This window comes from Synechococcus sp. CS-197, from assembly GCF_025128215.1.
Taxonomy (GTDB): domain Bacteria; phylum Cyanobacteriota; class Cyanobacteriia; order PCC-6307; family Cyanobiaceae; genus Synechococcus_C.
The window spans coordinates 1-108,225 of the sequence record NZ_JAHLZC010000014.1; the positions used below are offsets into that span (position 1 = coordinate 1).

Here is a 108,225-nt window from a genome sequence, read left to right on the forward strand (position 1 = left end):
CCTGAGAGGAGGGAGCCCTGGATAAAGTCGTCTCGGCCTAGGTCGAAGTAAATCTGTTGTCCGGTTTCAACCGATTCAAAAGTGAGAAACACATCATCAAGACCGGATCCTTGATCAGTGAAGTCAACGTTCACGGTGAGGAAGGCCCCACCGGGTTGTGAGGGATCGAGGCGATCTGAACTGAGGCTGAGACTGTTGATGATGGGTGTGGATGTGTCTTCAGGTCTAAGGGCTTCTTGAGTTGTGTTGTTCACAACAAATGAGAGAGCACTTTGGTCGATATTCAAGGCATCGAGCTGCTCAAACCAGATGGCGTCAGTGGGAAAATCATCGCGATAGAGGTCGAAGCCATTACCTGCTTGATCGCGTGTGCTCAGGGAGCTCAATGTCCATTGACCGTTAGCAGTGAATTGATCGAGTTCCCTGCTGCTCTGAATCGTTCCAGCCAGAGCATTGCCATCAATGGCATCTCCTAGGCCGAAATACAGAGATACTCGTTGGTCACTGGTTGTCGATTGATAAGAGAGTATGATGTATTCCAGACCAGATAAATCAGAGAAGCTGATTGATCCCGCGAGGAACGCTCCTCCTGGTGCTGAAGGATCAAGATCGGTGGAGTTGAGAGAAGCGCTAGTAAGGGTTGGTGCCTGGACGTCGCTGGTCAAAATTAAGGCGTCTTAAAATAAATCTCGGTGAGATTCGCGCGCACTTGCTTTCTGAGTCAACCCTTCAGCTGTAGGTGATTGATATATATCTAGTAGCAACTTAAAGTCAACTTTGTTGTTTCTGAAATTCGTCTGAGTATTGTCAGAAATTTTGCTGAGAGCAGCGTGCTTTGCGGGCTTGATTGCCTGCTGACGCTATTGAATCTGATCAAACACGGTGAACATCGGCAGGTACATCGCCAGCAGGATGGAGCCCACAATGCCGCCCACCACCACGATCATCGCGGGTTCAAGCATCGAGGTGAGCGCCTTCACGGATGCCGAAACCTCGTCTTCGTAGAAGTCGGCCACCTTGCTGAGCATCTGGTCCATCTCACCGGTTTCCTCGCCGATCGAGAGCATGCTCAAGGCCATCTCCGGCAGCACTTTCTGGCGGGTGAGCGCTGTGCTCAGCAGCACGCCTTCCTGCACCAGGCCGCGCGATTCCAGGATGGCGTCGGAAATGATGGAGTTGCCTGCGGTTTCGCTGGAGATCTCAAGCGACATCAAGATCGGTACGCCAGCGCGGGTGAGTGAACTGAAAATCCGGCAGAACTGGGCGGTGGCGGTTTTCATGATCAAGTCGCCAAACAGCGGAACTTTGAGCATCAGGCGATCAATCACCCGGCGGCCCTTGTGGGTGGCGTAGTAGCGGCTGAACAGCCAGATCCCCACCAGCAGCACTCCAGCGAAGACGAGTGCTGCCGAAGAGCGCAGCAGTTTGCTCAGGTCCACCATCAGCTGCGTGAACAAGGGCAGTTCGGCCCCCAGGTCTTCGAAGATCCCCGCAAAGGTGGGAATCAGAAAGATGGTCATTCCCAGGAACACCAGAATCGCGATCACCAGAACGGCCACTGGGTAGCCCAGGGCTCCTTTGATCTGGTTCTGCAAGCGGGCGTTGTCTTCCAGAAGTTTGGCCAGGCGCTTGAGTGATTCATCGAGCACGCCGCCCGCCTCGCCGGCGTCCACCATGGCCACGGTGAGTTGATCAAACACCTTCGGCCACTGGCGCATGGCAGCTCCCATGGCTGTGCCCTGGTTCACTTCCAATCCCACGGCGGTGAGCGCCTTCTTGAACATCGGCAGCTTCTGCTGGGTGGCCATCAGATCGAGGCTGCGCACGATCGGTACGCCGGCATCCACCAGCGCGGCCAGCTTGCTGGCCCACACCGCTTTGTCTTTCACGCCAGGGGGCTTTTGCAGTGCTTCCTCGAGGGTTTGAAGAAATCCGGATCGGTTGCTTGGTTTGCTTTCGTTGGCGTTGCTGTCTTTACCGGTTGGGTTGATGGCTAAGGCGATTGATTCTGCGCGTAGGCCAGAACGTCTGAGTTGTTTTTTGGCAGCGGCAGGATTGGGTGCATCGATGGTTACGGTGCGCTTCTTGCCTTTCACCGTGATGCAGTGAGCCTCGAAGCGCTGGGTGCGTGGTGCTTGTGCCGGTTTTTTGTCGTTATGGATTTCAACTTGAATGGGTTTTAAGCCACGTCGTCTCAGATTCTGTTTTGCTGTTGATTCATCCTTGGCATCAAGAATTCTGCTTGCTCTTTGGCCTTCTTGATTAATATAAACAGCTCGATACTTCGTCATGGTTGTCACCCGCTGATTAATCGTTCGAGCTCTCCAGGTTTGGAAGCTTTGCTCATGGCTTCTGGTTGCGAAATTTGTTTGGTCTTCACGAGATCTGCCAGCGCCTTCTCCAGGGTCTGCATGCCCAGTTCGCCACCGGTTTGAATTTGTGAATACAGCTGGGCAGTTTTTCCTTCGCGGATGAGATTGGCGATGGCCGGTGTGTTGATCATGATTTCCTGCGCCATCACCCGACCGAATTGCCCAGGCGCCGGGTTGCTGCGGCGGCACAGGGTCTGGGAGAACACCGCCACCAAGCTCCCTGAGAGTTGCACGCGGATCTGGGTTTGTTGCGCGGGGGGGAACACATCCACCATGCGGTCCACGGTTTGGGCCGCTGAGCTGGTGTGCAGGGTGCCGAACACCAGGTGCCCGGTTTCAGCAGCGCTGATCGCCAGCTGGATGGTTTCCAGATCGCGCATTTCTCCCACCAGGATCACGTCGGGGTCTTCCCTGAGAGCTGCTCGCAGTGCATTGGCGAAACTGCGGGTGTCTTCATTGAGCTGGCGTTGGTGCACCAGGCTCTGATCGCTTTTGTAAACGAATTCGATCGGATCTTCGATCGTGAGGATGTGCTCGGCGCGGCTGTGATTGATGTGATCCAGCAGGGCCGCGAGCGTGGTGGTTTTGCCTGACCCAGTCGGGCCGGTCACGAGCACCAATCCCCGGGGTCGTTTGCTGGTTTCCACCACCACGGGGGGCAGATTCAGCAGCTCGATGCTGGGGATTTTGCTGCCAAGAGCTCGCAGACAGGCCGCGTAGCTGCCCTTCTGGCGGTACACGTTCACCCGGAAGCGGGCCACGCCTTTGAGTCCATAGGCACAGTCGAGCTCCCAGGTTTGCTCGAGCGTTTTGCGCTGGCTGTTGTTGAGCATGGAAAAGATCAGCCGGTTGCAGCTTTCCTCCATCAGGGGCTCGTCGCGCATGGGCCGCAACTGGCCGCTGAAGCGGCCGTAAGGGGGTTGACCGCTGGCGATGTGCAGGTCGCTACCGCCCGCTTCCACCAGCTCCTGCATCAGGTCTTCGATCATCACTTCCATGACGCAGCCCTCAATGGCGTGGGGTAAGGCAGTACGGACATTCCAGCCAACCTTCCTGAAGTCCGCCACCACATCCGCTGCAGGTGAGCGTGCTCAGGGCTCGGGCCCGCCGTTCGGACTCCAGGCCGGCATCGGTGAGCACCATGCGGCCCACTTCCTCCAGGGTGGTGCGTCCTTCGCGCACGAGATCCAGGCTGTAGCCCAGCAGCGTTTTCATCCCTGATTCCAGGGCTAGCTGGCGCACCATGTCGGTGGTGGCTCCCTTGGCCACTGCAGCGGCCATCACTTCATTCATGCGCAGCACCTCGTACACCCCCACCCGGCCCTTGTAGCCGCTGCCCTGACAGGTGGGACAAGCGTCCGGATGTCCCTCGCGGTGATTGGCCCTGAAGAACGTCACGCCCTCTTCATTGCTGGTCATCAAGCCGAACCGCCCGAGCTCCTCAGCTTTCGGGTGATAGGCAAGGCGGCAGTCGGGGCAGACACGCCGCAGCAGGCGTTGGGAAACGATGCCGATCAGCGACGCGCTCACCATGAAGGGCTCAACGCCCATTTCATCCAGTCGGGCGATGGCGCTGGGTGCGTCGTTGCAATGCAAGGTGGTGAGCACGAGGTGACCAGTGAGTGCTGCCTCGATGGCGGTTTTGGCCGTTTCCAGGTCGCGGGTTTCGCCCACGAGCAGCACATCCGGGTCTTGGCGCATGAAGGCCCGCAGCGCCTGGCTGAAATCGAACCCTTTCTCTCGGTTCACCTGGCATTGGGTGATGCCGGGGAGGGTGTATTCGATCGGATCTTCCACCGTGGAGATGTTGATTCCAGGGTCGTTGCGTTCGGCCAGCAGGGAATAGAGCGTGGTCGATTTCCCCGATCCGGTGGGTCCGGTCACCAGGATCATGCCGAAGGGTTTGGAGCCCAGGGACCGCACGGTGTCGAGCGTTGTCTCACTGGTAATCAGCTTGTCCAGGCCCAGCTGGGTGGCGGAGCTGTCCAGCAGTCGCAGCACGATCTTCTCCCCGAAGCGACTGGGCAGGCAATTCACCCGAAAGTCCACGGTGCGGTTCTGGAATCTGCGCCGAATCCGCCCGTCCTGGGCCACCCTGCGCTCGGCGATATCCAGATCCGCCATGATTTTGAAGCGTGAGGTCACCGCTGGCACCAAACGGCTTGGCAGAGGCTCGATGCTGGTTTGCAGCACGCCGTCCTGGCGAAACCGCAACTGCAAGCCAGCCTGCTGGGGTTCCACATGAATGTCGCTGGCTCCCAGCTGCAGCGCCTGCATCAGGATCCGGTCCACGAGATTGATCACCGGTGAACGATCGGCATCGTTCAGTCCGTCTTCCAGATCCACGATCGAAGACGACTGCAGTTCGGCCTCATCGGGGTCGTCCTCCAGCACTCCGTCCACGCTGAATTCCGCGAGATAGGAGCTGGCGGTGTCGGCAATGCTCTCCGGTGCTTGCTGAGGAGCTTGCGCGTGTTCCTGCTGTGGTTCTTGCTTCTGATCTTGGATTGCTTCTGCCGGAGCTGGTTCGAGAAGGCTGCTCAGGGTGGCTGTGAGCTCGCCGTGGCGCTTCGGATCCAGTCCCAGCGCCGTCAAATCGCTCAGAAGATCCGGTTTGTCGGCGCTGCTGAGGGTGCCTGGGATGGTGCGTTTCAGCAGCAGTTCCAGTTCCAGTCGGCGGCGATCGTCACTCACAGCACATCAAATCCAAAAGGTGCGGGCTTCCGCCGCTTGTGGGAGGCCTACCTCACCTATCAACATGTCTAGACGTGAATTCGCAACCGGTCAGCATGAGTGGCGACGCCTCCACCCCTGAGCAGGATCCGGCCCAGGTTGTTGCCGACGGGCAGCAGCCTGTCGAGACGCCCAATGATCCTGTCGAGACCCCCTCGGCTTCCGATCCCGGCTCGGCGGCTGAGGTTTCCCCTCAGACCGGTAACAACGAGGCTCGCCTGGAGCAACTGGAGCGGGAGCACACCACCCTGCGCGACGAACACGATGTGTTGCGGGGGCAGTACATGCGCATCGCTGCCGACTTCGACAATTTCCGCAAGCGCCAGAGCCGGGATCAGGATGATCTCAAGATCCAGCTCACCTGCAGCACGCTGAGCGAGATTCTTCCTGTTGTCGACAATTTTGAGCGCGCACGCCAGCAACTCGATCCCCAGGGAGAGGAAGCTCAGGCTCTGCACCGCAGCTATCAGGGCCTCTACAAGCAGCTGGTTGATGTGCTCAAGCAGCTTGGTGTGGCTCCGATGCGCGTGGTGGGTCAGGAGTTCGACCCCACCCTGCATGAAGCGGTTCTCAGGGAGCCCAGCGATGCCCATCCCGAAGATGTGGTGATCGAGGAGTTGCAACGCGGCTATCACCTCAACGGCAAGGTGCTGCGGCACGCCATGGTGAAAGTGTCCATGGGCCCAGGCCCGCAGGATGGCGCCTCTTCTCAGCCTGCCGAAGCACCAGCGGCGGATGCCCCCGCTGAGGACAGCGGTTCCGGTGATGGCAACGGTTGAGCCAATGATCAGACCCCTCCCCTTACTGTGACCTTCGGGATTTCCAGCTGATGGCCGATTATTACGAGCTTCTCGGTGTCAGCAGGGATGCCGACGCCGACACCCTCAAGCGTGCCTACCGCCGTCTGGCTCGCCAGTACCACCCGGATATCAACAAGGAGCCTGGGGCTGAAGACCGTTTCAAGGAGATCGGTCGGGCCTACGAGGTGCTCAGCGATCCGCAAACTCGCGGTCGTTACGACCAATTCGGTGAGGCCGGACTCGGTGGTGCCGCCGGGATGCCCGACATGGGCGATATGGGCGGTTTCGCCGACCTTTTCGAAACCTTCTTCAGTGGCTTTGGTGGTGCCGCCGGCGGAGCCCGTCAGCAGCGTCGTCGCGGCCCCCAGCAGGGGGACGATCTCCGCTACGACCTCACGATCGACTTCGATCAGGCGGTGTTCGGCCAGGAACGGGAGATTCGTGTGCCCCACCTGGAATCCTGCACCACGTGCGGAGGCAGTGGGGCCAAGAGCGGCAGTGGTCCCACCACCTGTTCCACCTGCGGCGGGGTCGGCCAGGTGCGCCGGGCCACCCGCACCCCCTTTGGAAGCTTCACCCAGGTGGCGGAATGCCCCACCTGCAACGGCAGTGGTCAGGTGATCGCTGACCCCTGCAACGCCTGTGGTGGCCAGGGTGTGGTGCAGGTTCGTAAAAAGCTGCGGATCAATATTCCTGCGGGTGTGGACACGGGCACGCGTCTGCGGGTCGCCGGTGAGGGCAATGCCGGCCTCCGTGGTGGTCCTTCCGGGGATCTGTACGTGTTCCTCACCGTTAAGTCCCACCCCACGCTGCGGCGCGATGGCCTCACCGTGCTGTCTGAGGTGAAGGTGAGTTACCTGCAGGCGATCCTTGGTGACACGATCGAGGTGGAGACGGTGGATGGTCCCACCAGCCTGGAGATTCCTGCTGGCACGCAGCCCAATGCCGTGCTCACCCTCGAGAACAAGGGCATTCCCAAATTGGGTAACCCTGTGGCTCGGGGCAATCAGCGGGTTGCCGTCACCGTGAAACTTCCCACCCGCTTGAACGACGAGGAGCGCGGTTTGCTCGAGGAGCTCGCTGGACACCACTCCGCCAGAGGGGAACAGCATCACCATCACAAGAGCGGACTGTTTGCGCGGCTCTTCGGGCAGCGCTGACCATGGCAGCCCTCCAGCCTGATCAGGTGCTGGATCTGTGCGGAACGCCCTGTCCGCTCAACTTCATCCGCTGCCGGCTTGCCTTGGAATCCCTCGCCCCAGGGCAGTGCCTGCAGGTTGATCTCGATCCCGGTGAACCTGAAGAGATGGTGGTGCCCGGGCTGCGCCGGGATGGCCATGGGGTCACGGTGGAACGCCTGGGGCCTGATCGGGTCCGCCTGTTGGTGATCTGCAGCGGTGAGTGAGGCTGCACCCGATGGCGGCATGGTGGTGGCGCTCCAGGCCAACTACCTGGAGGTGGAACTGGATGCCCCATCGCCCGGCACGCCGGCCCGTCTTCTCTGCACCCGTCGCACCCGGCTCAACCATCGCGGCGCTGCTGTGCATGTGGGGGATCGGGTCACGGTGGAGGCGATCGATCCAATCCAGGCCCGTGCTGTTGTGTCCGCCGTGGAACCCCGCAGCAGTTTCCTGGTGCGGCCTCCGGTCGCCAATGCCTCCTGTGTGCTCGTTGCTTTGGCTGCGGAGCAGCCTGCGTTCGATGCCGATCAGGCCAGTCGCTTTCTGCTCACTGCGGAACAGACCGGTCTGCAGGTGCAGCTGGTGCTCACCAAGTGCGACCTTCTGGCGCCTGAGCAGCAGCTGGCGTTGAAGCAGCGTCTGGAGGGCTGGGGCTATGCCCCCGTGATGGTGTCGGTCCAGACAGGCCTCGGTTTGGATCCGTTGCGCGCCGTACTCGCGTCTCAGGCCATCACCGTGCTCTGCGGCCCTTCAGGGGTGGGTAAAAGTTCGCTGATCAATGCCTTGCTGCCAGGTCTGGCCCTGCGGGTCGGCGCTGTGTCGGGACGGCTGCAGAGGGGCCGGCACACGACGCGGCATGTGGAGCTGCACCCCTTCAGCCCAGGAGCCCGTGTGGCGGATACGCCCGGCTTCAACCGACCGGACCTGCCTGGGGATGCCCGCAATCTTGAAGTGCTGTTCCCGGAACTCCGGGACCAGCTCACCATTCATCCCTGTCGCTTCCGCGATTGTCTCCATCGCGATGAACCGGGCTGTGGAGTCAGTCGCGACTGGGAGCGCTATGGGTTCTATCGCGGAGCGGTGGAGGAACTCCTGGGGATCAGCCGCCCATCCCGGGGAGGTTGAGATCGAGACCTCCGGTGAGATCTTGCATGCGCTCTTTCATGGTGGCGGTGGAGCGTTCGTAGGCCGATTGGAGAGCAGCGAGAACAGCTGCTTCCGCAGTGTCTTGGCCCTCGTTCAGCAGACTCGGATCCAGCTTCACGCGCAGGGGTTGTTGATTGCCGGAGAGCCAGATGCTGGCCCGACCGTCCTCACTGCTGCCCTCGATTTCCATGGCATCGAGCTCTTCCTGCAGTTTCTGGGCGTCCTGCTGGATCTGCTGGGCCTTGCGGAAGGCTTCGGTGAGCTGTCCGAAATTGGGAAGTCCGAAACCGGCCATGGAACTGCTGAAGGAACTGGAAGGTTAATCGGGCGTCTCGAAGCCCAGCCGTTTCACTTCTGGATGCAAGGCAATGCCTTTGGCCTCCATCACTTCGCCTTGCACCAGGCTGATCAGGGCGCGGATGTCGTTCGCTGAGGCATCGCCAGTGTTCACGATGAAATTGGCGTGAAGCTCAGACACCTGGGCACCACCGATGGCCCGGCCTTTGAGCCCCAGGGATTCGATCAGCCGCCCGGCTTTCTCCGGTTCGGGGTTGCGGAAGACGCTGCCGCAGCTGGGCAGTTTGTAGGGCTGGGTGGAGGTGCGATGGTTGAGGTTGCCACTGGTGAGGCGTTGCAGTTCGGCCGGGTCGTGACCGGGTTCGAGCTGAAATTCGGCGGCCACCACCAGGTGCCGGTTGCTTTGCAGGGCACTGTGGCGGTAGCTGAACGCCAGTTCGTCCCGACTGAGGGTGGCGAGGCTGGGTTGTGCGTCGCTGAAGCGGATCACATCCACACTGATCAGCTGTTCCGCCGTGCAGCCTCCCTGCGCTCCGGCATTCATCACGGCGGCACCGCCCACCGTGCCGGGGATCCCTACAGCCCACTCCAACCCTTGCAAGCCAGCTTTGGCAGCACGCCTGGCCAGGGTGGGCAGCGGCTCTCCAGCGGCGGCACGCACGCGTCCCGTGTCTGCATTCAACGCACTGCCTTGCAACCGTCTCAGGCAAAGGGTGAGTCCGGGCAAGCCGCCGTCGGCGATGAGCAGATTCGATCCCGCTCCGATCATGTGAACGGGGAGTCGTCTCTCCCTGGCCCACTGCAGGAGCTCTGGGATCTGCTCGGTGCTGGTTGGTTCAGCCAGCCATTGGGCCGGACCTCCCACGCGCCAGGTGGTGAACTCCGCGAGCGGAACCTTCTGTTGCAGGACACCGCAATCCTGCAGAGCCGTCAGGCTGCCAGTGCCGGTGGACATGACGCCTGACCCTCGCTTGAAGACTGCGACAACCGCGACCAGAGGCTGTTCACATCACCGGCACCCATGGCCAGGACCAGATCATCGGGGAGGCTGTGTTCCTTCACGAGGCTGACGAGCTCATCCATCGTTGATGCCACCAGAACGGATTGCTGGGTTGATAGCTCCTGCATGACGCTGGCCAGCGCTTCACTGTTCACCCCAGGCATTTCAGCTTCACCGGCGGCGAAGATCGGAGCCAGCAGCACCAGTTCAGCGGAAAGCAGTGCCCGGGCGAATTCGGTTTGGAATTCCTGGGTGCGGCTGTAGCGATGGGGTTGGAACACAGCGACCAACCGCTGCGGTGATCGAGGCAGAGGGCTGCGACCACTGGAGACCATCAAGTTGGCCATGTTCAGTGTTGCTGCCACTTCGCTGGGGTGATGGGCGTAGTCGTCAACGATCTGCCGGCCCTGCCAGTCGCCTCGATAATCGAACCGGCGCCCTGGGGTTTTCAGCTCTGAGAGGTGGCTGATCAAGTGTTCAAGGGGCACACCCTCCATGCGGCAGGCGGCGAGCGCACCGATGGTGTTGCTCAGGTTGTGCAGTCCGGGCATGGGCAGGGTGATCTGCCCCACAAAAGTCCCCTGTTCGTAGAGGTCGGCGATGGTGCGATCGCCTTCAAGAGCCACGGGCAACCCTGCAAAATCCACGTTGTCGCTGCGCTGGACCGACCACCAGGCATCGGCTTGGAAGTGCTCGCTGAGGATGGGATCGTCCTGATTGGCAAGCAAGCGTTTGCAGCCGTCTCCGAAGCGTTGAAGGGTTGCGATCAGGTCGTCCAGATCGCGGTAGTGGTCGGTGTGATCCAGTTCGAGATTGGTGATCACACCCAAAGAGGCTCTGAATTTCACCAGTGAGCCATCGGATTCGTCGGCTTCAGCCACCAGAAGGCGTCCTTGGCCGGCATGGCCGTTGCTGTCGTAACAGGGAACGATGCCACCAATCACAGCAGTGGGATCTTCGCCGGCACCATGAAGAAGGGTGGTGACCACCGTGCTGGTGGTGGTTTTGCCGTGGCTGCCAGCGATGGCGATCGATGGTTGCTGGTCGATCAGTGCCGCGAGTAAATCCGAGCGATGCCACACCTCGAGCTGCCGCTCTCTGGCGGCAACCAACTCAGGATTGTGGTCGGGAATGGCACTGCTGATCACCACGATGGGTGAGGAACGATCCAGACGATCCAAGGCCTGGAAGTTGGCGGCAGCTTGGGACTCAAAGGCCACCATCCCTGCGGTTTTGAGGCTCTCCATGGCGGGAGACAGCCGGCGGTCCGAACCGCTGACGCGATGGCCTCGGCTGAGCAGAATCCGCGCCAGCGCAGACATACCAATACCGCCCGCACCGATGAAGTGCACAGGCGATTGAATGTCAAGCGTGCAGACCAATGACCGCAACCGGGAACACGCACGATAAATCAGCTTTTCGAGCTGACCAGCAGTTCAGAAACTTTGTAGCTCTGGGTTGATGGTGATCAAAAAATCATGCGTAACAAGGTAAATCCCGTGATTTCTGTATGATCGGCGGCCAAACCCAGTAGCGGATCACCCGCTTTTGTTATGACCCTGCGCGTTGCGATCAATGGATTCGGCCGAATTGGTCGCAATGTGATGCGGGGTTGGCTGAGCCGCGGAGCTGATACCGGACTCGAGATCGTGGGGATGAACTCCACATCCGATCCCAAAACCAGCGCCCACCTCCTCACCTACGACTCGATCCTCGGTCACATCGATCGCAGCGTTCAGATCGAAACCACCGACGACACGATGATCGTCAACGGCAAGGAGATCAAATTCTTCGCTGATCGCAATCCCCTCAACTGCCCCTGGAAGGATTGGGGTGTGGATCTGGTGATCGAGTCCACCGGTGTGTTCAACACTGATGAGAAAGCCAGCATGCACCTTGAAGCCGGTGCCAGCAAGGTGATCCTCACGGCGCCTGGCAAAGGCGACGGTGTGGGCACCTTCGTGGTGGGTGTGAACGACGATCAGTACCGCCACGAAGATTGGAAAATCCTTTCCAACGCCAGCTGCACCACCAACTGCCTGGCTCCGATCGTGAAGGTTCTGGATCAGAGCTTCGGCTTGGATTGGGGTCTGATGACCACCATTCACAGCTACACCGGTGACCAGCGCATCCTCGACAACAGCCACAGGGACCTGCGTCGTGCCCGTGCTGCTGCCCTCAACATGGTTCCCACCACCACCGGTGCTGCCAAGGCTGTGGCTCTGGTTTACCCCGAGGTGAAGGGCAAGCTCACCGGTTTCGCCATGCGCGTGCCCACCCCCAATGTGTCCGCTGTTGACCTCACCTTCGGTCCGTCCCGCGCCACAACCGTGGATGAGGTGAAGGCTGTGATCAAGGCCGCTTCCGAGAACGGCATGAAGGGCATCATCAAGTACAGCGACCTGCCCCTGGTTTCCACCGATTACGCCGGCACCAACGAATCCACCATCTTTGATGCCGACCTCACCTACGCCATGGGTGACAAGGCGGTGAAGATCCTTGCCTGGTACGACAACGAGTGGGGCTACAGCCAGCGCGTGGTGGATCTGGCCGAAGTGGTGGCCCGCAACTGGAAGTGATCCAGAAGAGCGCACTGACTTGCGTGTTTCGATCCCCCCTGCCAAGGGGGGATTTTTTATGGCCTAGGTCGCTCCGTAATGGGCGAACCCCTCAGCGACCACCGGTGCGTTGTCGTGGCTCCACACGATCGCTTTGGCTTGATCGGTGATCACTCCCACCTGCCGGCAGGACGGTTGCGCGTCAATCCAGGCTTTCGCCCAGGGTTCGGGGAGGGTGACCACCAGTTCGAAGTCTTCTCCGCCACTCAGGCACCAGCGTTGCCAGAGCGGACCCTCGGGCCATCCTCCTGCCCGTGGCAGTTTTGTTGTGTCTAAAACGGCGCCGCAGCCACTGCTTCGACAGAGGCAGTCGATGGCTTGAAGCAGACCGTCGCTGCTGTCGGTTCCACCGGCTCTCCAGGGAAGCCCCCCTGGCTTGCTCATCACCAGTGACCTGAGCGCATCAAGCCTTGGCTGTGGACGCTGGTGCTGTTGGATCGCCTGTTCTTTGAGAGCCTCCGGCAGGGTGACGCTCTGCAGCGAGGACTCCTCGAGAAGCAGGGCCAGCCCCAGGCGGCTCAGACCATGGGCTCCGCTCACCACGATCCAGTCGCCAGCTCTGGCCTGGGACCGGTGCAGCCGCAAGGGCCCGAGCGTGCCCAGCGCAGTGATGGAGAGCATCCTTGCGGGGCCCTGGGAGCAGTCGCCCCCCAGCAGCACGCCCCCACTGTCCTGGAGGAGGGAGTCGATGCCGCGGTAGACACCCTCCACCCAACTCCAGGGCGTGTGGCCTGGCGCGACGAGCCCCACCGTGATTCCCAGGATCTGGTCCACACCGCTGGCGGCCAGGTCGGAGAGATTGGCGGCCACAGCACGCCAGCCCACATCCAGCGCTGCCGTGGTCGCATCACTGAAGTGGATGCTCTCCACCAGCACGTCGGTATTCACCAGCAGATCCCCAGATGGCTGCTGCAGTTGAGCGGTGTCGTCGTCGAACTGACCTGGTGGAGCGAAGCGCGCCAAGCGCCGCAGCAATTCCGCTTCTCCCAGGTCTGCCAGGGTCTGCGTCACAGCCGATCAGGCGTGGGCCTGCAGCCGATCGGCTCCATCCACCACCGCAATGCGGTTGATCTGGTCGTCCACGCTGAGTTCCTCGAGAACATCGAAGCCATCCACCACATACCCGAACGCGGCATTGCGTCCATCCACCAGATTCAGACCGGCAGGGGTGAGCTCCGCCTCGTAAAGAAACAGGAAGAACTGGGATGAGCCGTCATCGAGTGCCTGATCGGAATGGGCCCAGCCGAGGGTGCCGAGGGTGGAGAAGGGCAGCACGGGCGTCGCCTTGTACAGACCCACATCTTCAAAGGTCTCGTTGTAGAAGGTGTCTGGCTCTCCGGGTACACGAATTTCCAGGGGCACATGCCGTTCCTGCTTGCTGGTTGGATCCACATATCCGATGGCTGGACCTTCGGGATCGCCGCTTTGCAGGATGTAGAAGTCTTCCGCTCTGGTGAAGGGAAGGCCGTCGTAGAAGCCCTTCAGGCTCAGGTCGATGAAGGCACCGGCCGTGAGAGGTGCGTTGTATCCATCCACCACGGCAGTGAGATCGCCCTGGGTGGTGCTGATCACCACGGTGGCTCGGCCATTGAGGCGGGGCAGGTCATCGAACTCCGCGGGAATCGCAGGGATCCGGTCATCAATCAGCAGGAATTCGAGATCGCCGATCGTGGACAACGTCTGCCGGCGGCTCTGGATGAACCCTGACTTGTCCGTGGCATCCACCCGTTCTTGCAGTTGCACCAGACCGTCTTTGACCGTGTTGAGCAACTGTTCAGCCTGCGGGCGATCGGCGTCGGGAACGGCGTTGAGAATGTTGTTGGAACGCGTGTTCAGCAGCGCTTCGCTGCGGCCGATGGTGCGTCCGAGGGCGCTCCAGCGCTTGGCCCGTAAATCATCGCTGGTGCCTTCCAGGCGGTGTTGCAGTTCGCGCAGGTCCTCCTGGTCCATCGGCAGGGAATCCCGCAGGATCGCAGCGGGATCCTGCACAGCATTTCCTTGAGGTAGTCCGGCCCAGACCGGTTCGGCCCCAAGCAAGCCGACCACGATCAGAAGGCTGAGCAAGCCAGTACCCCAACGCTGAAAAGCCAACCGAATCGCCAAGGAGAACCCCAGGTGCTGAAAGGACTTTGGCACAGCCGTATGATCCCCTGAACCGTTCAGCGGGAATGATTTCCAGCAACGACTTTCGCACTGGCACCACCATCGAGCTGGACGGTGCCGTCTGGCGCGTGGTCGAGTTCCTGCACGTCAAGCCAGGCAAGGGTTCTGCCTTTGTGCGCACCAAGCTCAAGGCGGTGCAGAGCGGCAACGTGGTGGAGAAAACCTTCCGCGCTGGCGAGATGCTGCCCCAGGCCATCCTCGAGAAAGCCACGCTTCAGCACACCTACATGGAAGGTGAGGACTATGTCTTCATGGACATGGGCACCTACGAGGAAACGCGCCTGTCTGCCAAGCAGATCGGAGAAAGCCGCAAGTACCTCAAGGAAGGCATGGAGGTGAATGTCGTCTCCTGGAATGACAAGCCCCTCGAGGTGGAGCTTCCCAATTCGGTTGTGCTCGAGATCAAGGAGACGGATCCCGGCGTGAAAGGTGACACCGCAACCGGTGGCACCAAGCCCGCCATTCTTGAGACCGGTGCCCAAGTGATGGTGCCTCTTTTTCTTTCCATTGGTGAGAAGATCAAGGTCGACACCCGCAACGACACCTACTTGGGTCGGGAGAACAGCTGACCATGCACCTCGACCACGATCAGCTGAATCAGCTTCTCGACAAGCTGGCAGAGAGCGATATTCAGGAATTCCGTCTCGAGGGCGACGACTTCCGTTTGGAGGTTCGCCGCAATCTTCCTGTCTCGGCTGTTGCCCCCCAGATGGTGCCCGTTGCAGCCGCTCCCGCCCCGGCGCTCGAGATCAAGTCGACCAGCGAGTCTTCGTCCGCTGCTCCTCCTGCCGCTGCAGGAACCCGCTCGGATCTGGTGGATGTCACGGCACCGATGGTGGGAACCTTTTACCGGGCTCCTGCTCCCGGTGAAGCTGCCTTTGTGGAGATCGGCAACCGCATCTCTGCTGGACAGACCATCTGCATTCTCGAAGCGATGAAGCTGATGAATGAGCTGGAGGCCGAATTAAGCGGCGAAGTGGTGGAGATCTTGGTGGACAACGGCACCCCCGTGGAATTCGGTCAGGTGTTGATGCGCGTCAAGCCTGGCTAAGCGTCCAGGCCGCTTCGATGGCCGACAGCATGCTCTCGCAGCGCGCGATTCCCTGGGCGGCGATGTCGAATCCCGTTCCATGGTCGGGTGATGTGCGCAGAAACGAAAGGCCGAGGGTGGTGTTCACGGCCTGGTCAAAGGCAAGCAACTTCACAGGAATCAGTCCTTGGTCGTGATACAAGGCCAGAATTCCGTCTGGTCCGGACGCGTCGCTGCGGTTCCATGCCTGCGCTGCACTCAGCCAGCAGGTATCCGGCGGCAGAGGTCCCTTGAGCCGGATCGTTGGGTTGGCCTGCGCCCATTGATGCAGCAAAGGCGTGAGCCATTGCTCTTCTTCGCTGCCGAGCTGGCCTTTCTCGCCGGCGTGGGGATTGAGACCGGCCACCAAAAGTTCGGGTGATGGATTGAAGCGCTGGCAAAATCGGGTCAGGGTTTCCAGTTTGCTGCGCACCAGCGCTGGTGTGAGGGCTTGAGACACCTGTTGCAGGGGGATGTGGGTGGTGGCCAGAAGGGTGTTTAGTCGCCATCCCGTGCTGGGTGACACGGCGGTGAACAGCATCGATGCGGATTCGGCTCTGTCGAGTTCGGCCAGGCGTTCGGTCTGCCCGGGATAGGGATGGCCCGCCGCATGCCAGGTGTGCTTGGCGATCGGCGCTGTGACCAGGGCCCGCCCGTGCCCTGCCTGGACCAACTCAACAGCGCGACTCAACCAGCGGAATCCGGCTGCCCCACCAGCGGCCCCCGCGTCGCCTGGATTCACGGGAGCGCCGGGGATCGGAAGGTCTTCCACGTCCAGGTCATCTGGATCCGCCAAGGGAACGCCCGTGAGGTTGCGCAGGCGTTGATGGGTGCGTTTGAGGCTGGCTCTGCAGCCCACCAGCAACGGTTTCATGCCCTCTGGACAACGCGGATGGGCAAGGGCTTTGAGGGTGACTTCCATGCCGATTCCGGCGGGATCCCCTAAAGCGATCACGAGATGTTGATTAGCGTCGGTGCGTTGATGGAGCGGGATCATGCTGCGCTGGCTGGTGATCGGGTTGCTGCTCTATGGCCTGGGAACTGCTCTGAGGCAGGGATGGCTGGAGGTTCAGTGGAGCCAATTTCTCCATGACGCTGGGCTGACGTTCATCGATCCCGACCAGCCCCTTGAATTGCATGAACTGCCCATGTTTAAGCCTGAGACGACGCAGTCCCCGACTCCCTGAGGGTCTCGACCGCGAGGCATTGCGCCAGGCCGCTGCGGTAGGTCGGGTGGATCAGCTCGTAACCGAGATCCTCACGCAGGCGCCGGTTGCTCACCCGCCGGTTGTCTGCCCAGAAGGATCGGGCCATGGCGCTCATGCCGGCTTCGGCTTCGGCGAACGCTTTGGGTTGGGGAAGCTCGCAGTTCAGCAGGGATGCGGCGTAGCGGTGCACCGAAACGCTCGCTGCTGGTTCGTCATCGCACACATTCACGATCTCTGGATGCTGACCCTGCGCGGAGCAGTGCATGAGATGGAGGGCGGCCGCGGCCACGTCATCCACATGAATGCGGCAGAACATCTGCCCTGGCTTATCCACCGGCTGCAACGTTCCTGCTTTGACCGCAGCGAGAGGGGAGCGGCCAGGCCCATAGATTCCTGGTAAACGCAGGATCTGCAGGGGGAGTCCGCTGGCCTGCCACTCCTGCTCGCACGCCAGCCGTCGTCGGCTTCGCTCTTGACTGGGTTGTGGAGGGTCGTTTTCGCAGACCCAGGCTCCGTCGGTGTTGCCGTACACCCCTGTGGTGGAGAGATAGCCCACCCAGCGCAGCGGCCACCGCTTGATCTGATCGCCGAGCGTTGTCAGCACTGGATCGTTGCCATCGCGATCGGGCGGGATGGTGTTGAGCAGATGGGTGACACCCTCGAGCTGGTGAGGATCGGGACCCTGTCCGCTTGCCGAGTCGAAGGTGAGGTGTCCGCTGCCTGGAGCGGGTTCACGCCGGGTGCTGATCACGGGGATCCCCAGGGCAGCAGCGAGGGCCGCGAGCCGGCCGCCACTGAACCCGGCGCCCAGGATGCAGAGCTTGGAGCCAGCAGGCAGGGGCCTGCAGCGGTTGACAAGCGATTCAGGCATGAGTACAAACGTATTATTCGCCATTCAGTCGTGACCGGATCCTGTCTTTCCCTGGTGTCATCCCAGAACTCCATGCTGCCGCGTCGTGCGCCGATCCGCAGGGCTCGTGCCGCAGCTCGTCAGGACACCGGCCTGCTGCGCGCCGTGATGGCCGCCGCTGCTGCTGCATTGGTGAGCGGAGCGTTTCTGTTGGCTCCAGAGCAGCCGGAGCAGCAGGCTTCCATCTGCCAACAGCACCATTCAGTGGATGCCTGCCGGGTTTGGTGATCAGGCCACCTGGAAGGCCCAGTCGTTGTCGTCCTGCTGATTGGTTAACAGCGGGTCTGCATCGGTGGAATCGGCTGTTGCTTGTTGAAGATCAGGTTGGGCCCATTGCAGCAGGCGCAATGCCAGGCGCAGATCCCCATCCATCCAGGCGCGGATCGCCATGGCGCGGCGTGGATCATAAAAACGCTGACGCCGGTACCAGTCGAAGACATCGGCATCCGACTTGTGGCCATTGCATGACAAGCAGGCCGGTACGCAGTTCTCGGTGATGCTTAATCCGCCCCGACTTCTCGGCAATACATGATCGATTGATTCAGAAGGTTTGCCGCAATAAATACAGCTTTTACCGGTGTAAGTATGAAGCGATTGACGCCATCTTCGGACACGTAATTTAGGACAGAGATCTTCGAGAAAGACTGCATCTCTGCTGTGCATCCGAATCATTCGGTTGCTTGAAGTGTGCCGTGACCACCACCATCGTCAATGTGTTCAAGACTGCATTTTGGCGATTTCGTTGTGAATGCTTGGGGACGGTGTCTGCCCCCTTGTTTCTCTCGCTGAAAGGCATAAGATAATGATTGCTGAATTGGGTCCACGGCGGGATCTCCTCCTGGCTGCAGTTTTGGGTTGACGCCATCGGGCCTTGTGCGCGCAACGTATCCCTTCGATGCGGTCACCCATGCGCAAATGGGGCGCATCCGTCCTCGCGGGCTCTGGCGCGGTGCATCCCTCGGTTGGGAATTCCCGCTCGCAGCGGCTGAGACCTTGCTGGAGCGTTTTGGTGCCCGCTTTCGTGTGGAGGATGAGCTCCTGCGCTGGCTGCATTGGCACCGGCACCCCCTGCCGCCTCTGCCCCATCACCGTGAGCTGATTGCCCAGGCTGATCTGAATCGACCCTTGGTCGATGGCCGCAGGCCTCTTCCCCATCAGCGATCCGGTGCCCGTTGGCTCCTCGCCCGTCGGGGAGCGCTTCTCACGGACGAGATGGGGCTCGGTAAAACGCTCACCGCGCTGCTGGCAGCGCGAGCGCTGCTGCGAGTGGTTCCTCTGCGCCTTCTGGTTGTCGCCCCGGTGGGTCTGCATCCCCACTGGCAACGGGAAGCGGCGGCCGTTGATCTTGAGCTGTGTCTGCACAGCTGGGCACGGCTGCCCAGCGAACTTCCTGAAGCGGGCACCGTCATGGTGGTGGATGAAGCGCACTACGCCCAGACGATGCAGGCGCAGCGCACCCAAGCTTTGCTGCGCTTAGCCCGTCATCCGCGCCTGCGTGCGATTTGGATGCTCACGGGCACGCCGGTGCGCAATGGCCGACCGATTCAGCTGTACCCCCTGTTGGCTGCGATCGACCATCCGCTCGCCCGTGATCAGCGCTCCTTTGAGGAGATGTTCTGTCAGGGCCACTGGAGCGAACGCGGTGGACAGCGACGCTGGCGTGTGGATGGAGCGAGCCGTCTGGAGGAGTTGCGCAGGCTCACCAGGCCACTGGTGCTGCATCGCCGCAAGCAGCAGGTGCTGGGCCTGCCTCCGAAGCGTCGCTCCTTTCTGCCTGTGGCACTGGAGCCCAACCAAGCCCGTGGCATGGACCACCGTCTTGCGTTGGTGGTGGAGGACTATCGCCGTCGCGTTAAGGCCGGAAAGGTGCGTTCTGATGCTGAATCTCTCGCGGTGCTGACGTCATTGCGTTTGATTGCCGCGGAATTCAAGCTGCCGGCCGCTGAACGTCTCGTGCAGCAGCTGCGGGCGCAGGGCGAATCCGTGGTGCTGTTCAGCTCCTTTGTGGCGCCCCTCGTGCTGTTGCAGCAACGTCTGGGTGGAGCCTTGCTCACCGGTCGGCAGAAACCGGAGGAGCGTCAGACAGCGGTGGATCAATTTCAGGCTGGGTCGACCGATCTGCTGCTGGCGACCTACGGGGCCGGTGGTCTGGGATTCACGCTTCACCGAGCCCGTCAGGTGGTGCTGTTGGAGCGCCCCTGGACCCCTGGCGATGTTGATCAGGCCGAGGATCGCTGCCATCGGCTGGGCATGGATGGGGAACTCGTGAGCCATTGGCTTCAGCTTGGTCCAGCGGACCAGCTCGTTGATGGACTGGTGGCCAGCAAGGCCAGTCGCATCGAGCTGCTGATGGGTCCGCGACGGGTGAGCGTTGAACGTCAGTCGTTGCCGGCGATGGTGGCCCGCAGCTTGCAGGATTGCTGACGCACGCTCAGCTCATGCAGCAGCAGCGGGTCGGGCTTTGGTTGGAATTCAACGTTCTTGATCAGGCGTGCGGCCTTGGCCACGTCGTTGCAGGCCTCATCCGGTCTGTCCATCAGGTTGAAAATCAACGAGCGATCCACCAGGGGAGCTGGATTGCGGCTGTGGGCGCGAACCACTGCATTGCAGCGATCCAAGGCGGCATTCAAGCGCTCGAGATTCAGATTTTCCAGACACTCGGAAGCTCCGATTTCAGCCTCCTGGGTTGAGGAGGCTGGATTGGAAGGCCTCCCGCAGCCCATGCAGCTGACCAGCAACCCGCCGAGAACCAGACCGGAAACGAGCCGCATCAGTAGCTGTAACGATCGTCAGCATCCCAGTTGGGAATCTCCGAACTGTCGCTACTGCTGCTTGTTGTGTTGGTGGATGCAGACGCACGGCCGGATCCGCCGAAGAGATCGCCGAGGTATTGGCCGCAGTCAGGGAAGCTACCGGGATCTTCCACCACGGCCTCGGTGATCATCACAGCGGCGTGTTCGGGCGAGGTTTTGAACAGACCGCTTCCCTGGCGCTTGATCAGCGCGTAGGAGGCTTCCCAACTCACGTTGTGGTTGTTGCCATTGCTGCGCATGTAGCAGTAAACCTGCGCGCCCTTACCGGCGGGACCGTTGGCTGCGGCCCGCGCTGGGGCCGCTGACCACAGCATCCCCGCCATCGGCAGCAGCAGAGCAAGGCGCATGGGAAGGCTGGCCATCGGTAGACAGTTGAGGCGATCTGCGCCAACGTATCGATTCCTGATTCGCTGTCCAGAGCTGGATCAGGAATTGCCGAGGCCAAGGGGGGCCAGCAATTTCACCACCAGGGGCAGCACGAGGAGCACTGTGACCAAGCGGACAGCGTGCAGAGCTGCCACCGCCGCACCAACGCCGTAATCGGCACCGACCAGACTCATGCCGCTGATGCCTCCGGGCGCCGCACCCAGCAAGGTGATCAAGGGATCCACACCGAGCAGCCGGCTGGTCCAGAGACCGATCGCAATCCCTGTGAGGACCAGGGTCACTGTGATCAGCACCGCAGGTCTCCAGAGGTTCTGCAACTGATCGAGGGAGGCCCGTGTCAGACCGGTGCCGATCACCGTGCCGATGCCGATCTGCAGCGCCGTTCGCGTGCCGCTGGGCCACTCCGCCACCTCCACGCGTCCGCTCATGCTCACCACGGCAGCTCCGATCAGCGCTCCGGCGAGCGGCGCCGCTGGAAGCCCTGTTTTCAGTGCCAGCAGTCCAAAGACGGTGCCTGCCAGCAGGTACACCAGCAGGGTCAACAGAGAAGTCAGCACAACAAACTCCCAGCGGGTGGTTGTTCAGTCTCTGTCCACAGTGGCATCACCCGATCCACAACTTGCGGGTCCGACTTGAGGGTCTGTGCTGCATGTGTTGTGATCAGCCCATCACTGTTCCTGTCCCGGATGACCCAGTCCGTGTCTTTCCGTATCACCCGAACGGCTGAGGATGTCGCTCAGACACTCAACGCCTTGTCTCAACGCCTGATCAGGTTGGAGCAACGCCTGGAAAGTGTTGAACTGCAGATGAAGCAGCAACGCAGCGAAGCGCAGACGATGCCGGCTGAAGAGCTGCATCGCCTGGATGGTGTCGATCAGTTGCTGCTCGAGTGTCAGGAGCTGCTTGGTCGTTCAGAACACCAGCTGGACGAACCGGATGTGGATCTGGCCGCATGAGGCTGGTCAGGGGTGGCAAAATAAAAAGAAAGCCAACCATGGCACTCACAACTCTCTCCACATCTGGTAACCGCGGTTCCGGAAACGTTTCGCGACCAGGCTGTTCCTCCTCAGGTCTGCCCATGCCAGGACACCGTCGCAGCTTTTTTGAAGGTGGTCACCAGCTGGAAAAGCTGGAGTTCGCTCTTGCCGTTGCGATCACCCGCGGTGATGACAACCGATCTGAGCTTCTTCGGGCTCAGATTGCTGAGCTGGGGGGCAACGTTGAAGAACCTGGCACCTGACGCCTTGGTTTGACATTCAGCGAACGATTGTGTTGGGCTTTTCTTTGTGATCTTTTATTGATATAGTTTATGCAAGTGGAAAAAGTAGAGACGTGGTTGCCACGCTATTGAAGTCATCAGGTCAGACAACAACAACGAGCTCAACGCGAGAGCAATGCCTTGAATTGGCTGAACAGCATTACGAGCAAGCACGCCTCAATGCAGAGGCTGGACAGATGTCAGAAGCGGCTCAATTGATTCTCAAGGCCCTTGATCAGGAGCGCCGCGCCGGCAGTGTGGGCCCGCAAGTGATGCAATTGATCAAACCGCGTTCAGTGTCTGCGTGGGGTAATCGCAGCTGAAAACGATCTAAAAGTTGTAGGCAAGCGGGTGACCGGACTCGAACCGGCGACGTTCAGCTTGGGAAGCTGACATTCTACCACTGAATTACACCCGCGCTCTGGGCATGATGGTATCTCATGCCCTTGGTGAAAGGTTTGCCGAATCGTGCTTCTTTCAGCTGTTCAGTGCTGAAGAGGCTGCGCTGAGCCCAGCGCCCATCGTGCCTTTGTGCAGACCCAAAGACTGCAGCACGGATTCGATGGCGGCCACAGCTGTGAGCACATCGCGATCACAGACAAACCCAAGATGGCCGATCCGGAACACCTGACCTTTGAGATGGTCCTGTCCGCCAGCCAGCAGGATGTCGAATCGCTCCTTGACTGTTTTGCGGAGCTGTTCAGCATCAATACCATCCGGCGCCACAGCGGTGATGGCAGGGCTGCCGTAGCCTTCCGCCGCGAACAGCGGCAGACCGATGGCCTTCATCGCTGCAGTGGCTGCAGCGCGATGGCGTGCGTGCCGGGCGAAGATCGAATCCAGGCCCTCTGTCTGCATCATCTCCAGCGCTGCATCCAGGGCGAAGTAGAGATTCACCGCCGGCGTGAATGGGTTGCTGTTTTTGGCTGCTGTTTTCCGATAAGGGCCCAGATCCAAATAGAACTTGGGAAGGTCGGAGCGTTCGTAGGCGCTCCAGGCCCGATCGCTCATGGCCACGAAGCTCAGGCCAGGGGGCATCATGTAGCCCTTTTGGGAGCCTGAGGCCACCACGTCGAGGCCCCAGGCATCCATGGGAACGTTGGTGGCGCCGAGGCTCGTGACGCAGTCAGCGATGGTGAGCGCCACGCCGTGGGCCTTCACGTGGCTGCTGATTGTTTCCAGATCGTTGATCACTCCGGTGGAGGTTTCGGAGTGCGTGAGGATGACTGCCTTGACGGCTTTGTCGGTATCGGCCTCGAGAGCCCTGCGGAAGGCCTCAGGGTCGAGAGGCTGGCCCCACTCGGCCTTGATCACCTCCACATCGAGTCCATAGGCCCGCGCCACCTTCACCCAGCGCTCACCGAACTTGCCGTTGTCTCCGCAGAGCACACGATCGCCGCGGCTCAGGGTGTTGATGATGCCGGCTTCCATGGCCGCCGTGCCGCTTCCGGTGATCACCAGCACGTCGCTGCTGGTCTGATGCAGCCAGCGCAACTGGGCATTGGTGCGCTCCACCACGGCCTGGAATTCCCCGCTGCGGTGACCGATCGGGTGTCGCCCCATGGCCTTCAGCACCGTTTCGGGCACCGGGGTGGGCCCGGGAATCATCAGGGTCAGCTTGTCCTGCACGGCCTACGGAGTGCCAATCCTCCATCCTAAAAAACGACCTGCTGCCTGCTCCGCTATCGCCGCCCCTGTTGTTGATTCCGGATCCGGACTCACCCTGCCGGTGTGGGTGGCGGCGGCAGCCCGTGCTGCCACCCAGGTGTTGCAAGGGCATCCAGCGCCGGACCGGGTCAGCCTGACGATTCCTGGGGAGGCTGCTCCCCGCAGCGTGCCGATCCAGGCGGCGAGTTGTGTGCGCGATGGTGCGCAGGCCTTGGCCATCAGCGTGTGTGATCCCGGTCCTGGTCTCGACCTCACCCGTGGTTTGGAGATCTGGGTGCATGCCTGCTGGGGTTCTGCCGATCAAGGTTGGCTGTCGTTGAAGGCCGGGGCGGGGGTTGGTCGGCTTGAGAGCGATGGCTCCCTGTGCATCTCTGGTTTCGCCAGGGAGTTGCTGGAGTGCAATCTCCACGACCTCGTGCCCAGCGGCCGGCGTCTGGACCTTGAGGTGGTGCTGCCCCGGGGCGAACAGTTGGCGCAACGCACCAGCAACGCCGCCTTTGGTGTGGTGGAGGGCCTGGCGCTCATCGGCACCCAGGCCGAGGTGCAAGCCAGTGCTTCTCCAGATCAGCTCCAGGCCGCGCTGAATCAGCTTCAGTCTCTGACGGGGTCATCCGATTTTCAGGGGCGGCTCACGTTGGTGATCGGTGAAAACGGTCTTGATCTGGCCCGATCGCTCCAGCTCTCGGCCCATCAGCCCCAGCTGAAGGCCGGTAACTGGATGGGTCCGCTGCTGGTGGCTGCCGCTGAAGCGGGAGTGCAGGAGCTCCTGCTCTTCGGCTACCACGGGAAACTGGTGAAGTTGGCTGGCGGCATCTTCCACACCCATCACCATCTCGCGGATGGGCGTTTGGAGGTGCTGGTGGCCCAAGGGGTGAAGCAGGGCTTGCCGGGTGAATACCTGCGTGGCTTGATGGCTGCTGCCTCCCTGGAAGACGCCTTCCACTGGCTGGCGGATCAGGATCGGGATCAGGCAGTGGCCTTGTGGCAGGCCATGGCCGCGGCGGTGGAAGAGCGAAGCCTGGCCTACCTGGCCCGCTACGGCTGCAACGGCATGGGCGTGGGCGCAGCTCTCTTCGATCGGCAACGTCGGTTGCGCTGGGCAGGACCGCGTGGGCAGGAGATGCTCAGGCGTTGTGAGGTCCTTCTCTACGCTGAGTGATCGGCCGCTGATTGTGCGGCCACCCGTTCCACGGCTCACGGGCGAGATGTCACAGGCTCCGAATGAAGGTCAGCGTCAGCCGGCCATTGTCATTCTTGATTTCGGCTCTCAGTACTCAGAACTGATCGCCAGGCGGGTCCGGGAGACCGAGGTGTTCTCGGTGGTGCTCGGTTACAGCACCACGGCCGAGGACTTGCGCCGGATGGCACCGCTGGGAATCATTCTCAGTGGTGGCCCCAGCTCCGTGTACGCGGAGCATGCACCCCTGTGTGACCCGGAGATCTGGAACCTGGGGATTCCGGTGCTTGGGGTTTGCTACGGCATGCAGCTGATGGTGCAGCAGCTGGGTGGTCGTGTGGTGGCAGCCACCGGTAAAGCCGAATACGGCAAGGCACCGCTTGAGGTGGATGACCCCACCGATCTGCTCACGAATGTGGACAACGGATCCACGATGTGGATGAGCCATGGGGACTCGGTGGAGGCTCTGCCGGACGGGTTTGTGCGTTTGGCTCATACCGCCAATACGCCCGAGGCGGCGGTGGCCAATCTCCAGCGCAGGCTCTACGGCGTGCAGTTCCACCCCGAGGTGGTGCATTCCACCTGCGGGATGGCGATGATCCGCAATTTCGTTTATCACATTTGCGGCTGCGAGCCGGATTGGACCACGGCGGCGTTCATCGAGGAAGCCGTGAAGCAGGTGCGCTCCCAGGTCGGTGACAAGCGGGTGCTGCTGGCTCTGTCTGGGGGTGTCGACTCCTCCACCCTGGCCTTTCTGCTCAAGAAGGCCATCGGTGATCAGCTCACCTGCATGTTCATCGACCAGGGATTCATGCGGAAGGGGGAGCCGGAATTCCTCATGGATTTCTTTGATCGCAAGTTCAACATTCACGTTGAATACATCAATGCTCGCCAGCGTTTTCTCGACAAACTCAAAGACATCACCGATCCAGAGCAGAAGCGCAAAATCATCGGCACGGAGTTCATCCGTGTGTTCGAAGAGGAGAGTCGTCGCCTGGGGCCCTTCGACTACCTGGCCCAGGGAACGCTCTATCCCGATGTGATCGAGAGTGCCGGCACCGACGTGGACCCCAAAACCGGTGAGCGGGTGGCGGTGAAGATCAAGAGCCACCACAACGTGGGTGGTTTGCCGAAGGATCTCCAGTTCAAGCTGGTGGAGCCCTTGCGCAAATTGTTCAAAGACGAAGTGCGCAAGGTGGGTCGCTCGCTCGGTTTGCCCGAGGAGATCGTCCGGCGTCATCCCTTCCCAGGGCCTGGTCTGGCCATCCGCATCCTCGGCGAAGTGACGGCCGAGAAACTCAACTGCCTGCGTGATGCGGATCTGATCGTCCGCGAAGAGGTGAAAGAGGCGGGGCTGTATCACGAGATCTGGCAGGCATTCGCCGTGTTGTTGCCCGTGCGCTCTGTGGGTGTGATGGGCGATAAACGCACCTACGCCTGGCCGATCGTGCTGCGCTGTGTGTCCAGCGAGGACGGCATGACGGCGGACTGGTCGCGGTTGCCCTACGACCTGATGGAGACCATCTCCAACCGCATCGTGAATGAGGTGAAGGGCGTTAATCGGGTGGTTCTCGACATCACCAGCAAGCCACCGGGCACGATTGAGTGGGAATAAGGGGGCGTAGGGGCTGGTGGGCCAGGCTCAGTGCCGATACTCTTGGCCCCCGGCCTCAAGTCTGTGACCGCTGCTCAACAGCAGGACCTGCAACTTCAGCGTCGTCTGCAGCAGGACAGCATCCAGTTGGCAGGCAAGACCATTTACATCAACCCGTTTCTCTATTGGAGACGGTTTGACAGCAATACGGACCGCTGGTTGCGGGAACCCGGCCAGCTCAGCGAAGAGCAGATCCAGCAGAACCGTGTGCGCTTCTATCCAGAGCTCGAGTGGGCGCTTCTTGATGAGCGTGACCAGGAGATCAAGGATGGGGCCGTTGAGATGTTTCTCAAAAGCCTTGAGCTGATCAGCACCTTCCACCCCGAGCTCACCTCCGGACAGCTTCTGGAGGTGGAGCGCAAGATGGCCATCACCAAGAAACGCTCCTTCGAGCGCTGGGTTGAGAAGTCCTATCGGCGCAGATCCCGGGAGGAAACCAGGGAGAAGCGGCGTTTTGCCCGCAACCGTTTCTGGCGGGGATGGGGCGAATGGATCGCCCTGGACACCACCCATCAGGCCCTGGTGCCGATGGTGGCCTTGCTGGTGCTCTCCGCTGTTGCGGGCTGGTCCCTGGGGTCGTCCCGATCCAGTTGTCCGACACTTGTGCTTCCGCCGGAGCAGACTGGAGTTCGTTGAGTAAGGCGTTCGGAATCCATGGCTGAAGGCCAACCGCTGGATGAGTTGCGTCTGGCTTTGATGCAGGACGTGCTGCCCATGGGACTGGCTTTTGTGGATCGGGTGCGCAGCGAAGGGCCGGCTCGGGTTGTTGAGTCGTTGTCCCAGGGGGATGATCCCCTGGCCGACCTGCGCAAGGAAGGTGAACCTGCCGCGCGGGTGCTGAGAGAGCGACTGGATCAGATCAGTCCGGGCCTTGGGAATCCCGTGATGTCGGTGCAGGTGGAGGTGGAGGAGCCCGCCGAGCCCCAGTCCTCGTCTTCGCTCCCGGACGATCCCAAGGAGCTGCAGGAGGTGCTGGACCGCATCGAGACGCGCCTGCAGCGGCTTGATGCCCTGATCACCCCAGGGGATTAACTCCGTGACCGGTTTTGCGCAGGGGGATGGGCAGCGTCATGCCGGTTTACGCCAGCAGCCACTGGTGCTGCTGGGTTTGGTGCTGTTGGTGAGCACCGCCATGGTGTCCCGCCTGGTGTGGCTCCAGGTGCTGGAAGCGCCGCGCTTTCGCCAACTCGCTGATGAGAACCGCATTCGTCTGGTGCCGCGCTCGCCCACACGCGGTCGGCTGTTGGATCGCAAGGGCCGGGTGTTGGCTTCCAGCAAGCTCACCTATTCGCTGTATGTGGAGCCGCGTCTGGTGGATGACGCGGCCTGGCCGGAGTTGCGCGATCGCCTGGCTCGGCTGCTGAATCTCGATGCGGACGTGCTGGATCAGCGTCGGGGTGGCGGCTTTGCCAGGGATGGTTACCGCATCAATCTGGCCACGGATCTCAAGCCGGAACAGGTGCTGCGTTTCCGCGAGCAGGCACTCGGGCTCAAGGGGGCGCAAGTGGATGTGGACATCCTGCGGGCCTATCCCCATGGAACCCTGGCGGCCCATGCCCTCGGGTATACCCAGCCGATCACGGAAGACGAATACAAATCACTGGCCAAGAAGGGCTACAAGATCCGTGATCGGATCGGCCGGATCGGTGTGGAGGCGGCCTACGAATCCCACTTGCGCGGCGCCTGGGGCGGCCAGATGCTCGAGGTGAATGCCATGGGTGAGGTGCAGCGTCACCTCGGTGACCGTCCGTCGGTGGCGGGCAAGGATCTCACCCTCACCCTGGATCTCGACCTGCAGAAGGTGGCCGAGCAGGCCCTGGCCGACAAGCCCGGGGGCGCCATCGTTGCCATGGATCCAAGAACGGGCGCCATCTTGGCGTTGGCGAGCAAGCCCACCTTTGACCCCAACTTCTTCTCCAAACTCGTCACCACCCAGAAGGAGTACGACGCGCTGTTCTCCAACCCGAAGAAGCCCTTGCTTTCGAGGGCGATGAATCCTTACGACCCCGGCAGCACCTGGAAGGCGGTGACAGCGATGGCTGCCATGGAGTCAGGCAAATTCCCGCCGGACACCAAGTTGCCCACCATGGCGTGCATCACCTACGGCGGTCATTGCTTCCCCGACCACAACGGCGCTGGTTTCGGCACCATCGGTTACGCCGATGCGTTGCGCTTCTCCAGCAACACTTTCTTCTATCAAGTGGGGGTGGGAGCCGGTTCTCGCGCCCTGCAGAAAGCGGCGACAGCCCTGGGCTTCGGGCAGAAATCAGGGATTGAGATCGGCTGGGAGGAAAGTGTCGGTTTGGTGGGTGATGAAGACTGGGCCGCGGCCGGTCGCGGCTGGGCGGAACCGGGAACAACCCCATGGATTCCGGAGGACATGGCCAGTGCGTCCATCGGTCAGTCGGTGGTGCAGATCACGCCCCTGCAGCTGGCTCGGGCCTATTCGGTGTTTGCCAACGGTGGCTGGCTGGTCACACCCCATCTGGCGGATCAGGGTCTGGACTGGACCGATGCCTCCCGTCGCACCAAGGTGGACATGAAGCCTTCCACCCTGGCCAAAATCCGAGAAGGTCTGCGCAAGGTGGTGTCTGATGGCACTGGGTTTGGCCTCAACGGGCCGGGCATTCCACCAGCAGGAGGCAAGACGGGCACCGCGGAGGACAGCACCGGCGGTCCGGACCATGCCTGGTTTGCCACCTATGCCCCCTATCCCGAGGGAGAGATTGTGATCGTGGCCTTTGCGCAGAACACGCCCGGGGGAGGGTCCGTGCATGCGTTGCCGATGGCCAAGAAAGTGATGGAGATGTGGAACCGCAAGCGTGCGCAGCCGATCCCGTCGCCTTCGTAAACGCCTGATTCAGGCCGCTGCGTTCAGCTGAGGTTGCTTGAGAACCTGGCGGTAATACCCGCGCAGCTGTTCGGTAGCTCCGGCCCATCCCCAGCGTTCCGCTTCCGAGCGGGCCGCATTGCGCAAGGCCTGGCGCTCCACGTCGTTGCCCAGCAGGCGTTGGGTGGCTGCGATCAGGCTGGCTGCTCCGCCATCGGCGCCGTCGGGTTCATAGAGGCAGCCATTCACCCCGTCGCTGATGATGTCGGGAATGCCCCCGCGGTTGGCCCCCACCACCGGGCAACCGGCAGCCATGGCCTCCAGCAGCACCAGACCCAGGGTTTCGGTGCTGGAGGGGAAAAGGAAGGCGTCGCCGCTGGCGTAGGCACCAGCGAGCTCCTCGCCGGCCAGGTAGCCCACGAATGTGGTGGCGGTGCCCTCGAAGTGCTTCTCCAGTTGCTGCCGGTGCGGCCCATCACCCACCAGGGCGAGGCGGGCGTCGGGCAGGGCCTCGAGCACTGGTTTGATGCGCTCGATCTGTTTCTCAGCGGAGAGACGGCCCACGTAGAGCAGCAGGGCTCCGCGATCGTCATGGCGGCCGAGCAGGCGCTGGCGGAGCTCAGCACTGCGCAGGTCCGGCCGGAACAGCTCGGTGTCCACCCCGCGCTGCCAGAGGTCTGTGTGCTGAATCCCCTTGTCGCTCAGTTCCTGCACCATGGCGGTGGACGTGCAGAGATTGAGCAGCGCCTGGTTGTGGGCTGCTTTGAGCAGTTCCCAGAGCAGGGGCTCGAGCATGCCCATGCCGTAGTGCTCGAGATATTTGGGCAGATGGGTGTGGTAGCTCGCCACCAGCGGAATCGATTTGGCTTTGGCCAGCCAGATCCCACCTAGGCCCAGCACCGCTGGATTCACCACGTGGATCAGGTCCGGCTGGAAGCTGTCGATCGCTTCGGAAACCGCGGGTCGGGGCAGCGCCAGCTTGAGTTCGGGGTAAAGCGGCAGAGGCATGGCTGGAACGCCGATCAAGCGCGCTCCCATGTACTCCTCGGGGCAACCCTCCGGACAAAACACGATCACTTCGTCACCGGCATCCACCAGGTGTTTCACCGTTTTGGTGAGACGGGTGACGATGCCATCGACCTTGGGAAGGAAGGTCTCGGTGAAGAAGGCGATTTTCAAGGGAGTGCCCTGATCAAGCGGTGGCGATGGCCTGGGCCTGGGTTTTGGTCCAGGCGGAGGTGCAGAGGATGCGGTTGCGATCGCAACGGTCGGCGTAGCGCGTCGCGATCTCCACCACTTCCTTGAGCAGGCCGTCATCGAGGGTGGTGGGATTGAGTCCCAGCTCGATGAAGCAGCGATTGTCCACGATCAGGTCGTTCTCCACGGCCTCATTGCGGGGGTTGGGGAGGTTGTTGACCTGCGCACCGGTGAGGGCGGCGACCTTTTTGGCCAATTCACCCACCTGATGACTTTCGGTCATCTGGTTGAAGATCTTCACCCGTTCGCCCTGGGTTGGGGGGTTCTCCAAGGCCAGCTGCACACACTTCACGGAATCGCGGATGTGAATGAAGGCGCGGGTCTGGCCGCCGGTGCCGTGCACGGTGAGGGGGTAACCGATGGCCGCTTGCATCAGAAAGCGGTTGAGCACCGTGCCGTAGTCGCCGTCGTAATCAAAGCGATTGGTGAGGCGCGGGTCGCGGTCGGTGGCATCGGTGTTGGTGCCCCAGACGATCCCCTGGTGGAGGTCGGTGATGCGGACCTTGTCGTTCTTGTTGTAGTAGAGGAACAGCAACTGATCGAGCGTCTTGGTCATGTGATAGACGCTGCCCGGGCTGGCGGGATGGAGGATCTCCTCCTCGAAACGGCTGCCGTCCGGCTGGGGGACCTCCACCTTGAGGTAGCCCTCGGGAATCGTGGCACCGCGGTGGGAGCCGTAGCCGTACACGCCCATGGTGCCGAGGTGCACCACATGGATGTCCTGGCCGCTTTCCACGATCGCGGCGAGCAGGTTGTGGGTGCCGTTGACGTTGTTATCGACGGTGTAGCGCTTGGTGGCGCTGCTCTTCATCGAATAGGGAGCAGCGCGCTGTTCGGCGAAGTGCACCACGGAGTCGGGCTTTTCCTCGATCAGCAGATCCAGCAGCCGCTGATATTCGTGGGCGATGTCCATGTGCACGAAGCGCATGGGTTTGCCGCCGATCTCCTCCCAGGCCTTGAGTCGCTCGCCAATCGAGGTGATCGGGGTGAGTGACTCCACCTCAAGGTCGACATCGATCTTGCGCCGACTCAGGTTGTCCACGATCAACACGTCGTGGCCCTGATCAGCGAGATTCACGGCACAGGGCCAGCCGCAGAAGCCGTCACCACCGAGAACGAGAACTTTCACCTCAAACTCCTGCTGAAGCGTGCAAGCCGCCAATCTGAGGCAAGCTACTACAGGCTTTTCAGCTGATCGCCACCGTGAAAGCCATCAGGGCGATCACAAGCAGGGAGCCGCCCATCAGGATCAGTCGGGAGCCATTGCTGTGGCTGGCTTCCTTGCTCAGCACCTCCATGCGCGGCTCTTTTGCGAAAGCGTTCAAACGGCCTCCGTCCTCCTGGGTGACCTGCATGGATTCCTCCTCAATTGGTTCGGACCTTATGGAGCTGATCGGGCAGGGGCCTGAATCCTCAATGCAGCTTCATGGGACTTGATCTGTCGTTACAGACAGCTCAGTCGTTGACCTTGCCGGTGGTGGGTGAGCTGGGTGAGGCCTGAGCACGGGTGGGCAGCCGGCCCGCTTGGAAGGCCTGGCGCCCCGCCCGCACGGCGGAGGCCATCGCTTCGGCCATCAGCGGTGGGTTGCCAGCCAGGGCGATGGCACTGTTCACCAGAACGGCGTCTGCTCCCATTTCCAGGGCAGCCGATGCTTCGCTGGGCACGCCGATGCCTGCATCCACCACCACGGGCACCGAAGCGTTTTCGATGATCAGGGCGATGTTGGAGGCGTTGCGCAACCCCTGCCCAGACCCGATCGGAGATCCCAGGGGCATCACCGTGGCGCATCCCACCTCTTCGAGGCGTTTGGCCAGCAAGGGATCCGCATTGATGTATGGCAGCACCGTGAAGCCCTCCTTCACCAGCTGTTCAGCCGCTTCCAGCGTTCCGAAAGGGTCTGGCAACAGGTGACGGCTGTCGGGAATCACTTCCAGCTTCACGAACGTGTTGTGCTCCTGGCCGGCAAGCCGGGCCAGTTCCCGACCCAAACGCGCCACCCGGATCGCTTCCTCTGCCGTGGTGCAGCCAGCGGTGTTGGGAAGCATCCAGATCTTTGTCCAGTCGATCGCTTCCATCAGTCCGGCGTGCCCGGCCGCCACCGTTTGCACCCTGCGCACCGCCACGGTCACCATCTCGCAGTCGGAACGATCCAGGCTCTGTTGCATCAACGCCAGGTTTGGATACTTTCCCGTGCCGGTGAACAGCCTGCTGCGGAACTGGCGGCCACCGATCACAAGCGTGTCGGTGCTGGTCGGGGTCGAATCCATGAAAAGGAACGGAGGGACTGGTTAGGGAACCGGATCGGAAAACGGACGCGCACCGCTGAGGGGCACTACCGTGCATCCCATCATCCGTTCTCGTCACGTCTGTCACCATGGACATGAACGCGCCGATTGAGATTCCGGCGACTTTCGAACCGTCTTTGCCCCTGGACAGCTCAGTTCTGGACGAGCCCCTGGTGTTGGACGGCACGGTTCAACAATTCGATCCGGTGCTGCGTGCGGCTGATCTGGCTGCCTCGATGCCCCGGCAATGGTGCGGTAGCTACAAGTCGTTCACGTCCGGCAGCGCTGTGGAGGTGAAGCTCACCCTGGCGAGCGTGGAACCGATCGGCCAGATGGTGAACCTCCGCGGTGACATGGAGATCGCCGGTGTGAGCACTCCCGTGCAGGGCAACCTCAACGCCACATCCGACCAGCTCGACCTGCTTCCTCTGGCCGGTGAGCTTGCCGATGATCTTGAGGCTGGCGGTGATTTTCTCGGACTGCAGGGACTGAGCCTGTCCGGCTGGCAGGCACCCCGACTCACCAACCTGGGAGGCAGCCTGAGCTTGGCTCCCAGTTGCTCCAGTTCAGAAACCCTTCCCGTCCGCGCTCTCTGGTGATTCGTTCGTTGGAGTTGCCTCCGAGCGGCTGCTGGCTTGACGCTTGGCAGCCCGCTCGAGGCGTTTGAGGCGCTTTTTGGCGGTTGGATTCTCGGGTTCGAGGTTGAGAACCTTGCGGTACAGCTCGCAGGCTGCATCACGGTTGAGCAACCGTTCTTCGGCAAAAGCCAGGTTGTTGAGAGCGACGGGATACTCCGCTTTGGCCTGCAGGGCCAATTTGTAATGCCGGATCGCTGTTGAAAAATCCTTCTGGGCGGCCAGCGAAAAGCCCAGAGCGTTCTGGATCAGTGCGCGTGCTTCCTGCGGTTCGTTTCCGAGCCGTTTCACGGCTTGCCGCAGGGTTGCCGTGGCTTGGGGATACAGGCGCTTGCGCAGTTGCACAGAGGCCAGCTCGTAGAGATCACCGGCATCGCGGGATCCGGCCGCATCCGCCTGCTCGAGACGGATGAGGTTTTGTTCATCGCGGCGGACGCGCAGGAGTTGACGACCAACGACAACAGCGACGATCGCGAGCAGGCCGATGAGGCCCAGCAGATAAGTCTGCGGGAGGAGCGATTCCATGGAGGGAAGAGAAGGTCCCGAGGCGGGACGCTACTCAACCCTGCGTGGCATTCACCACAGTTGTGAAGCTGGAAGGATCAGCCACAGCCAATTGCGCCAGCATCTTGCGGTTGATGCGCACGTCGGCCTGCTTCAAGCCACCGATCAGACGGCTGTAGCTCACGCCGTTGAGACGCGCTGCTGCATTGATGCGTGCAATCCACAGACGGCGGAAATCACGCTTGCGCCGGCGCCGGTCGCGGTAGGCATTGCACAGGGCCTTCATCACCCGCTGGTTGGCGGTGCGGAACAGGGTTCCGTTGCTGCCGCGGAAACCGCGAGCTAAGCGGAGGATTTTGTTGCGGCGCTTGCGGGCGACATTGCCTCTCTTGACGCGTGCCATGAATTCGGTGGGTGATTAAAAAACGATCGTGCGCTGAAACTGATCAGGCGTAAGGCATCATCAGGGCCACCCGATCCTCGTCCGTCCGGTCCACCACAGCTTTGGTGGCCAGGTGGCGCTTCAGTTTCGGGCTCTTGTGATCCAGCAGGTGGTTGCGGAAGGCGCGCCGACGCAGGAACTTGCCAGTGCCTGTTGCTTTGAACCGCTTGGCGGCTGCTTTGCGGGTCTTGAGCTTGGGCATGTCTCTGGCGGCACGGGGCACAAACGAAGACAATAGAACCTCGCCCTCCCTGCAGCCAAATGTCCGGTGTCCGATCCCTGGCCCACCTGCTGGTGCTGCCGGTTGTGGCAACGGTCGGTTGCCGGGCGCAAGACCTCAAGTCGATGCCGCCGGCCCCGCAGGCTCCGGCGCTGCCCACCCACCGCGCCGTGCCGGCGCCGCCCGCTGCCGGGCAGGCGATTCTGTGGGTGTCGCTCGCCGATCATCTGGGCCGCGGCACCCAAGCGCAGCGTTCCGCGCCTCTGCTCACGCTCACCAGTGCCGGCCCAGCACCGCTGCAGCTCCTTGATCCCAGCGGCACCGTGGTGGCCGATGGTCCAACCCTGGTGTTCAGCTGGCGGTTGGTGCCTCTGGAGTCTCCCCTTGCCGTGGCCAGGCGGGTGGCAGGGCCTCTCGCCAGTTTCGAATCCGCTGAGCGGCTGGCGCAGCGTTGGCGGGATCAGGGTGTGGAGGCCAAGGTCGCTCACCCCGATGAGTGGGAGGTGTGGGCACCGGCCGATGCGCCGGATCTTCCCGGTGTGCCGTTGCGTGATGTCACATCCACGCTTGCGGCCGAGGTTCGACCCGTGCTGGAGGGGCCAGAGGGTGGCCGCACGCTCCAGGGGCCTCTGCAGTTGCAAGCCCCCAATGGGCTGCGCTGGAAGGGTGGTGTGATGCGTGGCCCCTTCCGGCTGCAGGCCGATGCCTACGGCAGCTGGACCTTGCTGGAGCAGGTGCCTGTGGAGCGCTATCTGGAAGGCGTGGTTCCCCATGAGATCGGCGCAGGCTCTCCCCCTGCAGCGCTGCAGGCCCAGGCGGTTTTGGCCCGGACCTGGGCTCTGGCCAACAGCCATCGTTTCGCGATTGACGGCTATCACCTCTGCAGCGACACCCAGTGCCAGGTTTACAGCGATCCGCGCCAGGCTTCGGCTTCGGTCCGTGAGGCCATCCGCGCGACCTCCGGTGAAGTGCTCCGCTGGGAGGGCCAACCCATCCACGCGGTGTATCACGCCACCAATGGCGGGATCAGTGCCAGCGCTGAAGAAGCCTGGGCGATGGACCCACTGCCCTATGTGCGTGTGCAGCCGGATGGATCCCAGGCCTGGCGAGACGCCACGGGGCTGCCCCTGCAGTCGGCGGAGAGTTTGAGATCACTCCTGCAGCGCCGGGATGGTGCCTACGGCGCTGGTCATCCGCGCTTTCGCTGGACCCGCAGTTATTCCGCCGGCCAACTGGCCCAGGCGTTGGCGGCAGCCGGCAAGGGCAATGCCCTTCCCACCAAAGTCAGCGTGCAGGACCGGGGACCGAGCGGACGCGTGCTGGCTTTAGCGATCGAGCGCGACGGGGGCGCACCCGCGGTGGTGCTGCGCCTTGATGCGATCCGCAGGACGCTTCGCCGTCTGCCCAGCACCTTGTTTGTGCTCCGGCCTGAGGGTGCGAGGGCCTGGCAATTCCAGGGCGGTGGATTCGGTCATGGCGTGGGCCTGTCGCAGGCCGGGGCCATTGATCTGGCCGGCCGCGGCTGGAATGCTCAGCGCATCCTTGAGCATTACTACCCCGGGACCCAATTGGAGCCGCTTCGGCAGGCCCCACCGGTTCCACCGGTTCAGGCCCCTTAAAGTTCAAGCACTTTGCGATTGGGGAGGGGCGTGGCCGCAGGTACAGGTGATCACCGACGCGGCAAGACGGCTCTCTTTCTTGCGGCCTGCGGCTGGGCCGGGGCTGCACCCCATTGGTTGGATCCGAGCCGAAGCCTTCTGCCCGCTCTCACCCTCGCCGTGCTCCTCGGTGGCTATGGCTTGCGCACTGTGTTGCGCAGGGAGTCGTTGGGTGATGGCTCTGAGCCCGGCTTGACCAGCGCTGATCCAGAGGAAGGGGCCAATACGGCGCGGCCAACCGTGGATGTGGTGGTGGCGGCCAGGGATGAGGAGGCCGTCGTCACCCGCTTGGTGGAGCGTCTGGCTGCGTTGCGTTATCCCGCTGATCGCCTCAGCCTCTGTGTAGTGGATGACGGCAGCGAAGACCGCACGCCCGAGCGCTTGGCGGTGCTGCAGGATCGTTTTCCAGCGCTGCAGGTGATCCGCCGCCCCCGCAACGCCGGCGGCGGGAAATCCGGCGCGCTCAATGAAGCCCTGGCCCAAACCCAGGGAGAGTGGTTGCTCATCCTTGATGCCGATGCCCAGCTTGCAGACGATCAGCTCGAGCGGCTGATTCCTTTTGCCTGCGGTGGCGACTGGTCGGCCGTGCAGATGCGCAAGGCTGTGACTAATGCCCAGGACAACTGGCTGACCCGGGTGCAGGCGATGGAAATGGCCTTCGATGCCCAGATCCAGCAGGGTCGCCTGGCCGGTGGGGGCGTGGCGGAACTGCGCGGAAATGGCCAGCTGCTGCGCCGGGATCTTCTCGAGGCCTGCGGCGGCTTCAACGAGGAAACGGTCACCGACGATCTCGATCTGAGTTTCCGCTTGCTGTTGCAGGAGGCTCGGATCGGCATTCTCTGGAATCCTCCGGTGCAGGAGGAGGCGGTGGAGACTCTCCAGGCCCTCTGGAAGCAGCGTCAGCGCTGGGCGGAGGGCGGTTTGCAGCGTTTTCTCGATTACTGGCCCGGTTTGCTTTCATCCCGGCTCAACTTGTCCCAGCGCCGCGATCTCGCCAGCTTCTTCCTGCTGCAATACGCATTGCCGGTGGTGTCCTGGTCGGATCTGATCACCAGCCTGCTGAGCCGCACCACACCGGCGTACTGGCCTCTCTCGATCGTGGCGTTCAGTGTGTCGGGGGTCGCCTACTGGCGAGGTTGTCGCCGCTCCAGCGATGGTCCTGATCTCCCCCAGCCGGATGTTCTCAATTTGCTGCTTGGCATCGCCTACCTCAGCCACTGGTTTGTGGTGATTCCCTGGGTGACCCTGCGCATGGCCTTGCGTCCCAAGCGGCTGGTGTGGGCGAAGACGAGCCACCGCGGCCAGGAAGAAACGGTTCAAGCCTGACCCTGGCGGGATGGATCAAGGGTCGAGATCCACATTCAGCACCTGACCGTTGAAGAAATCAGCCAGGCGCTTGGCCTTGTCATCCAGCACGGATGGCTCCTGCCGCTGAACAGCCGCGGAATCGGGTTCCGGAGCTGGGGCAGGTGCAGCACTCGGGGTCGGGGTTGGAGGAAGTGAAGCCGGTGTTGGGGTTGCGGCCAGCGGTCGCGGTGGCAGTTGCGCTTCGCTGCTCGTGACGGCCGGGGCTGGAACGGGAGCCGGTGTGGCGTTGGGTGTGGGCGGTGGCGGTGTCGATGGCGCTGGCATGGCGGCCATCGGTGCAGCCCCCCCATGGCTTTCCAGCACGAGTTGGCGGCTGCCGCCGACAGCCCGGGCGATCGCCTGCTCCAGTAAGGCCACGCGGCTTTGCACCATGCCCATCCAGTTGCCGGCCACTTGCACCACGGCGCGGTGGTTGTCGAGGCGCACCAGTTCGGCCTGCTGCGACAGCAACATGCGCGTGGATGGCAGTTCCAGGCCAGCCAGGATCTGCTGCCAGAGCTCTCCGAGATCCTGGGGAGGCGACGGGTTCGCTGCTGCTGCAGGTTCAGCGGCCGGGGGACTGGTGTCGGGGAGGCTGACGGGAGCTGGCGGGGGGGCCTGGGCTGGCGGGGCCTGTGGGCTTGGAGCAGCGGTTGCCACAGCCGGAACCGGTGGTGCCGGGATTGGCGCCGCGGTGGCGGGGGCTGACTGGCTGCCTGGACGGGGGGGCTGACTGGCTGCCTGGACGGGGGTCTGGGCGGCTGTGGGCTCTGCGAGCAATCCCAGCAGCAGTACTTCCAGCCAGAGCCGCGGTTGCACGCTCTGGCGCAGTTGTTGCTCCGTGCCGCGCAGCTGGGATTGCCACTGCAACAGGCGGCTGCGGCCAATCGCTTTGGCCAGCTCGGGCAGCTGGTCGCGGAATTGGGGCGACACGCTGGTGAGTTCCGGCCGGTCTGGAGCCGCAGCCATCAGCACGAGATCACGCAGGATTCCCGCCAGGCCCTGCAGCACAGAGCCCGCATCGCGACCACGGTCTAGCAGGTTGCGGGTGGCTTCCAGCAGGGCCACCGGTTCACCACTGCGCATCGCTGCTACCAGCGCCAGCAGCTCCTGTTCGGGCACGGCACCGAGCAGATCCCACACCGCTTCGGCCTGAATCGGTCCGGGCAGCAGGCTGAGCTGGTCCAGCAGGCTTTCCGCATCACGCAGGCCCCCCTGGGCCCGTTGCGCCACCACATGCAGGGCTTCGGGTTGGATCGGGATGGTTTCCTGCTCTGCAATCCAGGTGAGATGCCGCTCCAGCGCCTCCAGGGGGATGCGCCGGAAGTCGAAGCGCTGGCAGCGGCTGAGGATCGTGGGCAGCACCCGTTGCGGGTCGGTGGTGGCGAGCACAAACACCACCTGCGGTGGCGGCTCCTCGAGGGTTTTGAGAAGGGCGTTGAAGGCAGCGGTGGAGAGCATGTGGCATTCATCCACCACGTACACCTTCCAGCGCGCCTGCACCGGGGCAAAGCGGGAGCGTTCGATCAGATCGCGGATGTTGTCCACGCCGGTGTTGGAGGCCGCATCGATCTCGATCACATCGAGGGCCGTGCCGGCGGCAATCGTTGTGCAGAGCTCGCAGTGGCCGCAGGGTTCCGGGGTGGGCCCCTCACTGTTGAGGCAATTGAGGGAGCGGGCCAGGATGCGGGCGCTCGAGGTTTTGCCGGTGCCCCTGGGGCCACTGAACAAGTAGGCCGGGGCGATGCGGCCCGAGCGCAGGGCGTGACCAAGGGTCGCGGCAATCGCCTCCTGCCCCACCAGTTGATCGAGACGCTGGGGCCTGTATTTGTGATGCAGTGGCTGGTAAGCCTGACTCATGCACAGCCGGCAAGACGCTGAGGCTACCTAGCTTTCAGGGTCGCTCTCCAGGAGTGTTCTGATCCTGGTTTCCAGGTCTTCCACAGCGGCCAGTTCGTCGGCGATGGTGCGGCCGGTGAGGAGCAGCTGGCGTCCGCGCCGATCCATGCGCTCATCCGCACCCTGGCCTGGCATGCCCTTCAGCCAGACCTCCGCCTGCCCAAGGGTGGACTCCAGCTTCTCCAGCAGGGTCAGACGCAGGCGCTGCAGCTGCACCAGTCCCTGCCGGGCCCGTTCTTTCGAGGCCTCGTCAATCAGCCCTTTTCGCAGCAGCAGGCCCAGGCCGGTGAGCAGAGCGGCGGGCATCAGCTGGCCGAGGGCCAGGGCGCCGAGGCTGCCAGTGTGCAGCCAGTCCTCCACCTGTCCGCTGCGGTGTCGGCCGGTTTTGCACCAGTTGGCGAAATGCTCGCAGTTGTTGAACAGCAGGTTGTAGTTCTGCTCGCCGATGCGGCTCATGGCCCGGCGCAACGTGACGCCAGCCGGCGAGGCCTGGTCGTGACTGACCACGCTCACCTCCTGGCCGCGGCTGAACTGCGCAAGCGGGCTGCGCAGAATCTCGCGCCCTTCCAGATAGTGGGCGACGCTGCCGTCGCCCAGATCGATGCCGTGATGGAGAAACAGTCCGTGCTGGCGGGGCACCCGCAGGTGGTCGGCAGCGGCCATGGCCTTAGGCCGATTCCTGCTGCCGCTCGCTTCCCGGGAGGGGCAGCACCTTGCCGCCGGTGTGCTCCTCCACCATTGCGCGGGTGATGGTGAACGACGACGCGTCTTTGCGGGAGGGCAGCTCGTACATGAGATCGAGCATCAGCTCTTCCACAATCCCGCGCAGGGCCCGGGCGCCGGTCTTGCGGCGGTGAGCTTCCTGGGCAATGGCTTCGATCGCGCTCGGTTCGAACTCCAGCTGCACGTTGTCCATGCTCAGCAGGGTGCGGAACTGTTTCACCAGGGCGTCCCGCGGTTCGGTGAGGATGGATTCGAGGGCGTGCTCATCGAGGGGTTCGAGCACGGCACTCACGGGCATGCGTCCGATGAACTCGGGGATCAGGCCGTAGCGCACGAGATCATCCGGTTCGAGATGGCGCAGCACCTGGGCAGCTTGAAGGTCGCGGGTGGCTTTGCCGCGACCGCGACCTTCAGTGGGCATGAAGCCGATGGCGTTGCGGCCCATGCGCTTCTGCACCACGTCATCGAGGCCAACAAAGGCGCCGCCGCAGATGAACAGGATCTGGCTGGTGTCGATCTGGATGCAGTCCTGATAGGGATGTTTGCGTCCTCCCTGGGGAGGCACGTTGGCCACGGTGCCCTCCAGCATCTTGAGCAGGGCCTGCTGCACCCCTTCTCCCGACACATCCCGGGTGATCGATGGGTTTTCGCTCTTGCGGGCGATCTTGTCGATCTCATCGATGTAGATGATGCCGCGCTGGGCCAGATCCACATCCATGTCGGCCTTCTGCAGCAGGCGCAGCAGGATGTTTTCCACGTCTTCGCCCACGTAGCCCGCTTCGGTGAGCGTGGTGGCGTCCGCCACAGCGAAGGGCACATCCAGCATCTCTGCCAGCGTCTGCGCCAGGAGTGTTTTGCCGCAGCCGGTGGGCCCGATCAGCAGGATGTTCGACTTGTGCAGCCGGGTGGCTGTTTCTTCGGTTTCACCCTTGCCATCGCCCTGCCAGGCCAGGCGTTTGTAGTGGTTGTAAACGGCAACCGACATCACTTTTTTGGCGGCTTCCTGACCCACCACCTGTTGGTCAAGGAACGCCTTGATGTCTTGTGGCTTGGGAATGGAGGCCAGGGTGGGTGCGGGCTTCGTGCTCTTGCGTGCCTGCGCTGCACCCGCTTTGCGGGAGGGCTCAGCGCCCTGCCGGCTTCCGCCCTGGGAATCAATCAGTTCTTCATCCAGGATCTCGTTGCAGAGATCGATGCACTCATCGCAGATGTAAACGCCAGGGCCGGCGATCAGTTTGCGCACCTGCTCCTGGGACTTTCCGCAGAACGAGCACTTCAGATGGGCGTCGAATTTGGCCATCGGGCGCTTGGCAGATCAGTCAGGACAGGGAACCCGTTCGATGGGTCATCGCTCGGAAGACTCAGCATCGCGGTGGAACGGGGCGATGTCAGCCCCCCGTAACGATTCCTCCGTCCTCGGAACTGTCCACCATTGGCCCCATCAGGTCGTTGTGAACGGCGTCGGCGGGGTCAGGGAGCAGTGAGCAGCAGGGTCTTCGGCGATTGGGTTGTGCGCATCACGCGGCTCCCACGCCATCAGGATCTGAACGATTTCATCTAAAAGGGGTGTCGCCAGGGCCGGGGTCATGACAATCATTGCCTCGCGTACGGCACTGAAATCCGGAGCAGCGGCTTCTCTGGCTCTCCTGCTCCTGTGATCGCTCCCATGATCCGCACGCTCTCCCCCCTTCCCACCCGGCTGCCCCGCGCCACGGCGGGCTTGAATCTCTGCCACGAGAATGCAGAGGCCCTCTGGCGCGAGCGCCCACCCCTCGATTTTCTCCAGGTCCACCCGGAACACCTGCTCGCCGAGGTGGGCGGCACCTATCGCGATCAACTCGACGATCTTCGCCGTGCTTACCCGATCACCCTGCATGGGTTCGGACTCTCGCTGGGGTCCTGCGCTCCGCTCGACCACGATTACCTGGCGCTGGTGCGTCGCCTGTTGCAAGAGCACCCTGAAGCGGTGTTCTCCGATCACGTGTCTTGGAGTTCTCTCTCGCACCACCACTTCCACGATCTGCTGCCCCTGGTGCTCAGCGAGGAAACCCTCGACTACATGGTCGAGAGGGTGGAGCAGGTGCAGGAGGCCATCGGCCAGCCTCTCCTGCTCGAGAACATCAGCAGTTACACGCGGTATCGCCAGTCCACCCTGGGTGAGGTGGACTTCATCAATGCCCTCACGGCGCGGTCTGGTGCCTTCGTGTTGCTCGATCTGAACAATCTCTGGGCAAACGCCATCAACTTTGGCGACGATCCAGAAACAGAACTCCTCAGCTATCGCAGGGACAGCGTTCGCGGTTTTCACCTGGCGGGCTGCACCCGCGAGCAGGGTGACGCCGGTGATGTCTACATCGACTACCACGGCGAAGCGGTGCATGAACCGGTCTGGGAGCTGTACCGCACGGCACTGCGTGCGTTCGGACCCTGGCCAACCCTGCTCGAATGGGAGAACAACGTGCCGCCGCTGCAGCGGACCCTTCAGGAGGTGGGCCGGATCCGCTCCTGTCTCGATGCCCTCACCGCCATGCCCTCCACGCCCTGACTTTCACCGATGAAGTCGCCCCAGCTTCTGCGCCTCCAGCAACAGTTTCTCAAGAGCCTGCACAGCGGGCCCACCCCCTGGCTGCTCGACCAGATCGTTCCGGCGCGAGGTTTCGCCAAGCCAGACGAGGTGTTGAACCTTTACTTGCACCGGGCGATGGCCCGCACAGTGGATCCTTTGCACGACGTGTTCCGCAGCCTGCATTGGCTGCTGGGTGACGAAGTGTTTGATGGCTTGCTGGAGCGCTTCTACGCCTTTTCCCCCGGTGAGCCTCTCAATGCTCAATTGCTGGCCAGCGAGTTTGCGGGTTATCTCTCCAGGTTGGATGGGGCTGCCCTGGCTGCGCTGAAGGTGGATCCGGCCTTGCTGCCAGAGGGGTTGACTCTGCCCCAGGCTCTTGTGGCGGGGGCCATGTTCGACTGGCGTTGCATGTGGACGAGTCAGGCGAACAGTCGTCGCTCGGAAACGGTCGATGCATTGCTGCATCGCCTGCATCACCGCTGCAGCTGCTGGTCGCGTCCACGCCTCGACCGGGGCACCCGTCTCTGTGATTCCGGTGTGGATCTGGCTGGCTGGCGAGAGCTGGTGGAGACCAAGGAGCCCCGTCAGCCCCTGCCGATGGTTCAGAGCAGCTGCGACGGCTCTGTGGCCACATTCCTGATCCACTCCACTCAGGATCATGAGGTGCGGGTGCGGCGTCTGGCTGCTGATGAAGCCCGGCTGCTCAACCACTGCGACGGCACCCACACCGTCACGTCTCTCATCCATGAGGCTTCATTCCGCGGCCAGTCCGCTGAGGCCACCATGGGTCTGCTGAGGCGTTTGGTTGAGGAGGATGTGATCGTTGAGCTGCAGGAGCAGTTCAAGGTTGTGACTTCGCCCACCGAGCTTTGAGGTTGCTCGAGACCCTCCGAAGGGCTCCCTGAGGTTGTCCACCATGAGTCCGTCCACCCCCCCCACCGACCTCCAGCCCACCCTTGCCCGGTTGCTTGCCGGTGTGAGTTCACATCTGGGAGAGGCGCAGGCCCTCGAGCTGCTGCGCCACCTTGGTGGTCACCCCACGGATGTGGATCACGGCGCGCCGCCGGAGGGACTCAGTCCCGCTGATCCCGACGCCACCGTGGTGGTGGTGGGTGCCGGCATTGCTGGTTTGGTGCTGGCTTATGAGCTGGCCGAACGGGGCCAGAGGGTTGAGCTCTGGGAGGCGGCCGATCGGCCCGGTGGCCGCAACTTCACCGTGCGCCCCGGGGATGTGATCGAGGAGCAGGGTCACCCCTCCCAGGTGTGCGCTCTGCCGGAAGGGGCTTACTTCAACGCCGGTCCCGGCCGCATTTCCCATCACCACAGAGCGGTTCTTCACTACTGCCGCCGCTTTCAGCTCAGGCTTCGGCCCCATCTGAGTCTGAACCGTGGCGCCTTGCTGCACCGCTGGCTGCCTGAGGTTGATCGGGATGTGGTCGTGCGTCACCGCCAGGTGCAGTTCGACGGCCAGGGACGTCTGGCGGAGTTGGCTGCGAAGGCTGGTCCATGGCTGGACGCCGAGTCTGCCCTCACAGCGGAGCAGACCGATGCCTGCTGCGACTGGCTTCGGGAGACCTGCGATCTGCAGATCGATGGCAGCAAGGGCCAGGCCCGTTACCGGGCCTCCGGCCGGCAGGGCTATGCCAAGCCCCGCGGCGGCCCCGCTGAGCCCGGCACCCCCCAGCCCACGCTCACGCTGGAGCAGATCCTGGGTTTGCGCCTCTGGCTTGAAGATCCACATCGCGGCCCGGATGTGATCGATGAGCAGATGAGCATGTTCGAGTTGGAGGGTGGCACCGATGGGTTGGTGAAGGCTCTGGTTTCACGTTTGGGTGATCGGCTTCACCTCGGCCGACGGCTGACCGCCGTGCGACGCCTCCCTGATGGCGGTGTGGCGTTGGAGGGGGAGGAGCATCAGGACGGCGCGGTTCGGCCGTTGCGGCGCGAGGCGGCGCGGGTGGTGCTGGCCCTGCAGCCCCAGGCGATGCAGGGTCTGCAGTTGGATTTGCCCGACCGCGTTCTCGAGGGTCTGGCTGATCTGCCAGCGCGCTTTGCGGTGAAGGTGGGCGGTTGGATGCAGCGCCGCTTTTGGGAGGAGGACCTGGCGATCTACGGCGGCATCAGCTTCACCAACCTGCCGATTCAGCAGATCTGGTATCCCAACGACGGCTTCCATGATCCGCGCGGCGGTTTGCTGGTGATGGCCTACGCCGCCTTCGACCACGGTGAAGCTCTAGGGACACTGGCGCCGACACTGCGCTGCCGGGCGGCGGTGGAGCTGGCCTGCCGGGTGCATCCTGAAATCCGCGAGGCACTTGATCCGGCGAGTTTGCTCACCATCGCCTGGCAGAACGTGCCCCATATCCGCAGTCCCTGGGTGGCCTGGACCCCGGAGAGCTACCAGCGCTGGTTCCCTCTGCTCAGCACTCCCTGCGGTCCGATCGCCTTCGCCGGCGACTGGTGCAGCCACCTGCCGGCTTGGCAGGAGGGGGCGATCCGCTCGGCCTATGCCTTGCTGCCCTGGGCGTTGTCTGCCTGAGCCAGGCCTCGTTCGGGTTGCAGCAGATTGGGAATCACGGCCCGCTGCCAGAGCAGCTGCAGCAGCAGGAGCAGGGGCAAGCAGACCAGCAAGAAGGCCCTGGCCATCGCCATGGGTTCAGGCCCAGCCTGACTGGACCCTGCAGCCATCACTTCCAGGTTGCTGTAGAGCCAGGGGCCCAGGGCAAGGGGCAGGGCCATCAGGAGGATGGTGAGCACATTGGCCCACTGCCGGCTCGCCGCATCGGGCCACTGGGCGATGAACTGCCCGGGTGCGAAGGACAGGGGCAGGCCGATCAGCCCCACCAAGGCCACCAGCAGAATCAGGCCTGATCCTGGACCGTTGAGGGGTACGGCCATCACCCCTGCCAGCGTGAGCAGCGGTAGCCAGAGCAACAGCAGGCTCGAGCGGGTCGCACTGAGGCGGTACGGCACCACGCCGGCGGCCAGCCCCGCCAGGGTGAAGGGCACGGTGAACACCAGGCTCAGGCCCAGAGATCCTCCGTGGGTGACTTGTCGCGCTGAGATCAGGATGAGCACCAGGGCGTAGACCCCGCGGCCGGTCAGGATCAGCAGGGCATCAGCCAGTGCTGTGAGCCTTGCAGCTGCGGGCAGTTTCGGCGGCTGTTGGGGGAGACCCTGCAACCGACTGCCGGCTGGAACCAGGCCCGGTGCCAGCAGAAAGGCACTGAGCGAGATCAGGCTCAGTGCCCAGAACAGTGCCACCACAGTGCCGCTGAGAAGCAGCAAGGCGCTGCCCAGCAACGGCAGCAGCATCAGCGCCAGGCGGATCAGGTTGATGTTGAGGGTGAACAGCCGCACCCGTTCGCCCGGGGTGACGTTGAGGCCGGAGAGCACGAATTGCCCCAGGGGCAGCGCCAGGCCGTAGGCCAGTCCGATCACTCCCCGCAGCAGAAGAGGCGCCCATGCCAGTCCAGTGAATGCCAGCAGTGCGTTGGTGAGTGTCGTCACCCCGAAGCCCCAGCGCAGAACGGTGCGCAGGCGCCGGCCGCGCAGCAGGAGGGGTCCGCTCACGATGGCCATACAGGAGACAAACACCGTGAGGCCCTGAAACGTGTCGAAGTTGGTACCCCTGGGCTGGAGCAGGTGGGTGATCTCCTCCCGTGCCACGAGCGGCAGCACGGCATTGGCGCTGGCGGCCACCGTGATCGCAGCGGCGGCCAGGGCCTTGGAGGTGTTGGTAGGCATGGCTAGCCGGCGTTCTTAGGGTGGAGCTGATGCATTGACACCATGGATCTATCCGGCTTCATGCGCTATCTGGAAGCGCCCGGAGATGCCGCCGATAACGCCTCGATCAGTCGCTTTTTCCAGGAACTGGGTGCTCAGGCCCAGATGCTTGAGGTTGTGATGAGTGATCCTGAGGTGGCGTCCCTGGTCGCTGATCGGTACGCACCGCCCTCCTTCGAGATGGATCAATTGCTGGCGATGCCGGAGGGGAGTCTCGGCCGCGTTTACGCCAGATTCGTGGATGGGCACCATTTCAACCCCCACTTCTTCCACAACGTGGAGGGCCAGAGCGATCTGGCCTACGTGCTGAACCGGTTACGCACCACGCACGACATCTGGCATGTGCTGCTCGGCTTCGATTCCAGCGAGGCCGGTGAGTGCGGGATGAATGCCTTCACGTTTTCCCAGGCCTGCACCCCCACCACCTGCCTGCTGATGGCGGCCAAGATGATTCGCTCAATCCCGGAGGCGCCGGATGAAAGGCGCCGGCTCCTTCAGGCGATCGCTGATGGCATCAAGCTTGGCCTGCAGGCACCGCATTTTCTGGCCTGGCGCTGGGAGGAGCACTGGAGTGAGCCTCTCGAGGAGCTGCGCGGCAGGGTTGGGCTGAGCGCGCTGACTCCGGCGATGAAGGGCTGAATCAGCCCTCGCTCACGACGTCTGCGGCGCCGAAACTGTCGACCACGCGATCGATCAGTCCGTAGTCGACGGCTTGCGCCGGCGACATGAAGTTGTCGCGATCCGTGTCTTCAGCGATTTTGTCGAGCGGTTGACCCGTGTGCTCAGCCATCAGGCCATTGAGGGTTTCCTTGAGGAACAGGATTTCCTTGGCCTGGATTTCGATATCCACGGCCTGACCCTGGGCTCCTCCCATGGGCTGGTGAATCATGATCCGGGCATTGGGCAACGCCAGGCGTTTGCCCTTGGTGCCGCCGGAGAGCAGGAAAGCGCCCATGGAGGCGGCCAGGCCGTAGCAGATGGTCACCACATCGGGAGCCACCTGCTGCATGGTGTCGTAGATCGCCAGGCCAGCAGTCACCGACCCGCCCGGGGAGTTGATGTACACCTGAATGTCTTTTTCAGGATCCTCGGCTTCGAGGAAGAGCATCTGTGCCACCAGGGCATCAGCCACGGCATCATCGACGCCGGTGCCGAGGAAGATGATGCGCTCGCGCAACAGGCGTGAGTAGATGTCGAAGGCCCGGTCTCCGCGGCCGGACTGCTCCACCACGGTGGGCAGCACACCAGGTGCTGCCTGGGGATGGACCGACATGGGCTGAATGCCCCGCCAGCGGTTCTGAATCGGATGGGGAGTACGGGCGTCGATCACGCGGCGACTGGCGGGCTGTTCTTGGCTTGCAATCTATGGGCGCCGATCAGGATTCGGCGCTTTCACTCTCGGCTTTGGCCGTTTTGGCTTTGCTGGTTTTGGCTGTCTTGGCTTTGCTGGCATCCTTCTTGGCTGCTGCTGGCTTGCTGGCCTTGGCGGCGTCTGATTCGGCCTCCGGAGCCTTTTCGGTCACCGTGCTGTTCTCCTCCAGCCAGCCCAGCAGTTTCTCCTGCAGCAGATCGTCGAGCACGGCCTGACGCAGGCGTTCGGGGTCGATATCCCGTTCGCCGGAGAGCTGGCCCTTCACCTCCTTGAGCTTGGCGTTCAAATCGGCGTCATCCACGCTGAGCTTCTCGCTTTCAGCCAGGGCGGTGAGAGCGAGGCTGCGGCGCAGGCGTTCTTCGGCTTCAGGCCGGGATGACTCCATCAGATTGCGCACCAGTTCGGGGGTGAACAGGGACTGCACATCCATGCCTTGCTGGGCGAACTGGCCAGCGGTCTGCTCCACCAGGTTGCGCACTTCCTGCTGAATCAGGCTTTCGGGCAGTTCCACCTCCAGCTGCTCCACCAGGGCCGCAAGCAGGGCGTCGTGCCGGTTGCTGCGGGAGCGGCGTTCGGCGTCATCTTTCAGGCGCTGCTCCAGGTCGCTGCGCAACTCAGCCAGGGTCTCCTGTTCGCTGGCCTGCTTGGCAAAGGCGTCGTCCAGTTCCGGCAGTTCGCGGGTCTTGAGGTCCTTGAGCTCGATGGCGAAGCTGGCCTTGCGGCCGCGGGCATCCTCCTTGGGGTAGTCCTCGGGGAAGGTGCAGTCCACGGTTTTGCTGTCGCCCACGGCCATGCCCACCACGCCTTCCACGAAGCCAGGGATCATGCGGCCGTGCTCGAGATCCACATCCATGGAGTCGGCACTGCCGCCTTCGATCTCGCTGCCGTCATCGCTGTAGGTGCCCTTGAAGCCCACCACGGCGATGTCACCTTGTTCAGCCTTGCGCCCTTCCACAGGCACCACCGTGGCCAGCTGCCGGCGGGACTGCTCCAGCATCTCGTCCACCTTGGCGGCGTCGAAGGCCACGGTTTCCGCTTCCGCCTTCAGCCCCTTGGTGCTCTTGAGCGTCGGGGATGGCGCTACATCGGTTTCCATCGTCACGGTGAGGGCCTCACCGGGTTTGAAGGTGTCGAGGAGCTCTTCGAAACTTCCGCTCAGTTCCGGTTGCCCGAGGGCTTCAATCGTTTCCTGGGCCAGAGCATCACGCCAGACGCTTTCCACCAGCGATTCCAGAGCGGTGGCCCGGATGCGCAGGGCGCCGAGCTGCTGCACCAGCACCGTGCGGGGCACTTTTCCCTTGCGGAAGCCGGGCAGGTTCACGCTGCGGCTGAGGCGAGTGATCGCCTCCTCGTAGCTGGCCTGACTCCGCTCCGCTGGAACGGCCACCTCAACGGCCAGGCGGCTGCCGGGGCGGGAGGTGGTGGTGACCTTCAGGCTGGCGGCACTCATTGGCGGGTCGCAGGTACAAGCAGCCCAATACCTTAATTAAGTGCCCGACCGTGCTCTGCCGCGTAAGCTGACGGAACGATCAGCAATAGCTGCAGACCCGCGTCTCGCGGTGCTGAATCCTCCAGCGCAGACCCGCTGGCTTTCATTGTTTCGAGTCGCGTCCGCTTGTCCACTGCTGCCTCACTGCCGAATCGACCACTCACGGTGGCCATCCTTGGTGCGAGCGGTGCTGTGGGGCAAGAACTGCTGCAACTGCTGCAGGAGCGCCATTTCCCCGTGAAGGAGCTGCGCCTGTTGGCGTCGGCCCGTTCTGCTGGAACCCGGTGTTCCTGGAATGGCCAGGACCTGACGGTGCAGGAGGTGAGCGAGTCGGCGTTCGCGGGTGTGGATCTGGTGCTGGCTTCCGCCGGCGGCTCGGTGTCGCGGCAGTGGCGCGAAGCGATCGTGGCTGCTGGAGCGGTGATGGTGGACAACTCCAGTGCCTTCCGCATGGATGACGACGTCCCCCTGGTGGTGCCGGAAGTGAACCCGGAAGCGGCGATTCAGCATCGCGGTGTGATCGCCAATCCCAACTGCACCACGATCCTGCTCACGTTGGCCCTGGCGCCCTTGGCGACACGACGGGCGCTGCGCCGGGTGGTGGTGAGCACCTATCAGTCGGCCAGTGGTGCGGGGGCTCAGGCCATGGAAGAACTGAAAACCCACTCTCACGAAGTGCTCGCCGGGATGACACCGACCCCTGCGGTGCTTCCCCATTCCCTGGCTTTCAACCTGTTTCTTCACAATTCGCCGCTGCAGGCGAACCGCTATTGCGAGGAGGAGATGAAGATGGTGAACGAAACCCGCAAGATCATGGGACTCCCGGATCTGCGCTTTACGGCCACGTGCGTGCGCGTGCCGGTGCTGCGGGCCCATTCGGAAGCCGTGAATGTGGAGTTCGATGCCCCTCTCCCCGTTGCGGAGGCGCGCGAGCTGCTGGCTGCAGCTCCGGGGGTGCAGCTGATGGACGACCCCGCTTCCAGCCGTTTTCCGATGCCCACGGATGTGGCCGGCCGCGACCCTGTGATGGTGGGCCGCGTGCGCGAAGACATCAGTGAGCCCAAGGCTCTCGAGTTTTGGCTGTGTGGTGATCAAATCCGCAAGGGGGCTGCTCTCAACGCCATCCAGATCGCCGAACTGCTGCTTCCTGCCTGAATCGTTATGAGCCCTGCTGCAGAACTGTCCCCCACCCCCTTTGGCCGTTTGCTCACGGCCATGGTCACCCCCTTCGATGCGGAGGGTGCCGTGGATCTCGCCCTGGCCGGTCGTCTGGCCCGCCATCTGGTGGATGAGGGATCCGATGGTTTGGTGGTGTGCGGCACCACCGGTGAGTCTCCCACCCTCAGCTGGGATGAACAGTCCCAGCTGCTGGAAGCCGTGCGTCAAGCCGTTGGCCCCGGGGTGCCGGTGCTCGCCGGTACGGGAAGCAACTGCACCCAGGAAGCGGTGAAGGCCACCCGTGAAGCTGCAGCAGCGGGTGCCGATGGTGCTCTGGTCGTGACTCCTTACTACAACAAGCCTCCCCAGGAGGGTTTGGAGGCGCATTTCCGCGCCATCGCCGAAGCGGCACCAGAGCTACCGCTGATGCTCTACAACATTCCTGGCCGAACGGGGTGCTCCATGGAGCCCGCCACCGTGGCGCGCCTAATGGACTGCAGCAACATCGTCAGTTTCAAGGCCGCCAGCGGGACCACCGAGGAAGTCACGGCTCTGCGTTTGGCCTGTGGAGCCAAGCTGGCGATCTACAGCGGTGACGATGGCCTGGTGTTGCCCATGTTGTCGGTGGGCGCCGTGGGTGTGGTGAGTGTGGCCAGTCATCTGGTGGGCCGCCGGATGCGCGCCATGGTGGAGGCTTATCTCAGCGGGCAGCCTGCTGTGGCGCTCGGCCATCACGAACAACTGATCCCTTTGTTCAAGGCCCTGTTCGCCACCACCAATCCCATTCCAGTGAAAGCGGCGCTCGAGCTGAGCGGCTGGCCGGTGGGCTCTCCCCGTTCTCCCCTTCTTCCCTTGGATCCCGCGATGCGCGCTGCCCTTTCCGACACCCTCGCTGCCCTGCGTCCAACCTGACGCCACGGCTGCTGACAGCGCTGCATGCGCCATCTCCATTGATTTTCTTACCTCTGAACTGACGTCATGACCGCCTCCACGACTGCCAATACGAAGCAACCCTGCCTTCGCGTGATTCCGCTTGGGGGTCTGCATGAGATCGGCAAGAACACCTGCGTGTTCGAGTACGGCGATGACCTGATGCTGGTGGATGCCGGCCTCGCTTTCCCCAGCGACGGCATGCACGGCGTGAACGTGGTGCTGCCGGACACAAGCTTTCTGCGCGAGAACCAGAAGCGCATCCGCGGCATGATCGTGACCCACGGTCACGAAGACCACATCGGTGGCATCGCGCACCACCTCAAGCACTTCAACATCCCGGTGATCTACGGCCCGCGCCTGGCGCTGTCGATGCTCACCGGAAAAATGGACGAGGCGGGGGTCACCGACCGCACCACCCTGCAGACCGTGGGCCCGCGCGATGTGGTGAAAGTGGGCCAGCACTTCTCCGTGGAGTTCATCCGCAACACCCACTCCATGGCCGACAGCTTCTCGCTGGCGATCAGCACCCCGGTGGGCACGATCATCTTTACGGGTGACTTCAAGTTCGATCACACCCCGGTGGATGGCGAGCACTTCGACCTGGCACGCCTGGCCCATCACGGTGATCAGGGGGTGCTCTGTTTGTTCAGCGATTCCACCAATGCGGAAGTTCCCGGCTTCTGCCCTCCGGAACGCTCCGTGTTCGCCAACCTCGATCGCCACATGGCTGATGCCGAGGGCCGGGTGATCGTGACCACCTTCGCCAGTTCGATTCACCGGGTGTCGATGATTCTTGAGCTCGCGCTCAAGAATGGCCGCAAGGTGGGTCTGCTCGGCCGCTCGATGCTGAATGTGATCGCCAAGGCCCGCGAGCTGGGCTACATGCGGGCCCCCGATGAGCTGTTCGTGCCGATCAAGCAGATCAACGATGTGCCCGACCGGGAAACCCTGCTGCTGATGACCGGCAGCCAGGGTGAGCCTCTCGCTGCCCTCAGCCGGATTTCCCGCGGTGATCACCCCCAGGTGAAGGTGAAGAGCTCCGACACGATCATTTTCTCGGCCAGCCCCATCCCCGGAAACACGATCTCGGTGGTGAACACCATCGACCGCTTGATGATGCTGGGCGCCAAGGTGGTGTACGGCAAAGGCGAGGGCATTCACGTGTCCGGCCACGGCTTCCAGGAAGACCAGAAGCTGATGCTGGCGCTCACCCGTCCCAAGTTCTTCGTGCCGGTGCACGGGGAGCACCGCATGCTGGTGCGCCATGCCCGCACCGGGCACTCCATGGGTGTGCCGGAAGACAACACCTTGATCATCGACAACGGCGATGTGGTGGAACTCACCGCCGACTCCCTGCGCAAGGGCGATCCGGTGAAGGCCGGCATCGAGCTCCTCGACCAGTCGCGCAATGGCATCGTCGATGCCCGGGTGCTCAAGGAGCGTCAGCAGCTCGCTGAGGACGGCATTGTCACGATCCTGGCGGCGATCAGCACCGATGGGGCGATGGTGGCGCCCCCCCGGGTGAATCTGCGCGGTGTGGTGACCACCGCCGATGCCCGCAAGATGTCGCTGTGGACCGAGCGTGAAATCAACTGGGTGCTGGAGAACCGCTGGAAGCAGCTCACCCGCAACACCGGCGGCAAGGCGCCTGAGGTGGATTGGATGGGCGTGCAGCGTGAAGTGGAGGTGGGTCTCAGCCGCCGAATGCGCCGCGAACTGCAGGTGGAGCCCCTGATTCTTTGTCTGGTGCAGCCGGCACCGGCTGGCACTCCGGTGTACAAGGGTCGGGCCGATGCTGAGCCCGACAACCGTCCGGCTCCCCGCGGCCGCGGCGGTCGCCACGGTGGCCATGGTGGTGGCCGCAATGGTGGTGGTGGCGGTGGTGGCCGCTACCGCGATGCCGCCCCCAACCGGGTGGCCAAGCCCGCTGCTGCCTCCCCGGCACCTGCATCCGCACCTGCTGCTGCTGCTCCCGCGCCCGCTCCTGCGCCAACGCCAGCAGCTGCAGCAGCGGCCCCTTCGGCCCCTGCCGTTGATCAGGAGATGCCCGCTGGCCGCACCCGCCGCCGCCGTTCTGCCGCGGCCTGATCTCAGAGATCCACGCGCAGGCGTCCGGCTTTCAGCTTCTGCAGCAGCCCCTCCGCTACGGGGGGGGCTGCTGTTGGCTTCTGGAACGTTGGGCTCTGGAGCTTCAGCTAACGGTTCTTCAGCGATTGCCTCGTCCTGGATGGTTGCCGGGTCTGGCAGTGGGTCTTGCTCAACCACAGGCTCTGGCTGGGTGACCGGTTCTGGAGTGAGGTCGAGCCAGGGTGTGGCCGTGGTCTGTGCCTGCGGGATCGCTGCCTGCGTTGCCTCCGATGAAGAAGCGGCCAGAAACGGGTCGCTGATCAACGAGGCCTGAGTTGGTGCTGGCTCCGGCTGCGCTGTTGGATCGGTTGTTGCCGTGGTCTGTTCAGCCAGGCGCTCCAGTCCCTGTTCCGCCAGCTGCCGCAGCGTGTCGGGCGGATGGCTGCTGAGCACCAGGCTGTAGAGGCCATGGGCCTGATCCGGTTGCTGCAGGCCATAGAGATGGATGTGGCCTGCAAGCAGGGCCACGAAGGCCTGCCAGGCCAGCGCTGCATGGCGTTCCTCTGTGGCGTCCGGCAGCGGATCCAGCTCGGCCAGCAGGGCACTGGTGATGGCCTGGGCCGTTTGAAAATCACCGGCTCCGTAGGCCTGCTCGGCCGCCACATAACGCGTCTGAAAGTCGCCGTCCACGCTGTTCAGCCCCTGTGGTCTAGTTGTACCCAGTTCCGGCACCAGTGGAAGCGCTGGCCTCCGGCCAGGTGGCGTTCCCCAGGTGGTTGCTGGGGGCCGATGGCACGGCTGAGCTCCTCCAGCTGGCGGGCGTTCAGGGGCTGGACACCCTGCTGCTGCAGCCAGCGTTGCAGCAGCAGGCGTCTGGGATCAGCAGCGAGAGCCTGCAAAGGAGGCCGTTGTAGCCCGTTGCCGGCGCTCTGGAGGCCCCGCAGGCTCAGATCCACCAGCGCGTTTTGGCTGTCGTGCACCTGGGAGATGCGTTCGCTGAGCCAGGCCATGCGCCGGCTGCAACCGGCATGGAGAGACTCGAGCACGGGCAGCACCTCCTGGCGGATGCGGTTGCGTTCGATGCGTAGATCGCTGTTGCTGGGGTCGTGCCAGACCGGCAGGTGCAGGTCTTGGCAGATCGCCGCTGTTTCATCGCGGGTGAAATCGAGCAGGGGCCGCACCAGCCGGGGGCCATGGCTGCTGTTCGCCTGCAACGGCCGGCTCTGACGCAGGCTGCCCAGGCCTGCCAGATCCGTGCCGCGGCTCAGTTGCATCAGCAGGGTTTCGGCCCGGTCGCTGGCGGTGTGAGCGGTGAGCACCGTGCAGGCGCCCGCTGCGCCGGCTTCGTTCAGTTGCTGGGCGGTTTGGCTGAGTTCGCTGTAACGCCAGGCGCGTGCTGCGGCTTCACTGCCGGTGATTGCAGCCGTGCTGCGGCTCACCCTTAGTGGCAAAGCTTGCTGGTCACACCACTGGGCCAGGGCATCAGCAACGGCGGCTGAGCCGGGATGCCAGCCGTGGTCGCCATGCCAGAGCTGCAGGGTCCAGTGGTGGTGCTTTTGCAGATCGCGCAGCAGCCCCAGCAGGGCCATGGAGTCTTGCCCGCCCGACAGCGCCAGCAGCAGGGTGGTGCCCTGGGGCAACAGGGTGGGGGTCTGCAGCAGCTGGCGATGCAGCCGGTCGTGCCAGTGCAGCCAGGGCTCGCTGGCGGTCATCGGGCGGGTGGAGTGGCCCCCTGATCCTGCCCGCACACGCGGTGGGAGAATGCTTGGATCTGATCATTCAGCTGGATGACCCGCCTTTCACTGCTGCCTGCCGCTCTTCGCCGCAGCCTGGACCAGCGGTCCACGCTCAAGGTGATCGCTGGCCTGATGAACTTCGATGCGGCCTCAGTGGCCCGCGTGTCCCGTGCCGCGGGGCAGGGCGGCGCCGATCTGATCGATGTGGCCTGTGACCCGGAGCTGGTGGCGCTGGCGTTGGAGGTGTCCGGTGGGGTGCCGGTGTGTGTGTCGTCGGTGGAGCCCGAGCAGTTCCCGGCTGCGGTGGCGGCTGGTGCGGCGATGGTGGAGATCGGCAATTACGACGCCTTCTATCCCCAGGGCCGGATCTTCGGTGCCGCGGAGGTGCTGGAGCTCACCCGCCGCACCCGCGCCCTGCTTCCCGAGGTGGTGATGAGCGTGACGGTGCCCCACACCCTGCCGATGGACCAGCAGGAGCAGCTGGCGGTGGATCTGGTGGCCGCTGGCGCTGATCTGATCCAAACCGAAGGTGGCACCAGTGCCAAGCCCTTCAGTGCCGGCAGCCTCGGCTTGATCGAGAAGGCCGCCCCCACCCTGGCTGCTGCCCACAGCATCAGCGCCGCCCTGCGCCAGGCCGGTCTCAATGCGCCGGTGCTCTGCGCTTCCGGCCTGTCGGCCGTCACCCTGCCCATGGCCATCGCCGCCGGTGCCACCGGCGTGGGTGTGGGCTCAGCGGTGAACCGACTCAGCGACCCGCTGGCGATGGTGGCCGTGGTGCGCAGCCTGCGTGAAGCGCTCACAGCCAGCAGCGCAACCAGCCGCGTGTGATCGCTGCCCTTGGCAGCCCGGGCGAGGATTTCTAGGCTGAAACTCTGATCAATCCATTGGCTATGGGACCCCTCGCCTGGCTGCTGCAATGGCCCCTGCGGGCGTTGGTGCTGCTGGTGGTGGCAGCCCTGCCTCTCGGGGTTGAGGTGGCCAGCTTCGGTACAGCGTTGTGGGCTGCTGTGCTGATTGGCCTGCTGGGCACGTTGCTGATTCTGCCCTTGAAACTGCTGCTGGGGCCGGTGTGGCTGGTGACGTCCCTGGGAGGTTTGCTCTTCCCGGTGTCGTTTCTGTTCAACTGGTTGATCGCCACGATCCTGTTTGCCCTGGCGAGCCGGTTGATCGATGGGTTCACCCTCAAGCGCGGGTTCTTCAGTGCCCTGCTCGGCGCTGGGGTGTACAGCCTGATCGGCACCGTGGCGGTACGCGCTCTGCTGGGGCCTGGTGCGTAGGTTTCTGCCCCTGCTGTTCCCTCTGGGGGTGCTGCTGATCGGCAGTTGGCGGCTGTCGGTGCCGTCCGAGCCGCCCGTTCGGCCAACCCAGGCTCAGGCTCAGCAACCGCGTCCGGATTACCGGCAAAGGCCCAGCGGCCAGTTCCCCAGCTGTGAGCAGGATCCCGGGCTTGATCAACAGCTTCTGAAGGAGGGAGCCCGGTTGGGGATCACGGTGGTGGCCGGGGAACCGGAGCTTCCCGGAAAAGACGCCACCTATCGGGCCGAGCCTGGACGGCTGGGGCGGATCACCCTGCGCCAGCGGCCGATGAGCGCTGCGGTGCGCTGCATGCTGATCAGCCACGAATTCATCCATGTGTTGCAGCACCTGCAGGGGGATCTCCGCGGGGTGCCTCCTCTGGGCTGGCCGGTGCCGGCGGAGGCGGTGAAGCGCTTCGGGGCGGTGCAGGAAGCCGAGGCCTATCGCTACCAGAACCGGGCGGGTTACGTGCTGGAGCTGCTGCGGCAGACCCCGCGCCCGCAGCAATCTCCGTAAGGTGGTTGGCCATCTCGGGCCACACACACCAGGACCATGCCCGCCTTCGATCTCACCGCTCCCTACAGCCCCAAGGGTGATCAGCCGACGGCAATCAAGCAGCTGGTGGCGGGGGTGAATGACGGGGAGCGCTACCAGACTCTGCTGGGCGCGACGGGCACGGGCAAAACCTTCACGATGGCCAACGTGATCGCCCAAACCGGGCGGCCGGCGCTGGTGTTGGCGCATAACAAAACCCTGGCAGCCCAGCTCTGCAACGAGTTGCGGGAGTTTTTCCCGAACAACGCCGTTGAATATTTCATCTCCTATTACGACTACTACCAACCGGAGGCTTACGTTCCGGTCAGCGACACCTACATCGCCAAAACGGCCTCGATCAATGAAGAGATCGACATGCTGCGCCACTCGGCGACGCGCTCGTTGTTTGAGCGGCGCGATGTGATCGTGGTGGCCTCAATCAGCTGCATCTACGGCCTGGGGATTCCCAGTGAATACCTCAAGGCGGCGGTGAAATTCGAGGTGGGGGAGACGCTGAACATCCGCGGCCAGCTGCGCGAGTTGGTAAACAACCAGTACAGCCGCAACGACACCGAAATTGCCCGCGGTCGCTTCCGCATGAAGGGCGATGTGCTGGAGATCGGCCCCGCCTATGAAGACCGGCTGGTGCGGGTGGAGCTGTTCGGCGATGAGGTGGAAGCGATCCGCTACGTGGACCCCACCACCGGCGAGATCCTGCAGAGCCTGGAGTCGATCAATATCTATCCGGCCAAACACTTCGTGACCCCGAAAGACCGCCTGGACACGGCGGTGCAGGCGATCCGCTCGGAGCTCACTGAACGGCTGGATTTTTTGAACACCGAAGGCAAGTTGCTGGAGGCCCAGCGCCTGGAGCAGCGCACCAAGTACGACCTGGAGATGCTGGGCCAGGTGGGTTACTGCAACGGCGTGGAGAACTATGCCCGTCATCTGGCCGGGCGTGAGCCGGGCACAGCGCCGGAATGCCTGATCGATTATTTCCCCAAGGATTGGCTGCTGATCGTGGATGAAAGCCACGTCACCTGCTCCCAGCTGCAGGCGATGTACAACGGCGACCAGGCGCGCAAGAAGGTGCTGATCGACCATGGCTTCCGCTTGCCCAGTGCAGCCGACAACCGGCCCTTGAAGGGGGAGGAGTTCTGGGAGAAAGCCCATCAGACCGTGTTTGTGAGCGCCACACCGGGGAACTGGGAGCTGGAGGTGAGCGGCGACGAGGTGGCTCAGCAGGTGATCCGCCCCACGGGGGTGCTCGATCCGATCGTGGAGGTGCGGCCCACGACGGGACAGGTGGACGATCTGCTGGGGGAGATCCGCGATCGGGCCAGCAAGCAGCAGCGGGTGCTGGTGACCACCCTCACCAAGCGGATGGCGGAAGACCTCACCGATTACCTGGCGGAGAACGAGGTGCGGGTGCGCTATCTGCACTCGGAGATTCATTCGATCGAGCGCATCGAGATCATTCAGGACCTGCGCCTTGGTGAATACGACGTGCTGGTGGGGGTGAACCTGCTGCGGGAGGGTCTGGACCTACCGGAGGTGAGCCTGGTGGCGATCCTCGATGCCGATAAGGAGGGTTTCCTGCGCGCTGAGCGCTCCCTGATTCAGACGATTGGCCGGGCCGCGCGGCACGTGGAGGGGGTGGCGCTGCTCTATGCCGACAACATGACCGATTCAATGGCCAAGGCGATCAGCGAAACCGAGCGCCGACGCACGATCCAGCAGGCCTACAACGAGAAGCACGGCATTGTGCCAACGGCGGCGGGCAAGAAAGCCAGCAACTCGATCCTGAGTTTCCTGGAACTGAGCCGCAAGCTCAAAACCGAGGGCCCCGATGCCGATCTGGTGCAGGTGGCCAGCAAAGCGGTGGAGGCCCTCGACGACGATGCCGATGGCATGGCCCTGGATGCCTTGCCGGAGCTGATCGATCAGCTGGAGATGAAGATGAAGGAGGCAGCCAAGAAGCTCGATTTCGAGGAAGCGGCCAACCTGCGTGACCGCATCAAGCAGCTGCGCCAGAAGCTGGTGGGCAAGGTTTAACCCAACCAGCTGAGGGGTCAGCTCTCCAAAGGCGATTCCGTTCCCTGGGCCTGATGGCGGGTGCTGCCGCCCAGCTCGAACCCGGTGTGCACGGCTTGAAGCGCAGCGATGCCATCGCTTTCGGCCACCACACAGCTGGTGCGGATTTCGCTGGTGGCGATCATCTCGATGTTCACGCCGGCGTCCGCCAGGTAGCGGAACATGCGCCCAGCGGTGCCGGCCGTTGCCGGCATGCCCGCACCCACGGCGCTGACGCGGGCAATGGCGGGTCCATCCTCAAGCAGGGCGCCGGGCCATTGGGCCAGCAGGTGGGAGAGGGCGCGATCGGCGGCGGCGCGGTCGTCGCGCTTGAGCGTGAAGCTGATGTCGCGGCTGCCATCAGCATGCTGCCGCTCCGACTGCACGATGCCATCGAGGCTGATGCCCGCATCGGCCAGGGCGTTGCAGAGGGCACCGGCGGTACCGGGTTTGTCGGGCACGTGGCGCACGCTCACCTGGGCCTGATCCCTGTCGAGGGCAATCCCGCGCACTTCCGGATCGCCTTCGCCGCTGGGCAGGGGGTTGAGGCTGATCAGATCGCTCTCGAGCTCAAAAGCGTCCTGGGTGGCCTGCAGGGCCTTGGCACCGGCGGACGCCTCCACCACGCAGCTCACCTTCACTTCGCTGGTGGCGATCAGGCGCAGGTTGATGCCCACCCGCGAGAGGGTCTGGAACAGGCCGGCGGCGATGCCGGGGCGGCCCATGATCCCGGCGCCGCTGATGCTGAGCTTGCTCATGCCGGCTTCCGCCACCAGCTCACCGCCCAGGGTTTGCAGCTGGTCGGCGCAGATGCCGCGGGCCTTCTCGAGCTCGGATTCGGCCACGGTGAAGGTGATGTCGTTGCTGTTGCCCTCGTGGGTGGACTGGATGATCAGATCCACATTCACCCCACCGGCGGAGAGGCTTTCAAACAGCTGGGCGGCCACGCCCGGTTGATCCGACACGTGCGAGAGCGCCAGCACCGCCTGCCCTTCCACCAGTTCGGCGCCATCGACGGGCCGGCCCAGCTCCAGACCATCGCGGCCGATGGGCCGGGCACTGCGGCTGGTGAGGGTGGTGCCGGCGTCTTCGCTCCAGCTGGAGCGCACCACCATGGTGACGCCGTAGTTGCGGGCGATCTCCACGGCGCGGGGATGGAGCACGGCGGCGCCGAGGCTGGCGAGCTCGAGCATTTCATCGCAGCTCACCTCCGGCATCAGCTGGGCATCGGCCACCTTGCGCGGGTCGGTGGTGAGCACGCCGGGCACATCGGTGTAGATCTCGCAGGCATCGGCGCCGAGGGCTGCGGCCAGGGCCACCGCTGAGGTGTCCGAGCCCCCACGGCCCAGGGTGGTGATCTCAGCGGTGCCACCGCTGCTCTGGCTGGTGCCCTGGAAGCCGGCCACCACCACCACCTGCCCTTCCGCCAGGCGGCTGCGCAAACGGTCGGTACGCACATCGAGGATGCGGGCGCGGCCGTGGGCTGATTCGGTGACGATGCCCACCTGGGCGCCGGTCATCGAGATCGCTGGCACGCCCAGGGCATGCAGGGCCATCGAGAGCAGGGCGATGGACACCTGTTCGCCGGTGGCCAGCAGCATGTCCATTTCTCGCTGGGGCGGGTTGCTGCTGATGGCGCGGGCCTTGGCGGTGAGTTCATCGGTGGTGTGGCCCATGGCCGAGACCACGATCACCAGGTCGTTGCCGTCCTCCTTGCAGGCGGCGATGCGCCGGGCCACCGCCTGAATGCGCTCCACGCTGCCAACGGAGGTGCCGCCGAACTTCTGCACCAGCAGGGCCATCCACGCCGCCTCATGTCGCAGGCGATTGTCTCACCGTGGCGGTTGGCTGGCCGGTTTATCCCAGCAGGCCGTCACGGAAGGCATCGCCGGGCTGGGCACCGCGTTTGAGCGCTGCTTCCACATCCAGCAGCCGGCCGAGCAGGTTGAGGCAGCGCTCCGGGCTGCGGCCCTGCAGTTGTTTGCGCATCACGTAGATGCGCTTGGGGTTGCCGATGCCGGCAGCCTTGGCGATCACGGCCACATCCCGTTCCCCCTGCTGCTCGAGCAGCAGCACCCAGAGCCAGCCGCGGATCTGTCCGGTGAGGGTGGCCACGATGCGTAGGGCCGGTTCGCCGCCATCGAGCAGGGCATCGAGCAGGGCGATCGCTTCTCCGGGGTCGCCGGCGAGCAGGGCATCGCCCACCTGCAGGGCATTGGTGCTGAGCCCATCGATCAGGCTCTGCACCGCCGTGGCACTGATGTGTGGGCTGCCCGTGCTTTCGGCATGCAGGGCCAGTTTCTGCAGTTCCATGCTCAACCGGGCGCTGTCGCTGCCAATGGCATCGATCAGGGCGTCCACCGCCTTGGGCTCCAGGCTCAGCTTGAGCTCGCTGGCGGTGCGCTCCACCAACTGGCGCTGCCCGGCGCCGTCCCACACCGCCGGCAGCTTGAAGCTCAGCTCTTTGGCCTGCCCTGCCTTCACCCGTTTCTGCAGGGCCTTGGTGGTGCGCAGCCGGCCATCGGGTTTGTTGGGGTTGCAGAGCAGCAGCTCGGTGCTGTCGGGAATGGTGTCGATGGAGGCTTCAAAGCGATCGGCCAGCTCACTGGGGCAGCCATTACAGAAAGGTGAGCGCTGCAGCAGCACCACCCGCGCTCCGCTGCCGAATGGGGGCGTGCGCGCCTCTTCCAGGGCTTGCCGGGCCTGCCCGCTGTCGCTGCCATCCAGTCGGCTCAGATTCACGCTCGCCCAGGCCGGATCGAGCGCGCTGTCGATCACGGCCTGAATGGCCCGCTCCAGCGCCGCGGAATCATCGCCCCACAGCAACTGGATCGGCATGGCGACAAGGCATCAGAGGATGCTGAAGTCTGCCCTGTGTGGCATAGGCCTGTTCGAGGAGCGCCCCCATGGCTGATCACCCGATCTTCACCGAAAGCATCCGGCGCATTCGGGCTCTGCTCGGGGAGACGGGTTTAGGCCCTTTGGAGCAGCAGGTGCTGGAGCGCCTGGTGCACAGCAGCGGTGATCCTGGTCTCAGGCCCCTGCTGCAGTTCAGCGACGGTGCCTGCGCCCGCGCTGTACAAGCGCTCACCGGTGGAGCCGTGATTCTCACAGACACGGCCATGGCCGCGGCGGCAGTGGCACCGATGGCGGCCCGCACCCTGGGCAGCGAGGTGCGCTGCCTGCTCGACTGGGCTCCGGCGCTCTCGCCCCAGGGCTCCACCCGCTCGGCAGCGGCGATGCAGAGGGCCTGGCCGGAGCTCAGCGCAGCGGCCCGCTCGAGCGGGAGCGCTTTGCCGCTGGTGCTGGTGGGCAGTGCCCCCACCGCGTTGGAGCAGCTGCTTGATCAGGTGCAGGCCGGTGCCGATGCCCCGTCTGTGCTGATCGGCATGCCGGTGGGGTTTGTGGGGGTGCCGGAGAGCAAGCGCCGCCTGGCCGCCAGTGGCCTGGCCCAGATCCGCCTGGAGGGCACCCGCGGCGGCGCCGGCTTGGTGGCTGCCGCCGTGAATGCCCTGCTGCGGGCGGCTCAGGCCGCCAATTGATCGAGCACCTGCCGGGCCCGTTGCACCACGGGTGTGGGCACGCCGGCGAGGCGGGCGGCTTCGATGCCGTAGCTGCGGCTGGCGCCTCCGCACTGCACCTGATGCAGGAACACCAGATCGGCGCCGGTTTCCTCCACCATCACCTGGAAGTTGGCCACGTTGGCGCGTTCGCCGGCCAGGTTGTTGAGCTCGTGGTAGTGGGTGGCGAACACCGTGCGGGCTTTGAGATCGCCGGCCAGATGTTCACTCACCGCCCAGGCGATCGAGAGGCCATCGAAGGTGGCGGTGCCCCGGCCGATCTCATCGAGCAGCACCAGGGAGCGCGCGCTGGCGTGGTGGAGGATGTTGGCGGTTTCCGCCATCTCCACCATGAAGGTGGACTGGCCGGCGGCGAGATCATCCACGGCGCCCACCCGGGTGAAGATGCGATCGGCGAGGCCGACGCGGGCTGAGGTGGCCGGCACCCAGCTGCCGATCTGGGCCAGCAGTGGATCAGGCCGATCTGGCGCAGATAGCAGCTTTTGCCGCTGGCATTGGGGCCGGTGAGCACGATCAGATCGGTGCCGCTGCCCAGGTTGAGGTCGTTGGGGGTGAAGGACGTTTCCACCAGCAGCTGCTCCACCACCGGATGGCGCCCGGCCACGATCTCCAGCTGGCGGCTGTCGTTGAGCAGCGGAGCGCACCAACCGCCGGTGGCGGCGGTGTCTGCCAAGCCGCTGAGGGCATCGAGGCAGGCGATGCCTCGGGCTGCCGCGCGGATCGGGGCAGCCATCGCCCCCACCTGCTCGCGCAGGCTGCAATAGAGCTCGTATTCGCGCTGACAGGCCCGGGCCCGCAACTGGAAGATACGCCCCTCCCGCTCCTTGAGTTCGGGGGTGATGAAGCGCTCTTCATTGGCCAGGGTCTGGCGGCGGATCCAGTGCTCCGGAACTGAGCTGGCCTTGGCTTTGCTCACCGCCAGGAAGTACCCGAAGGTGCGGTGGTATTGCAGGCGCAGGTTGTTGTTGCCGCTGCGCTCGCGCTCCAGCCGCTCCTGCTCCGCTAGCCAGGCGTCCTGATCATCGAGCTGGTTGCGCAGGCCATCGAGCAGGGGGTCGACGCCGTCGTGGATCAGTCCGCCTTCGCTGAGGGAGAGGGGCGGGGCGTCGATCAGGGTCTGGCGGATGCTGGCGGCCAGTTCAGCCAGGGCGGGCTCGGGCTGTTGCAGGGCCGTGAGTTCATTCGGCCACTGCTCCAGGCTGCTTTGCAGGCGGGAGGCTAGTTGGGGCAGGCGCTCGAGGCCATCGGCGATCGCCACCAGATCACGGGCGCCGGCATGGCCCGCACCGGCCCGGCCCGCCAGGCGTTCGAGATCACCCATGGGCCGCAGCAACCGGCGCAGGGCCTGACGCAGGGGGCGACCGCTCACCAGCAGGCTCACCACGGCCTGACGTTGCTGGATGGCGCTGAGATTCATCAGTGGGGCTTCCAGCCAGCGGCGCAGGCAGCGGCCGCCCATGGCGGTGAGGGTTTGATCGATGGCCCAGAGCAACGACCCCTGCAGCTGGCCGTCCCGCTGGGTGGCGGTGAGCTCCAGGTTGCGGCGGGTCTGGGCGTCGAGCACCAGGGCCTCGCCGCTGTGCACGATCGCCGGCACATCCAGGGGAACCCGGGCGTCCTCCTCCAGGGGCTGGGTGTCGTTCACGTACTGCAGCAACCCCCCGAAGGCACGCAGGGCCAGGGGCAGCTCCGGCAGGCCGAGGCCATCGAGGCTGGCCAGCTGGTAGTGGGTTTTAAGGGTCTGCTCGGCCTGGGGGGCGCTGAAGGGGGTGCGGGCCATGGGGCTGAGGCGCAGACGCTCGGGGCACCAGGTGGGTCGCGCGGCTTCGCCGCTGTCGCCATCGCCAGCCCAGAGCAGTTCGGAAGCGTCGAGTTGGGCCAGCTGTTGGTGCAGGCCATCGCTGCCCGTGCGCTCCATCACGCGCACATCACCGGTGCTCACATCGGCGCTGGCCAGGCCCCAGCGCAACGGTGTTTTGCTGGTGGCGGGCTCCACCACTACAGCGGCCAGCCAGTTGTTGCGGCGGGCGCTGAGCATGCCTTCCTCCAGCACGGTGCCGGGGGTGAGCACGCGGGTGATGCCGCGTTTGAGCAGGGCGCCCTTGGCGGGGGTGGTTTCCAGCTGGTCGCAGAGCGCCACCGAATAGCCGCGGCGGATCAGCTCGGCGCAGTAGCGCTCGGCGGCGTGATGGGGAATGCCGGCCATGGGCACGCGGCCGATCGCCTTGCCCCCTTCCTTGCCGGTGAGGGTGAGCTCCAGCACCCGGGAGAGCTCCACGGCGTCTTCAAAGAAGCATTCGAAGAAATCACCGAGGCGGTACAGCAGCACGCGCTCGGGATGCTCGGCCTTGAGTTCCACGTAATGGCGCAGCATCGGCGTGAGCTGGGCCGGATCCACTTGGCTGTGGTGAGCCCAGGCGGGTTCGTCGCTGCTGGCGTCGTCGCCGTCGCAGGCCTCTGCGGTTGCGTCAGCGCTTGGGTCGTTGCTCTCCCCGCGCTGCTGGCGTTGGCGGGGCCGGGCGGCGGCATCAGCGCTGAGGCTGGCGTCCGTGAGGTCCTCCAGCTCAGGATTGGCGGGCTGGCTGGAGCGGCCTTTGGCTGGTTCAGCGGGTTCTGGAGCCCCGAACAGACTGCCCTGGAGGGTTTGCTCCTCGGATTGGGCAGCGGAGCGCGGCATCAGAGCAGAACGATCTGGGCGGATCGTACCGATCCCACCTGGGGTTGAAACGCTGCTTTCAGCGTTTCGATTTCGTTTGAGCTTGCTTGTTCAGATCAAAATTTGGTCACTTGAGAAATAACTGAGTGAGTGGTTTGCGGTTTTTGCAGAATGGCGTAAATGCCATTATTTGCGAATTGCTTGTAGCCGGGATAGCGCGTTTCTAATGTTTGCTGAGTTTGCTGGTCTGGATGCCTATGGAATGTGGTTTGGTACTCAAGAATGGAAAAGCCTGAATTGTTGAAGATCGTAAAATAATCTTCACTGAAGTAGCGATTGATGTGATTGCTGTTGTAGGTGTTGTAGATTACTTCTTCAGCAAATTGTTTATCAAACCGATTGCTGATGTCGGCATAGGTTTGGCTTCTGCTTTGCAGGAGATGGCCCCAGGGTTGAAAGATGTAGCTTTGGTGTTGAAGTTGTTTGTCAAAGCGATCGGGGATACCAATTGGTAGATGATGGCCGTCGAAAGCACTCCAGATGGGCGAGTGCATCGTGAACAGCTTTCCGCCTGGCTTTAAGTAGAGCAGCATTTGCTCGATTGCCAGTGGCAGCCTGGCGATGTGTTCAAAACAAGCGATTGAAAAAATAAGGTCGTACTGGTTGTGGTGGCTTCCATCAAGATCTTCCGCGTTGCAGTAATGGTGCCGGTATCTCTGTCCCAAGGCGTCGACTCGCCTTTTGTCGGCCTCATTTCTGTGAAATTGATTGGCCTCGCCCAATTCTTCGTCATAGGACGGGGCTTCTACGGCAGTCCAGCTGTTGCACTCGCAATGATCGAGAACCAGCGACGCCGGCAAGGCCCCACCAATTTCTAAGACGTCTAATCCCTTAAGGGGAATTTTTTGGGCGCAATGCTCAAGATAGGGGAGGTGATAGCTTAATTTGAATGTCTCTCTGATTCGAGTAATTTGATTTTCTGAAAGATTGAGAGTCATAACACTTTTTGCAGAGATTATCTCATAGTTGGATTGCTTTGATCGAATCAGGAGCCAGGGCCGTCTTCAGCAATCTTGTCAGCTCCCAGTAGGGAGGAGGCTCAACCTGAATGTTTCGAAGGTGCCCTGGGCTTGCGAATAACTCCTGCACCAACGCCTCAAGCTGCTCGATCGAACTCGCCCAGAACACATCCGGCCGTTCTGCCAGATGCTGTAAGGGTCCTACCAGCGATGGATCTGCAACCACCACCTGGGCCGTGCCGGCGGCCATCACCTCAAACACCCGGTGGTTGAGATCGTGATTGAGGGGCACATTCAGCACTAGGGCATGGCGGGCATAGAGCTCCGCTGCCCCCTCGGCACTGGTGGTCGTGGCATGGCGAAACGGGATGCGGCACCTGGCCTGCAGGGCTTCAACCAGTTCGCGGCGCTTGGGGTGGTGGGGCCCGAGGCTGCCCACATGCAGGAGCACCCGCTCTGGTGATGCAGTCCGCTGGGCTGCTGGGTAGCGAAAGAAGCTGGGGGCCAGGCAGCGCACAGGCACGTTCAAGCGTGCCTGCACCTGCTCCAACAGGGCTGGATTGAAGGTGAGCACCACGGCGTCGTGGGGCTCGCTGCCCTGGTAGGCAGCCAGGGTGTCGAGGGGCGCAGGCCCGTGGTGCAGATCACCGCAGGCCAGCAGGCGCGGGCCTGGCCATTGCCGCACGCCTTGGAGCGGGCAGGCGCGCATTAAGAAGGGGTCGCTGTAGTGCAGCAGCACGCTGCGGCTGGGCCAACCGCGGTGCTTGAGGCCTGCGCGCAGGGCCTGGATGGTGGGCTGGCTGAGCTGCAGGGAGTGAGAACCATCAGGCAGCTGCGGCCCTGCTTGAAGCAGCCCTGGTTGCTGCCAGAGCGGCTGGTAGGGGCCGTAGTGAACCAGGCGACGGGCACTGTCATGCCGCCATTCTCAGTGACTGAGCGCCCGCTTCACCACAGGCTGTGAAGCTTGCTGTCGCCGTTGCCGCAGGGGCGGGCTGGTCCGTGGGAGAATCCCCATCGATCGACCCGGCGTCGCCCTCTCCCATGCAGATCCTCAACACCCTCACCGTGCTGGCTTTGGTGGTGATGTCGTTCGCCCTGATTGTGGCGGTGCCGGTGCTTTATGCCTCCAATGAGGACAGCGGCCGCTCCAATCGCCTGATCCTGCTGGGCGGCATCGCTTGGGTGGCTCTGGTGCTGGTGAACTGGGGGATGAGCTTCTTCGTGGTGTGATGCCACGATGGTTGTTCTGACAGCGACCAGCAATGGCCACCTTTGAAGGACGGTTTACCGACGCGCAGGGCCTGCGCATCGCTGTGGTGGTGGCCCGTTTCAACGATCTTGTGACCGGCAAGCTTTTGAGCGGATGTTTGGACTGTCTGCACCGCCATGGTGTGGACGTGACCCCCGAGAGCAGCCAGCTGGATGTGGCCTGGGTGCCTGGCTCTTTTGAGCTACCGGTGGCGGCACAAAACCTGGCCCGTAGCGGCCGTTATCAGGTGCTAATCACCCTGGGTGCAGTGATACGCGGCGATACGCCCCATTTCGACGTCGTCGTCGCCGAAGCCAGTAAAGGCATTGCGGCTGTGGCGCGGGACACCGGAGTGCCAGTGATCTTTGGCGTGCTCACCACCGATACGATGCAACAGGCGCTGGAGAGAGCCGGCATCAAGAGCAACCTCGGCTGGAGCTATGGGTTGCAGGCGTTAGAGATGGGGAGTTTGATGCATGCCTTGGAATCTGAAGCATGACTCCTATAGCATTTAGAAAAGATTAATCCCTAACATAAACCTTCCTGCCTTTAATGAATGACATTGCAGCCAATTGTAGTTTTTAGTTTTTGATGATTGGCGACGTATTTTTTCTGTTTAAATATGCTTAACCATTACTTATTTGAATACTCAAACAGCAAAGATGACAAGAACACTCTTCATAAATACATAGCCGACGCAATCCCAGAGGTTACGACCATAGAGGGTCCGCAGCAAATAATTAATATATTAGCTAAATCACAGCCAGAGAGTATCTTTAATTCCGAACAATCAGAATTATTGTGCTACTCGGGCCAAGCATCACTTCTAAAACAGTGCATCATTTTACCTAATAATTATGAGTTATTTTTAGCGCCGTGGCTCGCTGACGGGCTCCATTCATATTCTCATCCTTTGGTCCGGCAAGACTGGAAGCGATGGTTTCCTTCTGCACATAATGCAGTGCTCACCAATGGCCAAAAAATGAGCAATGCAGTTCCAATAGAGTCTTTCGATGGGTTGAAATTTGCAGCAAATAATCAATACAAATTTGTTATAAAAAATCATGCTGACGCTGATAATTATTGGCACTGGACATTCGAGTGGCTTCCAAGGTTGTTAATTCTTCGTTCGTTGATCAATGATGACTTAGATTTAAAGTCTCTTTCATTTATTGTTATAGGGCAGTCCTTAACTCAATTTCAAGAAGATTGGATTGAATTGCTTTTTGAGAGAGAAATTGTTATCGAATATTATCGCAGTCCGATTTTATGCAACAATTTTCTCTCTGTTACGCCTCCATTTCCCGCGCATCATTCGAGATCTTGGTTGTCAAGAATAAGTGAATGCATCCTGTACTCAAATAACTATCTGGCGCTGAACAAGACTATTCGTTCAACCAACAAACGTATTTATCTTCAGCGAGGGAAGGCACTGAATGGTCGAAATATTATAAATGAGGGTGATGTTCTTAATCAATTAAGTCTCTACGGCTTCATGCCATTGTCGATGGATCAGTTATCAATCTACGAGCAGGCACATATTTTTTCTAACGCCGATATCATAATTGGTCCTCATGGATCTGCTTTTGTTAATATGATTTTTTGCAAGAAGCATTGCCAAATTATTGAATTTTTTGGACCCGGATACTTGTCAGGACACGATTATAGTCTCGCTTTTATGCTTGAACTGAGTTGGTTGTTTATCGAAGGATCATCAAAAAATGACAACCCTACCTTTTCTTCAGACTACATGATTGATATCGATAAATTGACGGAGATCCTTAATCGTTGTTTGGCTAGTCATTGAGATTTCTCTTCATTTGGTTGCTAGCAAACACTCCGGTCTGTGATCCTTGCATAAAAATTGGACGAATCTGCCAAAAAGTTCTTATCTTGTTGGCACTCAGTAAATAACTTAAATGCCAGTCTATTGGCAGCAATAATGATGATGAATCATTAATGATTGTTTCGGCGACTTTTCGAGTTACGATATAAGAAGAAGCACATCGTGTTTGACCTTCTCCCATTTCAATAAAATTGGATGCTTGATTTTTATTCTCGACCTGTGGCCTGAAGTTCAAACTATCACTGACATCAAAGAATCCTTCACCCAGGTGACTGATTGAATCTACGCAGGAGGCAATTCGGTCAGCGAGAGGCTTATCGCAATGGCTCGACACACAAGCATCATCCTCTAAAATAAGACAATATTGATGATCAGTACTGATAAAGTCTTTCATAGCCGAAAGATGTTGAATGGAGAGCTCAATATTCTTTCTGCTATACGCATTAAGAGATTGGTGAAAAAGGCTTCGTATTTGAATTTCATTGACTTGACTGATCGACTTACCTACATCACAGCGTCTCACATTTTGTGAGTGTGACATAACTGATTGATGATACAATAAGATGTGATTGATTTGCATTACTTGTGCCATCATCTCTGCTTTTCTCGCAGATGTCAGCGATGTATCCTCCTGATCAATAGAGGGGCTATAGCTGTATACACTATGCTCCGTTATTATTTTCGGTAATAATTGAACGCCAATCGATGAGGCTAGTTGCTGTTTGAGTCTTTGATCAAGCTTTGAATAGTGAATTAGGTAGGAAGAAAGTAGTGATCCTAACTTTAGCATTTATTTAGTAGCACACAAATTCAAGCTGATTTGTTTACCAGCGATTTCATAAGTTGACGTATCAGAAAAGCCAGCTGGTAGGAAATTCATTGGTAAATATTGTTTTACCTCAGCGAATCCCGCAGATTTAAGGATTTGAGTTAATAATATCTGATCGTAACTCATGTAGTGGGTATTCTCTGGGTACTCTTGTCCTCCATGGATCGCACGAACGATCATAGATAGGGGGCACTTGTTGGATAGATATAAGCTGGCAAGAACCTCAAAGTTCGGCACCGATACATAGAATTGGCCTCCTGGTGCTAATAGGGTATAAATTTTTTGGACGAAGCCACCAACCTCTGTCAAGCCAATATGCTCAAGGCTATGACACATATAGACAACGTCCAGACTATTTTTTTGGAATGGCAAATGATTCATGTCACATACTAAATCTGTTGCATCTGTTTGTCTTGCGTCGACATTAATGAAGCCAGAGAGGTGATGATTGCCGCAGCCTAAATGTATTTTTTTAGTGTTCAAATTCATTGCGAATACTTAGGAAATTATAGAGGCTTGATTATTAAAACCGTTTGGATTGGCGTTTTGCCATTTCCATCCATCAATGCATATGTCGCGCAACGATCTTACTGGTTTCCATTTGAGTTTTTTCAATGCCACGGAGGGATCAGCTACTGCAACTGCAGCATCTCCAGCTCTCCTCTCAACAAATTCGTAAGGAACCACAAGCCCTGTTGCCTGTTCAAATGCCGAGACAAACTCTAGTACAGAGACGCCAATGCCTGTACCTAGATTCACAGCAAGCCATTGCGGAGCTTCCTCGCACAAAAATCTGAGTGCGGCTAGATGTCCATCCACTAAATCGAGAATATGGATATAGTCGCGTATGCAAGTTCCATCAGCTGTTGGCCAGTCATTGCCAAATATATTTAATTTTTTCCGCTGTTTCTTAGCAACTTGCATTAAAAATGGGAATAAGTTGCCCGGCGTTCCTTTTGGATCTTCACCAATGTGGCCTGAAGGATGTGCACCTACAGGATTGAAGTATCGAAGACAACAGATCCGCCACTGAGGGTCTGAATTAAACTGATCAAGGAGCATTTGTTCTACGGCAGCCTTCGTTCTTCCGTATGGGTTGATTGGTGCAATTGTTGAAGCTTCGTTTATTTTTTTCTGTTTACTTGTACCGTAAACCGTACAGCTGCTGCTAAAAACCAGAGTCTTGCACCCATGCTTGCTCATAGCCATGAGCAGATTACTGGTACCGTTCACATTAATATCCCAATATTTTAGAGGCTTTTTCATTGATTCTCCAACAGATTTTAAACCTGCGAAATGTATAACAGCATCAATTTCTTTGCCATCTAGACAATTGAATGCCTTAAAGAGATCTACTGAGCGCCTGATATCTCCATCGATAATTTTTAGATTCTGAGTATTCACGCTACTGGTGAGCTCTTTTATTCTTGTTAGAGATTGAACAGTGCTATTAGAATAATTATCGATGGATACAACTTGATGACCTTCCTCCAAGAGGCGAAGGCAAGTATGACTGCCGATAAAGCCAGCACCACCTGTGACTAGAATGTTCATTGGCAATGCCTTTCATAACATTAATACTTAGGCTATTATACATGATGAGTACATGTACTAATCAAAGTGATTAGCATTATTTCTTGCGTAGCCTAGTAATTGAAAAATCTCTCCGAATTCTGATTCAATCCTATTTATTTGCTCTTGATTGAAAAGCTCATACCCCGAACCAGGCGCTCCCATGAATTTGGATATGTGCTTTCCGTGGAAATGTGTTTCCAAATCATATTCCTTAAATGAAGAAAATTTTGATACAGAGTGAGCTATATTTTTTACAGAATATTTGTCTTTTAAATAAATTCTCAGCTTTGTATCTATGGTGATTCCAAAAAACGCTTCAAGCTCATTGTATATATAAGTATGATCGAAGTAAAATTTTTCATATTGTAGAAAGCATGCACTTTCTTGTTTAAGCTCTGTTATGTCGTTAAATCCATTGTTTTTGCATATTAGCAAGTGCTTGCTGATTGTATTGTCAGTCAAGTCATCGTCTAAGCGTAAAATTGAAGAAGCTATAATATCGACTGGGTTTCTATATGTAATTACCAGCTTACCACTTGGCATGTTTTCAAGAGAGTGGCACTTATGTATATGCTTATAAAAAATCTCTTTCAGAATATTGTACACTAAAGTAGAACCACTTCTGAGAAGTCCAAATTGGTAAATTTGCATGCAATGACAGAGAGTTCTTTATTTTAGCATATATACTAGATGCATCATTCATTGGCCAGTATAATATTCTTTGAGTCGACAGTCTTTGTTCACGGTAATATATTATTAATATAAATCGATGGCGTAATCCAGTTCAATGAAAGTATGTATTCAAATAAATATTGCCGACACTTTTGGTTTGTTTTTTTAGGGTTTGTTTGGCATGTGATCTGAAGTGAATTATTTAAAATATTATATCTGTATCTCCGACATGTATCAATTGGACCATTCTTTTTAATGATTGATCAGTTACTTGTGCATTAATTACTTTTCTACTTGTATTGTATATTTTTTGGGTTTTAAACTCGAATTCACTAATGTCAAAATCACAACTTCCATCAAGAATCTCATGAATTGCTTTGTCTATATTTTTAAGGTTAAATGTTTTCAGCACGTATTTTCTGCGCTCTTTTTTATTCTGATACCTAATTGCATAATATTTCCACAATGGCCTCATTGATAGTTTATTATAACTCCATAAGCGGCTAGTTCGTGATAGCTTTTTGACAGAATTAAATTTAATAAAATCAAGATAGTATTGATTAATAGAAGACGCTTCAAAAAAAGTGTGTTCATAATTCAAGCCCGAGACCATTGGGGAGCTAGTTAGGGCATAGTTATATAGTGACTGCATCCAGAAATTGGGCTCTCTTGTTAAGGCAAATAGGCGAACAGTATCTCCGAGATGTTGTTGCAAAGATAAGTCGCTCTCTAGTAAATCAATAGTTTGCTGTGCTGTTAAATGACCTATCCACGCTGGATTGGGTCGCACTAATCTAACTCCATAATCTCTTAGATAATTTTGGAATGAGGTTCCGGCAATTTTGGGAACATGTATAAAGATACCGAGAATTTCTTTGTTAACACCCGATTGAATTATAAAACTCACTAGCACAAAAGTTTTATTTGATACTCTATCATTTGATCTAAGCAATCTATGCTAAGGGAGGCTATTCTTTACTTCTTGAAGTATAGAATTTATGGTTGATATATTAATATCCGCGCAAAGCTTATGGAATGATGATTTCGTGGATTGATAAAATCCTTTATCGTTATCTTTTATTAAGCCTATAAAAAATTGCTGCTCATTTTTTGAACAAAAATGAGCAAGCTGCGAAAAGGCTGATCTGCCACCAATTATTACTTTCGAACCCATCATTTGCGAAAACGCATCAATTTCATCTTTATTAGTCCATGTTGAGTTTGATATATTAAGTGTTACATTAGGGAGCTCCTGTATTTTAGCTAAAGGTATTGAACCATCTGTATTAAGTTGACTGTAGCAACAGATTGTTTCGTTGGGAAATTCAGAAGAAAGTTCCCTTAGCAGTATCTCATAAATCTCATCGCTTATACACCAGCGCGAATGATTATTAACCATGTTTACATCTCCACGCCTAATATGAATTGAAATATCATAAGAAGATAATTCTCTTAATTTAAGACAGTTTTGAAGATCTCTGTGAATTGTATCAGTTTTTTTCAAAAGTTTTCCAGGAAATTGATCGAATGGCAAGCGCACCAATAATTGCTTTCCTTTTGCATATTGGTCATCTATAATTCTTTTAACTTTTCGGATGTTTGTGCTTTTTTCAAAGTCAAATGTTCTGTTTATGCCATCTTTATCCAAGTCATTCAAAATATCAACCATCTCAATTAATTGATATAGTGCTTCACCTTTATATGCTTTTTCAGATTGTTTCCAGTCAATAAACTGATTCCAATGCTCAGTAAAATAGTCATAGCGGCTTGGAAGAAATTTCCAATCAAAATAATGAGCCATTAGGAAAGTAGTCAATCTATTTAGTGTTGTATGTCCGAACCTCCCATAAGGATTGTAGTGAGAAATAAGAACTGGCTTCATACGTTGAGAATTTTTTCTTTATTATACAGTGCTGCGTAGTTCCTTTTGAAAGGTTTGATCATTAAGACACGATTCATCAATTGACCTTGTTTTATGTAAAACTAGCGACATTAATTCTTTATATTTAAGGCACTTGAAGTGCTATTCATGCCGCTATATCTTATAAGTTTACAAAGAATGTGCTCAGTTTTTGGCCTTTTGAATGTTTTGTTGAGGGTCATGAATTTATTTCTTGAGTTAATATGTATCTGCTAATTCATGGGATGTATTTTATCTGTTGTATTTAAATGCTCCTCTTGTCTCTTTAGATTTTTTTATGGTTATTTTTGGCATGAGCTTTATTCTTTGCCTTTCGCTATTTTAAGATTGTTTGTGTGTAAAATCTCTGTGTTCGCTTTGTTGAATTAATTTGCAGCCAATAGCAGATTATTATTTCTTGTAAATAAATTGGAGGCATTCTATTCAATTTGTATTTGATCTATTCTCTCAATCGAAAGTAATTTCTGTGGTGCAAAATACTTTTGAATTATATTGCCAAATAGTTCTTGTTCGGATTCTCTATGCGTGTATTCATGTTTAATAGTTGTCATATATGTTGAGTTCTTGGTAACTTCGTACTTATAAAGCCTATTGTCGACTATGAGTTGTTCTTTGAATGTTTTGGCTGCTGCATTTTCACGCTTGTAACCAGCAATTACTACAAGCAAGTGGGCATTAAAAGTTTTTTTTAATTCTTTTAGTATCAAATCGACTTTGTGTTGATTATGGATAAAATATTTATCGTCGATTGCGTTTGCGGTGATAATAAAAAGAATTGGTGTTCTGAGTTTTGCTATCTTTTCTAAGCGTGACAACCCCCTTATAAAGTGTGTGTATACTTGAAGATTTGTGAGATCGTGGTGCGGAAGTGTTGCTTGGTGATAATCTTTTAAATTATCATAACCGTTAATTAATGTTCTATACCCATATAGTTTGTTCATTCTGTCGTAATACCTTATTCCGTTAGTTGATACCTGTCTTGCTCTGTCTTGCAGAAACGAAAATTTGTTTTTCAGCATGTCATAAAGTATTTCTAGTGTTTTGCAGTTCGCTGATCCTAGTACTGAAGAGAACATGCGGTATTTATGCTTTTTAAGAAAGATTTCTGTGTGGCATCTTATCCCAAGCGAGTAAATTACTTCTGGGCAAAACAGAGTGTTCTCTACAGGTAGCATTGTTTATCCATATATGAAAGATTTTACCATGTCCATTCAAACCTTCTTGTAATAAATCGACTTTTCCAGAATTTTGCTAATAATACAACTGTATTTCACTGCATTAATTACAAGGTATCTGCTAATTGGGGTCTTCATTAATCAATGGGAGTGTATAAAGCTATTGCTCTGATTTTGTGGCAGCTTTTTAGCATGTTCCCGCCTTGGCTAAAATGATTCATATACTGAGAGTGATTTGATCACAAGGTACACTAATGTGTACATATTTCTCTCTAATATGATCCGCTCCTCAGCGGCACTATGGCCATTCTCATTTTGATACACCACTGCCTGATTACTGGCATCTGAGGCATACGCCTCAGACAGCGCTTCGAGATCTCATCGCTAAGGGAATTGATCTAAATAAAGCTGAGCAGATGATTTACGATGTCTATAAAAATCCTCATATTAATCGATTTATGCCTTCAGATTATCGATTTATTTTTGCCGCAGATGGATGGGAGTGTGTGACGTTGCAGCCACTCGCTGAAATCCAGCTTTCTATGTTGAATCCAGATGATGCTCAGAAGATTCTCATGAATTATCCAAATGATAAAACTCTTTGTAGTTGGTATATGTTGATCATGAAAGCTCTTTGAATTTAAGAATTCTTTTTTGTAGGCAAGAATGTTATCATTAATTCTTGCAAGCAAAAAGGGTTTGGCATATGCCGATAATAATGTTTTTAGTTTTTAATTGCTAGGCCTGTAAGTTGTTTTTGCAGGTTTTCGATTTGTTTAGAGAATCCCATCAGGTTTGCTTTCATTGAATTTTCATCGACTGTTAGGCGAGATGCTTGATCAGGCTTGACTGCTCTTGCTGTAAGTTTAGCTTGTTCAATGCACTTTGATAAGATAATGGAATTGCTTAAGGACAAAGATGTGTTGGAACCCTTTTTAATGAATTGAAGCAAGCTATTAAATGCTGTTAAATTTGCATGATTTTTGTCAACAAGACCTTCAAAGCTGATTATTAACAAGTGCGATGAATTGCCCTTAGCATCCTCTGCAATATTTATGCTTTCTTGATATAAATTAATTGAGCGTTCTAGCATTCGTGCGTGTGCTTCTTTCCGCTGAAATGGCGTTGTCGAGCAAAATCGTTTGTAATGGCTGCTAATTGCTGCAAGTGGTTCTCTGAATATTATGATCGTAGATGAATTGATGTCTTGGCTCTTTAATTGCTGTTTATTTATGAGATATTCTTGCTGGAAATGTGATTTGAGTGCAATATAGTCACTCCCTTTGGTGTAAACTCGCCGCGAATCAAAATATTGCTGAAGTATCGGCTTGTCTAATGGGTTTCCAGGGCATCCCTGTGTAGGCTTTTTTGTTGCTATTTCGATGAATGCGCGTACAAGATGATTTCCTGATCTCGGAAAGCTGTGTAATAAAAATGATTGGCTCATTTCAATGCTGTTTGTTTTGGCAGAGAGCTGATTTGTTTTTTTTGATTGCTTTTCCTCTGTTTAGCTGTGCTTGTCTGCGGCAGGACCAAAATTTGCATCAACAGTACCGGGGCTTGCGGTGTTGACCGATGGCGCCCTGGTAGTGCATGATTTCTTGGTCGTGAGGGACACATCCCAAGCGCCGACCTGCGGATGTAGCTCAGTGGTAGAGCATCTCCTTGCCAAGGAGAGGGTCGAGAGTTCGAATCTCTTCATCCGCTTGATCTGATTCATTGCTTTCGCACCAGCAGCTGCTGTGGAGAGGCTTTTTGAAATCCCAGTTGCTGGTAGAAGCCGGCGCTATTGGTGGTCATGAGATAGACCCGCTCCGCTTGGCGGATCGTCTTGGCGCTGAGCAGGGCCTCCACCACCCGCCGGCCCAGGCCTCGGCCTTGGAGGTCGCCGGCCACCACCACATCCCAGAGCACGGCCCGGTGGATGCCGTCGCTGGTGGCCCGCCCGAAGCCCACCAGGCGTTTGCCGCGCCAGAGGCTCACCACCACAGTGCTGCCCTTGAGCATGCGCTTGAGTTGGCCCTGGCTGCGGCTCTCTGCCCAGAAGGCGTGTTTGCGGAACAGCCGCTGCAGCTTGAGCAGGCCTCGGGTGGGCCGCAGGTCTGGTCCCAGGCCAAACAAGCGCAGCCCCGGTGCTCCGGGGGCATGTTCCACCAGGCGGTAGCGGGTCATGTCGCCATCCTCCTATCCCCTTGCACCCCTAGCCGCCCCGCCGCTCCAGCAGCGTGAACGGCTCGTAACCCACGGAGATGCCGAATTCTTCGGCGAATTCCAGCACCCGGCACCAGGCGCGATCGCCGGCCTCTGAGGGCCGCACGATGCCGGTGAGGATCACCGGTGCGTTGCCGGTTTGCAGGGTCATCGTGAACAGGGGCCAACCCACCGACGCCTGCACGCTGTCGTCTCGGTAGGTGGGAGCCACATCCAACGATCCGATCAGGATTCGCCGCTGGTTGGCATCCCAGGCGGGGGGGATCCCGTAGCGCTCCAGCAGATCAGCGGCCAGCGCCCAGGAGCGGCCTTCGCTGTCGATCGCGACGTCCAGCGCTTCGCCGCGGGCTTCGATCGTGGTCTCGCCCTTGAAGATGAGGCGGTCAGTGCTGGGGCTGTGCGTCTGGCTTGTGCCGCCAGCCATCAGCTCCCGGATTCTTTGCCTCAGCTGCTCACCACCATCGAGAGGGCCGTTCTTCTCCAGCTGCAGCAGATCCCAGCGCTCACCCGTGCCGCCCCACACCACCGGCCCGTAGTTGTCGTGCATCACGCGGCCATCTTTGTTGGAGGCGGCTTCCGCATGGGTCATCACCCGCTGGATCGTGATGTCTTCGGCGCTCCAGCCCCAGCTCGTGGCGATCGCAGCGGTTTCCGCGCAGAGGCTGTCGAGCTGCGCCGGAGTGGGCGGCAGCGTCCAGGGGTCGGGCTGGCCGCCCATGCAGGCGCAGGAGAGGGCCACGGCATTGCTGTTGCGCGCCCAGGTGTGGGCCGGCAGATCCACGCTGGTGGCATGCAGCCGGTGCACCCGGCCGTCGCCGCTGATGATCACGTGATAGTGGCCGGGCCGGATCCAGTCGTAGCCGGTGGCGGTCCAGTGCAGGTAGATCGTGGCGGCCATGAGCCTCGGCAAGCGAGTGGGTGTTCACTGCAGAGGTAACAACTGCCGCAGGCACTCGGCCACACCGATGCGGTTGAGGCATCGCTCGATGGTCCTAGTCAAAATGGGGCCATGACGGTTCATGCCCAGCACCATTGGCAGCAGCGCTTTGCGGCCGACAGGCAGCGCCTGGAGCAGCGCCGTGCTGCGGGGCTCGACCAGGCGTGGGAGGCTGCGTCCCTGTGGCGGCAGCGCTGGCCTCAGGCTTTCGCGAGCATTCCGATCTGGATCTGTTGATTGAGGGCATGCCACCGGAGGCTTGGCTGGAGGCGGTGGCCCTGGCGGAGCGCCCTGGACCGCTCAGCGTTGATCTCAAGCGCGCCGAAGATCTGCCGCCTGATCTGCTGGCCCGTTTGCTGCGCCACAGCCAGGAGCTTTAAGGGAACAGAGCGCCCATGCTTAAATAACGCCGGTTCAGCAGTTGGCGGCAGGGCGGCAATGACGCGCAAGGGCATCATCCTGGCGGGCGGCAGTGGCACCCGCCTGGCGCCGCTCACCACGGCGGTGAGCAAGCAGCTGATGCCGGTGTACGACAAGCCGATGATCCATTACCCCCTCAGCACCTTGATGCTGGCGGGGATCCGCGAGGTGCTGATCATCACCACCCCCCACGACCAGGCGGCGTTTCAGCGCCTGCTCGGCGACGGCAGTGCCTGGGGGATGACCATCGCCTATGCCGTGCAGCCCAGCCCCGATGGCCTGGCCCAGGCTTTTCTCATCGGCGCCGACTTCTTGGATGGATCGCCGGCCGCGTTGGTGCTGGGCGACAACCTCTTCCACGGCCATGAATTGATCCCCCAGTTGCAGGCTGCTGCCTCCCGCGATCAGGGGGGCACGGTGTTCGCCTATCCCGTGCGTGATCCGGAGCGTTACGGCGTGGTGGAGTTCGATGCCGAAGGCCGGGCCCTGAGCATCGAGGAGAAACCGGCCCAGCCCCGCAGCCGTTACGCCGTGACCGGTTTGTATTTCTACGACGCTTCGGTGGTGGAGAGGGCCCGTCAGGTGCGGCCCTCGGCCCGCGGGGAACTGGAGATCACCTGCCTCAACCAGATGTATCTCGACGAGCAGCAGCTCACGGTGGAACTGATGGGGCGAGGCATGGCCTGGCTCGACACCGGCACCTTTGATTCCCTGCATGAGGCCGGGGCCTACATCCGCACCCTCGAGCACCGCCAGGGGCTCAAGGTGGGCTGCCCAGAAGAGGTGGCCTGGCGCCAGGGTTGGATCAACCACGATCAACTCGAAAGCCTGGCCCAGCCCCTGCGCAAGAGCGGCTACGGCGCCTATCTGCTGCAAATGCTCAAGGAGAGTGGCGGCGAGCATGCCCTGCTCCAACGCAATCTGGAGGGGCAACCCCGGGAGCAGGCGCATGCCAGCTGAAGCGCTCCACACCGCCGCCGGCCAATGCCTGCCGGGCCCTTTGCTGATTACCCCCCGGGTGTTTGCCGACGAGCGCGGCTTTTTCTACGAGAGCTGGAACGAGCGCCGCTTTCGCGCTGAGCTGATCGAGGCCGGTGTGCCCGCCGCCGAGGCGGAGGCGCTGGTCTTCCGCCAAGACAACCATTCCCGCTCCAGCCGCGGGGTGTTGCGGGGCCTGCACTACCAGTTGCCCCCCGAACCCCAGGGCAAGCTGGTGCGCTGCAGCCTGGGTGCCATCTTTGATGTGGCCGTGGATCTGCGCCGGGCTTCGCCCACCTATGGGCAGTGGGTGGGCGCCGAGCTCAGCGCCGCAAACCATCAGCAGCTCTGGGTGCCGGTGGGCTTTGCCCATGGCTTCCTCACCCTCACGGATGTGGCGGAAGTGCAATACAAAGCCAGCGGCTTCTGGAACCGCGACTGCGAACGCTCCCTGCGCTGGGATGATTCGGCCCTCGCAATCGCCTGGCCTTTGGAGCAAGCGGGTGTGTCCGAGCCGTTGCTGGCGCCCAAGGACGCCGACGCACCGCTGCTGGCCAGCTTGGACGCAGCCGCTGAGGTGTTTCCGTGAAGGTGCTGCTCACCGGCGCCGGCGGACAGCTGGGCCAGGCCTTGATCGCTGCCTGCCCCCCTGGCATTGAACTGATCGCTACTCGCCGCGCAGAACTCGATCTGGCCGATCCCCAGGCCTGTAGCGCCGCCGTGCACCACCACCGGCCGGCCTGGGTGCTCAATGCCGGTGCTTACACCGCTGTGGACAAGGCCGAGAGCGAACCGGCCCTGGCCCAGGCCGTGAATGCCGGCGCTCCCGCGGCCTTGGCCCAGGCCTTAGCGGAAACGGGTGGGCGCATGCTGCAGCTGAGCACGGATTTCGTGTTCAACGGCGCCCAGGGGCAGCCGTATCAGCCCGATCAGCCCCGCGATCCCCTCGGGGTGTACGGCACCACCAAGGCCGCCGGTGAGCAGGCCGTGGCCGAGCAACTGGGCGCCCATGAGGGGGGGCGGGCCGCCATCCTGCGCACCAGCTGGGTGTACGGCGCGGTAGGCCGCAACTTCCTGCTCACCATGCTGCGCCTGCACCGCCGCAACGCCGAAGCGGGCCAGCCCCTGCGCGTGGTGGCCGATCAGGTGGGTTGCCCCACGGCCACCCCGGGCTTGGCCGCTGCCTGCTGGGCGCTGATCGCGCAGAACCTCAGCGGATGGCAGCACTGGAGTGATGCCGGTGCCGCCAGCTGGTACGACTTCGCGGTGGCCATTGGCGAGCTCGCTGTGGCCCGGGGTCTGATCCCCGCGGCGGCGGCGGTGCAGCCGATCACCACCGCGCAGTACCCCACACCGGCCCAACGCCCCGCCTATTCCCTGCTGGCCTGCGCAGCCACCCGCGCCCAGCTGGGGTTGCCCGCCCGGCATTGGCGCCAGGCCCTAGCGGAGGTGATCGCCTGTGTGGATGCATGATCCGCGCACGCTGCTGCTGCGGGCCCTGCTGCTCGACTGGCTCGGTCAGGTTCTGATCCTGGCCCTGATCATTGCGATGCCGGCCTGGACCGGTGTTGCCCTGGGTGGCGACAGCCTCCAGGGGCAGGGGCCCTGGTTGGTTTTCGTGCTGCTGCTCTATCCCTTGCTGGGCTGGTTGTTCGTCAGTTACACCGTGCTGCGCTGGCGGCGGCTGGCTTTGCCCGTGCTGCTGCAGCGCCTGCTGATCACTGCGGTCGTCACCTTGGTGGTGGTGGCGATCGCCCGTTGGTTGATCAACCCCAGCGAGGCGGTGTGGCTGGTGTACCGGCGGGTGCAGCTGCTCTGGATCGGGGCGCTCACGCTCTGGGCCCTGGCGGTGCGCGTGGGGCTGCGCCGGGGGCTGTTGCTGCCTGAGGCGCCGCGCATGCTGCTGCTCGCCCAGCCCCAGGAGCTGGACACGGTGCTGGGGGCTTGGCGGCGGGTGCCCCAGCGCCAGCGTTTGCGCCCGGTGGAGGCCAAGACCCTGGCCCAGCAGCTCGATCAGACCGAGGAGCCGATCCTGGTGGCTCTCAGCCAGGCGGTGCGTCAGGACCCAGAGCTGCGCTCCTTGCGCGCCAGCCTGGAGATGCGCGATCCGCGCCAGGTGCGTGCCCTCTCGGTGCTGAGCCTGTTTGAGCAGCAGCAGGAGCGCTTGCCGCCGGTGCTCATGGCCGACACCGTGCTCGCCTACGACGATCTGCCCTGGGCAGCCACCTTCAGTGTGCAGGCCCAGCTCAAGCGCATGGCCGATCTGCTGGTGGCAGCCGTGCTGTTGTTGCTCACCGCTCCCTTTGTGCTGCTGGCGGCACTGCTGATCTGGCTGGAAGACCGCGGCCCGGTGGTGTATGCCCAGCAGCGCAGCGGTTGGCTGGGCCGGCCCTTCACCGTCTACAAGTTGCGCACGATGACGGTGCAGCCGGCGAATGCCCCGGCCCGCTGGACCCAGCCGGGCGATCAACGCATCACAGCGGTGGGGGGCTGGTTGCGGCGGGTGCGGCTCGATGAACTGCCCCAGTTGCTCAATGTGCTCAATGGGGAGATGAGCCTGATCGGCCCGCGCCCGGAGCGCCCGGAACTGGAGGAGGAATTGGAGCAGCGCATCCCCCATTACCGCAAACGTCACTGGATGCGACCGGGCTTGAGCGGTTGGGCCCAGGTGTGCGCGCCCTACGCCAGCAGCATCGAGGATTCCGATCTCAAGCTCTCCTACGACCTTTACTACCTGCGGCACTTCAGCACCTGGCTGGATCTGGTGATCCTGCTGCGCACCGTGAAAACCGTGCTCAAGGCCGGCGGCCGCTGAGCGCTCATCGCTCAGCTCTCAGCCAGCACTCAGACGCTGTTCACAGTTCAGACACATCCCTTTGGGCTGATCTCGGTACCTTTGGTCTGCTGTTGCCAGCTGTTGATTTCCCATGTGCATGCTCTGCAACCAGGCCCGGTCGCAGCGCTTTGCGGCGGGCACGGGCGGTGACGGCACACCGGTGTATTCCTTATCCATCGCCCCCGAGGGGCTGATCGACAACAGCAACGCCGCTTACACCGAGCGGGCCATAGCCACCGACGGGGTGCTCGATTACTACCTGCACACCCCGGGCGGCGCCGTCACCGTGGCTGGCGGCGGCTTCGGGGAGCAGACGATCGAATCGGTGGGAATTTCTGCGGCCGACCAGGACTATTTCCGCTCAGTGGTGGAGCGCCTCGACGCAGTGATTGATCTGGATTTCCGTGAATCCAGCACGGCTGCTGGTGGGGATGTGGATCTCTTCTACGACATGGAGATCGACCTTGGCGGCAGCGGTAACACCCTGGGTCTGGCCACCACTTCCGGCCGTGGTGGTTGGGAGCTGTTTGTGAACTACCCCGAGGTGGAGTTCGACGAGAACTACCGTCGCTACGTGCTGATCCACGAGCTCGGCCACGCCCTGGGCCTCGAGCATCCTTTCGAGGATGGTGATGGCGACACCGTGAATGGCACCACCGATCCCTGGGCCAGTGCCTTCCCGGAAGACACGGTGATGGCCTACCGCAATCCTCAGAGTGATAACTGGCCCGAGTTTTTCACCGAGAATGATCTCAACGCCTTGATCGAACTTTGGGGAGAAGAAGTGGCGTTTGTGCCACCAAGTCTCGTCGTTGAGCAACCAGATCTCAAGGATGTGTCCCTGAGGCTTTTTGGCGCAGAAAGTGATTTGATTGCTGGAACTGATGCAGTGGATTGGATCAATGGCAGTCGGGGTTCAGATCGAATCAGTGGTGCCGCTGGAGATGATTTTCTGCGGGGTGGTAAAGATGATGATGTTCTCAATGGAAACAGAGGGGACGATTGGATTTTTGGGGACCTTGGTGACGACACCGTGCGTGGTGGTAAAGGTGATGACGTGGTGAATGGCAATGTCGGCAATGACCGCATCTACGGTGATTTAGGCAATGACCAACTTCGTGGCGGTCAAGGTGATGACTGGATTGATGGTGGTGATGGCAATGACCAGATCTGGGGAGATCGAGGAGCCGATTTAATCCGCCTGTCTGCCGGTAGCGATTTGGTTTGGGACTTTTCCTACGCTGATGGTGATCGCCTGCAATTGGCGAACGAACGCACCTACACCCTCGGTTCTGCTGGTGGAAATTTGCAAATTTTTACCGACATTGGAACCACCACACTCGTCGGAGTCGGCCTTGCGGATTTCAAGGCGGATTGGTTCGAATCCGCCTTGGTCTAGTTCCGCTCGCTGATTAAGCTTCACTGGTCTTGAGAGCTTCCAGTGTCTTGTTTGCCTGAAGCGGTCCAAAGGGTGCTTGTGACCGGTGGTGCTGGTTTCATCGGTGGTGCGGTCGTGCGCCGCTTACTCACTGGAAGTCAAGCGCTGATCTTCAACCTCGATAAATTCGGCTATGCGAGCGACCTCACCAGTATTGAAGGTGTCCTGAAGGACCTTGGTCCAGCCGCGGCTGAGCGCCACGTCGTGCAAAGGGTGGACTTGGCGGATGCGGCTGCGACTGCGGCCGCCGTACAACAGGCGGACCCTGATCTCGTGCTGCATTTGGCAGCCGAAAGCCATGTGGACCGGTCGATCAATGGCCCGTCAGCGTTCCTAACCAGTAACGTATTGGGTACGTATTCGTTACTGCAGGCGGTGCGAGCGCATTGGGAAAGGCTGCCCCAAGAGCGGCAGAGCGCCTTCCGTTTTCATCACATCAGCACCGATGAGGTGTTTGGTTCGCTTGGGCCCACTGGCCGTTTCTCGGAGACCACCCCGTACGACCCGCGCAGCCCCTATTCCGCCAGCAAAGCTGCCAGCGATCACTTGGTGAATGCTTGGCACCACACGTATGGAGTGCCAGTAGTGCTGACGAATTGCAGCAACAATTACGGACCCTGGCAGTTCCCCGAGAAGCTGATTCCGGTGGTCATTCTGCGAGCGGCATCCGGCGAGCCGATTCCTCTCTACGGCGATGGTTTGAACGTTCGCGATTGGCTTTATGTCGACGATCACGTTGAGGCACTGCTGCTCGCTGCCACTCGCGGACGTTTAGGTGCCAGTTACTGCGTCGGTGGTGATAGTGAGCGTACAAACCGTCAGGTGGTCGAAGCCATTTGCAGCTTGATGGATGAATTCAAGCCAGAGAGCGCCCCCCATGACCGTTTCATCACCAGGGTGAAAGATCGGCTTGGACACGACCGTCGCTATGCCATTGATCCTGGCCTTATTACCACCGAACTGGGCTGGAAGCCACGACATAATGTTGAGAACGGTCTCAGGCAGACGGTGCGTTGGTATCTCAATCATTTGCAGTGGTGCAATTCCCTTTTGGATCGAAATTAATCTTGGTTTTCGACATGTCTTGGCAGGCTTTAGGTGTTGATGCGAGACGAACAGCGCCGTCATCGTATTCAATGGGAATTGGAGAGTATCTTTGAGCCGTAGTCTTGGTTCAAACAGGGCTGATTGTTCGTCTTTTGCTTCGAATTGCTAGAAATCAATGATGGCAACTCCGTCTCAACGCACTTGTTTTGTTCATATGCCGAAATGTGGAGGAACTTCAGTTCGACTTTCTCTTGAGAAGTTGCTCGGTAAAGAGCATCTTCACCTCGACTATGGAGGCGTGCCAGGGAAAGGGGAGGTAGAGCGTCATTCTCATTTGCTTACTTATATGAAATGCCCAATCCAGTTGGAGAGCGGTTGTTGTGTGTATGGTCATTTCCGTCCGGTGAAGTATCTCGGTGATTTAGGGCCATCTACACAAGATATTTTTGTTTGTACGATTCTGCGTGAGCCGATTGACCGCCTGATTTCGCATTATCGTTATTTACTCGCTTTGGATGATCCTGGCAATGCAATGCGAGAGGCTTTGCGCGAGCATCAAGATGATTTTGCATGGTTTGCAATGCAGCCACGTCTACGAAATATATACAGCCGTCATCTCTTTCAAGTACCATTGAGTCGCTTGAATTATGTTGGAATATATGAAAAGATGAATGATTCTTGGCTTGCTATTGCGAATCGAATAAAAAGCTCTAGCCAAGCAGTTCCTCAGCTGACGCGTTCCAATCGTACCGATGAGCGTTCGTCAAAGCCGATCCCTTAGCCTCAAATATCGCCTCTGTTACGCTCTGAAATCAGTGAACTTCATGCAGAGGATATAGCACTTTATACGTATGCTAATCAGCGATTTATGTCATTGCAAAGAGAGAGTTAAAGACTTTTTATTTTTTTCAATAAAACACTTAAAGCTCGTGCTGAGTATTTTTGATTGGTGGCGCATGTTTCATTGGCTTCTGTTATGTAGTTGAGAAGATAGGGCGATAATGAAGCTTTGTATTCGGCATGGCTTGGTATTAATTTTTTTTGAATATTCAGCAACTGCAGAAAGCTTGTTAGTTGTTGATAGTTGAGCCACGTGCCACATTCCCAGTGAGCCGGAATTGACTCATGGCGGCTGTTGGTGAGGTGGCGAATGGCGGGATGCCGCTGTACATCAGAAAAGAGTGTGCAGGAGTGTGCGGTGTGCTTCACGCATGATTGAAGTGATTGATTTCTTCTGTTTTTTAGTCCACCTCTGCTGATGATCACAACATCAGCTCGAATATCGCCGGCTAGGTCAAGGGTGTGAATGGCACTCCCTTCGCAGAACACAAGCATGTCTGCGGTTTTATAGAGATTGATTTGATGTTCAAAGCTGTGTTCTTCTGGATGGAAGATGAGAAAGCCTGCGTCGTTGAGAATTTTTTCAATGACATGTTCGCCGATGAGGCACGATTGTGTTCTAAGCTTTGAGCGTGAGATATAGATTTTTTTGCGGTTTATTCTCCAGGATCTCCGGCGACGATGTTGAGTTAGCAAGTTGGTGTAATGCTTTTGTGGCTCACTCAGGGGGCCGAGCGTATTGGCTTGTGTTGGAACGATGAGCCTCTCTATGGTGAGCGATTGTGTTGCAAGAATTGTTTGCGTGGGTCGGTTGGTTAAGTACGAGATTATGTCTTTTTGGAAGGATGACAATGGCTGGCTTTGATCAGCATCTGATTCAAAGCCAATGAAGAGAATTCCTTCGATATCGGGTATTGTCTGTTCTAAAAGAGGCCAAAAGCGATGGCAATTATCGGCAATGAAGTGTCCGAAGTGGTCAATGGCAAATCCGCCAAAAAGCCAGAGTCCAGAGCATTGTTTGTGTGGTTTGCGCCTTGTCATTTCCCATGTTGAGGGTGGGGCGCAGGTGTTTGGATGGTCGTGGCCAGTGAATTGTCTCAAGCTGCGGTATTGCTTGGCGTCAGCGATCGCGATGTTGTCTTTGATCACGCCTCCCCGTTGCTTTGAAAAGCTGTCACCTTCTAAAAGTGGGTAAACATCAACGCGCTCATGGGTTCGCGCACGGAGCAGCGGTTCGTGTGGACCAAGAACTCTGAAGGGTGCACTGTCTACGAGGTTTGCCATGGTCTGCTTCGTTGCTTGCGTGCTCTGCTCAGCGTTGTATGGCGTCGCTTGATTTGAAGCACTCATAGGTGCTTTGCAGTCCTTCGTTCAGACTGATTCGCGCACGCCATCCCATCGTGGCTAGCCGGCTTACATCCAGTTGTTTTTTGGGTGTGCCGTCAGGTTTGCTGGTGTCCCAGTGAATCTCGCCTGGAAAGCGCACCGTGGCCGCCACTAGTTCGGCGAGTTCGCAGCTTGAGGGGATAATGCCCGTGCTCATGTTGAGCAAAGCCATCAGTTTTTCCCTGCCATCACTTCCTGACCATCTCGGCTTCATGACTCTACACGCATTGAGTTTTAACAACCTCAAATCAGATGGTTATCTGCGATGTTTGGCTGATGTGTTGCCATGGTTGATCTTCCTAAGCAGCACTGATTGGTGTCAGTTTGACTACCAGCTCTTCGAGCATGAATATCTGAAGCCAAAAAAAAGCCCGGCATCTGCCGGGCTTTTGTGTTGCGCCGCTTTTGAATGCAAGCAGGGAGAGGTTCAGGCCAATTCCAACATGGTGTTGACATCAAATTGTGAGGTGCTGATGCCAAGCAGGGTGGTGGTGCCGAAGCCATCACGAACAAACTCCATCCCAGTTCCTCCGTCGAGGTCGTTGAGTTCGTAATTTTGTCCGCGGGTCATCACCAGAACGTCTCCATCGCTGATGCTGAAGTCAAGGATCACATCGTTATCCTTGCTGAGGAGGAAGCGGTCTGATCCGCGGCCACCAATCAAGGTGTCATTGCCGCGGTTGCCTTGAAGATCATCGTTGCCGTCTCCACCGTTGATTAGATCGTCACCATCAAGTCCTTCGATGATGTCGCGGGCGATGTCGCCAGTGAGCTGGTCAATCCCGTCGGTGCCGCTGATCTGTGTTTCAAAGTTAATCAGCGATTGAGCGGCGTTGAAGTCTTCACCTGAGATGCCTGTGAGAGTAGTCGTTCCGAATCCAGGACGAGTAATCACGAGACCGTCCCCGCTCTGGGTGATGATGTAGCCCTGTCCCGTGGTGAATCCAAGACGATCACCCTCGCTGCTGTTGAAATCAGTGATGGTGTCGTTGCCTTTGCTGAGACGGAAGAGATCAGCGCCGAGGCCGCCTGTGAGGACGTCGTTACCGCGGTTGCCCTGCAGATCATCGTTGCCGTCACCACCATCGAGACGATCATCTCCATCGAGACCTTCAATGGCGGTGTGAGCGCCATCCCCAGAGAGGGTGTCGTTTTCAGCGGTGCCGGAGATGCTGTTTTCGAGGAGAGAAGTACTTTCAGAGCGCGGATCAGCGATGACCTCTTCGTCGCTGAGAGTAACGGCTCCGTTGAGAACATCTTGAATGTAAGTTTCCAGGATTTCTTGCTCGCCGATTTCGGTTTCGAGTGTGTCAGGGAGATTGGCAAATGCCTGATATCCATCACCGCCTCCGGCGATGAAACTATTCGTGGCGAGAGTGAATGTTTCGTTCAATGCAGCTTCATTGACAGCGAAGTTGCGAACTAGATCTACAGTTGTTCCATCATCGCGAGTGATGATGAGAGTATTGACTCTGCTCGCTCCATTCAAGGAACTTTGACCGGAAATTCCAGGACGATTGATGTCGAATTCAAGTTCAATACCAGCGAAATGAGGGAATCGACCATCCAATGCGGGCACCCGGCTGACTCCATTTTCAACCGCGGCTAGGAATTGAGCACCAGTGAGATCGAGGATGGTTTGGCGATTGTTGAATGCCAGCGCGGCAGCGATATCGAGGGCGAGAACATCGGGCCCGTTGATGGTGTCGCGAATACCGCCACCATTTTTCAAGGCGATGTCGACACGGCCGCTTTCACCTTCACTCACCAAGTATTGGTTGGCATACCAGAGAGTTGAATCAGCGGTCAGACGACTCAGGTTGGTTTCACGGCTGCGCACATCAGCGCGAAGACCATTCAGTGAACTGCTAGTTGTGCCGAAGCTGGTGAAGGCGTCTTGGATGACACCAGTTGCAACCAGACGGTTGTAAGCATCCACAACATCCTGGGATGGTGCAATGTCTGATCCAGGCACAAACTGCTTCAGTGCAGCGATGCCTTCAGCAGTGGTGGGAACTGGACCGCTAAGGAGATCGTTGTAATTGATGATGTCACCATTCGCGTCGAAATCGACTACCAGGTTGCCCACATAGCGCCAGAGCTGCTCAGTGTTCGTGAGCAAGACTGTTTTGCCCAGAGAATCATTGGTCACAATCGGGTAGGGGTCGGTCACCGGGTTGGCATCACCGGCTTCTTCTGGGCGCAGAAGGTCAAACGGACCGAATGGAAGATCACCCGACATGTAACCGGTCATGCCGGCTTGCACGATGATATCAACACCATCGAGTTCGTTCGGGAGGATTGGTTGATCGGTGTAATCCTGGGCGTGATCGATGAGAATAATCTTGTTGATGCCTTGATCTCTCAGGCGGTTAATCTCGTTCTGGACCAAGCTGAGAGGATCTGCAATTGGCAGGCGTGCAGTCCCTTCGCCTGTGGTTCCACCAACGAAACCAAGGCCCTCGAGGTTCCCGTCTTCCACCAGTGAGAACAACGCATCGGGAGTACGACCAATCAGGCCGATCTGCTGGCCATTCAGCTCCACGAAGGCGGAGGGAGCAATTTGCCCTGCCAAATCGTTGATGTTACGAGCCGCTTCACCGTCTTCGTAACTGACGAACGGTGCGTTGGCGACATTGCTGAAGTCGAGATTGGCCGAGAGATGTACATAATCGGAGGCTTGCACCATCGCGACGAAGTCATCAATTCCTGCATCAAATTCGTGATTACCGATTCCATTCGCTTGGATGCCAAGGGCGTTGTAAATGGCAATGTCTCCCAAGCCTCCTCCACCGAATGCCTCTTCACCTGCCTCATAAAACAATCCAGGCAAGGAGATGTCTCCAGCGGTTATGTGGAGACTTGCCCAGCCACGATCGGTTGCTAAATCCTCTAGTCCATCAGTGATAGCAGCATAGTTCACAACCTTATTTTCAAGGCTGTTGATATCCAGGAAGTTTGATTCGTTGTCGGAACTGTGCAGCAGCTGCAATGTGAAGTCTGCTTCCGGTTGCAATCCGTAGATGGCAATACCAGGCTCGTCTTCATTACTGATCAGAACATTCTCGCCGGCCATGGTGATGCCCTCGGGGCTTACCAGGCCTGAGTCACCTTCCACATCAAGGATCTGCAGGAACTGAGCATTGCGTGGATCGGTAACGTCGAAGACCGCTACGTTGTTGCTCCGCTCAAGAGCGATCAAGGCGACGGTACGTCCATCGATTGTTCCAAGAGTGACAGTTTCAGGCTCAGTTCCCTTGTCGTCGGAGCGGCCATCGGGATAGCTGCCAGTGATTGCGGCAGCCATTTCGGTGAGATTGCCGGAGTCGTAGACGACGTTTCCGTTGCTATCGAAGATGCTGAAGGAACGGCCACCAAGACCAATCACTTGATCGGGAGCCTCTGCGTCGGCGGACGCTTGACTGAGATAGACCTCGGTGTTGAGAGTTTTGAGGCGACCCATGGGTTGGCCTCGGCCAGCCTGGCTTGCAGCTGCTTCTTGAAGATTGCTGAAATCTTCGTAGCTGCGCAGTCGCGTTTCGTCGTTGTAAAACTCGTCATCGGCGCCGATACCGTATTTGAAGGTGATGAAGTACTCCTCACCGGCTTCGATTTCAGTGCCGCTGCCTTCTGTTGACTCAACGACAAAGTAGGTATTGCCATCAACAGCATCGGTAAAGCCGCTGTCGAATCCAGGCACCACAGTGCGGCCAGTTGCATCGGCCACAATTTCTACAAAGTATTCATCTGCACCGGTTGAAGACTGGCCAGGCTCAAAGTTCACATCATCCGGACGGGTCCGTCCATCTCCTTCATTGGCGGTGAAGAAGAAGGTTTCACCATTCACGCTCAGCGCAGCGGTGCCGTCGGCCATCCGCATGCCGTAGAAGGGGCGGAAACCCGGGGCAAATTCATCATCAGTGTTGGTTGTATCAACAATCAGATCAGCGAATTTGATTTCGGTGAGTTGATTGTCAGCGCGACCATCGGCGCGCACGAAGTCATTGTCGTAGTTAACGAACAGACGGCCGTCGCTGGTTAAAGCCAAACCTTCTGGCTTGTCGAAGCTGGCTGGTGCACCGACGGACGGAAGGTTGAAGAGATCCTTCTGGGTCACCGTGCTGATATCGGCGTTCGTCAAAGCTGCTGCTAGCGCGGCTGGCGCAAGCTCTTCAGGCTGGTTGACACCCAGATCGGCCTGCCAGTCCTTTCCTAGAACATTGGTGGCATAGCGCAGGTCGAATTCCAGCACCGACTTGTTGGAGTTCAGTGCCGTTCCACTATCACGATCGATGACCAGGAATGTGCCGCGGGTTGCGTCGTAAACCGCGTCGCCGATTTTGTCTTGGTTGGCAGGACCGGTTTGCAAGAAAAGGTATTCGGCTTTGGCCTCACCGCTGATTGGATCGAGTGCCAGGATCCGGCGCAGCGAGTCATCGCTTGCGTATCCGTCCGGTCGCATCGGCGTTTGGATAAAGGCATACAGCAGCCCATCGTCGGAGTTGTAAGCCAGACCTTCAAAACCGCGATTGTTGCGGCGATCGGAATACACCGGGGGAATGGTGTAGCTGGTGAAGTTGTCATCATTTCCGCGACCTGCTTCGTAGGTCACCGCTGAGAAGTCGGTGTCTTCGGGTACATAGCGTTGAATCAGGTTGCCGCTCTCAGCATCGAAGATTGCAACCTGGGGGAAATACTCATCGGAGACAGCGAAAACAGGCTTGCCGTCGTTCAATCCTTCGATCGTGAGGCGCAGTACGGATTCGCTGTCGAGGCCGAAGGCATCGCGGGGAACTTCTTCATAGTCACCTTCACCATCGGGTGTGAAGGCAAGATCGTGATTGGGCAACGCACCGATGCCTGTGGAATTGCGGAATCCGCCATTGCCATCGGGAACTTTGAGGGTGATGGAGTCGAGCTCCGATACCGTGTCACCATCGAATCCCAGCTTGAAGATGGTGATTGGATAATCGGGATCGTCAAACAACTTTTCGCCTGCTCCATTGGCGGCATCGTCGGGAACATCGTTGGCTTGTGGGCCACGATCGCTGATGGTGTAAAAGATATCTGTTTTGCTGCCATTCAGAATTTCACTACCATCCCACCAGAGGCCTGAAAGACCACCGGCGATGATGCTGCCAGCTGCTCCACCAGTTTGGTCGTTGGGCTGAGATGTGGTGCTACCTGGATAGTTGATGGCAACGTCGTAGTTACTCGTCGTTGCAATTCCGCGATCCCAGTCTTTGAACCCAAGTGGGAAGATGCTGGTAATGGATGGAGCTGCCGGATCCGTGATATCAACAGCAATTACCGCATTATTTTCCTGGGCGCTGATGTAAGCCGTATTGCCGCTGATGGACACATATTCAGGCTCCAGGTCCTGGCTCACCAGGTTGCCCTCAATGCCATCAGCCGAATCAACGCCGCTAATGCGAATGCCCTGGGCGCGCAACAGATCCAATTGGCTGTCGTAGGCATCAAATCCGAGGTTGACAACCGTTGAAGCTCCTGGATCAGCAGAGTTGACTGAGATAACGCTGATGCTGCCAACGGGGTCGCTGCTTTCGTCCTTCGTGTAAAACTCGTTAGGTTCACCTTCGTTGGCAACAACGATCACCGTGCCATCGGCATTGAAAGCGAGCGAGTCGGGGAGAACCCCAACACTCACTTCTCCAGCAGAAGTCAGGGATGAGCCATCCCACTCAAAAAATTGAACTTCGCCGATAATATTTTCGCTGACTTGAGTTGAGCCAACATTTGCCTCTTTGCCTACGGCGAGTGCAAGTAGTCCGTTCGCGTTAATTGCAACGCTTTGAATGTCATCGCCAATATTAATAGTATCTCGGAGACTTGGAGAACTTGGATTGCTGAGATCGACAATATAGAGAGAGCTGCCACCGATCACAAATGCGGTCGAAGTGCTGGAGCTGTATGCAGAAATTTCAGCCCCTGGCAATTCCAGGCGTCCAAGAAACCGCAGTTGGATGTTGTCCATTGACCATGAGTTTGGCGCTATCCCAATAGTCCCCAGCTCAGAGCAGACGTGAAGTGTTGTGCGCCACTTCCCCTCTGTAGTTTCTTATACAAAACCCAATGCATTGCCATCAATCTTTATGATTGCATTAACGTTTGGCTAGGAAAAGCATGTTGTTGAATGATCTGCTCTCCTGATTTCTTGGCTCGATATTTTCGGCGTCTTGCTCGGCTTGGTGGGTTGGTGACCTCGCCATGATTTTCAATAGGGCTTGCAAGCAACAGTGCGCTGGTATTTGGAGAACCTGGATTGGTGTGAGGCCGGTCGATCGCGCGCTGGGTATGGGGATGGGGGGGGGTGAGAGGATGGGGAATTAGCTAAAACTCAACGAGAGTTGAGGATGGGTGCTCAGTTTGACCACTGCTATTGGTGGCTTCTGCATAGATCGACGCTTTTAGTCCGGCCCGGAAATCGAGTTCATGGCCAAACTCGCGCAACTGAGAATCTTGGAAGCCAGCTTGCTGCATGTCGGCGATTAAATTGTCTTCGTCGAATAAGTAATTATGCTCTGAGTTGGAGTAGGCAATGTAGTTGACCCAGTCGATGGGACTTCCAGCGTTGATAATCGCTTTTGCGTAAATTCCTTCTTCAGGCGATAGGAGGAAGTTTGGGGCTTGAAGAGATTTACCATTGGCAAGTGTAACGATTCGCATTTTTTTATCGATGTATGCATCGATAAAGCGTCGTGCGTTGGGAACGCAGATTGATAGTGACCCTTTAGCTCTTAGAGCGCGATGGCAATCTTCAAGGAGGCGGCATATTTGTTGATAGGTGAGATGCTCTAAGAAGTGTGATGTATAGAATGCATCAACTTCGCCATCTGCAAAAGGTAGGCCGTTGCTGAAGATCGTGATTTAAATCTGCACCCGCTTTTAAATCGATGTTGATCCAGCCATTCGAGCCTGGAAGTTGGACCTGACCCAAGGTCGATTTTGATCGTCATGGCTGGGCTGCCGTTGCGAATTATTGTTCCATCCCGCGCAACATACTGCTGTTTAGGCATCGCTTGAAATCCATGTATGCAAGTGGCAAGCCATCCTCTAATTCAATCTGTGCACGCCATCCCATGGCTGCTAAACGGCTCACATCGAGCTGTTTTTTCGGAGTGCCATCCGGTTTGCTGTGATCCCAGTGGATCGCTCCGTCAAATCCCACTGAAGCGGCCACCTGTTCAGCCAGCTTCTTGATGCTTAGGTCGATGCCGGTGCCCACGTTGAGGAACGCGAGTGGGTCGCCGGCATCATTTCTGGGGGCATCGTCGCTGAGTGTCGACCAGTGCTCTAGGGCAAAGACGCAGGCCTCGCCGAGGTCATCCGCGTGCAGGAATTCCCGGAGGGGAGTGCCTGTGCCCCAGCAAGTCACCGATGCATCTCCCCGCTGTTTGGCTTCATGAAAGCGCCGGATCAGGGCAGGCAGCACATGGCTGCCGGTGGGGTGGTAGTTATCGCCGGGCCCATACAGATTGGTGGGCATCAGGCTGATCGCATCGAAGCCGTGTTGTAGGCGCAGCGCTTCAGCCAGTTTGATTCCAGCGATCTTGGCAATGGCATACCAGGCATTGGTGGGTTCCAGTGCTCCGGTCAGCAGTGCTTCCTCGCGGATCGGTTGGTCGGCGAATTTTGGGTAGATGCAGCTGCTGCCAAGAAAGAGAAGCCGGCGCACACCGCACCGCCAAGCTGCTTCGATCACCTGGGTTTCAATCCGCAGGTTCTGCAGCAGGAAATCCGCTGGGCGACTGCGGTTGGCTTCGATCCCCCCGACGGTCGCTGCCGCCAGCACCACCACATCCGGGCGCTGGGCTTCCATCCAGTCGCGCACTGCAGAATCATCGAGTAGATCCAGCTCCAGGCGAGCCGGCGTCAGGAGGGCACCCCCCTGATTCGGATTTCCGTATCCGGCGCGCCGCAGGGCGCGAACGATGGCGCTGCCCGCCATGCCACGGCCGCCGGCCACGAAGAAGCGATCGCAGGGCTTAATCAGAGTCGTGGTTGCCATCGGCTCACTCGTGTGCACCCACCACCTGGAACCCCTTGCGTGTGAGGTAAGCCTCTTTGCGAGCCTCGTTCTGATCGTGCTCCACCATCTCCTGTACCAGCTCCTCGAGCGTGGTGGTCGGCCTCCAACCCAGCTTCTCGTGGGCTCGGCTCGGGTCTCCGAGCAGGGTGTCCACTTCAGCAGGCCGGTAGTAGCGCGGGTCGATGCGCACCACCACCTCGCCGGTATCAGCCCGTCGCCCCTGCTCCTCTAGACCGCTGCCCTCCCAAACGATGGAACCCCAGCCGAGTGCTACAGCACTCAACTCGATGAAGCGACGCACACTTTCCTGCCGCCCGGTCGCTATCACAAAATCATCTGGGGCTTCTTGCTGCAGCATCCGCCATTGCATCTCCACGTAGTCGCGGGCATGACCCCAGTCCCGCAGAGAATCGAGGTTGCCCATGAACAGGCAGTCGTCGAGGCTCGCATCAATCCGAGCCAGGCCGCGGGTGATTTTGCGGGTTACGAAGGTTTCCCCTCGCCGCGGACTTTCGTGATTGAAGAGGATGCCGTTGCAGGCGTACATGCCGTAGGCCTCGCGGTAATTCACCGTGATCCAGTAGCCGTAGAGCTTGGCGACGCCGTAAGGGCTGCGTGGATAAAAGGGAGTGGTCTCCCGTTGGGGAGTCTCCTGCACCAATCCATAAAGCTCACTGGTGCTGGCCTGGTAGATGCGGGTGCGTTCAGTGAGCCCCAGAAGCCGCACGGCTTCCAGGATGCGCAGGGTTCCGAGGGCATCGCAGTTGGCTGTGTATTCGGGCGACTCGAAGCTCACCGCCACATGACTCTGGGCGCCGAGGTTGTAAATCTCGTCCGGCTGCACGTCCTGAATGATCCGGATCAGGTTGGAGCTGTCGGTGAGATCGCCGTAGTGCAGCACGAGCCGCGGATCAAGCTCATGGGGGTCTTGATACAGGTGATCGATCCGGCTGGTGTTGAAACTGCTGGCCCGTCGCTTGATGCCATGCACGACATAGCCCTTCTCCAGCAGCAGCTCTGCCAGATAGCTGCCGTCTTGGCCCGTGATGCCGGTGATCAGTGCGCTACGCCCCATAGTCCCTGGCCCAATGGAGGTCATCTTCTCAGATCAGAACTGTTGCAACGCGTCTTGTGTTGGTGCTGACGATGGCTGGAACAAGGCCTCCAGTCGGCGCGCCGATTCGCGCACGCTGAGCTGCTCTCGCGCTCTGCACGCTCCGGCCTGAGCCAACGTCACCAGCCGACTGGGATCGTGGCACAGCTCTTCGAGGCGACTGGCGAGATCGTCTGCATTCCCTGCTTGGAAGCGCAATCCGCTCACCTGATCCACAAACAGTTCTGCGGCACCACCCACGCCGCTGCTCACCAGGGCCAGGCCGCTGGCCATCGCCTCGGCGCCCACGATTCCGAAGGCCTCCGGATGAATCGAGGGGAAGACGCAGACGTGGTGCAGCCCATAGAAGCGAGACAGACTGCGGCGTTGCAGCTGGCCGGTGAAGCGCACGGCGTCGAGCCCGTGCTGCGACAGCAGAGCCTTCAGCTGCTGCTGGTAACCGGCCTGAAAATCGCCTCCAGCCAGGTGCCCTTCCACGTGCAACCCCTTTTGATTCAGTGTCACCAACGCTTGCACCAGGGTGTGGGCCCCTTTGCTGCCCATCATCAGCCCGGCAAAACACACCTTGAGCGGGTGTCGCTGGCTGCCGAGCGGCATGAGCAGGCGGTCCCCATTCAGGGGTGCTGGAAGTGGCCGCCCGGTGACCGCGGGTCCGAACAGCTCGCAGCGCACACCTGGGTAGACCACGGGCAGGCTCCCACTGGCCGATCCCTGGAAGCCTGCAGAGCTGAGTGCTTGGGCCACTGCTGCGCTGGCTGCCACCAGCCTGTAATCGCTGGAACGCGGCAAGTGCTGCGGATGGAAGGGTGGGTTGACGAAGCCGATGTGATGGAGCACCGCTACCTGGTGGGCGAGCAGGGAGCCGAGCACCTCCACGCCCAGCAGATCGATGTTGCCCACCAGCACGCCATCGAAGGGCCCCCGTTGCTGCCAGATTTTCTGGATCGCTTCGGCGTTGTGTCGATCGATCCTTCGGCAACGCTCTGAATCTTGCAGTGGACGCACGCCACCTTCGTAACTGCCTTTGAGCAGCAGGCCACGATCCACCCGTTCACCGGAGGGGCCCTGGGTGTCGCTGGGCCCCAGATGCGGAGCGTCGCTGCACAGCACGCTCAGATCGTGACCGCGCTGCTTGAGCCCCCAAACGAAATCGGCAATCGAGCGGCCGTAGCCCCCCAGCTCCTGCGGCGGGTAGAGATTGGTCAGTGCCAGCAGTTTCACGGCAGCACCTTCTGCTGCCAGGCGTTCAGAAGGGCTTCCATCACCGAGTTCCAGTCGCCGTGACTGGGTTGGCGGAAGAGGCGCAGGCTTGGGTACCAGGGTGATCGTTCTCCATGGAGGCCCCAGCGCCATTCCGGCACGTGGCGCAGGGCAACCCAGGCAGGTAGACCTAAAGCGCCAGCAAGATGCACCACTCCACTGTCAGCGCTGATTAGCAGATCGCAGTTGGCCAGCACTGCAGCGGTGTCAATGAAATCCATGCTGGCACTGACAGCTGCTTGACCCTCCACAAAACGCAGGGGGCCATCCAGCCGCAGCTGTTCGCTGCCAGCCCCTTTCTGGATGCTGACAAATTCCACCCCCGACAGTGTTCCAAGAGCTTGAAGTTCAGAAAACGGTATGGAGCGGCCTTGAGAGTAGAGCGATCCTTCATGGCGTGGATTGCCCTGCCAGTGCAGGGCAATCAGCTGCTTCTCAGGGTTCCGGCCCAGTAACTTCTGCCAACGTTGAATCGCGTTGGTGGGCAGGGTTAAGTAGGGAGCCTGTCGCGTCAAGGTCGACGGTTGCAGATGAACCCGCAGCGGCACGCTCATCAGCGGGCACCAGCGCACGCTGGCATCGTGAGATGGGTCATGGTTCACCGATGCGGTGACGGTGTCTAACGCAGTGCCTTGTTGGAGGAGGGCCACAAGGGGTTTCTGACAAAACAGCGTGACGGGCACGTTCAGGTCGATCTGCAGCTGGATTCCAAGGCGGCAGAACATCAAGGTGTCGCCTAGGCCTTGTTCAGCGACGAGGAGCAGGCGGGAGAGGGGGCGCTCATCCCAAATTCCTTGCCATGGGCGGCCAAAAAGGTTGTGAAAAAAGTCATGGTTCTGCCGATCGAGTCGCTCCTCATACAGCGCCCAACCTTCACGAAACGCGCCGTGCAAGAGCAGATCTTGGGCCAGATTGCGCCTTGCAGACCGAGCGACCAGACCCTCAAGCTGGCAATCAGCACAGCAGGTTAAGGCTCTTCTATAGGAGCGGATCGCCGCCGGTAATCTCCCTTGTTGATGGAAGGCAAGCCCCAGGTTGAAATAGGCCTCACAGAGATCGGGGCGCTGCACGATGGTGCTGCCGATCAGGCGCTGTGCCCGAATGGGATTCCTATCGAGTAAGGGCTTGGCCGCGTGCATGGGAGCCGCCGCTGCGTCGAAGCTCTGCATGGCCATGCCTCGAATGCGTCAAAGACTAGGTTTGACCAGCACTCTGAATGGGGAATGAGGGTTCTTGTCGCCATTGTCCATCATTGGAATCCTGCAGGTGGCGGCAGGCATCAATCCTTGCGCCCGAATGCAGCACCTCGGGTTGCCGCTCTTCAACAACAAATTCTCGCGTTGTGTCGTCTTGGAGGTCAGCAAAAGCACCTCAATTTTCAAGATCAGGCGGCGTACCCGGCCAATCTCGATCAGCCGCTGGAATTAGACCTTCACCTCATTACGGATGGCCGTCATCACGTGATCGAGCAGCTCGATTCTCAGACGCGCTTGAGATTGGAGCACATTGTTGCGAGCCCTGATCATCCGCTGCAGCTCGGTTTCGAAGCGCATCGTCACCTAGCAGAGCAGCTACACCATGCCTACGACCTCTATGCCTATGTCGAAGATGATTTGATCATCCATGACCCCTGCTTTTTCCAGAAGATCAAGGGGTTTGTTGATCAAGCAGGTGAGCATTGCGTGCTTCTTCCTCAGCGGTATGAAACGAACGCGATCCCGTGGCACATCAACAAGCTCTACATCGACGGCGAGATTCCTGAAGCTGATCGCCTGACCTGGATACCAGAGCCGGCCCCGCCGCTCTCGATCGCCGATGCCGGGTTTGGATCGGTGGTATTGGAGTCTCCGCGCAACCCCCATGCTGGGTGCTTCATCCTGACGAAACAGCAGCTGGAGTACTGGTCACACCAGTCCTGGTGGTTAGATCGCGATTGCTCTTTCATCACTCCCTTGGAGAGTGCGGCGACCCTTGGATTGTTGAAAACGTTTCGGCTCTACAAGCCTTCCTTTTCTCAGGCGATGTGGTTAGAGGCGCAGCATTGGGGAACGAGTTTTCTGGGCTTGATGGCCACGGCCACGTCCCAGCAGTCGGGAGGGATCGTTAATGGCTGATCCGCTGCCCTGTCGTCTGATTTGGGGTTGCGATCCGGGCCGACAGATCGAGCGGGCCTGGATCACGAGCTTGTTGGACCCTGCGGAGCAGGTGGTTGCCTGGGATCGGGATTTGCTTCCTGATCAGGTGCCTGGACGATCGCAGGTCTTGGTGGAATCAGGGTTGCTCCACCTCGAGCGATCTCCAGCTCCCGAACGACTGGCAGCCCTCCAACAGCAAAGGCACGCCCGTTTACAGCTTCTCTCGACGCGTGGTCCCATTGGTTTGATACATCTCAGCGATGAGGAGGGGATCGACGGTGATGGGCTGTACCCCTTGCTGCCTAAAGGCACGGTGATCTGGCGCAATTTTTCCCATCCGCGCCTTCAACATCACGGCAACGTCAGTGTGTTCCCCATTGGGCCGCGTGCTGAATTGCTCAAGCCCTCCATCGAGCAGCGCTCCCACCTCCGTGCGTCCAAGCGTTCCTACCCCTGGGCGTTTATGGGAACCCTGTGGTCGAGTGGATCACGAACCCTGGCTGCCTCCCTGTTTCTTCATGCCTTGCCTCAGGGCTTCTATTACGGCGGAAGGCGTTTCGGACAGGGCTTGCCTGTGGAGGCTTACACCGAAGTGCTCCTGCAGAGTTCTTTCGCTCTCTGCCCTGAGGGTGATCGCCATCTCGACACGTTTCGCCTGCACGAAAGCCTTCAGGCTGGGTGCATTCCTGTGGTGGTGGATCAACGACAGATGGCGATTGACTTGCTGGGAACGCAGGCTCCGTTCCCGGTTTTCAACAGCTGGCCGGATGCCTTGCTCTGGGTGAGGGGGCTGCTAGCCAAATCCGATGCGCTTGATGCCACCCAAGTGGCCATTGCCAGCTGGTGGCAGCAGCGTCGCCACGGCCTAGCCCGTGCGATGCGCCACACTTTGATCCACGAATCCTTCTGATCTCTTCTGCGGTGCGCCTGCTCCTGATCCATCAGAATTTTCCGGGACAATTCCGTCAGCTGGCTCCTTATTTACTCAAGCAAGGCCATGACTTGGCGGCGATCTGCTCCCACCAACGGCCGGCTCCAATGCCGATCCAGCTGCTGCGCTACACCCCGCCTTCAAAAGTAAAGGGTCTTCAGCATTTCGGAGGCAGCATGTGGCTGGAGGCTTTGCAGCGCGCAGAATCGGTGACTCATGCTGTGGCCGCTTTGCTGGCCAAGGGTTGGCAGCCTGATGCGGTGCTCGCCCATAGTGGCTGGGGAGAAACCCTTGGCATCTCAGAGTTGCTTCCGGATGTGCCGCAAGTGATCTGGCCTGAGCTCTGGGTGCGTCCCGAGCATGGCGGCCATGGAACCGATCCAGGACTGCCCCAGAAGCTGGAACAACTGGGACGGCATGCGCTCACACGTGTTGCGCTTGCTGAAGCTCAGGCTTGGGTTCTCCCCACCCGTCACCAAGCCAACAGTTTTCCCTCTGAGTTCCAAGGGTCCCGCTTGCACGTTGTGCATGAGGGCATCGATGCGTCAGTCGCTTGCCCCAACCCCTTGGTTCGTTACAGCGTTCGCGATTGTTCAATTGACCGCAGTGTGCCCACGATCACATTCGTGAATCGCAACCTTGAACGCTTGCGCGGGTTTGACATGTTCATGCGCGCTCTTCCCATGATTCAGCGAGCCCATTCACAAGTGCGCATTTTGATTGTGGGAGATAACGAGTCCGGATATGCCGGCGGATCTCCTGGTGGTGAACCCTTACGCCAGGTGATGCTGCGAGAGCTGCAGGGAGAGTTGGATCTAAGCCGCATCCATTTCTTGGGGAGGATCCCTCACCCTCAGTTGATGGCCTTGCTCCAGGCCAGCTGGGTGCATGTGTATCTGAGCTATCCCTTCGTGATGGGTTGGAGCCTGTTGGAGGCGATGGCCTGTGGATGCTGCATTGTTGGCAGCCGCGGGATGCCCGTGGCAGAGGTGATTGAGGATGGTGTGCAGGGTTTGCTGGTGCCCATGGGGGATGTTGAGCTTTTGGCGCGCAGGGTGATTGCCCTGCTAAATGCTCCAGACCTCAGGCGTAATCTTGGCGAGGCAGCCCGTAAGGAAGCACTTAGCTGGGATCAGTCCGTTACGCTGCCTCAAATTTTGCGTGTGATCGAGGAGGCTGTGAAATGCCGATAACTCTGCGTCGATGATTTTGCGTCTGTCGCCCTGGCGTCGTTTGCGTCATGGTTTGATTCGTAGCCGTTGGCGGCGATGGTTCCTGCCATCACTCTGTGCCCTTCCTTACGTTGCCTCGATCGTGTGGTTGTTGCTGCTAGGGGAGGGATGGATTGCTCAGGTCTTGCTGGCTCCGTTGCTGATGGGCTCGCTGCTGGGCCTGCTCAGCCTTTGGCTTGCTCGAGAAGAGTTTCATCGCTGAAATCTTCGCGCGTAAAGTGAACGTAGTGCTCTTCAAGCCTGATTTGGACATCCCCGCACAAGGTTGGACCCTCTCGCAAGCCGGCTCCAGCGATTCCCGTGATGCTGTGATTCGCTTCTGGCTGGCTGCACCGATGGACCAGATTCAGGCTCTGTGGTCGGGCGGTTTCGGTGAAATCACCCGTCAGTTGGTGAATCAACTCTCACCATCGTTTGAGTTCACCCCTCAACAGGTGAACCTGCGCAATGCGCTGAATCAGCGCATTGGCTCCCTGGGCCTCACCCAGCCCCTTGCCCATCAACTGCTTGTAGCCCTATTTCTGCTCTCGCCTCCTGGATTGTTGAAGATCGCCAATCCAGAGCAGCAGCTCCCTCCTTGGTTGGTGGAAGCTTTTAAGAGCCTTTACGACAACAACCAACAGACCATGACGGTCCTGGGTGGTCCTGAATCTGTTCAACAACAGCCACCGTTGGACTCCTTGCCACGCCCAGATTTCGGAGCATTCCCCACCAGCCTCGCCGAGTTGGTAGGGAACCGCATCCAGCTAAATCGGTTGCTTGGTCTCTCCAATCTCTACTACATCGATCCCGAGGATCAAGAGATCACCCAGGAGCTTGTTGAGATGCGTCGCGCGTTGGCTGAACTCATCCAAGCCGCTCCCGCATCCGATCTTGAACGGATTTGGTCGACAGAGTTTGGGGATCGTTACTGGGCACTGGTGCGTTCCGGGATCCAGAAGGAAGGGCTCGGACAGGCCGATCAGGAGATCAAAGAGGCAGCGACCCATCAACTAAGTCCGTCCGGAGGTGGCTTTGGGTCACCGACAGCTCTCAATGCATTTCTGATCGTGATGATGTATTTCATGCCGGGTGGCATGCGAGTGGAGGCTCCTGAGCAGAAATTGCCAAGTTGGTTGCTGGAGTCTTATCGCCAGGTGTTTGAACAAGCCCAGCCAACAAGTGTTTGAGGAATCGGTTCACTCTCCTTGCGCATTCTTTTTTCTCACAACAACTATCCAGCTCAGTTTCGCCGCCTGATTCCAGCTTTGATCGAGCAGGGACATGAGGTGGTGTTCCTCTGCCGTAGCAAAGAGTGGCATGCTCCTGAGCTGGATGGCGTGCGTCTTTTGCCGTTTGAACCCCATCGTGCTGGGGGCGGTGCGGCCATCCATCCCTATCTTCGCCGTTTTGAAGCAGCGGTTCTGCAAGGTCAGGCGACGTACCGGTCTCTTCAGCCTCTCGTGCAGGAAGGTTGGGCTCCTGAATGGATCATTAACCATGTTGGCTTCGGCAACGGCTTGTATCTCAGTGATGTGTTTCCGAATGCACGTCGGATCGGTTTGTTCGAGTGGTACTACAACGCCTGCGGCGCCGATGTTGATTTTCTCAAGCGTGGCCCGGTCGATCCCGATCGTGCGCTGAGGTTGCGCACCTGGAATGCTCATCTCCTCCTCGAGCTTGCCGCATGTGATTTTGCGGTGACTCCGACCCGATGGCAGCGCGATCAGTTCCCGAAGCATTTGCGCTCGCACCTTCGGGTGATCCATGAAGGGATTGACGTGGATGGCATGCAGGCCCTGCGCCAATCACCACCCATTCGACCGGCTTGCCTACCTGCAGATCCCGATCTGGAAATCGTGACTTATGTCAGCCGTGGGTTCGAGGAATATCGAGGTTTCCCCCAGGCCATGCAAGCCATTGCTGAACTTCAGCGCCGTCGCCCGGGATTGCATGCTTTGATTGTTGGTCATGATGGTGTCGCCTATGGCGCCAAGCGCCAAGACGGGCGGGGTTGGGGTGAGTGGGCAAGGGATGAGCTCACCCTGGATCCATCGCGCACCCATTGGATGGGCATGTTGCAAGATGCTGAATACCACCAGGTGCTTGCCCACAGCTCGGTGCACCTTTACCTCACCGTGCCTTTTGTCCTGAGTTGGAGCTTGCTGGAGGCGATGGCCGCTGGATGCGCTTTGGTGTCGAGTGCGACGCCTCCTGTTCTGGAAGTGTTAGAGCACGATCGCTCGGCGTTGCTGGTGGATTTCTTCGATCCAATGGCCCAGGCCAATGCCGTTGAACGCTTATTGGACCAACCAGACTTGCGCGCTCGCCTGTCCAGAGCGGCCTCTAAAAAGGCTTGTGACTTTAAAGCATCAATCGGTATCCAATCCTGGCTTGCTTTGTTTGGTGAGGAGCTTAGGACCTAGGTACAGCTCCGCTTCTGGCCATGTTGACTACGGCGATCGTGCCGACTAGGTTCGCCAATGTATACAGATCTTCGTGTCTGTAACCCGCCGCCCCCGTGTGGGAGCGGATCGGCCAAACCCCGTTCCCACACCTGTTCTTCCCTTGCGATGACCTCTAGTTACAACCGCGTTGAAGGCACAGACCTTCAAGATCTGATTTCTGCAGTCAGAGGCCAGTCCGATTCGATCCTCGTCTACAACGCTGACGATTTCGTCGCAGGCGTAGACGGTGATGACCGAGTCGTGCTTGGCCTTGGCAATGACACGCTGACGATTTTTGGTCAAAGCGACCTCCCAGGCTTTGCTTTCTCGCTGAACGGCGCAGAAATTTACGGGGATGGCTTCCCCAATGCACTCGAGGGAGGATCGGTTGCAAATCCCAGCGGCGATGATTCAATCGACCTCACGCTTCCAGGCCGTGGTCCGAGTGTTTTCTTAGGAGCTACAAACACTCTGATTGATGCTGGCGCAGGCGTCGACACAATCCAGGGTTGGACCAATATTGAGCTCTCGACTCTTCGTGGTGGCGAAGGAACCGACACCATCCGTTGGGGATACGGCATCACCATCAACGGCGACAGAATCAGCAGCTCGATTTCTGGTGGCTTGTTTGAAGGTGGTCTTGCTGAAGACACCATCGTTCTTCAGGCCAATCAGGTTGTCGATACCACGATTCGTGGTGCTGACGCTGTGAACGGACCCAATGATGGAGACGACTCGATTGTTGTCGAGGGCTATGCAGGCACGAATGAAGCAATCAACGTTGAGGTCGAGAGACTTGTAATCAACGGCAACGCTGGCGAAGACTCAATTCGTGTTGGGGATCTGAATACGTCTAGTGGTTCCGCTGCACTCAACATCCGCGATTCTGAGATTCGCGGTGGCAAGAATAACGACACCATTGAGGTCGGAGCTCGTTTCGACCTGGTCGGCAGTACCGTCTATGGCGATGCCAACGCTGACTTCATTGCGGTTTCTGCTGGTCGCGACATTATTGGCGGCAGCATCTGGGGTGGCAGTCCTGATGACACCACAGACGACCAAGGTGATTTGATCGCCATTCAATCTGGCAACAGAATCACCGGAAATTATGTTCAAGGCAATGGTGGCAATGACACCATTGCAGTCGTTACAAGCCTTCTGGACAATTCCACCATCCGCGGTGGTAAGGATGAAGATGACATAACAGTTGAAGCCGACACCATCACGGTTTCTCAAGTGTTTGGTGACCGAGGCAGCGATACTATCGATGTCTCTGCGACCAACATTCAGTCCAGTTCGATCTTCGGCGGCAGCTTTGAAGATACGACAAATGATGGTGCTGATTTCATCTCCGTAGCTGCTTCGGCAACGATTCAAATTCGTTGTTCCGCGGTAACGGTGGTGCCGACACGATCGACATTCAGACGCCTCTGTTCTCTCGCAGCTCAGCCGAAGGCGGTAAACAAGATGATTCCGTTTCAATCGGAAACGGTACGTCAGCCTACGAAATCCGTAATTCTGTTATTTCTGGTGATCTCGGCAACGACACACTGTTTGTTGGCGGCTCCAATGGGGTTATCAATTCATCCAGCATCTACGGCGGAAATGCTGATCTCACCACTGGCACGGGTGATGATCTGATTTCCATTCAGGCTTCGATCACCAATTCTTTGGTTGATGCAGGCGATGGTGATGACACGATCAGCATCACCGGTAATGTCAACAACTCCACGATCATTGGCGGAGAAGAAATCATTCTTGGTGGTCTAACCAGTTCGACCCTGAACGGCAGCGCTGGCAACGACGACATCAACGTTCTTAATAACGTCACCAAATCTGAGATCAACGGTTTAGCTGGTAACGACACCATTGCTGTTGGTGGTCGCGTCGGTGGTTCGACCATCAACGGAGACGATGGCAATGATTCGATCTCCTCGGGATCTAATGTCACCTCAACTTTCTCCGGCGGTGAAGGTGATGACACCTTTAGCCTTGGTGAGACTGATCGCAGCACGATTGATGGCGGAATTGGTGACGATTCCATCGTGTTTGCCAATGTCACTTCCAGCTTGATCACCACTGGTGAAGGTGACAATTCAGTGTCCTCTACCGGTGATCTGCTGAGCAGCACGATTACCGGCGGCACCGGTAGTGATTCTGTGCTGGTTGGTGGCGCTTTCTCTGAGAGCTCCGCAACACTGGATGCTGGTAACAACTTTGTTTCGGTTGATGGTGCCATCAGCTCCTCCACGATCACCGCTGGTGATGGAGACGATCGCCTCTATGCCCAGACTGGTGTTACGAATTCGACGATCAATCTCGGCAACGGCATCAACGTTCTTGATGTTGATCAAGGCGTTATTTCTTCCTCCTTCACTCTCGGAAGCAACGACGACACCCTGGACATTGGCGGCAACGTCACTAGCGCCACGCTCCTTGTCGGTGACGGCAACAACTGGGTGACTATCGGCGGCAGCATCACCAGCAGCATCCTCCTGGCAGGAGCAGGTGATGACAGTGTTCAGCTGGGTGGAACCGCCGTCGACATTGTGTTGTCAACAGGTAGCGGTACTGACATCGTCCTGGTCACCGGTGATGCGATTGTCTCTGACTTCCAAACCGGGGAAGGCGCTGATTCAGTTGGCTTCGCTGCAAGCTTCAGTGGCTCCACGATCGATGTTGGTGAGGGCAGCGACACCCTCGGCATCGCTGGAGATGTGGTCAACGCGGGTGCCACCAGTGGCCTTACCACCACACCTCTGACCTCTGTCATCACCCTTGGCGAGGGCGACAATTACCTCACGATCGGTGGCAACGTTGTCAGTGCTTCCGTTACTGCCGGAGCTGGTGATGACATCTTCGCTGTTGGGGTTGTCACTGATACCACCATCTCTGCTGGAGCTGGTGACGACTCGGTGGGCGCAACGTCCTTCGATGACAGCACCCTCACCTTTGGTACAGGTGGAGACACCCTGGCGGTAACAGGTGGTGTTTCTTCCACCGAAATCACCTTCGGTGGATCCAGCTTCGTGACCATCACTGGTGTAGTCACCGATTCAACGATCACGGGTGGTTCTGGTACCGACCTCATCAACGTCGGTTCCCTTGATGAGAGCACCATCGCCCTTGGTGACGGCTTCGACGTCCTGGGTGTCTTTGGAGTCATGTCCAGTAGCTCCATTACCTCCAGCGATAC

106 protein-coding genes, 2 tRNA genes and 2 pseudogenes are annotated in these 108,225 nt (G+C 59.3%); 54 read left to right on the forward strand and 56 right to left on the reverse strand.

Annotation, left to right across the window (positions count from 1 at the left end):
* The 4 genes from KQ296_RS04890 to KQ296_RS04905 all read right to left on the reverse strand — a co-directional run.
* A partial coding sequence (locus KQ296_RS04890; RefSeq protein WP_259726377.1) for a hypothetical protein occupies positions 1-665 on the reverse strand: 665 nt, incomplete at its 3' end.
* A 195-nt stretch (positions 666-860) separates the two neighbouring features.
* A complete protein-coding gene (locus KQ296_RS04895) occupies positions 861-1,907 on the reverse strand; it encodes a type II secretion system F family protein (protein WP_399240472.1) in 1,047 nt (348 codons plus the stop codon).
* A gap of 389 nt (positions 1,908-2,296) precedes the next feature.
* Complete coding sequence (locus KQ296_RS04900) at positions 2,297-3,370, reverse strand: type IV pilus twitching motility protein PilT (protein WP_259726378.1); 1,074 nt, start codon at positions 3,368-3,370, stop codon at positions 2,297-2,299.
* A gap of 10 nt (positions 3,371-3,380) precedes the next feature.
* Positions 3,381-5,066, reverse strand: a complete 1,686-nt coding sequence (locus tag KQ296_RS04905) for an ATPase, T2SS/T4P/T4SS family (protein ID WP_011931956.1) — start codon at positions 5,064-5,066, stop codon at positions 3,381-3,383.
* 95 nt (positions 5,067-5,161) lie between these two features.
* Between KQ296_RS04905 and grpE the strand changes: the two genes are divergently transcribed.
* Genes grpE through rsgA form a run of 4 tightly spaced genes read left to right on the forward strand, consistent with a single transcriptional unit; the run spans position 5,162 to position 8,211 of the window.
* Positions 5,162-5,884: a nucleotide exchange factor GrpE gene (gene grpE, locus KQ296_RS04910; RefSeq protein WP_011931957.1), complete on the forward strand. Its 723-nt coding sequence runs from the start codon at positions 5,162-5,164 to the stop codon at positions 5,882-5,884.
* A 50-nt stretch (positions 5,885-5,934) separates the two neighbouring features.
* The gene (gene dnaJ / locus KQ296_RS04915; protein WP_011931958.1) at positions 5,935-7,065 is read left to right on the forward strand and encodes a molecular chaperone DnaJ; all 1,131 of its coding nucleotides are present in this window, start codon (positions 5,935-5,937) and stop codon (positions 7,063-7,065) included.
* A 2-nt stretch (positions 7,066-7,067) separates the two neighbouring features.
* Complete coding sequence (locus KQ296_RS04920) at positions 7,068-7,310, forward strand: sulfurtransferase TusA family protein (protein WP_011931959.1); 243 nt, start codon at positions 7,068-7,070, stop codon at positions 7,308-7,310.
* Between the two features lie 19 nt (positions 7,311-7,329).
* A complete protein-coding gene (rsgA, locus tag KQ296_RS04925; protein WP_050815906.1) occupies positions 7,330-8,211 on the forward strand; it encodes a ribosome small subunit-dependent GTPase A in 882 nt (293 codons plus the stop codon).
* Here rsgA and KQ296_RS04930 read toward each other — a convergent pair.
* From KQ296_RS04930 to murC, 3 genes are read right to left on the reverse strand one after another with little or no spacing between them, the layout of a single operon-like run.
* On the reverse strand, positions 8,186-8,527 hold the full coding sequence (locus KQ296_RS04930) for a YbaB/EbfC family nucleoid-associated protein (RefSeq protein WP_011931961.1): 342 nt from the start codon (positions 8,525-8,527) through the stop codon (positions 8,186-8,188). The two genes, rsgA and KQ296_RS04930, sit on opposite strands and share 26 nt — an antisense overlap.
* Before the next feature lie 24 nt (positions 8,528-8,551).
* Positions 8,552-9,484 carry a UDP-N-acetylmuramate dehydrogenase gene (gene murB, locus KQ296_RS04935; protein WP_011931962.1) on the reverse strand — a complete coding sequence of 311 codons (933 nt, stop codon included), beginning with the start codon at positions 9,482-9,484 and terminating at the stop codon, positions 8,552-8,554.
* Positions 9,460-10,851: a UDP-N-acetylmuramate--L-alanine ligase gene (gene murC, locus KQ296_RS04940; protein ID WP_370593962.1), complete on the reverse strand. Its 1,392-nt coding sequence runs from the start codon at positions 10,849-10,851 to the stop codon at positions 9,460-9,462. The genes murB and murC overlap by 25 nt, the downstream gene beginning before the upstream one ends.
* 231 nt (positions 10,852-11,082) lie before the next feature.
* Between murC and gap the strand changes: the two genes are divergently transcribed.
* On the forward strand, positions 11,083-12,108 hold the full coding sequence (gap, locus tag KQ296_RS04945; protein ID WP_011931964.1) for a type I glyceraldehyde-3-phosphate dehydrogenase: 1,026 nt from the start codon (positions 11,083-11,085) through the stop codon (positions 12,106-12,108).
* Positions 12,109-12,171: 63 nt separating this feature from the next.
* Here the strand turns inward: gap and thiL are convergent, their stop codons facing one another.
* Entirely contained in the window at positions 12,172-13,158 is a 987-nt protein-coding gene (gene thiL, locus KQ296_RS04950) for a thiamine-phosphate kinase (protein WP_011931965.1), read from the reverse strand.
* Between the two features lie 6 nt (positions 13,159-13,164).
* Positions 13,165-14,244 carry a peptidylprolyl isomerase gene (locus tag KQ296_RS04955; RefSeq protein WP_399240476.1) on the reverse strand — a complete coding sequence of 360 codons (1,080 nt, stop codon included), beginning with the start codon at positions 14,242-14,244 and terminating at the stop codon, positions 13,165-13,167.
* A 71-nt stretch (positions 14,245-14,315) separates the two neighbouring features.
* Between KQ296_RS04955 and efp the strand changes: the two genes are divergently transcribed.
* Together efp and accB are read left to right on the forward strand one after the other, a co-directional pair.
* Entirely contained in the window at positions 14,316-14,879 is a 564-nt protein-coding gene (efp, locus tag KQ296_RS04960; RefSeq protein WP_006042657.1) for an elongation factor P, read from the forward strand.
* A 2-nt stretch (positions 14,880-14,881) separates the two neighbouring features.
* Entirely contained in the window at positions 14,882-15,361 is a 480-nt protein-coding gene (gene accB, locus KQ296_RS04965) for an acetyl-CoA carboxylase biotin carboxyl carrier protein (RefSeq protein WP_011931967.1), read from the forward strand.
* Here accB and pdxA read toward each other — a convergent pair.
* Positions 15,348-16,376 carry a 4-hydroxythreonine-4-phosphate dehydrogenase PdxA gene (gene pdxA, locus KQ296_RS04970; protein ID WP_011931968.1) on the reverse strand — a complete coding sequence of 343 codons (1,029 nt, stop codon included), beginning with the start codon at positions 16,374-16,376 and terminating at the stop codon, positions 15,348-15,350. The genes accB and pdxA overlap by 14 nt on opposite strands.
* On the opposite strand from pdxA, the gene KQ296_RS04975 reads away from it, so the two are divergent.
* Entirely contained in the window at positions 16,375-16,566 is a 192-nt protein-coding gene (locus KQ296_RS04975; protein WP_011931969.1) for a hypothetical protein, read from the forward strand. The genes pdxA and KQ296_RS04975 overlap by 2 nt on opposite strands.
* On the opposite strand, the gene KQ296_RS04980 is transcribed toward KQ296_RS04975, so the two are convergent.
* On the reverse strand, positions 16,532-17,458 hold the full coding sequence (locus KQ296_RS04980; RefSeq protein WP_011931970.1) for an SDR family oxidoreductase: 927 nt from the start codon (positions 17,456-17,458) through the stop codon (positions 16,532-16,534). The genes KQ296_RS04975 and KQ296_RS04980 overlap by 35 nt on opposite strands.
* A 30-nt stretch (positions 17,459-17,488) precedes the next feature.
* On the opposite strand from KQ296_RS04980, the gene KQ296_RS04985 reads away from it, so the two are divergent.
* The gene (locus KQ296_RS04985) at positions 17,489-17,725 is read left to right on the forward strand and encodes a serine protease inhibitor (RefSeq protein WP_259726379.1); all 237 of its coding nucleotides are present in this window, start codon (positions 17,489-17,491) and stop codon (positions 17,723-17,725) included.
* Here KQ296_RS04985 and KQ296_RS04990 read toward each other — a convergent pair whose 3' ends face one another.
* A complete protein-coding gene (locus KQ296_RS04990) occupies positions 17,726-18,160 on the reverse strand; it encodes an HNH endonuclease (RefSeq protein ID WP_011931972.1) in 435 nt (144 codons plus the stop codon).
* A gap of 252 nt (positions 18,161-18,412) precedes the next feature.
* Here KQ296_RS04990 and KQ296_RS04995 point away from each other — a divergent pair, with 252 nt between their 5' ends.
* Complete coding sequence (locus KQ296_RS04995) at positions 18,413-19,921, forward strand: DEAD/DEAH box helicase (RefSeq protein WP_011931973.1); 1,509 nt, start codon at positions 18,413-18,415, stop codon at positions 19,919-19,921.
* Here the strand turns inward: KQ296_RS04995 and KQ296_RS05000 are convergent.
* From KQ296_RS05000 to KQ296_RS05010, 3 genes are all read right to left on the reverse strand, one after another.
* Positions 19,876-20,268 carry a hypothetical protein gene (locus KQ296_RS05000; protein WP_011931974.1) on the reverse strand — a complete coding sequence of 131 codons (393 nt, stop codon included), beginning with the start codon at positions 20,266-20,268 and terminating at the stop codon, positions 19,876-19,878. The two genes, KQ296_RS04995 and KQ296_RS05000, sit on opposite strands and share 46 nt — an antisense overlap.
* Positions 20,268-20,672 (reverse strand): DUF6554 family protein, encoded by a 405-nt coding sequence (locus tag KQ296_RS05005; RefSeq protein ID WP_011931975.1) that lies wholly within the window; start codon positions 20,670-20,672, stop codon positions 20,268-20,270. Before KQ296_RS05005 ends, KQ296_RS05000 begins: the two co-directional genes overlap by 1 nt.
* 63 nt (positions 20,673-20,735) lie before the next feature.
* Complete coding sequence (locus KQ296_RS05010; RefSeq protein ID WP_041428718.1) at positions 20,736-21,251, reverse strand: AbrB family transcriptional regulator; 516 nt, start codon at positions 21,249-21,251, stop codon at positions 20,736-20,738.
* A 132-nt stretch (positions 21,252-21,383) separates the two neighbouring features.
* On the opposite strand from KQ296_RS05010, the gene KQ296_RS05015 reads away from it, so the two are divergent.
* The 3 genes from KQ296_RS05015 to KQ296_RS05025 all read left to right on the forward strand — a co-directional run bounded on the left by KQ296_RS05015 (position 21,384) and on the right by KQ296_RS05025 (position 22,278).
* The gene (locus KQ296_RS05015; RefSeq protein ID WP_011931977.1) at positions 21,384-21,653 is read left to right on the forward strand and encodes a hypothetical protein; all 270 of its coding nucleotides are present in this window, start codon (positions 21,384-21,386) and stop codon (positions 21,651-21,653) included.
* A 38-nt stretch (positions 21,654-21,691) separates the two neighbouring features.
* On the forward strand, positions 21,692-21,937 hold the full coding sequence (locus KQ296_RS05020; protein WP_255486235.1) for a hypothetical protein: 246 nt from the start codon (positions 21,692-21,694) through the stop codon (positions 21,935-21,937).
* A 164-nt stretch (positions 21,938-22,101) separates the two neighbouring features.
* Positions 22,102-22,278 carry a hypothetical protein gene (locus KQ296_RS05025; protein ID WP_011931979.1) on the forward strand — a complete coding sequence of 59 codons (177 nt, stop codon included), beginning with the start codon at positions 22,102-22,104 and terminating at the stop codon, positions 22,276-22,278.
* Positions 22,279-22,301: 23 nt separating this feature from the next.
* Here KQ296_RS05025 and KQ296_RS05030 read toward each other — a convergent pair.
* Together KQ296_RS05030 and KQ296_RS05035 are read right to left on the reverse strand one after the other, a co-directional pair.
* Positions 22,302-22,373 (reverse strand) — tRNA-Gly (locus KQ296_RS05030).
* A 59-nt stretch (positions 22,374-22,432) separates the two neighbouring features.
* Positions 22,433-23,584: an alanine--glyoxylate aminotransferase family protein gene (locus KQ296_RS05035; protein ID WP_041428311.1), complete on the reverse strand. Its 1,152-nt coding sequence runs from the start codon at positions 23,582-23,584 to the stop codon at positions 22,433-22,435.
* A 55-nt stretch (positions 23,585-23,639) separates the two neighbouring features.
* Here KQ296_RS05035 and cbiD point away from each other — a divergent pair, with 55 nt between their 5' ends.
* From cbiD to mrdA, 5 genes are all read left to right on the forward strand, one after another.
* Positions 23,640-24,782 carry a cobalt-precorrin-5B (C(1))-methyltransferase CbiD gene (gene cbiD / locus KQ296_RS05040; RefSeq protein WP_041428719.1) on the forward strand — a complete coding sequence of 381 codons (1,143 nt, stop codon included), beginning with the start codon at positions 23,640-23,642 and terminating at the stop codon, positions 24,780-24,782.
* A gap of 46 nt (positions 24,783-24,828) precedes the next feature.
* Positions 24,829-26,415 carry a glutamine-hydrolyzing GMP synthase gene (gene guaA, locus KQ296_RS05045; protein WP_041428312.1) on the forward strand — a complete coding sequence of 529 codons (1,587 nt, stop codon included), beginning with the start codon at positions 24,829-24,831 and terminating at the stop codon, positions 26,413-26,415.
* 63 nt (positions 26,416-26,478) lie between these two features.
* On the forward strand, positions 26,479-27,090 hold the full coding sequence (locus KQ296_RS05050) for a hypothetical protein (RefSeq protein ID WP_041428720.1): 612 nt from the start codon (positions 26,479-26,481) through the stop codon (positions 27,088-27,090).
* Positions 27,091-27,108: 18 nt separating this feature from the next.
* A complete protein-coding gene (locus tag KQ296_RS05055) occupies positions 27,109-27,486 on the forward strand; it encodes a hypothetical protein (RefSeq protein ID WP_011931984.1) in 378 nt (125 codons plus the stop codon).
* A gap of 4 nt (positions 27,487-27,490) precedes the next feature.
* A complete protein-coding gene (gene mrdA, locus KQ296_RS05060) occupies positions 27,491-29,305 on the forward strand; it encodes a penicillin-binding protein 2 (RefSeq protein ID WP_011931985.1) in 1,815 nt (604 codons plus the stop codon).
* A 9-nt stretch (positions 29,306-29,314) separates the two neighbouring features.
* Here the strand turns inward: mrdA and KQ296_RS05065 are convergent, their stop codons facing one another.
* The 4 genes from KQ296_RS05065 to KQ296_RS05080 all read right to left on the reverse strand — a co-directional run bounded on the left by KQ296_RS05065 (position 29,315) and on the right by KQ296_RS05080 (position 32,809).
* On the reverse strand, positions 29,315-30,463 hold the full coding sequence (locus KQ296_RS05065) for a glycosyltransferase family 1 protein (protein ID WP_011931986.1): 1,149 nt from the start codon (positions 30,461-30,463) through the stop codon (positions 29,315-29,317).
* A gap of 13 nt (positions 30,464-30,476) precedes the next feature.
* Positions 30,477-31,670: an NAD-dependent epimerase/dehydratase family protein gene (locus tag KQ296_RS05070; protein ID WP_011931987.1), complete on the reverse strand. Its 1,194-nt coding sequence runs from the start codon at positions 31,668-31,670 to the stop codon at positions 30,477-30,479.
* A gap of 58 nt (positions 31,671-31,728) precedes the next feature.
* Complete coding sequence (psb34, locus tag KQ296_RS05075; RefSeq protein WP_011931988.1) at positions 31,729-31,896, reverse strand: photosystem II assembly protein Psb34; 168 nt, start codon at positions 31,894-31,896, stop codon at positions 31,729-31,731.
* 100 nt (positions 31,897-31,996) lie between these two features.
* On the reverse strand, positions 31,997-32,809 hold the full coding sequence (locus tag KQ296_RS05080) for a thiazole synthase (RefSeq protein WP_011931989.1): 813 nt from the start codon (positions 32,807-32,809) through the stop codon (positions 31,997-31,999).
* 107 nt (positions 32,810-32,916) lie between these two features.
* Between KQ296_RS05080 and KQ296_RS05085 the strand changes: the two genes are divergently transcribed.
* On the forward strand, positions 32,917-33,426 hold the full coding sequence (locus tag KQ296_RS05085; protein ID WP_041428313.1) for a hypothetical protein: 510 nt from the start codon (positions 32,917-32,919) through the stop codon (positions 33,424-33,426).
* Here KQ296_RS05085 and KQ296_RS05090 read toward each other — a convergent pair.
* The 3 genes from KQ296_RS05090 to rpmI are packed head-to-tail and all read right to left on the reverse strand — an operon-like array spanning position 33,394 to position 34,610.
* Positions 33,394-33,987 (reverse strand): hypothetical protein, encoded by a 594-nt coding sequence (locus KQ296_RS05090; RefSeq protein ID WP_011931991.1) that lies wholly within the window; start codon positions 33,985-33,987, stop codon positions 33,394-33,396. The two genes, KQ296_RS05085 and KQ296_RS05090, sit on opposite strands and share 33 nt — an antisense overlap.
* Positions 33,988-34,021: 34 nt before the next feature.
* The gene (gene rplT, locus KQ296_RS05095; RefSeq protein ID WP_011931992.1) at positions 34,022-34,369 is read right to left on the reverse strand and encodes a 50S ribosomal protein L20; all 348 of its coding nucleotides are present in this window, start codon (positions 34,367-34,369) and stop codon (positions 34,022-34,024) included.
* A 43-nt stretch (positions 34,370-34,412) separates the two neighbouring features.
* Complete coding sequence (gene rpmI, locus KQ296_RS05100; RefSeq protein ID WP_011931993.1) at positions 34,413-34,610, reverse strand: 50S ribosomal protein L35; 198 nt, start codon at positions 34,608-34,610, stop codon at positions 34,413-34,415.
* A gap of 59 nt (positions 34,611-34,669) precedes the next feature.
* Here rpmI and KQ296_RS05105 point away from each other — a divergent pair, with 59 nt between their 5' ends.
* Positions 34,670-36,247, forward strand: a complete 1,578-nt coding sequence (locus KQ296_RS05105) for a SpoIID/LytB domain-containing protein (RefSeq protein ID WP_011931994.1) — start codon at positions 34,670-34,672, stop codon at positions 36,245-36,247.
* 30 nt (positions 36,248-36,277) lie between these two features.
* Entirely contained in the window at positions 36,278-37,612 is a 1,335-nt protein-coding gene (locus KQ296_RS05110) for a glycosyltransferase family 2 protein (RefSeq protein ID WP_011931995.1), read from the forward strand.
* 15 nt (positions 37,613-37,627) lie between these two features.
* Here the strand turns inward: KQ296_RS05110 and KQ296_RS05115 are convergent, their stop codons facing one another.
* The 4 genes from KQ296_RS05115 to KQ296_RS05130 all read right to left on the reverse strand — a co-directional run bounded on the left by KQ296_RS05115 (position 37,628) and on the right by KQ296_RS05130 (position 41,843).
* Complete coding sequence (locus KQ296_RS05115) at positions 37,628-39,493, reverse strand: DNA polymerase III subunit gamma/tau (protein WP_011931996.1); 1,866 nt, start codon at positions 39,491-39,493, stop codon at positions 37,628-37,630.
* Positions 39,494-39,520: 27 nt separating this feature from the next.
* A complete protein-coding gene (locus KQ296_RS05120; protein ID WP_011931997.1) occupies positions 39,521-40,195 on the reverse strand; it encodes a lecithin retinol acyltransferase family protein in 675 nt (224 codons plus the stop codon).
* A gap of 4 nt (positions 40,196-40,199) precedes the next feature.
* Entirely contained in the window at positions 40,200-41,555 is a 1,356-nt protein-coding gene (gene clpX / locus KQ296_RS05125; protein WP_011931998.1) for an ATP-dependent protease ATP-binding subunit ClpX, read from the reverse strand.
* Between the two features lie 141 nt (positions 41,556-41,696).
* On the reverse strand, positions 41,697-41,843 hold the full coding sequence (locus KQ296_RS05130) for a hypothetical protein (RefSeq protein WP_259726380.1): 147 nt from the start codon (positions 41,841-41,843) through the stop codon (positions 41,697-41,699).
* Between the two features lie 78 nt (positions 41,844-41,921).
* On the opposite strand from KQ296_RS05130, the gene KQ296_RS05135 reads away from it, so the two are divergent.
* The 3 genes from KQ296_RS05135 to KQ296_RS05145 are packed head-to-tail and all read left to right on the forward strand — an operon-like array spanning position 41,922 to position 45,360.
* Positions 41,922-42,800: a DUF692 domain-containing protein gene (locus tag KQ296_RS05135; RefSeq protein WP_011931999.1), complete on the forward strand. Its 879-nt coding sequence runs from the start codon at positions 41,922-41,924 to the stop codon at positions 42,798-42,800.
* A gap of 9 nt (positions 42,801-42,809) precedes the next feature.
* A complete protein-coding gene (locus KQ296_RS05140; protein ID WP_011932000.1) occupies positions 42,810-43,694 on the forward strand; it encodes a DNA-binding domain-containing protein in 885 nt (294 codons plus the stop codon).
* A 43-nt stretch (positions 43,695-43,737) separates the two neighbouring features.
* Positions 43,738-45,360, forward strand: a complete 1,623-nt coding sequence (locus KQ296_RS05145) for an FAD-dependent oxidoreductase (RefSeq protein ID WP_011932001.1) — start codon at positions 43,738-43,740, stop codon at positions 45,358-45,360.
* Here KQ296_RS05145 and KQ296_RS05150 read toward each other — a convergent pair.
* Positions 45,327-46,568 carry a hypothetical protein gene (locus tag KQ296_RS05150; protein WP_011932002.1) on the reverse strand — a complete coding sequence of 414 codons (1,242 nt, stop codon included), beginning with the start codon at positions 46,566-46,568 and terminating at the stop codon, positions 45,327-45,329. The two genes, KQ296_RS05145 and KQ296_RS05150, sit on opposite strands and share 34 nt — an antisense overlap.
* A 42-nt stretch (positions 46,569-46,610) precedes the next feature.
* On the opposite strand from KQ296_RS05150, the gene KQ296_RS05155 reads away from it, so the two are divergent.
* Entirely contained in the window at positions 46,611-47,246 is a 636-nt protein-coding gene (locus KQ296_RS05155) for a Coq4 family protein (RefSeq protein ID WP_011932003.1), read from the forward strand.
* A 1-nt stretch (position 47,247) separates the two neighbouring features.
* On the opposite strand, the gene clpP is transcribed toward KQ296_RS05155, so the two are convergent.
* A complete protein-coding gene (clpP, locus tag KQ296_RS05160; RefSeq protein ID WP_011932004.1) occupies positions 47,248-47,937 on the reverse strand; it encodes an ATP-dependent Clp endopeptidase proteolytic subunit ClpP in 690 nt (229 codons plus the stop codon).
* Positions 47,938-47,983: 46 nt separating this feature from the next.
* A complete protein-coding gene (gene tig, locus KQ296_RS05165) occupies positions 47,984-49,429 on the reverse strand; it encodes a trigger factor (RefSeq protein ID WP_011932005.1) in 1,446 nt (481 codons plus the stop codon).
* Between the two features lie 165 nt (positions 49,430-49,594).
* On the opposite strand from tig, the gene KQ296_RS05170 reads away from it, so the two are divergent.
* From KQ296_RS05170 to KQ296_RS05180, 3 genes are all read left to right on the forward strand, one after another.
* Complete coding sequence (locus KQ296_RS05170; RefSeq protein WP_011932006.1) at positions 49,595-50,623, forward strand: aspartate-semialdehyde dehydrogenase; 1,029 nt, start codon at positions 49,595-49,597, stop codon at positions 50,621-50,623.
* Between the two features lie 6 nt (positions 50,624-50,629).
* Positions 50,630-51,538, forward strand: coding sequence for a 4-hydroxy-tetrahydrodipicolinate synthase (gene dapA, locus KQ296_RS05175; protein ID WP_011932007.1), 909 nt, complete (start codon positions 50,630-50,632; stop codon positions 51,536-51,538).
* A gap of 66 nt (positions 51,539-51,604) precedes the next feature.
* The gene (locus tag KQ296_RS05180) at positions 51,605-53,647 is read left to right on the forward strand and encodes a ribonuclease J (RefSeq protein WP_011932008.1); all 2,043 of its coding nucleotides are present in this window, start codon (positions 51,605-51,607) and stop codon (positions 53,645-53,647) included.
* Positions 53,648-54,321: 674 nt separating this feature from the next.
* Here KQ296_RS05180 and tilS read toward each other — a convergent pair.
* Positions 54,322-55,338: a tRNA lysidine(34) synthetase TilS gene (gene tilS, locus KQ296_RS05185; RefSeq protein WP_041428314.1), complete on the reverse strand. Its 1,017-nt coding sequence runs from the start codon at positions 55,336-55,338 to the stop codon at positions 54,322-54,324.
* A 75-nt stretch (positions 55,339-55,413) separates the two neighbouring features.
* On the opposite strand from tilS, the gene KQ296_RS05190 reads away from it, so the two are divergent.
* The 4 genes from KQ296_RS05190 to uvrB all read left to right on the forward strand — a co-directional run bounded on the left by KQ296_RS05190 (position 55,414) and on the right by uvrB (position 59,247).
* Entirely contained in the window at positions 55,414-56,190 is a 777-nt protein-coding gene (locus KQ296_RS05190) for a DUF561 domain-containing protein (RefSeq protein ID WP_011932011.1), read from the forward strand.
* A gap of 62 nt (positions 56,191-56,252) precedes the next feature.
* Positions 56,253-56,639, forward strand: a complete 387-nt coding sequence (locus KQ296_RS05195; protein WP_011932012.1) for a phage holin family protein — start codon at positions 56,253-56,255, stop codon at positions 56,637-56,639.
* Positions 56,632-57,174: a hypothetical protein gene (locus KQ296_RS05200; RefSeq protein WP_011932013.1), complete on the forward strand. Its 543-nt coding sequence runs from the start codon at positions 56,632-56,634 to the stop codon at positions 57,172-57,174. The genes KQ296_RS05195 and KQ296_RS05200 overlap by 8 nt, the downstream gene beginning before the upstream one ends.
* 36 nt (positions 57,175-57,210) lie before the next feature.
* On the forward strand, positions 57,211-59,247 hold the full coding sequence (gene uvrB / locus KQ296_RS05205) for an excinuclease ABC subunit UvrB (protein WP_011932014.1): 2,037 nt from the start codon (positions 57,211-57,213) through the stop codon (positions 59,245-59,247).
* Positions 59,248-59,264: 17 nt separating this feature from the next.
* Here the strand turns inward: uvrB and KQ296_RS05210 are convergent, their stop codons facing one another.
* Together KQ296_RS05210 and holA are read right to left on the reverse strand one after the other, a co-directional pair.
* A complete protein-coding gene (locus KQ296_RS05210; RefSeq protein ID WP_011932015.1) occupies positions 59,265-61,067 on the reverse strand; it encodes an aspartate kinase in 1,803 nt (600 codons plus the stop codon).
* A 55-nt stretch (positions 61,068-61,122) separates the two neighbouring features.
* Positions 61,123-62,103 carry a DNA polymerase III subunit delta gene (gene holA / locus KQ296_RS05215; protein WP_011932016.1) on the reverse strand — a complete coding sequence of 327 codons (981 nt, stop codon included), beginning with the start codon at positions 62,101-62,103 and terminating at the stop codon, positions 61,123-61,125.
* Positions 62,104-62,171: 68 nt separating this feature from the next.
* On the opposite strand from holA, the gene KQ296_RS05220 reads away from it, so the two are divergent.
* Positions 62,172-62,807 (forward strand): precorrin-8X methylmutase, encoded by a 636-nt coding sequence (locus tag KQ296_RS05220; protein ID WP_011932017.1) that lies wholly within the window; start codon positions 62,172-62,174, stop codon positions 62,805-62,807.
* Here the strand turns inward: KQ296_RS05220 and mutS are convergent.
* From mutS to KQ296_RS05235, 3 genes and pseudogenes are all read right to left on the reverse strand, one after another.
* Positions 62,792-65,523 (reverse strand): annotated as a pseudogene (gene mutS, locus KQ296_RS05225) (DNA mismatch repair protein MutS). The gene KQ296_RS05220 and the pseudogene mutS overlap by 16 nt on opposite strands.
* Before the next feature lie 95 nt (positions 65,524-65,618).
* Positions 65,619-66,500 (reverse strand): bifunctional 2-polyprenyl-6-hydroxyphenol methylase/3-demethylubiquinol 3-O-methyltransferase UbiG, encoded by an 882-nt coding sequence (locus KQ296_RS05230; RefSeq protein WP_011932019.1) that lies wholly within the window; start codon positions 66,498-66,500, stop codon positions 65,619-65,621.
* Positions 66,501-66,522: 22 nt separating this feature from the next.
* Complete coding sequence (locus tag KQ296_RS05235) at positions 66,523-67,230, reverse strand: glycosyltransferase (protein ID WP_259726381.1); 708 nt, start codon at positions 67,228-67,230, stop codon at positions 66,523-66,525.
* Between the two features lie 332 nt (positions 67,231-67,562).
* On the opposite strand from KQ296_RS05235, the gene psbZ reads away from it, so the two are divergent.
* The 3 genes from psbZ to KQ296_RS05250 all read left to right on the forward strand — a co-directional run bounded on the left by psbZ (position 67,563) and on the right by KQ296_RS05250 (position 69,577).
* Complete coding sequence (gene psbZ, locus KQ296_RS05240) at positions 67,563-67,751, forward strand: photosystem II reaction center protein PsbZ (RefSeq protein ID WP_011932021.1); 189 nt, start codon at positions 67,563-67,565, stop codon at positions 67,749-67,751.
* Positions 67,752-67,783: 32 nt separating this feature from the next.
* Positions 67,784-68,269 carry a 6,7-dimethyl-8-ribityllumazine synthase gene (gene ribH / locus KQ296_RS05245; protein WP_011932022.1) on the forward strand — a complete coding sequence of 162 codons (486 nt, stop codon included), beginning with the start codon at positions 67,784-67,786 and terminating at the stop codon, positions 68,267-68,269.
* A gap of 96 nt (positions 68,270-68,365) precedes the next feature.
* Positions 68,366-69,577, forward strand: a complete 1,212-nt coding sequence (locus KQ296_RS05250; protein WP_259726382.1) for a DUF563 domain-containing protein — start codon at positions 68,366-68,368, stop codon at positions 69,575-69,577.
* Here the strand turns inward: KQ296_RS05250 and KQ296_RS05255 are convergent.
* From KQ296_RS05255 to KQ296_RS05285, 7 genes are all read right to left on the reverse strand, one after another.
* Positions 69,567-70,406 carry a glycosyltransferase family 25 protein gene (locus tag KQ296_RS05255; protein ID WP_011932024.1) on the reverse strand — a complete coding sequence of 280 codons (840 nt, stop codon included), beginning with the start codon at positions 70,404-70,406 and terminating at the stop codon, positions 69,567-69,569. The genes KQ296_RS05250 and KQ296_RS05255 overlap by 11 nt on opposite strands.
* Positions 70,407-70,934 (reverse strand): methyltransferase domain-containing protein, encoded by a 528-nt coding sequence (locus KQ296_RS05260; protein ID WP_011932025.1) that lies wholly within the window; start codon positions 70,932-70,934, stop codon positions 70,407-70,409.
* 9 nt (positions 70,935-70,943) lie between these two features.
* Positions 70,944-71,999, reverse strand: a complete 1,056-nt coding sequence (galE, locus tag KQ296_RS05265) for a UDP-glucose 4-epimerase GalE (protein ID WP_011932026.1) — start codon at positions 71,997-71,999, stop codon at positions 70,944-70,946.
* 57 nt (positions 72,000-72,056) lie between these two features.
* On the reverse strand, positions 72,057-72,563 hold the full coding sequence (locus tag KQ296_RS05270; RefSeq protein WP_259726383.1) for a hypothetical protein: 507 nt from the start codon (positions 72,561-72,563) through the stop codon (positions 72,057-72,059).
* A gap of 331 nt (positions 72,564-72,894) precedes the next feature.
* Positions 72,895-73,605: a hypothetical protein gene (locus KQ296_RS05275; RefSeq protein WP_259726384.1), complete on the reverse strand. Its 711-nt coding sequence runs from the start codon at positions 73,603-73,605 to the stop codon at positions 72,895-72,897.
* Between the two features lie 45 nt (positions 73,606-73,650).
* Positions 73,651-74,493, reverse strand: a complete 843-nt coding sequence (locus KQ296_RS05280) for a hypothetical protein (RefSeq protein WP_259726385.1) — start codon at positions 74,491-74,493, stop codon at positions 73,651-73,653.
* Positions 74,494-75,032: 539 nt separating this feature from the next.
* On the reverse strand, positions 75,033-75,788 hold the full coding sequence (locus KQ296_RS05285; RefSeq protein ID WP_011932030.1) for a DUF1796 family putative cysteine peptidase: 756 nt from the start codon (positions 75,786-75,788) through the stop codon (positions 75,033-75,035).
* 416 nt (positions 75,789-76,204) lie between these two features.
* On the opposite strand from KQ296_RS05285, the gene KQ296_RS05290 reads away from it, so the two are divergent.
* Complete coding sequence (locus KQ296_RS05290; protein WP_259726386.1) at positions 76,205-76,426, forward strand: hypothetical protein; 222 nt, start codon at positions 76,205-76,207, stop codon at positions 76,424-76,426.
* Between the two features lie 86 nt (positions 76,427-76,512).
* Here KQ296_RS05290 and KQ296_RS05295 read toward each other — a convergent pair whose 3' ends face one another.
* Positions 76,513-77,235: a hypothetical protein gene (locus KQ296_RS05295; protein ID WP_011932031.1), complete on the reverse strand. Its 723-nt coding sequence runs from the start codon at positions 77,233-77,235 to the stop codon at positions 76,513-76,515.
* A gap of 188 nt (positions 77,236-77,423) precedes the next feature.
* On the opposite strand from KQ296_RS05295, the gene KQ296_RS05300 reads away from it, so the two are divergent.
* A tRNA-Gly gene (locus KQ296_RS05300) sits at positions 77,424-77,495 on the forward strand.
* Positions 77,496-77,504: 9 nt separating this feature from the next.
* Here the strand turns inward: KQ296_RS05300 and KQ296_RS05305 are convergent.
* Positions 77,505-77,960 carry a GNAT family N-acetyltransferase gene (locus KQ296_RS05305; RefSeq protein ID WP_011932032.1) on the reverse strand — a complete coding sequence of 152 codons (456 nt, stop codon included), beginning with the start codon at positions 77,958-77,960 and terminating at the stop codon, positions 77,505-77,507.
* Positions 77,961-77,988: 28 nt separating this feature from the next.
* Entirely contained in the window at positions 77,989-78,897 is a 909-nt protein-coding gene (locus KQ296_RS05310; protein WP_011932033.1) for an N-acetylmuramoyl-L-alanine amidase, read from the reverse strand.
* A gap of 111 nt (positions 78,898-79,008) precedes the next feature.
* Between KQ296_RS05310 and KQ296_RS05315 the strand changes: the two genes are divergently transcribed.
* The 9 genes from KQ296_RS05315 to KQ296_RS05355 all read left to right on the forward strand — a co-directional run bounded on the left by KQ296_RS05315 (position 79,009) and on the right by KQ296_RS05355 (position 86,436).
* Positions 79,009-79,173: a hypothetical protein gene (locus KQ296_RS05315; protein ID WP_011932034.1), complete on the forward strand. Its 165-nt coding sequence runs from the start codon at positions 79,009-79,011 to the stop codon at positions 79,171-79,173.
* 8 nt (positions 79,174-79,181) lie between these two features.
* The gene (locus KQ296_RS05320) at positions 79,182-79,316 is read left to right on the forward strand and encodes a hypothetical protein (RefSeq protein ID WP_259726387.1); all 135 of its coding nucleotides are present in this window, start codon (positions 79,182-79,184) and stop codon (positions 79,314-79,316) included.
* A 58-nt stretch (positions 79,317-79,374) separates the two neighbouring features.
* On the forward strand, positions 79,375-80,316 hold the full coding sequence (gene rfbA / locus KQ296_RS05325; RefSeq protein WP_011932036.1) for a glucose-1-phosphate thymidylyltransferase RfbA: 942 nt from the start codon (positions 79,375-79,377) through the stop codon (positions 80,314-80,316).
* Complete coding sequence (gene rfbC / locus KQ296_RS05330; protein WP_011932037.1) at positions 80,306-80,923, forward strand: dTDP-4-dehydrorhamnose 3,5-epimerase; 618 nt, start codon at positions 80,306-80,308, stop codon at positions 80,921-80,923. The genes rfbA and rfbC overlap by 11 nt, the downstream gene beginning before the upstream one ends.
* Positions 80,920-81,807: a dTDP-4-dehydrorhamnose reductase gene (gene rfbD, locus KQ296_RS05335; protein ID WP_011932038.1), complete on the forward strand. Its 888-nt coding sequence runs from the start codon at positions 80,920-80,922 to the stop codon at positions 81,805-81,807. The genes rfbC and rfbD overlap by 4 nt, the downstream gene beginning before the upstream one ends.
* Positions 81,800-83,149, forward strand: coding sequence for a sugar transferase (locus KQ296_RS05340; protein ID WP_011932039.1), 1,350 nt, complete (start codon positions 81,800-81,802; stop codon positions 83,147-83,149). Before rfbD ends, KQ296_RS05340 begins: the two co-directional genes overlap by 8 nt.
* Before the next feature lie 118 nt (positions 83,150-83,267).
* Positions 83,268-84,569 (forward strand): hypothetical protein, encoded by a 1,302-nt coding sequence (locus tag KQ296_RS05345; RefSeq protein ID WP_259726388.1) that lies wholly within the window; start codon positions 83,268-83,270, stop codon positions 84,567-84,569.
* 42 nt (positions 84,570-84,611) lie between these two features.
* Complete coding sequence (rfbB, locus tag KQ296_RS05350; protein ID WP_041428316.1) at positions 84,612-85,673, forward strand: dTDP-glucose 4,6-dehydratase; 1,062 nt, start codon at positions 84,612-84,614, stop codon at positions 85,671-85,673.
* 157 nt (positions 85,674-85,830) lie between these two features.
* The gene (locus KQ296_RS05355) at positions 85,831-86,436 is read left to right on the forward strand and encodes a sulfotransferase family 2 domain-containing protein (protein ID WP_083833620.1); all 606 of its coding nucleotides are present in this window, start codon (positions 85,831-85,833) and stop codon (positions 86,434-86,436) included.
* Between the two features lie 107 nt (positions 86,437-86,543).
* Here KQ296_RS05355 and KQ296_RS05360 read toward each other — a convergent pair whose 3' ends face one another.
* From KQ296_RS05360 to KQ296_RS05400, 9 genes and pseudogenes are all read right to left on the reverse strand, one after another.
* On the reverse strand, positions 86,544-87,845 hold the full coding sequence (locus KQ296_RS05360; RefSeq protein WP_011932043.1) for a glycosyltransferase 61 family protein: 1,302 nt from the start codon (positions 87,843-87,845) through the stop codon (positions 86,544-86,546).
* Positions 87,808-88,038 carry a fucose synthetase gene (locus KQ296_RS05365; RefSeq protein ID WP_259726389.1) on the reverse strand — a complete coding sequence of 77 codons (231 nt, stop codon included), beginning with the start codon at positions 88,036-88,038 and terminating at the stop codon, positions 87,808-87,810. Before KQ296_RS05365 ends, KQ296_RS05360 begins: the two co-directional genes overlap by 38 nt.
* Positions 88,039-88,308: 270 nt before the next feature.
* Positions 88,309-93,876, reverse strand: coding sequence for a choice-of-anchor I domain-containing protein (locus KQ296_RS05370; RefSeq protein ID WP_083833621.1), 5,568 nt, complete (start codon positions 93,874-93,876; stop codon positions 88,309-88,311).
* Positions 93,877-94,232: 356 nt separating this feature from the next.
* Positions 94,233-94,568, reverse strand: coding sequence for a hypothetical protein (locus tag KQ296_RS05380; RefSeq protein ID WP_011932046.1), 336 nt, complete (start codon positions 94,566-94,568; stop codon positions 94,233-94,235).
* A 63-nt stretch (positions 94,569-94,631) separates the two neighbouring features.
* A pseudogene (locus KQ296_RS12725) lies at positions 94,632-94,769 on the reverse strand (methyltransferase domain-containing protein); the annotation flags it as partial.
* Positions 94,770-94,878: 109 nt separating this feature from the next.
* Positions 94,879-95,910: a GDP-L-fucose synthase gene (locus tag KQ296_RS05385; protein ID WP_011932047.1), complete on the reverse strand. Its 1,032-nt coding sequence runs from the start codon at positions 95,908-95,910 to the stop codon at positions 94,879-94,881.
* Positions 95,911-95,914: 4 nt separating this feature from the next.
* On the reverse strand, positions 95,915-97,006 hold the full coding sequence (gene gmd / locus KQ296_RS05390; protein WP_011932048.1) for a GDP-mannose 4,6-dehydratase: 1,092 nt from the start codon (positions 97,004-97,006) through the stop codon (positions 95,915-95,917).
* A gap of 33 nt (positions 97,007-97,039) precedes the next feature.
* Entirely contained in the window at positions 97,040-98,266 is a 1,227-nt protein-coding gene (locus KQ296_RS05395; protein WP_011932049.1) for a glycosyltransferase family 4 protein, read from the reverse strand.
* On the reverse strand, positions 98,263-99,480 hold the full coding sequence (locus KQ296_RS05400; protein WP_011932050.1) for a glycosyltransferase family 9 protein: 1,218 nt from the start codon (positions 99,478-99,480) through the stop codon (positions 98,263-98,265). Before KQ296_RS05400 ends, KQ296_RS05395 begins: the two co-directional genes overlap by 4 nt.
* Here KQ296_RS05400 and KQ296_RS05405 point away from each other — a divergent pair.
* From KQ296_RS05405 to KQ296_RS05435, 7 genes are all read left to right on the forward strand, one after another.
* Positions 99,439-100,419 (forward strand): hypothetical protein, encoded by a 981-nt coding sequence (locus KQ296_RS05405; protein WP_259726390.1) that lies wholly within the window; start codon positions 99,439-99,441, stop codon positions 100,417-100,419. The two genes, KQ296_RS05400 and KQ296_RS05405, sit on opposite strands and share 42 nt — an antisense overlap.
* Positions 100,412-101,350, forward strand: coding sequence for an exostosin family protein (locus KQ296_RS05410; protein ID WP_011932052.1), 939 nt, complete (start codon positions 100,412-100,414; stop codon positions 101,348-101,350). The genes KQ296_RS05405 and KQ296_RS05410 overlap by 8 nt, the downstream gene beginning before the upstream one ends.
* Positions 101,351-101,361: 11 nt before the next feature.
* Positions 101,362-102,564, forward strand: a complete 1,203-nt coding sequence (locus KQ296_RS05415; protein ID WP_259726391.1) for a glycosyltransferase — start codon at positions 101,362-101,364, stop codon at positions 102,562-102,564.
* Between the two features lie 10 nt (positions 102,565-102,574).
* The gene (locus KQ296_RS05420) at positions 102,575-102,805 is read left to right on the forward strand and encodes a hypothetical protein (protein ID WP_041428319.1); all 231 of its coding nucleotides are present in this window, start codon (positions 102,575-102,577) and stop codon (positions 102,803-102,805) included.
* Between the two features lie 43 nt (positions 102,806-102,848).
* The gene (locus KQ296_RS05425; protein WP_259726392.1) at positions 102,849-103,772 is read left to right on the forward strand and encodes a hypothetical protein; all 924 of its coding nucleotides are present in this window, start codon (positions 102,849-102,851) and stop codon (positions 103,770-103,772) included.
* 18 nt (positions 103,773-103,790) lie between these two features.
* Positions 103,791-105,008: a glycosyltransferase gene (locus KQ296_RS05430; RefSeq protein ID WP_011932055.1), complete on the forward strand. Its 1,218-nt coding sequence runs from the start codon at positions 103,791-103,793 to the stop codon at positions 105,006-105,008.
* A 1,403-nt stretch (positions 105,009-106,411) separates the two neighbouring features.
* On the forward strand, positions 106,412-108,225 hold a 1,814-nt coding region (locus tag KQ296_RS05435), incomplete at its 3' end, for a calcium-binding protein (RefSeq protein ID WP_259726393.1).

Coding starts and splice junctions, on each gene's coding strand:
- psbZ (WP_011932021.1), top strand. CDS start 67,563: ATGCAGATCCTCAACACCCTCACCGTGCTGGCTTTGGTGGTGATGTCG.
- KQ296_RS05090 (WP_011931991.1), bottom strand. CDS start 33,987: ATGGAATCGCTCCTCCCGCAGACTTATCTGCTGGGCCTCATCGGCCTG.
- efp (WP_006042657.1), top strand. CDS start 14,316: ATGATTTCCAGCAACGACTTTCGCACTGGCACCACCATCGAGCTGGAC.
- gap (WP_011931964.1), top strand. CDS start 11,083: ATGACCCTGCGCGTTGCGATCAATGGATTCGGCCGAATTGGTCGCAAT.
- KQ296_RS05365 (WP_259726389.1), bottom strand. CDS start 88,038: ATGAGCACGGGCATTATCCCCTCAAGCTGCGAACTCGCCGAACTAGTG.
- galE (WP_011932026.1), bottom strand. CDS start 71,999: ATGAACATTCTAGTCACAGGTGGTGCTGGCTTTATCGGCAGTCATACT.
- rfbA (WP_011932036.1), top strand. CDS start 79,375: ATGACGCGCAAGGGCATCATCCTGGCGGGCGGCAGTGGCACCCGCCTG.
- murB (WP_011931962.1), bottom strand. CDS start 9,484: ATGTCCACCGGCACTGGCAGCCTGACGGCTCTGCAGGATTGCGGTGTC.
- KQ296_RS05230 (WP_011932019.1), bottom strand. CDS start 66,500: ATGACTCTCAATCTTTCAGAAAATCAAATTACTCGAATCAGAGAGACA.
- KQ296_RS05420 (WP_041428319.1), top strand. CDS start 102,575: ATGATTTTGCGTCTGTCGCCCTGGCGTCGTTTGCGTCATGGTTTGATT.
- KQ296_RS05255 (WP_011932024.1), bottom strand. CDS start 70,406: ATGCTAAAGTTAGGATCACTACTTTCTTCCTACCTAATTCACTATTCA.
- KQ296_RS05150 (WP_011932002.1), bottom strand. CDS start 46,568: ATGCCTACCAACACCTCCAAGGCCCTGGCCGCCGCTGCGATCACGGTG.
- KQ296_RS04990 (WP_011931972.1), bottom strand. CDS start 18,160: ATGCACAGCAGAGATGCAGTCTTTCTCGAAGATCTCTGTCCTAAATTA.
- clpX (WP_011931998.1), bottom strand. CDS start 41,555: ATGGCCAAATTCGACGCCCATCTGAAGTGCTCGTTCTGCGGAAAGTCC.
- KQ296_RS05180 (WP_011932008.1), top strand. CDS start 51,605: ATGACCGCCTCCACGACTGCCAATACGAAGCAACCCTGCCTTCGCGTG.
- KQ296_RS05370 (WP_083833621.1), bottom strand. CDS start 93,876: ATGGACAACATCCAACTGCGGTTTCTTGGACGCCTGGAATTGCCAGGG.
- accB (WP_011931967.1), top strand. CDS start 14,882: ATGCACCTCGACCACGATCAGCTGAATCAGCTTCTCGACAAGCTGGCA.
- tig (WP_011932005.1), bottom strand. CDS start 49,429: ATGAGTGCCGCCAGCCTGAAGGTCACCACCACCTCCCGCCCCGGCAGC.
- KQ296_RS05295 (WP_011932031.1), bottom strand. CDS start 77,235: ATGAGCCAATCATTTTTATTACACAGCTTTCCGAGATCAGGAAATCAT.
- KQ296_RS04930 (WP_011931961.1), bottom strand. CDS start 8,527: ATGGCCGGTTTCGGACTTCCCAATTTCGGACAGCTCACCGAAGCCTTC.
- KQ296_RS04980 (WP_011931970.1), bottom strand. CDS start 17,458: ATGCCTGAATCGCTTGTCAACCGCTGCAGGCCCCTGCCTGCTGGCTCC.
- KQ296_RS05155 (WP_011932003.1), top strand. CDS start 46,611: ATGGATCTATCCGGCTTCATGCGCTATCTGGAAGCGCCCGGAGATGCC.
- KQ296_RS05400 (WP_011932050.1), bottom strand. CDS start 99,480: ATGGCCATGCAGAGCTTCGACGCAGCGGCGGCTCCCATGCACGCGGCC.
- dapA (WP_011932007.1), top strand. CDS start 50,630: ATGAGCCCTGCTGCAGAACTGTCCCCCACCCCCTTTGGCCGTTTGCTC.
- KQ296_RS05105 (WP_011931994.1), top strand. CDS start 34,670: ATGTCCGGTGTCCGATCCCTGGCCCACCTGCTGGTGCTGCCGGTTGTG.
- gmd (WP_011932048.1), bottom strand. CDS start 97,006: ATGGGGCGTAGCGCACTGATCACCGGCATCACGGGCCAAGACGGCAGC.
- KQ296_RS05270 (WP_259726383.1), bottom strand. CDS start 72,563: ATGCCAAGTGGTAAGCTGGTAATTACATATAGAAACCCAGTCGATATT.
- guaA (WP_041428312.1), top strand. CDS start 24,829: ATGTCACAGGCTCCGAATGAAGGTCAGCGTCAGCCGGCCATTGTCATT.
- KQ296_RS05020 (WP_255486235.1), top strand. CDS start 21,692: ATGGCACTCACAACTCTCTCCACATCTGGTAACCGCGGTTCCGGAAAC.
- KQ296_RS05015 (WP_011931977.1), top strand. CDS start 21,384: ATGACCCAGTCCGTGTCTTTCCGTATCACCCGAACGGCTGAGGATGTC.
- KQ296_RS05235 (WP_259726381.1), bottom strand. CDS start 67,230: ATGCGCGCCTGCCCGCTCCAAGGCGTGCGGCAATGGCCAGGCCCGCGC.
- KQ296_RS05290 (WP_259726386.1), top strand. CDS start 76,205: ATGATTTACGATGTCTATAAAAATCCTCATATTAATCGATTTATGCCT.
- KQ296_RS05340 (WP_011932039.1), top strand. CDS start 81,800: ATGCATGATCCGCGCACGCTGCTGCTGCGGGCCCTGCTGCTCGACTGG.
- KQ296_RS05005 (WP_011931975.1), bottom strand. CDS start 20,672: ATGGCCAGCCTTCCCATGCGCCTTGCTCTGCTGCTGCCGATGGCGGGG.
- KQ296_RS05120 (WP_011931997.1), bottom strand. CDS start 40,195: ATGGCCGCTGCCGACCACCTGCGGGTGCCCCGCCAGCACGGACTGTTT.
- holA (WP_011932016.1), bottom strand. CDS start 62,103: ATGCCGATCCAGTTGCTGTGGGGCGATGATTCCGCGGCGCTGGAGCGG.
- KQ296_RS04995 (WP_011931973.1), top strand. CDS start 18,413: ATGGGGCGCATCCGTCCTCGCGGGCTCTGGCGCGGTGCATCCCTCGGT.
- KQ296_RS05145 (WP_011932001.1), top strand. CDS start 43,738: ATGAGTCCGTCCACCCCCCCCACCGACCTCCAGCCCACCCTTGCCCGG.
- KQ296_RS05210 (WP_011932015.1), bottom strand. CDS start 61,067: ATGGCCCTGCTGGTGCAGAAGTTCGGCGGCACCTCCGTTGGCAGCGTG.
- KQ296_RS05260 (WP_011932025.1), bottom strand. CDS start 70,934: ATGAATTTGAACACTAAAAAAATACATTTAGGCTGCGGCAATCATCAC.
- KQ296_RS05130 (WP_259726380.1), bottom strand. CDS start 41,843: ATGACCCCGGCCCTGGCGACACCCCTTTTAGATGAAATCGTTCAGATC.
- KQ296_RS05280 (WP_259726385.1), bottom strand. CDS start 74,493: ATGGCTCATTATTTTGATTGGAAATTTCTTCCAAGCCGCTATGACTAT.
- rplT (WP_011931992.1), bottom strand. CDS start 34,369: ATGGCACGCGTCAAGAGAGGCAATGTCGCCCGCAAGCGCCGCAACAAA.
- KQ296_RS05345 (WP_259726388.1), top strand. CDS start 83,268: ATGCTCTGCAACCAGGCCCGGTCGCAGCGCTTTGCGGCGGGCACGGGC.
- KQ296_RS05380 (WP_011932046.1), bottom strand. CDS start 94,568: ATGCGAATCGTTACACTTGCCAATGGTAAATCTCTTCAAGCCCCAAAC.
- KQ296_RS05285 (WP_011932030.1), bottom strand. CDS start 75,788: ATGCTACCTGTAGAGAACACTCTGTTTTGCCCAGAAGTAATTTACTCG.
- tilS (WP_041428314.1), bottom strand. CDS start 55,338: ATGACCGCCAGCGAGCCCTGGCTGCACTGGCACGACCGGCTGCATCGC.
- KQ296_RS04900 (WP_259726378.1), bottom strand. CDS start 3,370: ATGGAAGTGATGATCGAAGACCTGATGCAGGAGCTGGTGGAAGCGGGC.
- pdxA (WP_011931968.1), bottom strand. CDS start 16,376: ATGATCCCGCTCCATCAACGCACCGACGCTAATCAACATCTCGTGATC.
- KQ296_RS05385 (WP_011932047.1), bottom strand. CDS start 95,910: ATGGCAACCACGACTCTGATTAAGCCCTGCGATCGCTTCTTCGTGGCC.
- grpE (WP_011931957.1), top strand. CDS start 5,162: ATGAGTGGCGACGCCTCCACCCCTGAGCAGGATCCGGCCCAGGTTGTT.
- KQ296_RS05055 (WP_011931984.1), top strand. CDS start 27,109: ATGGCTGAAGGCCAACCGCTGGATGAGTTGCGTCTGGCTTTGATGCAG.
- psb34 (WP_011931988.1), bottom strand. CDS start 31,896: ATGCAGGTCACCCAGGAGGACGGAGGCCGTTTGAACGCTTTCGCAAAA.
- KQ296_RS05320 (WP_259726387.1), top strand. CDS start 79,182: ATGCCACCGGAGGCTTGGCTGGAGGCGGTGGCCCTGGCGGAGCGCCCT.
- KQ296_RS05315 (WP_011932034.1), top strand. CDS start 79,009: ATGACGGTTCATGCCCAGCACCATTGGCAGCAGCGCTTTGCGGCCGAC.
- KQ296_RS05080 (WP_011931989.1), bottom strand. CDS start 32,809: ATGGATTCGACCCCGACCAGCACCGACACGCTTGTGATCGGTGGCCGC.
- KQ296_RS04975 (WP_011931969.1), top strand. CDS start 16,375: ATGCTGCGCTGGCTGGTGATCGGGTTGCTGCTCTATGGCCTGGGAACT.
- KQ296_RS04920 (WP_011931959.1), top strand. CDS start 7,068: ATGGCAGCCCTCCAGCCTGATCAGGTGCTGGATCTGTGCGGAACGCCC.
- KQ296_RS05000 (WP_011931974.1), bottom strand. CDS start 20,268: ATGCGGCTCGTTTCCGGTCTGGTTCTCGGCGGGTTGCTGGTCAGCTGC.
- KQ296_RS05360 (WP_011932043.1), bottom strand. CDS start 87,845: ATGAGTGCTTCAAATCAAGCGACGCCATACAACGCTGAGCAGAGCACG.
- murC (WP_370593962.1), bottom strand. CDS start 10,851: ATGTCTGCGCTGGCGCGGATTCTGCTCAGCCGAGGCCATCGCGTCAGC.
- dnaJ (WP_011931958.1), top strand. CDS start 5,935: ATGGCCGATTATTACGAGCTTCTCGGTGTCAGCAGGGATGCCGACGCC.
- ribH (WP_011932022.1), top strand. CDS start 67,784: ATGGCCACCTTTGAAGGACGGTTTACCGACGCGCAGGGCCTGCGCATC.
- uvrB (WP_011932014.1), top strand. CDS start 57,211: ATGCCCGCCTTCGATCTCACCGCTCCCTACAGCCCCAAGGGTGATCAG.
- rpmI (WP_011931993.1), bottom strand. CDS start 34,610: ATGCCCAAGCTCAAGACCCGCAAAGCAGCCGCCAAGCGGTTCAAAGCA.
- KQ296_RS05355 (WP_083833620.1), top strand. CDS start 85,831: ATGATGGCAACTCCGTCTCAACGCACTTGTTTTGTTCATATGCCGAAA.
- KQ296_RS05305 (WP_011932032.1), bottom strand. CDS start 77,960: ATGACCCGCTACCGCCTGGTGGAACATGCCCCCGGAGCACCGGGGCTG.
- KQ296_RS05140 (WP_011932000.1), top strand. CDS start 42,810: ATGAAGTCGCCCCAGCTTCTGCGCCTCCAGCAACAGTTTCTCAAGAGC.
- KQ296_RS05115 (WP_011931996.1), bottom strand. CDS start 39,493: ATGAGTCAGGCTTACCAGCCACTGCATCACAAATACAGGCCCCAGCGT.
- KQ296_RS05195 (WP_011932012.1), top strand. CDS start 56,253: ATGGGACCCCTCGCCTGGCTGCTGCAATGGCCCCTGCGGGCGTTGGTG.
- KQ296_RS05190 (WP_011932011.1), top strand. CDS start 55,414: ATGACCCGCCTTTCACTGCTGCCTGCCGCTCTTCGCCGCAGCCTGGAC.
- KQ296_RS05220 (WP_011932017.1), top strand. CDS start 62,172: ATGGCTGATCACCCGATCTTCACCGAAAGCATCCGGCGCATTCGGGCT.
- rfbC (WP_011932037.1), top strand. CDS start 80,306: ATGCCAGCTGAAGCGCTCCACACCGCCGCCGGCCAATGCCTGCCGGGC.
- KQ296_RS05310 (WP_011932033.1), bottom strand. CDS start 78,897: ATGGCCGCCACGATCTACCTGCACTGGACCGCCACCGGCTACGACTGG.
- KQ296_RS05085 (WP_041428313.1), top strand. CDS start 32,917: ATGGACATGAACGCGCCGATTGAGATTCCGGCGACTTTCGAACCGTCT.
- KQ296_RS05135 (WP_011931999.1), top strand. CDS start 41,922: ATGATCCGCACGCTCTCCCCCCTTCCCACCCGGCTGCCCCGCGCCACG.
- KQ296_RS05410 (WP_011932052.1), top strand. CDS start 100,412: ATGGCTGATCCGCTGCCCTGTCGTCTGATTTGGGGTTGCGATCCGGGC.
- rsgA (WP_050815906.1), top strand. CDS start 7,330: ATGGTGGTGGCGCTCCAGGCCAACTACCTGGAGGTGGAACTGGATGCC.